Raw genomic sequence first — 82,451 nt, 5'->3', positions numbered from 1 at the left:
GGTACGCCAACATGGCCGAGCTGACAGTGGGTTTGGCGCAGTACTTTGCGTTCTACAACGCCGAGCGTCCGCATCAGGCGCTGGGCTATGAGACGCCGGACCATGTCTACATTGCTGGTGTTGGGGGAGGCGCGCTGATCGTCGACAAGTTTAGCAACGCGGACCAGGCGCCGGAGAAAAACGGCGAAACGGGGCAGCGCCGGACAGCTGCGAAAGTGGAAATGGACACAGCTTAAACTAGCCGGCTCAGTGTCTTGACTGATGGGTCCACTTTATATAGCGGGTGCATGGTAATCGCGTGTTACCGCGTTTGCTGCCGGGTTCGCCGCCTGCGTGCTTGTCGCAGTCGGCGGGCCAAAATTGACCGGACAACAAATCATGAAGGGACCCTGCAGCACCCAAAGCAGAGCTGCGACGTACAGGAGCAGGCAGACCCCAACTCCGCGGGCGAGAAATGTCATCAGGAGTTTTTTATCAAGCAACTGTCTCTCCCAAAGCTATCGTCCGGTCATCGCTGCGTGGAGTTTGAGTCTTGGCTGAAGCAGCTGCACCGGCCGCCATTTCATCCAAAGAGGCCTCGACGACAGCCAATTCTGTTCGGCGCACGTCGATCTTCCATCGCAGGCGCTCGACGCATCGGTTCAGGCTTTCGCTATCATCTGCGTCCAACGCTTTGCAAAGTCGCGCCAGTTCGTCGAGCCCAATTCCGGACTCGAAGGCCGCACGTAGAAACCGCAGCCTTCCAAGCGTTTTGCCATCGAAAATGTTGTAGCCACCTTCGGTTCGCCGGATCGGCCGCAAGAGGCCGCGGATCATATAGTCGCGCGCGACATGCACGCTGACGCCGGCATCTTCAGCCAGCTTCGATATCGAGTACGCATTCATGCTGTTCTTTGCTTGCTGTGTTCTAGCAGGGTATGCGCAATCTCATGTCCGAGACCGAATGCACTAGCCGGCACAGCACGAAAGTTGTGTCACATCTTTCGAGAACGTCTGTGCAACCAGTTTGAGACCCTCAACCATGGTGAGGTAGGGGAAAAGCTGGTTTGCAAGATCCTGGACGGTCATGCGGGCCCGGATAGCAATCGCGGCAGTCTGGATGATCTCGCCTGCTTCCGGCGTTACTGCTTGCACCCCGAGAATGCGTCCGGACCCAGCCTCAGCGACAAGTTTGATAAAGCCGCGGGTATCGAAGTTTGCGAGTGCGCGCGGCACATTGTCGAGCGTGAGGGTACGACTTTCGGTTTGCAGACCGATGCGCTGGGCATCCGCTTCACTGTAGCCAACCGTGGCAACTTGCGGATCGGTGAACACGACTGCCGGCATGGCGTCGAGATCGAGCATTGCGTCGCCGCCGGTCATGTTAATGCCGGCCCGGGTGCCAGCCGCGGCTGCAACGTAGACGTACTGAGGTTGGTCAGTGCAGTCGCCCGCTGCGTAAATGTTTGGAGCACTCGTGCGCATGCCCTTATCGATGAGGATGCGATGTTGCGAGTCAAACGTTACACCTGCTCGCTCGAGACCCAGGCTTGCGGTATTTGGCGTGCGACCGGTAGCCACGAGCAACTGATCCACATTTAACTCGCCCTGCGGGGTCGCCAAGGTGAACTGGCGGTCCGAATAGGTGACGGCACTTGCCTGCGTCTGCGTCAACACCGTAATGCCCTCTGCACGAAAGGCGGCGGTCACGGCCTCCCCAATGGCAGGGTCCTCATTCGCAAACAGGGTACGCCGCGCCAGGACCGTCACCTCGCTGCCCAACCGAGCAAACGCCTGTGCCAGTTCGAGTGCTACCACCGAGGCGCCAATTACGGCCAGCCGTTTTGGAATGGTTTCGCTTACCAAGGCTTCTGTGGACGTCCAATATGGCGTGTCTGCAAGACCGGGCAACGGCGGAATGGCAGCGCTTGCACCAGTGGCAATGAGACAGCGATCGAAGACCACTTCGCGAGTGCCACCTTCTGCCGCTTCCACGATAAGCGTTTGGCCATCTTTAAAGCGAGCGCTGCCTCGCACAAGATTGATCGACGGATTGCCTTCGAGGATACTTTCATATTTGGCATGACGCAGCTCGTCCACACGTGCCTGTTGTTGTGCCAGCAGGCGGTCACGCAGGACAACCGGGGGCGTTGCCGACAGTCCCGCGTCAAAAGGACTTTCACGGCGCAGGTGAGCGATATGCGCGGCCCGAATCATGATCTTAGAAGGAACGCAGCCAACATTGACGCAGGTGCCGCCGACGGTTCCCCGCTCGATCAGCGTGACGCGGGCACCGTTTTCAGCTGCCTTCAGCGCTGCTGCCACAGCGGCGCCGCCGGTACCGATAATCGCCACATGCAGCTGGCCTGCCGGCTTCTCCACGGCGCCCTCGCCGCTCAGCCACTGGGCAGCTCTGCCAAGAAGTCTCGGCCGTTCGGAACTGCGCTTTTTGCTGTCAACTTTGCCCGCAGGCGTAGCCCGATAACCAAGTGCCCCCACCGCCGTCACGAGTGTTGACACGTCAAGGTTATTGCCCGTGACCTGAGCCCTGTTCGCGGGGTAATCGACGGATGCTCCTGTCACGCCAGGAACTGCGAGCAGCGCGTCCTCAACGTGCTTTGTGCAACTTGGGCAGGTCATCCCTGCGACACTCAGACCGATTTCGTTTAACTCTTGCATCCTGCTCTCTCTTTAATCCGTTGTGCCCAAGCCGACCGGTACGACGCCTCGGCATCCGACTCAGTCGTTCACATCAGCGAACAGGCGCCGTGGGCCATTTACAGGCTGTGCACGCAATGACGGCCAGTAGAATCGCCGGAAAGGTATCTCTACCCTGGTTCTAGCGGCGCCGCCGTCTAGGCCGCCTTATTTCTTCAGTTCAGACGGATAGCCTACGTCGGTCGTCGCCTTGCTCAGTGCCTGAACGTTGGTCTTCGTATCGTCGAACGTCACAACGGCCAGCTTGGTTGCGTAATCGACCTCAGCCTTTTGAACACCGTCAACCCTGCTCAGTGCCTTCTTCACGGTGATCGGGCAAGTTGCGCAGTTCATGCCAGGAACAGTCAGCGTGACCGTCTGAGTGGCCGCCCAGGCAGGGGCAGCGAAGGAAGCGGCGATGGCAAGGGTGGCAAACAGTTTTTTCATGATTTTCCTTAATTAGTAAAACAAGGGCATTACGTATGGGAACGTCAGTGCAACGACAACAAGCGCAGCCACAATCCAAAAGATGACTTTGTAAGACGTCTTGGCTCGTGGGGCAGCGCATACATCTCCAGGGTTGCACGTCTGTGCAGTCCGGAAGATGGCGCGGTAAGCAAAAAGCATCGCTACTAGTGCCGCGCCAAGAAAGAAGGGCCGGTAAGGATCCAGGGCTGACAAATTACTCATCCAAGCGCCGCTGAAACCCAACATGACCAACACCAGTGGCCCTAAGCAGCAGCCAGAAGCAAGAATTGCAGCTAAACCACCAGCAACCAGCGCAGCGCGGCCTTTTTGCGGCTCAGACATAGATACTCCTCTGCAGATCTATCAAAACATCATCGTAAGTCCGGAGTTGAGTACGGAGTCAAGCATCTTTTGAAGAAGCTCTGCTTTAGCCACCGTCAGATTGAGGTGTACCCTAATTAGGCGTCAGGAAAGCTCGTCAAAGTGCGTCAGGATAGGGTCGCGGAAGCGATTTATTGACACCTGACTGGAAGGCTCATAGATTTCAGCCTGACATTGACAACAGGGAGGTTCCTTGAAAGGCCAACGAATCGGTTACGTCAGGGTCAGCAGTTTCGACCAGAACCCGGACCGGCAGCTCGAGCACGTACAGGTGGATAGGGTATTCACCGATAAGGCATCGGGCAAAGACACGCAACGGCCGCAGCTGGAAGCGCTGCTGGGCTTCGTGCGCGAGGGCGACACCGTGGTCGTGCACAGCATGGACCGTTTGGCTCGCAACCTGGATGACCTACGACGCCTTGTGCAGAGCCTGACCAGACGCGGCGTGCGGATCGAGTTCGCCAAGGAGTGTTTGGCCTTTACCGGCGAGGACTCGCCAATGGCGAACCTGATGCTGTCGGTGATGGGTGCCTTTGCCGAGTTCGAGCGCACCCTGATCCGTGAACGGCAGCGCGAGGGGATCGCGCTGGCCAAGCAACGCGGGGCCTACCGCGGCCGCAAAAAAGCGCTCGCGCCCGAGCGCGTGACCGAGCTACGTGCTCGGGTCGCCGCCGGCGAGCCGAAAGCAGGTGTGGCTCGCGACCTCGGCATCAGCCGAGAAACGCTTTACCAATACCTGAAGACGGGCGCCGGTTGAACATTCATGCCTCATGAGCGGATGGCCCCGAGCCCGGATTTTCCGCTCCACCATGTGCTTCCCTTTCATCAAATTCCGAGGAAATCGAACGAATGCCACGCCGCTCACTGCTCTCCGATACTGAACGCGATAGCCTGTTGGCCCTGCCGGAGAGTCAGGACGAACTGATACAGCATTACAGCTTCACCGAAGCCGACATGTCCCTGATCCGGCAGCGCCGGGGTGACGCGAACCGACTCGGGTTTGCTGTCCAGCTGAGCTTGTTGCGCTACCCTGGCTACGCGCTGGGCAGCGACACCAAGCTGCCCGAGCCGGTGCTTAATTGGATTGCTAAACAGGTGCGTAGTAACGCGGCGGCTTGGCCGGGATACGGCGAGCGGGAGAAGACACGAAACGAGCACTTACATGAACTGCGTGCCTACTTGGGGCTGTCCATGTTCAGACTGTCTGACTTCCGGAAGCTGCTGCACAGCCTGACGGATCTCGCCATGCAGACCGACAAGGCAATGATCCTTGCCGCGCACGCTCTCGAAACGCTGCGGCAACAACGCATCATCCTGCCAGCGCTGGGCGTCATCGAACGGGCCTGCGCCGAGGCCTTGACGAGGGCCAACCGGCGCATCTATCGGGCGTTGATCACGCCGTTGGAGCGTCATCACAAGCGCGCTCTGGACAACTTGCTCAACGTGGCACCCAGCATGAGCATCACCTGGCTCGTCTGGTTGCGGCAGTCACCGCTCAAGCCCAATTCCCGCTACATGCGCGAACACATCGATCGGCTCAGGGTGTTCCAGTCGCTGGCCCTGCCCGATGGACTAGGGCGCCAGATCCACCAGAACCGGCTATTGAAGATAGCGCGCGAGGGGGCGCAGATGACGCCGCGCGACCTTGCAAAGTTCGAGGACGAGCGGCGCTACGCCACTCTGGCCGCGGTGGTTATCGAGGGCATGGCCACCGTGACGGACGAGTTGGTCGACCTGCACGACCGGATCATGATCAAGCTGTTCAGCGCTGCGAAGAACAAGCATCAGCAGGACTTCCAAAAGCAGGGCAAGGCGATCAACGACAAGGTGCGGCTGTACTCGAAAGTGGGCCGCGCTCTGGTGGAGGCCAAGGAGTCAGGCGGCGATCCGTACGCAGCCATCGAGGCGATCCTTCCCTGGTCGGACTTCGCCCATAGCGTCACCGAGGCTGGTCAGTTGGCGCAACCGGAATCGTTCGATCACCTGTCCCTGGTCGGCGAGCAGTACAGCACGCTGCGGCGCTACACGCCAGAGTTCCTCGACGTGCTCAAGCTGAAGGCAGCGCCGGCCGCGCAAGCGGTTCTCGATGCGGTCGAAGTGCTGCGCAAAATGAATGCGACTGGTGCGCGCAAGGTGCCCGACGGCGCGCCGACCTCCTTCATTAAGACCCGATGGAAGTCGCTGGTTTTCACAGACGAGGGATACGATCGCCGCTTCTATGAAATCTGTGCGTTGTCCGAGTTGAAAAATGCGCTACGGTCCGGGGACATCTGGGTACAGGGCTCGCGCCAGTTCCGTGACTTCGAAGAATACCTACTGCCAGCGGAGAAATTCGGCGCCATGAAGGCAGTGCGCCAGTTGCCGATCGCGGTCAACCAGGACTGTGACCAATACCTGCATGACCGCTTGCTTCTGCTCGAACAGCAGCTGGCAACCGTCAACCGCTGGCGTTAACCAACGAGCTGCCCGACGCAATCATCACCGACACGGGGCTGCGGATCAGCCCGCAGGACGCCGCGGTGCCGGACGAGGCGCAGGCGCTGATTAACCAAACCAGCGGGCTGCTTCCCCGCATTAAGATCACCGAGCTGCTGATGGACGTGGACGACTGGACCGGGTTCACTCGGCATTTCGTCCACCTCAAAAGCGGCGAGCAGGCCAAGGACCGCACGCTGCTGTTGTCGGCGATTCTTGCCGACGCGATCAACCTCGGCCTGACCAAGATGGCGGAGTCGAGCCCCGGCGCGACTTACGCGAAACTGTCCTGGCTGCAGGCCTGGCATATTCGCGACGAGACCTATTCGGCCGGCCTGGCCGAACTGGTCAACGCCCAGTTCAAGCACGCCTTCGCTGCGCACTGGGGCGACGGCACAACGTCGTCGTCGGACGGCCAGCGCTTCCGAGCCGGCGGCCGGGCCGAGAGCACGGGCCACATCAACCCGAAATACGGCGCCGAACCGGGCAAGCTTTTCTACACCCATATCTCGGACCAATACGCACCTTTCAGCACCAAGGTGGTCAACGTCGGCGTGCGCGACTCGACCTACGTGCTGGATGGCTTGCTGTACCACGAATCGGATCTGCGTATCGAGGAGCACTACACCGACACTGCCGGCTTCACTGACCACGTTTTCGCGCTAATGCACCTGCTGGGTTTCCGCTTCGCGCCGCGCATCCGCGATCTGGGAGACACCAAGCTGTACGTGCCTGGCAAGGTGACGGATCACCCGGCATTGCGGTCAATGATCGGCGGAAGCCTGAACATCAAACACCTGCGCGCGCACTGGAACGACGTGCTTCGCCTGGCCGCCTCGATCAAGCACGGCACCGTCACAGCGTCGCTCATGCTGCGCAAGTTAGGCAGCTACCCGCGCCAGAACGGCCTGGCGATCGCGCTGCGCGAGCTGGGCCGCATCGAGCGTTCGCTGTTCATTCTGGACTGGCTGCAAAACGTCGAATTGCGCCGGCGCGTGCACGCCGGGTTAAACAAGGGGGAAGCGCGTAACGCGCTGGCCAGGGCCGTTTTCATCCACCGGCTGGGTGAGATCCGGGACCGGACGTTCGAACAGCAGCGGTACCGTGCCAGCGGCCTGAACCTAGTGACAGGCGCCATCGTGCTGTGGAATACGGTCTACCTAGAGCGGGCGACACAAGCGCTGCGCGAGTCGGGCAAGATGACCGACGACGGCATGCTGCAATTCCTCTCGCCGTTGGGCTGGGAGCACATCAACTTAACCGGGGATTACGTCTGGCGGCAGAACATGAGAGTCGACGAAGGAAAATATCGGCCGCTGCGGGACCTCAAGGACCGGGCATAGAGCTTAGCGCCCGATTTTTTCCGTTTTCCCTGTTTGCCCCAAGATCGGCTCATCCGAGGTTCGGACAGTTCGTCACGCAGGGTTCTCTCATCGATATACGGCGCATGATAAGTGATAATATACCCCCCCTAGGTATATTTCGAGGAGTCAGCGTGCACACAGCACGAGAGAAAGCCAAGCTATTGGCGCGGGTGCGCAGAATACGGGGCCAGGTGGAAGCCATCGAGCGCGCTCTTGAAGGAGACGCGGGGTGCGCCGACGTCCTACAGCTCGTTGCTGCCGCGCGCGGGGCTACGAATGGATTGATGGCCGAACTCATCGAGGACCATATCCGCGAGCATGTCGTCGGCCCGGAGCGCAGCAAGGTTGAACAGGAGGCGGCGGTCGATGAATTGATCGACGTTGTCCGCGCCTATCTGAAGTAAGGACTGTATGGCAGTCGAATCGCCCTGCATTGAACTCTGCCGCTTCGACGGTAAGACCGGCTTTTGTCTGGGGTGCCTGCGCACGCTACCAGAAGTCCGGGAATGGAAGAAGATGACCGACCACAGGCGGCATCAAGTCATCAACGAGCGACCTCGCCGCGAGAAGAAACTGGGTCTGCAAGCACGGACCAATCAAGGAAAGTAATGAACGATATTCAGCACGATGCGCGCCTTTCGGCATACCGGCATGATCATGTTTTCGACGAGGGCAAACCTGCCGCCGAGCGCGGTACGCGCATCGTCATGTGGATCACCGCAGCCATGATGGTGGTCGAGATCACCGCGGGCTGGTGGTTCAACTCGATGGCACTGCTGGCCGACGGCTGGCACATGAGCTCACACGCCCTCGCGATCGGCTTAAGTGCCTTCGCATACGCCGCTGCCCGCAAGTACGCCCGCGACCCGCGGTTCGCGTTCGGCACGTGGAAGATCGAGATCCTGGCGGGCTACACCAGTGCAATCTCCCTGCTGGGGATTGCCGCCTTGATGGCAGTCGGCTCGGTCGAACGCCTATTCTCACCCCAGCCGATCCACTACCGGGATGCGATCATCATTGCCGTGATCGGACTGGTCGTGAACGTCGTCTGTGCGCTGATCCTCGGGCATGCGCATGATCACGGCCATGGACACGGCCATGGGCATGCGCACGACCACGGGCATGGACACCATCATCACGGCGACGGTGGTCATCATCACGACCTGAATCTCAAGGCTGCCTACCTGCACGTCATTGCGGATGCGGCGACGTCGGTGCTGGCGATTGCGGCACTTGTCGGGGGATGGCTGTATGGCTGGGCCTGGCTCGACCCGGTGATGGGTATTGTCGGCGCGGTGCTGGTCGCAGCCTGGGCTAAAAATCTGATCGCAGATACCGGGAAGGTGCTCCTCGATCGCGAGATGGATGCCCCGGTGGTCGAGGAAATCCGGGAAGTGGTCGAAGCCGGCGACAACGGGGCCAAGCTGGTGGATCTCCACGTCTGGCGCGTTGGCCAGCATGCCTATTCATGCGCGCTGAGCGTCGCTACCAGCAACAGGGAGCTGACCGCCACGCAATTGCGGGACCAGCTCGCTATCCACGAGGAGATCGTCCATTCGACCATCGAAGTCCATTACCTGCCCTGATGACCCCGCGGGGCTTGCGGAGGCGCTGGTATGCCGTCATTTGCTTTACGCTGCCAGCTTTCCTCCGTACTTCAGGTCCGGCGCCGGGATGGCTTGCCCGTGCGGCTCTTCTTCCCGCGCTGCTGCTTACGGCGCTGGTGTGCGCTGATCGCCATGAAGACTGCGGCTGCTACTGCCATCAGGAGGCCGCCAATGACCACAACATCGTACACGTGGTCGGTGATTACGAATTTCATGTGAAGTACACTATTACCCGGAATGATCAATAAACTCGCTGCTACTACTGTGGTAACTGCCCACATCACAGCACTGTGCTGAATACGATACCAGCCCGGGTGCGCGGCGGCAGTCCGCCCGATAGCCGCCGCAGAGTGTTCAGGTTTGCGCGCCTCTCAATCGCAGCGCATTGGCGATGACGGAAACCGAGCTCAAGCTCATCGCCAGGGCCGCAATCATCGGCGACAGCAACTGCCCCGTGAACGGGTACAGTGCGCCGGCCGCCAGCGGGATGCCCATCGCATTGTAGATGAAGGCAAACCCGAGGTTCTGCCGCATGTTGCGCACGGTCTGAAGCGAAAGCAGCCGTGACCTGGCGATCGCCCGCAGATCGCCTTTGATCAGGGTAACGTGCGCCGAGTTGATCGCCACGTCGGTCCCGGTCCCCATGGCGACGCCGACATCGGCCTTCGCCAGCGCCGGCGCATCGTTGATCCCATCTCCGGCCATGGCCACGACACAGCCTTCTTTCTGCAGCCGCTCGACCAGTGCAAGCTTGTCCTGTGGCTTGACCTCGCCGTGCACGTCCTCGATCCCGAGGCGCGCTGCCACCGCTTTGGCAGTCGTGACACCGTCGCCCGTTGCCATGACCACCCTGAGGCCGGCGTCGCGCAGCGCCGCAAGCGCCTCAGGTGTGGTTTCCTTCACAGGGTCTGAGACTGCGACAAGTCCCATCAGGCGTCCTTCCCGCGCCAGGTACATCACGCTCGCGCCCATCTGGCGTAGTTCCTCCGCAGTGTGCTGCATCGGCGTCCAGTCAATCCCCTCGCCCTCCATCAGCGCCGTATTCCCAAGGGCGACCCGTTGGCCTTGCACGGTACCGCGTACGCCGATCCCGCTCGAGGATTCGAAAGTCTCCGGCTTGTCGAGCTTGAGTTCGCGCTTCCTGGCCTCGGCCACAATGGCGTGCGCAAGCGGATGCTCGCTGCCCTGGTCCAGGCTTGCGGCGACACGAAGCACCTCCTCGTCCTTGAACCCGGCCGCGGCGGCGACCCGGTCGAATGCTGGCTTCCCTTCCGTGAGAGTGCCGGTCTTGTCGACGATAAGGGTGTCGACCTTTCTCATGGCCTCGATCGCCGCGGCGTCGCGGAACAGTACGCCCTGGGTCGCGGCGCGGCCAGTCGCCGCCATGATCGACATCGGCGTGGCCAGGCCCAGCGCACACGGACAGGCAATGATCAGGACCGCCACCGCGTTGACGAAGCCATATACCCAGCCCGATTCCGGCCCAAAGAGCCCCCAGCCGAGGAGCGTAGCCAACGCAACTAAGACCACCACCGAAACAAAGTAGCCGGCCACCACGTCGGCCAGCCGCTGCATCGGTGCGCGGGAGCGCTGGGCGCTCGCGACCATCTGCACGATCTGCGACAGCATCGTCTGCGAGCCCACGCGCTCGGATTTCATGATGAGACTGCCGCTGGTATTGATCGTTGCGCCAATGAGCTTGTCGCCGGGACGCTTCGTCACGGGCAGCGGCTCGCCAGTGAGCATGCTTTCGTCGATCGCGCTTTCGCCTTCGATGACGGTGCCGTCGACCGGGACTTTTTCGCCCGGCCGCACGCGCAGCTGGTCGCCGACGTGCACGTGCGAAAGCTCCACGTCTTCCTCGCTACCGTCGGGTCGGATGCGGCGCGCGGTCTTGGGCGCCAGGCCGAGCAAGGACTTGATCGCAGCCGACGTTTGCGAGCGTGCACGCAGTTCCAGGATTTGCCCCAGCAGCGTCAGCGAGATGATCACCACCGCGGCTTCATAGTAGACACCGATGCGCCCGTGCATCTCGAACGTTGCAGGGAACAGGCCAGGCGCGACAGTGGCAACCACGCTGTACCCGTAGGCTGCGGCCACGCCAATACTGATCAGGGTCCACATATTTGGACTGCGGTTGCGGATCGACTGCGCGCCGCGCACGAAGAATGGCCAGCCTGCCCACAAGACAACCGGCGTGCTGAGCGCCAATTCGATCCAGCTTTGATAGGCCAGCCCGCCGCTGAATATTCGGTGACCCACCATCGCCAGGACGGTGACAATCACGGTAAGTGGCAGGGTCCACCAGAACCTGCGGCGGAAGTCGGTCAGCTCTGGATTCTCATCCTTTTCCAGCGTAGGCATCATCGGTTCGAGCGACATTCCGCATATTGGGCAGGTGCCTGGACCGGGCTGCTGGATCTCCGGGTGCATCGGGCAGGTGTAGATCGTGCCGGCCGGTGCAGCTGGCGGCGCACTCTCCGCCTCTTTTCCCAAATAGGCAGATGGCGTGGCCCGGAATTTGTCCATGCACTTGACGCTGCAGAAATGGTAGAGACTTCCTTCGTGCTCGATCCTTCGGTCAGGCTTGTCCGATACCTTCATGCCGCAGACCGGATCCGTAAACGGCTTGTCGTCCGCGGCAGCCACCTCGCCAGGCCCGGATGCCGCCGCGGCTCCGGCGTTGCCTGTCGCGTGATGAGGTGCGGAGTGATCGTGATGGCAGTGCCTGTTTCCATGCTCGTGACCTGAATGCTCGTGTGCGTCGTGCTTCATGGTGGCTCCCTTGAGAAATGCGTGTTCTTCTGTTCGACCCTCGCCGCAACCGGCGGCGAGCGCGAGGCTAGGTAGCTTCCTTCGCGTGGTTCAGTGAATACCTGGGAATCTCGACCACGAGGTCGGCGCCGGCAACGACCGCCTGGCACGAAAGCCGCGACTGCTGTTCGAGGCCCCACGCACGGTCGAGCATGTCCTCTTCGGACTCGCTCGGTGGGCGCAGGGACTGTCCGCCCTCGCGCACGATGACGTGGCAAGTCGTGCAAGCCCCGACTTTACCACAGGCGTGCTCGATGTCGACATGGTTGTCCAGCAGGGCGTCGCAGATGCTCGTACCAGGGGCAACGTTCAGCTCTACGCCATTGGGCGCATAGTCAGGATGAGGCCGGACGAGGATCTTAGGCATCATCCCGCTCCATGTTGCGCGTGCTGGCCTGACGGTAGCGGCAAAACAGGCAGGGCCGATTCGAACGGGCCGTGGCTGCTACCCCACGAACTTCAGGGGGCTGTGCGGAGACCGCATTGTTCGAATAGTTTGGCGTGAGCGGCCGGTGCTCTGCAGGACTGGGCGTCGCGCTGATTGGGTGGTACATGATGGACCTCGCGAATACTGAGTGAGCCCACTGTAAACCTTACAACAATGGAAAGGTCAAGCGTATTCCGCTTTGTCGTGGTACTCAGGCGCAAGCGTCACTATTGAATTAGCGATGCCTTCTGAGTCAGTAGCCTTGCGGGAGGATCACGGCAACGAGATCAGCATTGAATGCGAGGTTCGCCGGACCTGGTCGGTAGTCGGCTGCAACGCCAGGATCTCCGCCGACTTCGCTACTCGCTCTGCCCGAGTCATGCGAACAGTCAAGCCGGCGCCGGCTTGGCCCGGCGCCCAACCGCCTGGCGCCGAGGACACCTCTGGCCATTCCCACAGGGCTTACCAGGCCGCCGCCGATTCGACTCGACCTGGTCCTGGATCTACCGCTCCGAATGAGAACACTACATCAAGCCGGTGACGGTAGCCTGCCGCCCAAGGGCGAACCGTGCCCACGCGTGCAAAGAACTGCGTCTTCAGCCATTGGCGCACGCGCACGGTATTTGCCTCAAACGGCAGGTAGAAACAATATGCGCCTACCACCAGCAACAAGTACATGGCGGCGTAGACGAAATAATGAGAAAAGATGTGGGGCGAGAGCTGGCCGATTCCGTATAGCGAAGAGGTGAACGACATCATCACGACGATCATCGGCACATGGAGCACGTAAAGGGTAAATGAGAAGTTCGCGAAAAACCGTCCGATGCGGTCCAGCGGGTCAAGCAGTCGGTTGGGCGGGCGTTTGAATTGCATACTGGACAGAAACAATACGAAAACCAGACTGAACAGAAGATACTGGAGATAGCTCTCCGGCGTAATGTCGCTTCTCCCCTTCATCCGAATGTAGACCGCGCTGCCGATCAGCACAAGCAGCAGCCCCCAGCGTAACCCCTTCCCTGCTTCAAACTTTACCCGCGAGAACGCTGCCCCAAGAAGCCATATCGAAAAATAGAGCACGATGGCGCTATTCAACATCTGGACGATGGCGACGATGGCCAGCACTGCCGCAATACGTGCCGTGGTCGTCCTGCCGCGGAACACCAACACCAGCAACGGGAACAGCACGTAGTACCAGGTCTCGTTCGCCAGGCTCCACAAGGGAAAGTTGCCGCCGAACTCAGGAACGAAAATCGTCTGCAAGCCGATCATGTTGCCGATGAAGGCACTAACCGAGTAGGGCTCGCTTGCCGCAAACGACATGCGGGTCGAATCGAGCACCCCGAGTGCAGCACCTGCAAGCAGCACGACAACGAAGGTCGGCACGAGTACAACCCATAGCCTCGACACGCGGTCGATCGCGTAATGTCGAAACGCGCGGTCCGAATCGAGCTTGTTGAGGAAACTGCCTCCGACGAGCCAGCCGCTGAGAACGAAGAAAACGATCACCGCGAGGTAGGCGAAGCCCGTGTTGAACGCCAGTCCCTGGAACAGCAAAGGTGGGCTCTCCACGGTACCGAATCCGGGATAGACCTGGGCGCGCAGGTGTGCCGCAGCCACCTGCAGCGCGGCCAGCCCTCTCAGCAGCGAGATCAACATGGAGTGCCAACAGTCTTCCTGCAGATTCGTTTTCTCAAGAATGGTGATTTTGGGCATGACGTGGTCTTACCGGAGATGGGCCTGGAATCACTATATAAGCCAACTGCTGTTGGCATTCTGACCAGTCCCAAGGCCGGGTGCATCGCGTCAGTGACCCCGTCCAAATGTGCTCGAGAATTGCGTGCCAGCCATTTCGAGCACTACCACCTTTCAACCACTTCCCAACATCACGAAGCTTCTGCAGCCCCCGTACTTGCTAACCCTCCCCGTCCTTCCGTTTGTGGCCGGCCGCCGGGACGAACCCGCAGTCCGCATATTTCTTGCACAGCATCTCCCTCATATCGTTGATGCCGTTTTTCTGAACGATCACGATGTTCTCGCAGTAACGGCGCAAGCTATCATGCTGGATGTCGCTCCTGACCGTACAGTGAAGACTTGGCGCGAGTGCGCTCAGGTGATGGTTGCTGAACGAACGCAGAAAGACCTGGTTGAACTGGGTGCCGGCCTGGGCAGCATCCAGCATCGCAATCATGCGGCGACCGTCGGCTGAAAGCTGCGGTTGATGCTGGATACCGTACCATTCCCTGAGCATGCGCTGGGCTCGAGCAATTTCTTCTCTCTGCTCGCGGTTTCCCATGCGCGCCATCGACCTGATCTCGTCGTCGCTAGCCTTGGCCGGCGTCGCGCCAAACCCCGGCGTTGGCGATGTCCCTTCCTGAGGATTGACGATCTGGGGATCGCGCATCGGGTCTGTTCCAGCCGCGAGCTCAGTCATGCGCAGCGCCGAGTAATGGTGGTCGATGATGAAAACGAGGTAGTTCTTCTCGAACTGCGCGGTGTTCCCTCTGCCCGGCCCATCCGCATGGGCCATGCCAACGGCAGCGGCTAGTATCCCAAGGCCCAGCAATGCCTTTCCGGCGAGCTTGCGTGATTGATCCCATGCCTGAAAGCGGCCCAACTTCGTGTCCAACGCGTCCATGTCATCCCTCCACGAGCAAGTTTAGGTGGTCAATGGATGGGAACTACCAAGCCGGCACGCCGATGCGTTCCGTCGCATGCTGTCGAGCCCCCACGGGGCCGCTTTCGCTTCACTGATGGCCGAAACATGGGCGGCAAGCGGCTAATGAGCTCAGACGCGCGCAGGCGAGTCGAGTTCCATAGGAAGCAAATGGGGGCTGCGTATGCGATGGTGCTTTTACCCGGCGGCGAGGGAGGGCACGCGTGCAGTCATCGCAGGACGGGAAGCAGCTTGAAACGGCGGGAACTTGCACAGCACCGTCATCTCCACTGGCACAGGAGGAATTCGGTGCAACGTGCCAAGGCTATCAGCATCGGCCTTTGGCGCGCTGCACTCGCTATTTAGCTTATATTCCGTCCGTGCTTATTTTCCGGACCGGTCATGCTTGGCCATCCAATCGTCGAGTTTCTTGATTTCCTTCGTCTGGTCCGCGATTATTTTCTTTGCCATTTTCTGCATCTCCGGATCCTTGCCGTTCTTGAGCTGGGCGCGCGCCATGTCGAGGCCAGCCTGGTGGTGCGAGCGCATCATCATCGCGAAGTCATGGTCATGGTCGCCAGTCATTTTCATGCTCGACATCTTCTGGTGCATTGCTTCCATGCTCTGCATCATTTCGTGGCCGCTCCCTGCATGCTGCTGGCTGCCGGCTGCAGGAGCAGAGCCATGCTGAGCGTGCCCGGCCTGGGCAAACGCGCTTCCGGCCATACCCAGGACCAGCGCAACGGCACCTACTGCAGATAGAACTCGAGACTGAACGGTTTTCATGGCCGCCTCCGTTTGATGTGTTGGTTCGTGCAGCGCCCTTCGCCGCACGTGCTCGTGCCATGATCGGACAGACGCATGCAAGCGCGCTGTGCGGTACCACACCTAGGAGCCCCACGCCGCCCCGCATTCTCCCAGCCGAAATTTTTCCTGTTGTCCGTCGCGCCCCCCTTGACCTTCCCACGATGGCAAGCTTTAGACTAGTCGCATGTAAATTTAGAGTTTGGAGCGGAGCATGAGCTTGACCAGCACGACGAGTGCACGCGGCACGACGACGATCAGCCTGCCCATCGAGGGAATGACCTGCGCAAGTTGCGTGGGACGGGTGGAGGCGGCCCTGGCCAAGGTGCCGGGTGTCGAACGTGTTTCCGTCAACCTTGCCACTGAACGGGCGGAAGTCCGACCGGCCGGTAGCGTCGACCGGATGGCACTGGTCAAGGCCGTCGAGAAGGTCGGCTACGACGTCCCCGCCAGCACGGTAGAACTGGCGGTGGAGGGGATGACCTGCGCTTCCTGCGTCGGCCGCGTCGAGCGCGCACTGGCTGCAGTGCCGGGCGTCGCACAGGCAACGGTGAACCTGGCTACGGAGCGCGCCACGGTCCGCGGCGTCGCCAGCGTCGAAAGCCTGGTGGCGGCGATCGACAAGGCCGGTTACGCATCGCGGCCGGTCGATGCCGCCGCGCGCGCCGACGATGAAGCCGCGGAAAAGAAAGACGCGGAGCAGGCGGCCCTGAAGCGCGACCTGATCCTGGCCGGCGTCCTCGCCCTGCCCGTCTTTGCCGCCGAGATGGGTTCGCACCTGATTCCGGGTGTTCACGAGTGGATCATGACTACGATCGGCATGCAGGCGAGCTGGTACCTGCAGTTCGTGCTGACCGCGCTGGTGCTGGCCGTTCCGGGCCGGCGTTTCTACCATAAGGGCCTGCCCGCCCTGCTACGCCTGGCGCCGGACATGAATTCGCTCGTCGCAGTCGGTACGGCAGCCGCATTCGGCTACTCCGTCGTCGCGACCTTCGCGCCAGGAATGCTACCCGACGGCACGGTCAACGTGTACTACGAAGCGGCGGCGGTCATCGTGGCACTGATCCTGCTGGGCCGCTATCTGGAGGCCCGCGCCAAGGGACGCACCTCGGAAGCCATCACCCGCCTGGTCGGCTTGCAGGCCAGGGACGCGCACGTGGTGCGCGATGGCCGTGTCGTGGATATTCCGGTGGCCGAGGTCGCACTCGGCGAACTGGTCGAGGTCCGTCCCGGCGAGCGGGTGCCGGTCGACGGCGAGGTGACCGAAGGCCGCAGCTACGTCGACGAGTCGATGATCACCGGCGAACCGGTTCCTGTCGAGAAGATCGCCGGCAGCAGCGTCGTGGGCGGCACAGTCAACCAGCAAGGCAGCCTGAGGATGCGCGCCACCGCCGTCGGCGCACAGACCATGCTGGCCCAGATCATCCGCCTGGTCGAGCAGGCCCAGGGCTCCAAGCTGCCGATCCAGGCCGTGGTCGACAAGGTCACCCTGTGGTTCGTCCCGACCGTCATGCTCGGCGCCGCGCTCACCTTCGCGGTCTGGTTCGCGTTCGGGCCTTCGCCGGCGCTGAGTTTCGCGATCGTCAACGCCGTGGCCGTACTGATCATCGCCTGCCCTTGCGCGATGGGCCTGGCCACCCCGACCTCGATCATGGTCGGTACCGGACGCGGGGCGGAGATGGGCGTCCTGTTCCGTAAGGGCGAGGCGCTCCAGCTGCTCAAGGATGCACGGGTCGTGGCGCTCGACAAGACCGGCACCCTGACTGAAGGGCGCCCTGCCCTGACCGATCTCGAAGTCGCACCTGGATTCGACCGCGCCGAGGTATTGGCGATGGTTGCCGCAGTAGAGTCCCGCTCGGAGCACCCGATCGCCCGCGCCATCGTCGAGTCGGCGGCTGCGGAAGGGATTGCACTGCCCGCGCTGGCCGATTTCGACTCCGTAACCGGGATGGGCGTGCGCGCGACGGTAGATGGGATCGAAGTTCAGGTCGGCGCCGACCGCTACATGCGCTCGCTGGACATGGACGTCGGCGTCTTCGCCGATCCCGCCGAGCGTTTGGCCATCGAAGGAAAGTCGCCGCTGTATGCGGCCATCGGCGGGCGCCTTGCCGCCATCATCGCAGTAGCAGATCCGATCAAGGCTGGGACGCCGGCCGCCATCGCGGCCCTGCACGGGCTGGGCCTGAAAGTGGCGATGATCACCGGCGACAACCGGCGCACGGCGGAGGCGATTGCCCGACGCCTTGGCATCGACGATGTCGTGGCCGAGGTGCTCCCGGCGGGAAAAGTGGAAGCGGTGCGGCGCCTGAAAGCCGCCCACGGCCGGGTCGCCTTCGTCGGAGACGGCATCAACGACGCGCCGGCATTGGCGGAAGCGGACGTCGGACTGGCGATCGGCACCGGCACCGATGTTGCTGTCGAATCGGCCGACGTCGTGCTGATGTCGGGAAGCCTGCAGGGCGTCCCGAACGCCATCGCCCTGTCGAAGGCCACCATCGGGAACATTCGCCAGAACCTGTTTTGGGCCTTCGCGTACAACACGGCCCTGATTCCCGTAGCTGCGGGGGCGCTGTATCCCGCTTTCGGCCTGTTGTTGTCCCCGGTCTTTGCGGCCGGCGCCATGGCCCTGTCCAGCGTCTTCGTGCTGGGCAATGCTTTGCGTTTGCGCCAGTTCAGGGCACCGATGATGGCGTCCGGCGGCACCGCTGGATAAGAAAGGAGAATGAAGATGAATATCGGAGAAGCATCCAAGGCATCGAAAGTATCGGCCAAGATGATTCGTTACTACGAACAGACCGGCCTGATTCCTCCGGCCAGCCGGACCCACTCCGGCTACCGGGCATACACTTCGTCGGACATCCACCGCCTACACTTCATCCGTAACGCGCGCGACATGGGGTTCTCGGTCGCGGAGATCAGCGACCTGCTCAGCCTGTGGAACGACAAGTTGCGGCACAGCGCGGACGTCAAGCGCCTGGCGCAGGAACATATCCTCGACCTGCAGCGACGGATGGCGGCCATGCAGCAGATGGTAGACACCCTGAGAACGCTGGTCAGCTGCTGCGCCGGTGATGAGCGCCCTGATTGTCCCATCCTGGCCAACCTGGCGCTGCCGGGCGACAATCCTGAGGAGCCAGATCAGCGCACCGGTGCGTTGCAGCGGCACCCGGCCGGAGTGAGCCTTTAATCCTTGGCCTGCCGGCGCCGGCGCCGGCGTGGCGACGAGGCGGGACGCTTGACCTTCCAACCGTGGCAACCCTTATGCTGACGGTTCACATTGAAAAAGGAGTTTTATCATGCAATTTCATCTTGACGACATGACCTGCGGCGGATGCGCGCGTAGCGTCACCAAGGCCATCCAGTCGGTCGATGCGCATGCGGTTGTCGCTACCGATCCTCCGGCGCGGCTCGTGACAGTTGAAACCTCCGCGCCACGGACTCAGATCGCCGAAGCGCTTCGCGACGCTGGCTTCCCGCCGCGGGAGTCTTGACCAATCCCAGGCTCACCGGGTGACACCGGCGGTGCCCTCAAAATGTGGGCACCCCTCATTCAGGCGATTTCGTGTCGCAGAACTCTGATCCGGAAGCTAGCGTCGTGCAATCGGCGCCAAGGTCATTCTCGGCAGCCGCCTGCTCCCGATTATCGACAAGGAAAGGCCTTGCCGTTGTCTTCAGATCCAGGCTGCCGCGATGCTTCATTGCCCGCGCACTGCAAGCGTTCAGAGGCGCACCGCAAACTTACGTTTAGCTACAAATTGAGGGTCTCCGACGGACTTTGCTCAGGCTTAAACCTGTTACAACGCGAAAACTGTCGTGCTATACTCGCCGCACCTATGAACCGTCTGCTCACGACATTGCTGGTATGGCTCCTGATGGCCGCACTTCCGCTGCACGCGGTGGCTGCGTCCGTCAGCATGTCCTGCGCACCGGTTCAGCAACACACTGGCGCAGCACAGTTAACTGACCACGGTTCGCACGCTGCCGCCGATGATCCGCACGCGCACCACGGCATGCACGCCATGGATTCGGCCGGCACTGCAGCGGACGGCGATTCTTCCGATACCAAGACCGGGAAGCTTTCGCACTCCTCTTGCAGCGCCTGCTCGGCATTCTGTATCGGTGCCGTTGCTCCTCCCTCTTCTTCGCTCTCCGTCCCCAGCTTCGACGGATCGGAGGCGGTCGTTGCCGCCCCTGCCGACCTTGTCGCCGGTTTCATCCCGGACGGCCCGCAACGCCCTCCACGGCAGTAATCCACTTAATCGACCAAGCCTTCGTGCCGGCACCTAGCCGCGGCAGCGAAGCGCCTTGGAGTTTGGTGCCCCTGCGCACCTCATAACCGATTTTGAGGATTGAACAATGAAACTCAAGCTGTGGGCTGCCTTTGCCGCCCTGTCCGCTGCTGCGCTTGGAGCCCAGGCCCAGCAGTCCCCTCGTACGCCCGACCCGGCCGATCCGTCGGTCGCCGTGCCTGCGACCGTGTATGAATCTGTGCTGACCGGCCACGTCCCGCCCGCGAACAGCAACCAGACGCCTGACAAGGCCTGGCGCGCGGCCAATGATGCCCTTGCGGGCCAGGCGGGTCACGCCGGCCACGGCAGCCACTCCGCCCCAGCTGCCGCGCCGGTCCCCGCACCTGCCAACGACGCAGCACGCCAAGCGCCGCCGGTCGCCCCATCCAAGGATCAACACAAGCATCATTGAGTCGAAGCCGATGAGAACAATACAAAAACACCCAGCCTTTCGCGGCCCGGCCCTTCGCAGTATCGTGATCGGCGCCATTGCCCTCACGCTCAGCGGTTGCGCCACCTTCTCCAAGGACGGGGGCCTCGACGCCGTGTCGTCCATGACCACCGAGCGCATCGGCCAGGACATCCGTCTGCCGCGCGGTACGAGTGCGGAAACCGAGGCGCAGGCAGAACTGTCCGCGCTGCTGAAGCAGCCCCTGTCTGCTGACAATGCAGTGCGCGTTGCCCTGCTCAACAACCGCGGCCTGCGTGCGTCGCTTGCCGAACTGGGCGTTGCCGAAGCCGACCTGGTACAGGCTGGCCGGATGGCCAACCCGTCCTTCAGCTTTGGCCGCATGAAGGGTCACGAGGAAACCGAGATCGAACGCAGCGTCATGTTCGATCTGGTCGGGCTGGTCACGATCCCGCTGCGCCGGGACATCGAAGGGCGCCGATTCGAAAGTGCGAAGCTCGTTGCCGCTACCGAAGCGGTTCGCACTGCTGCGGACACGCGCAAGGCCTGGTTCAATGCGGTCGCGGCCGCGCAGTCCGCCCGCTACGCCGAGCAGGTGCGCGAGGCCGCGCAGGCGAGCGCCGAACTGGCAACGCGCATGGCCAAGGTTGGTAACCTGAGCGCTCTCGACCAGGCGCGCGAGCAGGCATTCTCCGCCGAAGCCACCACGCAGCTCGCGCGTGCGCGCCACAACGCGACGGCCGCACGCGAGCAGCTGGCAAGGCTGATGGGCGTCTGGGGGGCGAACGTCGCTTTCCAGCTGCCAGACAGGCTTCCCGATCTGCCAGGCGCGCCGCGCGAACCCGGCAATATCGAAGCGCTCGCGATGCAGCAGCGTCTGGACGTCCAGCTGGCGAAGCTAAGCACCCAAGCGACGGCGCGCGCGCTGGGCCTGTCGAAGGCCACCGGCTTCATCAACGTGCTCGAGGCCGGGTACGTGAATTCGAGCAAATCCGGCGAACCGCGCGAGAACGGCTACGAGATCGAGCTTGCCTTGCCGCTGTTCGACTGGGGCGGCGCCCGCATCGCGAAAGCCGAGGCGCTTTATATGCAGTCGGTTCATCGCACCGCCGATACCGCCATCTCGGCCAGGTCCCAGGTGCGGGAAGCGTATTCCGCCTACCGGACCAGCTACGACGTGGCGAAGCACTACCGTGACGAGATCGTCCCGCTGCGCAAGAAGATCTCGGAAGAGACCCTGCTGCGCTACAACGGCATGCTCATGAGCGTGTTCGAGCTGCTGGCCGATGCGCGCGCGCAGATCAGTGGAGTGAATGCGGCCATCGAAGCGCAGCGCGACTACTGGATTGCCGACACCGACCTGCAGGCTGCCATCAACGGTACGGGCGGCGCCACGGTCCGCATGGCCGGCGGCGCAAGCGCTGAAGCCGCTGCCCCAGCACATTAATCAAGGAAACAAGTAATGAGTTCTCGTCGAGATTTTTTCACTGGCGCAGCCGCACTGGTTGGCGCCGGCCTGGTGAGCCGCGCCGGCGCGGCCACCCTGCCCGAAGCGCCCATCATGACCAGCGCGGCCACCCAGCCGCCTCCGCCGCCGCCCAACGGCCGTCCGTACAACCCGGTCGTCACCCTGAACGGCTGGTCCCTGCCCTGGCGCATGAACAACGGCGTCAAGGAGTTCCACCTGATCGCCGAACCCGTGGTGCGCGAAATCGCGCCGGGTATGAAGGCGAACCTCTGGGGTTACAACGGCCAGAGCCCGGGCCCGACCATCGAAGTCGTCGAAGGCGACCGCGTGCGCATTTTCGTCACCAACAAACTGCCGGAGCACACCAGCATCCACTGGCACGGCCAGCGCCTGCCCAACGGAATGGACGGCGTCACCGGCCTGAACCAACCGGGTATCCAGCCAGGCAAGACCTTCGTATATGAGTTCGTCGCGCGCCGCCCGGGTACCTTCATGTACCACCCGCACGCGGACGAAATGGTCCAGATGGCGATGGGCATGATGGGGTTCTGGGTCACCCACCCGAAGAATCCGGCCCAGCACCGGGTCGACCGCGATTTCGTGTTCCTGCTCAATGCCTACGACATCGAGCCGGGCAGCTACACCCCGCGCGTCAACGAGATGCTGGACTTTAACCTCTGGACCTTCAACAGCCGCGCCTTCCCGGGCATCGACACGATGAACGTGCGCCAGAACGATCGCGTGCGCATCCGCGTCGGCAACCTGACGATGACCAACCACCCGATCCACCTGCACGGGCACGAGTTTGAAGTGACTGGCACCGACGGCGGCTGGACCCGTCCGGAGTCGCGCTGGCCGGAAGTCACGACCGACGTCGCCGTGGGTCAGATGCGCGCCATCGAGTTCATCGCGGACGAACCGGGCGACTGGGCCTTCCACTGCCACAAGTCGCACCACACCATGAATGCCATGGGCCACGATGTCCCGAACCTGATCGGCGTGGACCACCGTGGCGTCGCCGAGAAGATCACCAAGCTGGTCCCGGACTACATGGTGATGGGCGATAAGGGCGGCTCGATGGGCGACATGGAAATGCCGCTGCCGGACAACACGCTGCCGATGATGACGGGCCAGGGCCCGTTCGGCGGCGTGGAAATGGGCGGCATGTTCACCGTGCTGAAGGTGCGCAAGGACCAGAGGCCAGGCGACTACAAGGATCCGGGCTGGTACAAGCACCCGGCCGGGACGGTTGCCTACGAATGGAAGGGCGAGCCGCCAGCGGCGGTCCGCAACCAGAATGCAGGCGGCCAGTCCATGCCTGCCACGAAGCCTGCGGACGTCGAGGTAACCGTTCGTAAGCCGACTGGCCACCAGGGCCATCACTAACTAAAGTACGACCCAACCAGAGTACGAAAGGAGTGTCTCATGAACCGATTGTTACGCCAGGCTGCACTCGCCGCTGCGTTGTGCGCACCCATGTTTGCGATGGCGGCTGCCCCTGTCATCGAGGTCTTCAAGAGCGAATCCTGCGGCTGCTGCGCCGCTTGGGTGGATCACCTGAAGGCCAATGGCTTCGCGCCCAAGGAGTCGAACGTCGCCAACCCGTCGGACTATCGCGAACGGGGTGGCATCCCCAACGAGCTGGGCTCGTGCCACACCGCGATGGTGCAGGGCTATGCGATCGAAGGGCACGTGCCGGCGAGCGACATCAAGCGGCTGCTGGCCCAAAAGCCGAAGGCGAAGGGACTGGCTGTTCCCGCAATGCCGCTCGGCTCCCCGGGCATGGAAGGCCCGCGCAAGGACCCGTTCGACGTCCTGCTGGTGCAAGCCAATGGCAAGACCAAAGTTTTCAAACACTACAACTGAACCGACTCAAGGAAAGGAAACACCATGAACGCATTCTCGAAACTGACCCTGGCTATCGTGATGACCGCTGCAAGCTCTGTCGCATTCGCGCAGGACTCCCATGCAGGACACGGCTCGCACGGCGCGCATGCCTCCCATGCCGGCCATGAGACGGCTGCTGCGGCAGAGCTGACCGATGGCGAAGTAAAGAAGATCGACAAGGAAACCGGCAAGATCACCCTGCGCCACGGCGTCATCAAGAACCTCGACATGGCCGCGATGACCATGGTCCTGCGCGTGAAGGAGGCGAGTATGCTCGACCAGGTCAAGGTGGGCGACACGGTAAAGTTCGCAGCCGAGCGCGTGAACGGCGCCGTGACCATCGTACAGATGCAGAAAGCGCAGTAATCACAAGCCCGTCCTCACATTCCTTCCTGCACGCATAGCGCGCAGGAGATCCAGGAGAAGTAAATGAACATCAAGAATCTCATCGTTGCCGCAGCCGCGGCCGTGGCGACGGTCTCCGCTCCAGCTGCCCTCGCCCATGCAAAACTGTTGGCCTCGTCCCCCCAGGCCAACAGCGTCGTGAGCCCCGCACCGGCACAAGTGCGGCTGCAGTTCAACGAGCCGCTGGAACTGCCCTTCAGCAAGGTCAGACTGGTCGACGAGAAAGGCGCGGTCGTGGAGCCGTCGAAGATCGCTGCCGATCCCGCCGACGCGAAGGCGCTGATCGCCACCACGCCGGGCCTGCACGCGGGGGCCTACCGCGTGCAATGGACCACCGTCACCCGCGATGGACACAAGGTCAAGGGCGAATTCTCGTTCCAGGTGAAGTAATTGGAGTCGGATCTCGCGTCCGCGCAACGCGCCGTCACCGCTTTTTTGAACCTGTCGCTGGCCGTACTGGTCGGGGCCAGCGCCGCAACGCTCTGGCTGCGCACTAGGGCCTCCCCTTGGGCGCGCGCCATGCTGCCGCGCCTGCGGACGGCCCTGCTGGCGGGAACTGGCACGGCGATGCTGGCCTATGTCGCGATCCTCTGGATCGAGGCGGCGTCCATGGCCGAAGTCCCGCTTGCCGAAGCATGGCCCGCAGTGCGGTCGGTCATCACCGGGACGCACTTCGGGCTCGCGTGGGTTATCGGTGCTGCCGCGCTCGTCGTGGCGGCGGCTGTCTCCGCTGCCGGGGCGCGCTTCCAGGCAACTGCAGCGACGTCCGCGCTCCGTATCGGGGCGATCGGCGTGCTGATCTACAGCCGCAGCATGGTCAGCCACGCCGGCGCCGCCGGCGACTTCACCTGGGCCGTCGCGGTCGACTGGGTCCACCTTGTGTTGATCAGCATCTGGGTGGGCGAAGTGATCGTGGCGGGCCTGATCACCCTGCGGGGCTTGCCTGATGCCGCATCCGGCAGCCGGGCCGACTGCGCCGCCTACGTCGACGCCCTCTCGCGCAGCGCGACCGTCGCCTTGGTGGGCATTTTCGTGACCGGTGCGATCAGCACCTGGCGCGTGCTGGAAACCCCTGCGAACCTGTTTGGCAATCCTTACGGCACGACCTTGCTCATCAAGATCGGGCTTGTCCTCTGTGCGGCGGCGCTTGGCGGGTTCAACCGCTTCGTCGTCATGCCTTCCCTGCTGCGCTCCCTGCAACAGCAAGGGCAAGAGGCACGCGCTGCAAGCGGACGGTTTGCACGCATTCTCCAGGTCGAGGCAATCGTCCTGGTGGCGGTGCTCATTGCAGCGGCCTTCCTGACCTCAACCTCGCCACCTATGGCATCCTGAACAATAACTATACCAAGGAGCACACATGTTCAAGAAATCACTGGCAGCCACCATCCTCGCGACCGGCCTGCTCGGAATCCACGCGAGCAGCTTCGCTGCCTCCCCGAAGGAAACCCTTGCAGCTTTCCATGAAGCGCTTGTCAGCGGCGACAAGACGAAGGCGCTCGCGCTGCTGTCTCCCGAGATTGCGATCTACGAAGCAGGCTATGTCGAGCGCTCGCGCGACGAATATGCGAGCCACCACCTCGGCGGCGACATGCAGTTCGCCAAGAGCTCGACCCGGAAAGTACTGAAGCAGACCGAGCGCATCGATGGCAACACCGCCATCGTCTGGGAAGAAACCGAAACGACCGGAACCTCGCGCGGCCAACCGGTTCACGTGTTCGGCACAGGCACGGCCGTCCTCGAGAAGAAGGGCGACGGCTGGTCGATCGTGCACGTCCACTGGTCTTCACGCAAGGCAAAGTGACATTTGGAAGGCGGGCGACTGCTGCCCGCCTTCCTGCCGGACCTTACCGGTCCGGCAGGCACCGCATCAGAAAATGTAATCCGATCCGACGGTACTGATCCCTGCGATGAACGCCGGCTCTTCATTGAACATGAAGTCGGACTGCCGCAGGTCAATCTTGTAGACCCCCTGCAGCAGTACCGAACCGTCCGCTGAGCCATCGCCGTCGGTATCCCAGGCGATGAGCGCACCGGCGTCCACGTCCCGTACCGATACCTGCTCCGGCAGGATGTCGATGAATGCGATGTGATCGAAGGCGCCCTGCGCCGCTCCCCTGGCTTCGAAGTCGAGCACGATATCGTGGCCGCTGTCGGGCATCACCATGAAGGCATCGGCGCCCGTGCCGCCGCGGATGGTATCGTTGCCCATGCCGCCATCGATCATGTCGTGGCCGGCGCCGGCGTCGATCGTATCGTCACCTTCCGCCCCTATCACCTCGTCTTCCCCGTCGCCACCGGCAAGCCGATCGTTGCCCATGCCGCCATCGAGCCGGTCGGAGCCCGCGCCGCCGTCCAGCTGGTCGTTGCCGGCGTCACCCTGGAGGATGTCGTTGCCGCCATTACCGAACAGCCGGTCGTCGCCGTCGCGCCCGAACAGCTGGTCCCAGCTCGCACCGCCATGGAATCCGTCGGCGCCATCCGTGCCGAACTTGACGGTATAGTGTTCGTCGCCAGCGAAGTCGAAGCCCACCGGCGTGTCGCGCCGGAGCATGGCGTCGGCGATCCGGTCGAACGCCGGGTTCGCGCGCTCCGATCCCGCGATCGCGGGGCCTTCCTGGCTCATGGTCGGGCGTTCCGGCGCCGGCCCGTCGGCGGGGCGCGAGGACGGAGGAAGCTCGGGAGAATCGGCGAACATGAAGTCGTCCTGCGACAGGTCGGCCTTCATCACTCCGTTCAGGAGCACCGAGCCGCCCTTCCAGCTGATCCTGACGCCGTCGGCCGTATCGGCGAAGGCCAAGTCGCTCCAGTGCAGTCCACTGATCGCCAGGTGGTCGAACATGCCCGGGCCGGCCGTGAAATCACGGATCACGTCGTTCCCGCTGTCGGCCGAGATCATGAAGGCGTCGGCGCCGCGGCCACCGATCAGGATGTCGTCGCCCGCTCCGCCGTTGAGGTCGCCATGACCGTCGCCCTCGTCGAGGATATCGTTGCCCATGCCACCCATCAACCCGTCGGCTTGCGCGCCGCCGAACAGCCGGTCGTTGCCCATGCCGCCCACCAGGCGGTCACCGCCGTCGCCGCCGACCAGCAGGTCGTTGCCCGCATCGCCGAACAGGTTGTCCTGCCCCGCGCCGCCACCCAGGGAATCGCCGCCGCCCAGCCCCCACAGGTAGTCGCGTGCGTCGCTACCCTGGAATGCGTTGGCGGAACCGGTGCCGACACGGATCGCATAATCATAGGGAGCCGTGCCGGCGTCGAAGTCGAAGGAAATGCCGTCGAACCGGGACTGCTGCGCCGCGACGCGCTCCAGCGCGCGCTCGCCCGCGTCCTGCAGGCGTGCTTCCACTCGGTCTCTTGCTGTATTCATATTGTTTGCCATAATCTGTTCTCCTGAAACTGGACTTGCTCGTTGCTAAAGGCCGGCGGACGCCGGCCCTGCCTGCTCAGTGGGACGCCGCATGGGCGCCGGAGGAGGTCCCGGCGCCGGAACCCGACTGGGCCATGCTGCGGCACTCCTGGGCACAGCGCCGGCAAGCCGCGGCGCAGTCCTGGCAATGCTGCGCCTGGTGCTGCGCACACTCGTCCGCACAGGCTTCACAAATGTCGGCACATAGCTGGCACACCTGCATGGCGTGCTCGCTCGACCGGCTCATGAGTTGCGCGGCCAGGCGGCACATCGCCGCGCATTCATTGTCGAGCTCGATGCAACGGGCCATCATTTTCGGGTCCGGCTCCTGCAGGCAGGCTGCGGCGCAGGTGTCGCATGCTTGGGCGCAGTCGTAACAAGCCTGGATGCACGATTGAAACTGATTCTGGTTCATGATCTTTCTCCTTGAAGTTCATTGACAGGTCGCCCCTTCCAGGACATCGCGCGCCTGTGTGGTGCGTCGAATGACGATCCTGATGCTCCGCGTGGGATCAGAACCAGAAGCGGACGCCGGCCACAGCCTGCACCTCGCTGCTGTCTCCTCCACGCTGCCGCGTGATGTCCGCGGTCCTTCCGAACTGCCTGTTCCAGGTCACCCCGACATAGGGTGCGAACTGGCGCGTGATTTCATAGCGCAGGCGCAGGCCTGCATTGATGTCCGAGAGCCCGCTTCCGGTCCCGCGCTCCGGGTCGGCGCGGCTGTACAGGTTGGCGCCGATCTCGGGTTCGAGAATCAGGCGCGGTGTGAACAGGACCTCGTACTTGGCGTTGAGCCGCGCGGCAAGGCCGCTTCCCGGGCGCCAGTAGGCTGTGGCTTCGGTCTCGAACCAGTACGGCGCCAGGCCCTGCACGCCAAAGGCGAGCCAGTCCCGGCTCTTGCCCTCGCCGCTGTCGTGCCGGATGCCGAGCTGGGTACTCCAGAAGGTCGCGAATGCCCTGTCCCACAGCAGCTCGGTGCGCGCCGCTTCCAGCGTCCCGCCCCGCCGTTCTCCCTCGACCTTGACCCAGGCCTTGTTATAGTCGTTGCCGTACCAGGCCTCGAGCTCGACATTCTGTCCGCGCTCGCCATCGCCCTTGGCTGCCTCGGCCTTGTCCACCAGGACTTTCCAGAAGGGCGCGTTATCGTTCATCTCGTGGTTGCCAAGATGCGCAAAACGCGTGCCTTCGTTATAGGCGCTGGGGTCGCGCGCATCGGCCGGCGGCGGTCCACCCTGCATCCGGCCCATCTGCATGTCGTGCCCGCCGCTGGCCTGGCCTGTTTGCGCCCTTCCCGAGTGGGTGGGCATGGCCGGCGCTGTACCTGCGGCCGGGTGGCCCATCGCCGCATGATCCATGGCGGGCGCCTGCGCCGTTCCGGCTTGCCCCTGCTGGTGAGCAGGTTGAGGCTGTACAGGCATGGCATGGCCTGCATGAGCGCCTTGTGCGGGCGTGCTTTCGGCAGGAGCGGAACTGCCGTGTCCCATCGCTGCGTGGTCGACTGGTTGTGTCTGCCCGGATGCCGCTGGTACTTGCGTTGCCGCTGGCTGTGCAGGCATGGTGTGTCCGGAATGGCCACTGTGCTGCTCCTGGGGCTGGTCTTTCTGCCCGGACTGGACGGATTGCTTCTTGCCCGGCTTGTCGGAGCGCTTCGCCGTGGCCTGTTTCGTATGGGCACCCGACTGTGGGTGGGCTGGCGTTTCCTGCGCAGTGGTGCTGTTTGTGGACGCGGGGCTACCATGTCCCATTGCGGCATGATCAACTGCAGACTGCTCGCGCGTGGGCGCCGCCCGCGACTGGTTGCTTCCTGCCGAGGCCGGATCCCTTTGCGCCCAGGCGTTTTGCGACAGCAGCAAGGCGAGTGCCAATGTGTAGGGAATCGGCCGCTTGAACTGGTTTTTCATGATACGACGACCTCCCTGAACATACCGGCTTCCATGTGATAGATGAGATGACAGTGGAACGCCCAATGCCCGAGCGCGTCGGCGGTCACGCGGAAACTGACGCGCTGGGCTGGTTGCACGTTGATGGTGTGTTTGCGGACCTGGAACTGGCCCGATTCCGACTCGAGCTCGCTCCACATGCCATGCAGGTGGATCGGGTGATTCATCATCGTGTCGTTCACCAGGACGACCCGCAGGCGTTCGCCATGCCGGAAGTGGATGGGCAGGGACTCCGAGAACTTCTGGCCGTCGAACGACCACATGAAGCGCTCCATGTTCCCGGTCAGGTGCAGCTCGATCTCGCGGGCCGGTTCGCGTGGGTCGACGGGCCCGCCGATGGTACGCAGGTCGGCATAGGTCAGCACCCTGCGGCCGTTGTCGCGCAGGTTCACGCCGGGGTCGTCCAGGTTCGTCCTGGGCATGTCGACGCGCATGTCGACGCCAGGACCGTATTCGGTGCGCGCGTGGGTCACCTTGGGCGGCTGCCTGGGGCCGGCTGCCGGGGACCCCATCTGCGCATGGCCTGCGTGCGGGCCTTGCACCGGCATTGTCTGCTGTGTCTCGCCGTGGGGCATCGAATGCATGTTGTGCGCTGCCGCTGCCGCTGCCGCAGCTGGCGCCGCTGCCGGGCCGTGGTCCATACCCGGCATGGCTGCTCCGTGCGCACCATGCACGCCTCCCATGGCCATGGCGCCCATCATGTCGACCATCGTGAGCCACTGCGCTTCATCGATGTCGGGCACCGGGGCCTGCATGCCGGGACGCGGGGCGAGCGTCGCGCGTACCGATCCCGACCGCCCGATCGATTGGGCGAAGATCGTGTAGGCCCGGTCTTCGACCGGTTCGACAATCACGTCGTAGGTTTCGGCAACCGATATGCGGAATTCGTCGACCGCAACCGGTTCCACATCCTGTCCGTCCGCGGAAATCACCGTCATCTTCAATCCGGGAATGCGGACGTCGAAGATCGTGGTGGCGGCCCCATTGATGAACCGAAGCCGCACTTTCTCGCCGGGCCGGAAAATCCCCGTCCAGTTCTTCTCCGCGGTCGCCCCGTTGATCAGATAGCGCAGCGCGCCGCTGATGTTCCTGCTGGCCGTCACATCGCTGAAGTCGGTCGGCATCATGCGCATCTGGTTCCACATCTTGCGCTTGTCGACTGCGGCCGCGAATCCCATGCGCTGGATGTCCTGTACGAACTCGCCGAAGGTCGGCTGTTTGTTGTTGAAGAAGTCACTCATCTTCTTCAGGTTGGCCATCACACGTTCAGGCTTCTCATCGGTCCAGTCCGAGAGCATGACGACGTAGTCCCGGTCAGCGCGGACCCGCTCCCCCCCTTTCGGGAGAATGACGATCGGACCGTACAGCCCGGTTTGCTCCTGGAATCCCGAATGGCTGTGATACCAGTAGGTTCCCGTCTGCTTTACCTCGAACCGGTAGGTAAAGGTCTGGCCTGGGGCGATACCGGAGAAACTCAGGCCCGGTACACCGTCCATGTCAGCGGGCAGCAGGATGCCGTGCCAGTGGATCGAGCTGACCGTCGGCAGGCGGTTAGTGACACGGATCGTCACCGTGTCGCCTTCGTTCCAGTACAGCGTCGGTGCCGGCACCTGGCCATTGACCGCGGTGGCGATCCGGTCGGCGCCGGTGTAGTTGACGGGCGTGGGCCCGATAACCAGGTCGAACTCGGTTCCCCGCAATGCGCCTCGGTCGCTTTGCTGCGCGAACAACAGACGCGGGCTTAGCCCGGCGAGCCCGGCCGCTGCGCCGAGTCCCTGCAGAAAACGGCGGCGCCAACTGCTCTGGCAATTGGTATCCAGTTCCAACACATTCATATCAGTCTCCAATGAGGAAATAAACACCTGCTTTCGACGCGCGAGCAGGATGCGCCGGTCCGCGCATCGAATGTCCGCATCAAAGATTTCCGGAAATGCGCGAAATGGAAGGCGTGAGGCCTACGGCAGGAAAGGGGGAGCCGATCGAACATCACGCCACACAGCGCGCTGCTCCATGTCACGACAAAAGTAACAGTGCGGCTCTAGGAGGTCGATCGAGTCGGGCCGGAACCGGCCCGGTGAAGGAAGGGGAAGACTGGGGGTGTACGATCTGCGCAGGAGCCTGCGCGGCTGCTACGGTTACCACGGGCGGAGGGGCATAGCTGCCGATACAGCATCCGCAGCTCGAACACTTGTGGCTTCCCATGCTTTCGCAGTCGTCGTCGGACATCGTGCTGCTGGCAGAAGCCATCGACATATCGTCCTGCATACCGCTGTCCGCCATTGCTGCCTGCATGTTATGCGCAGGGTGCATGACCGGCTCGGTGCTAGCACCAGCGCGCGAAGCGTTCGCCATGGCGCACTGAAACATCGTGACCCCGGCGATACTTTGTATCGGCAGAGAGACGAACAGGAGACACAATAAGAATGTCCGTAGCCTATGACGCATGCGGCGAATCTAGCATGTCCGACACGTGCGGCGCACACGTTTCGCTAGAGCAGCAGACCGAGGGTCGCCGAGTATCTTATCACTCGGCAACCCAACCAGACCAGGCCTTGCTGTCCCGGCCTGGCTGGTCTTCCGTCAGCACAGATGGCCAAGTCGGGCGTCAGACCTTGAAATCGTCGAACGCGACCTGCGCATCGTGCACTCCCATCTCGCGCAGCATCCTGCGTGTAGCGTCCAGCATCGCTGGCGGACCGCAAACGTAGAAGTCGAGCGAAGCGATGTCGCCGCGACCGCGCAGCAGGCCGTCGCGGACCGCCTCGTGCACGAGGCGCACCGGTTCGCCTCCGTTGCCTGGCGCCTCCGAAAGCACCAGGTGCCACCGGAAGTTCAGGTGCTCCCGGGCGAACGCTTCCATCTCCCCGACATAGGGCGCATCGCGCAGGCTGCGCGCGCCGTACCAGAAATGCAGCGGCTCGCCGGCGCCTTTCGAGAGGAGTTCATGGATCATGGCGCGCAAAGGCGCCATGCCCGCCCCGCCGCCGATGAACACCTTCTCGCGGCTGCCGGGCTTGAGCGCGAAGTCGCCGAACGGGCCGCTGAAGCGGACCTCGTCGCCTTCCCTGAGCGTGTACATGTAGCCGCATCCCCGGCCTGGCCTATCCCCCGGCATGAAACGCACGAGGAAGGACAGCTGGCCATCCACCTGCTCGACCGGAACGGAGATCGAATAGCAGCGGCGCACCGGCGCATCGTTCACCAGTTGCGCCAAGCCACCCACGGCGCGCCAGTCCTCGCGGTGATGCTCCGGAACGTCGATGTGACTGGCCTCGCGCGCATAGGCCGGCACGTGCACCTGCAGGTAGGCGCCGGGCCGGCAGTCGATCGGACGCTGAGGCCGCAGCGTGATCTCGCGCAGGAACGGGGTCAGCGCCTTGATCCCGGTGACCGTGGCGGCGTACTCTTCCTCCAGCGCGGCGGTGTCGGCTACCTCGATGTCGAGGCTGAGCTTCACCGGAAGGTTGCACGCGAGCCGGTAACCCGCCGCGAGCTTCTGCGGCGACAGCAAGGCCCGGTCGGCAGCCGTGGGCTCGGGCGCCTGGCCGATGCAGCGGACTTCGCAGAGGCCGCAGCTTTGCCCGCCCCCGCAGTTCGACGGCAGCTGCAGGCCCGAACGCGCAAGTGCGCGGAACACGGTGTCGCCTTCGGCCGCATCGATCGAACGCGCCACTTGCCCGGCGCCGCCGAGCAGGTTCACGCGGCGCTGCCTGCGCCAGCGCGCCGGCACGAACTCGGCCAGGCGAACGCTGGTGAACAGGAGCCACACGCCGCTCAAGGCCATCCACAGGCCGCCGATCGCACTCGACACCAGCAGCGGGTTGTTGAAATCGATGCGCTCACTGTAGTCCATGATGTGGAGCATCCAGAAGATGTCGAACAGCCGCCAGGTGCTGTTGCGGTGCTCGAGCACGTTGCCGGAGACGCTGGAGACATAGACCGTCGTGTCGTCCGCATCGGCGAAGTCGATGCGCCATACGGGTTCCTTGTGTGCCCGCGCCTCCAGCGAATAGTTCAGCAGGCGAGGCATTGCCGGCTTCCCGCTGCCGGAATACGAAGCGCTCGCGATCGCCTGTGCGAGCGGCGCGTCGACCGACACGGTGCGGCCGTCGGTCGCGCTGACCAGCCAGCTGCGCTTGTCGTTCTGGAGCCGGTACACCGGCCGCTCGAGCAGCCAGCCGGAAGTGATCGCCATGACCTTGTCAGTGCTCGCGGCCAGTACCGCTTCCGGGGCCAGTACATTCGCGGGCCAGGCGGCAGGCGCCGGCGGCTTGATGCGGAACTCGCGTCCCTGCACCTTGTTCGCATCGAGCAGGCTCATCATCACGCCACTCGACATCCATAGCAGGAACTGGATCCCGATGATCAGTCCAACCCACTTGTGCAGCTTTCTCATCCAGTGGCTCATGCTTCCGTCCTCCTCTGGAAGCTGTAAAAGAGCAGCCACACGCCGCTCAAGGCGAATGCCAGGCCGCTGATCGACGCGACCCGCAGCAGGGTATTGTTGACGTTTTCGCGCTCTTCATAATCCATGATGTGGAACATCCACACGAAGTCGAACCATCGCCACAGTTCATGACGGCGTGCGACCAGGTCGCCCGAATACGGCGAGTAGTACAGCGTGCTCTTGCCCGGCTCGTCATAGTGCACGGCCCACAGCGGCACCGGCCGCGCGCCGACCTCCTGCGGAGCCTTGGTGACCCACTCGATGCAGCGAATGCTGCCCTCCCCCACGTAGGCGGCGTCGGCCAGCGCTGCGATGCTGTCCCGGTCGAGTGGACTGATGGTCTTGCCGCTCGCCGCATCGATCAGGCTCGTCGTCTTGCCCTGCTTGATTTCGTAAACCTCCTTGCCGAGCAGGCGCTTCATACGGACCGACGTGATGCCCGGATGGTCCGCATGGAGCTGTGCCTGCGTGGTGCGAGGGCTGGACGGCTCGAGCTGTTCGGTCGGCACGTGCGCCAGGTGGTCGCCATGGATCACATCGATCGGTACCACGACCATGTACAGGCCGCTGATCATCCATAACAGGGCCTGCACCCCGATGACCAGTCCGATCCATTTATGGGCGCGGCGCACCCAGAAAGCTGATTGCATAGTATTGACAGTGAAGTGAGTAACCCGGCCCGCGCGACGGGCCGGGATCGGAACGACCGGCTTTATATCACGGCCGGCGGTCAGAACTTGTAGCCGAGGCGGACATGCCAGCGGCGTCCAAGTAGGTCGTAGGTCATCGTGTCGGTATTCCCGTCAGTCCAGCTCTGGATATACGGCGGACGTTTGTCGAACAGGTTGTCGACGCCAAACGAGAGCGCCATCGCCTTGCTGAAGGCGTATTTGACGCTGGCGTTGTGATAGAGGACGCTCGGCGCACGGGCGCCGATGTCTTCCGGCGCGGCATTGATATCGTCAGCCTTGCCGATGTGCTGGACCGTGTAGGCCCCCGACCACGGCCCCTTCGCCATGGTCAGCGACGCGGTCGAACGCCATTTCGCGTAGCTTCCGCGGCCGCCGGTGATCTTCCCCGCGTATTCGATCACGTCGCCACCGGGGAACGGCGCGACGTCGAAGCGGTTCAGGCGCGAGACATCGGCCTGCAGGGACGAGGTCCAGCCGAACAGCGAGAAGTCATACAGTGCGCCGACGTCGATGCCCGACACCCGCTGCTGCGCCGCGTTGGCCGGCTGCGAGGACAGGAAGTTGATTTCGCCGGTACGCGGATCGCGCGTGAAGCTGGACGGGTTGCAGAAGATGTGGCTCAGGCCCGGCGAGTTGTAGCACACCGACAGCTTGGTCGATCCCGGCACGGTCTCGATCGCATTGTCGATCTCGATGTTGAAGTAGTCGAGCGTCAGGGTCAGCGCCTTGGTCGGCGTCCAGACAGCGCCCACGGTGAAGGTGTCTGCCTCCTCCGGTTCCAGGTTCGGGTTGCCCCCGCCGGTGGTCAGGATCGAGGGACCGAACTGGCGGAAGCCCACCGGCACCCCGGATGCCTGGCAGTTCTTGTAGACCGCCGAATTCGGGTCCATGGTATTCCAGTTGTTGCATGGGTCGGTCGTGGTCAGATTACCTTCGGACACGCCACCGAACAGTTCGGGAACGTTGGGAACGCGAAACGCGGTCGAGCGGTTCGCGCGCACCTTCAGCGACGGGATGACCTGCCAGTCCAGACCGAGCTTGTAGGTGCCCTGGGAGCCGAACAGGCTGTAATCGGAGTAGCGCGCGGCGGCATTCAGGTTCAGCGCCTGCACCAGCGGCAGCTTCGCCAGCAGCGGAACGGACAGCTCGGCGAAGATCTCGCGTGCGCTGTACTCGCCGGCGATCGGATCCATGGCGGGCGTGTTGGCGGCGCCCGAGACGATCAGGCTGTCGGGATCGCGCCACCCCTGCTCGCGACGGTATTCGAAGCCAGAGGCGAAACCGACCGGGCCGGCCGGCAGCAAGAACAGCTCGCCGCTGACGCTGGCATTGAAGCTCTTCTGGTCGTTGCCGCCGTGGTCGCGTGTGGTGAAGTGGATGTAGTCCAGAACGGCCGGGCTGAGGTTTCCATAACCGAGGTAGTTGCCGCAAGGCGCGGCCGTCGGGCTCTTGCCGCAAGTGGCGGCATTCAGGGTCGCGTCGACGCGGTCGAGGTTGATGATGTTGGTCATCCCGTCGATACCGGTGTTGCGGCCCAAGTTCAGCGATGCCGACCAGTCCCAGGTATCCGCCAGCCTGCCCTTGAGTCCGGCGACGACGCGGAAAGTGTTCGTCTCCTGGAAGAAGTAGCGCGGTCCGACTTCTGCCACGCGGCGGCGCTCCAGCGTCAGGTCCTGGCCGGTTGGATTGGTCGGGTGGCTCGCTGCGATATTGATCGGACGGTACACACCGATGGCGCCCGGCGTTGCCAGCTGTTCGGATTTCCGGTTCGTGAACATCAGTTCCGTGAACAGGTCCACCTGGTCGTTCAGGCGGAGGTTGCCGAAGGCGCTGACGCCGATCCGCTTGATCGGGTTGACCGCGTTGAGGAAGGGGTTGCTGTTGTAGGCGTGCTTGGCCGCGCTGTAGGTCTCGAACCCGCGCGGATTACCGTTGGGATCCTGGTTGAAGTTGACGCGGCGGCCATCGGCCAGGCGTGCACGGCCGCCGATGGTCGACGAGCTTCCCGAGCAGACCAGTTCTCCGTCCTCCTCGAACAGCGAGCATGGCGCACGCGACGCCAGGTTAACCGGTCCGCTTTCGGAATAGTTCAGGGAGGAGACGAGCGATCCACGCTCGCCGCGCATGCCCCACACCAGGTCTACGGACTTCTCGTCGCCATCGCCGCGATCGGTCTTGCCGTAACGGACGGCAGCGTCGACGCCGTCGAAGGCCTTCTTGGTGATAATGTTCACCACGCCGGCGACGGCATCGGCACCGTAGATCGCCGAGGCACCGTCCTTCAGCACTTCGATGCGTTCGATCATCGCGACCGGGATCATGTTCAGGTCGACCGAGCTGTTGGCCCCCGTCCCGCCCGAGACGACGCGCCGTCCGTTCAACAGGACCAGGGTGCGGTCGATGCCCAGGCCACGCAGGTTCACCTGCGTGGTCCCGTAGCCGTTGCTGGTCCAGTAGGCGCTGGACTGGTTGCCCGCGGTGCCGGCCGACGACGGCAGGCGCTGCAGCAGGGTTTCGACCGAGATTGCGCCCGAACGCTGGATGGTCTCGGCATCGATCACCGTTACCGGGCCCACGCCCGAGATCTGCTCCTGGCGCAGATTGATCCGGCTGCCCGTGATCTGGACACGTTCCATCCCGGGACCCGAGGCGGGGTCGCCAGTCGTCGCAGGTTGCTGTGCGTGCGCGCCCTGCTGCACCATCATCAGTGCGAGCGCGGCAGTGGTTGCTGGGATGTACTTGTAAGCCATTTACCCTCCGGGTTTTGTTTTTGTGAAGACTCAGGATCAGCCGTGACGCAAAGCGCACGGCAACAGACGAAACGACACTGGAAGCAAGTTGTCTATACAGATAAGCGCTTTTTTTTAATTTATTCGCAAAATGAAGTGAGCGCAACAAAAAGCTATTTCTGTGCCAGTAGGCCACATAAAAAATTGTGAAACCGGTTTAAACCGATGGTTGTTTGAAATTTGGGGCCTGCGGGGTGGACGGGCAAAGCTCCGCCCATGTGCGTGGCGATACCGCTCACACATCCCGTTTTCATTCGACGACACCAATCCGGATTGCCCTTCAGCCCAGCAGCCTGTCAGACCGCAGACGAGCGAAAATCGTCGTCGGACCATGGCGAGTGCACATGGGTATGGCGTCGGCCGCCGGGAACGGAACGTCGGACTGCCACCCTTGGTCGTCTGGGATGCACAACCAAACGGCGCGCTTTGCTACGCAAAGCGGACCAGGCAAAGACAGGATCAGCCGCAAGTGTCCGTTTCGACGCATGTCGATCAGGCAGCTCGAGGGGGACGTTCTATGCGGGCAGGAATATGCCCGGGGAAGGAAGAGAGTGAAAATTGCCGGACGTCGCTTACTGCTTCTTCGACAGCGGTGCCGGAAACGACCGGGGGTGGCGCGGCCGCACCAAGGCAGCAACCTGTGCAGGTTCCACAACCAGCACGCTCGTGATCGCTCTCGCAGTCTTCGTCGGACTGGCTGGCGCCCTGCATGGCTGCGACATCGTGCTCGTGCGATTCTTCATGCGTGGCTTCGTGCATCATCTCCGCCATCGGCATGTCGTCCGCCTGGACACTGCTGTCGTCCAGGGGATGATGGCTCATGCCGCATTCGAATCTCGCCACTCCCGCGATGCTTTGCATGGGCAGGGAGACGATGAGCAGGCACAAGAAAAATAGCCGTAACCGATTCCGCATATGGTCAATGTAGCATGACACGGCCGGGATCGGCACTAATTTTGTTGCACCTGCAACATAAAATTGCGCGCCCGTTCTCGCTGCCCGATGGTGGTGCGCCCGTTCCGCCACCTGCCCCGGAATGAAGCAGATTTTTCATGCTTTCGGGCGCAGGTCGCGTCTGCGCATCAGCAGGTACACCGCCGGAACGACAAACATCGACAGCAAGGGGGCGGTCACCATCCCGCCCACCATCGGCGCGGCAATACGCTGCATGATTTCCGACCCCGTGCCGGAGGTGATCAGGATCGGAACCAGCCCGGCAACGATGACCGCGACCGTCATGGCCTTTGGCCATACCCTCAGCACCGCCCCTTCCCTGATCGCGTCGAGCAGGTCGGCTTCGGTGCGCCGGCCGGCCCTGCAACGGTCGTCCCAAGCGTGCTTCAGGTACAGGAGCATGATCACGCCGAATTCGGCAGCCACTCCCCCAAGCGCAATGAAACCGACTGCACTCGCGACCGACACCTGGTGCCCAAGCGCCCACAGTAGCCAGATCCCGCCAGCCAGTGCGAACGGCAGTGTCGCCATGATCAACGCCGCCTCGCCCATCCTGCCGAAGGTCAGGTACAGCAACACGAAGATGATCAGGAGTGTCGCCGGGACCACGACCTTCATCTTCGCGCTTGCCCGCTCCAGATACTCGAACTGCCCCGACCATGCGATCGCATAGCCCGCCGGAAGCATCACTTCCTTTGCGACCGCTTCCTGCATCTCGCGGACGGCGGACCGGATGTCGCGTCCCGCGATGTCCACATACACCCAGCCGGACGGGCGCGCGTTCTCGCTCTTGATCATCGGCGGGCCGTCGTTGATGCGCAGGGTCGCGACGTCGCCCAGGCGAATCTGGCCGCCGCGCTCGGTGAGGACCGGCAGTTGCCGCAGCTTCTCCAGCGAGTCGCGGATCCCGCGTGGATAGCGCACGCTAATCGGGAAGCGCTGGAGGCCCTCGACGGTTTCACCGATCGTGTCGCCGCTGATCGAGGCCGAGACGATGCTGTGGACGTCCGCAATGTTCAGGCCATAGCGTGCGGCCGCGTCGCGGTCGACCGTGACATCGATGTAGCGCCCGCCACCGAGCCTTTCGGCCAGCGCCGAGCTGACGCCCGGGATGCGCTTGACGATACGCGCGACCTCGGCCGCGACGCGGTCGATCGCCTGCAGGTCGGTTCCTGAAATCTTGACGCCGACCGGGCTCTTGATCCCGGTGGCGAGCATATCGATCCTGTTCCGGATCGGCGGCACCCAGATGTTCGATAGCCCGGGCACCTTCACCACCCGGTCCAGCTCCGCCACCAGCTTGTCGGGCGTCATGCCTGGCCGCCACTGGTTGCGGGGCTTGAACTGGATCGTTGTCTCGAACATCTCCAGCGGCGCGGGATCGGTCGCCGTTTCGGCCCGGCCAGCCTTGCCGAACACAGTCTGCACTTCGGGCACGGTCCTGATCAGGCGGTCGGTCTGCTGCAGCAGTTCCGATGCCTTGCCGGCCGACTGGCCGGGCAGCGCCGACGGCATGTACAGCAGGTCGCCTTCGTCGAGCGGCGGCATGAATTCGCCGCCGAGCCGCAGCAGCGGCCAGGCCGTCACGACGCAGACGAGCGCCGCGGCAAGCAGGGTCGCCTTCGGATGGCGCAGCACCGCGTCCAGCAAGGGACGGTACAGCTTGATCAGGACACGGTTGACGGGATTCCTGTGTTCTTCAGGGATCCGGCCGCGAATCAGGTAACCCATCAGGACCGGGATCAGCGTCACCGCAAGGCCGGCCGCTGCGGCCATCGCGTAGGTCTTGGTGAAGGCCAGCGGCGCGAACAATCTGCCCTCCTGCGCTTCCAGGGCGAACACCGGCAGGAAGGACAGGACGATGAGCAAGAGGGAAAAGAACAGGGCCGGGCCGACTTCGACCGCGGCGTCGCCGATGACGCGCCAGCGCTCCTCGCCCTTCAGTTCCTGTTGCGGATGCGCGTGGTTCCAGGCCTCGATATGCTTGTGCGCGTTCTCGATCATCACCACGGCGGCGTCCACCATGGCGCCGACGGCGATCGCGATGCCGCCCAGCGACATGATGTTGGCGTTCACGCCCTGGTAATGCATCACGATGAAGGCAATCAGGATCCCGATCGGCAAAGTGACGATCGCCACGAACGCTGAACGCAGGTGGAACAGGAAAATCGCGCAGACTACGGCGACGACGATGAACTCCTCAACCAGCTTGCGCTCCAGGTTCGTGACGGCCCGCTCGATGAGGCCGGAGCGGTCGTAGGTCGGGACGATCTCCACGCCGGCGGGCAGACCCGGTTTGAGCGTAGCCAGCTTGGCCTTGACCGCCGCGATGGTGTCGAGCGCGTTCTTCCCCGACCGCATCACGATCACGCCGCCAGCCACCTCGCCTTCGCCGTTCAACTCGGCGATACCGCGCCGCATTTCCGGCCCGATCTGGATATGCGCGACGTCCCCCAGCCGTACCGGAACACCCGCCTCCGTGCTCAGGAGGGGAATTTTCCGGAAGTCGTCGAGCGACTGCAGGTAGCCCGACGCGCGCACCATGTACTCGGCTTCGGCGAGCTCGAGCACAGAGCCGCCGGTCTCCTGGTTGGCCTTGCGTACGGCGTCGACCACTGTGCTATGCGCGACGTTATGCGCCCGCATCCGGTCCGGGTCGAGCACGATCTGTTACTGGCGGACCATGCCGCCGACGCTGGCCACTTCGGCAACGTTGGGGACGGTCTTGAGCTCGTACTTCAGGAACCAGTCCTGCAGCGCACGCAGCTGCGAGAGGTCCATCCTGCCAGTACGGTCGACCAGTGCGTATTCGAATACCCAGCCGACACCGGTGGCATCGGGACCGAGCGACGCCCTGGCCTGGGTGGGCAGCCGCGACTGTACCTGGTTCAGGTACTCGAGCACCCGGGAGCGCGCCCAATAGGGATCGGTGCCGTCTTCGAACAGGATGTAGACGAAGGAATCCCCGAAGAAGGAATAGCCGCGCACGGTCTTCGCGCCGGGCACCGACAGCATGGTGGTCGTCAACGGGTACGTGACCTGGTTCTCGACGATCTGCGGCGCCTGCCCCGAATACGCGGTGCGGATGATGACCTGCACGTCCGACAGGTCGGGAATCGCATCGAGCGGCGTGCGTTGCAGGGACCAGATGCCCCAAGCGGTAGCGATGACGGTCGCAAGCAGGACCAGGAAGCGGTTGGCGATGGACCAGCGGATCAGTTTCGCAATCATCCCCCAGCTCCCGTCCCGCCGCCGGATGTGCGCACCATCCTGGTGATCGCGTATTCACCCTCCGGAGTCTGGCGGAACTCGAAACTGACGGTATCGCCCACCTTGACACCGGCGGGCAGGACATCGGGCGCGAACTGGAAGTCCATCGTCATCGCAGGCCACTTCAGGCTTGCGACCGGTCCGTGCGACAGCGTGAGACTGTCCTTCCCGATCGCCTCCACCTTGCCTTCAGCTTTGTGAATGTCCGAACGTTCCACCGGGGCTTCAGTGCCAGCCTTCGCGTCCACGCCGGCTTGCGCAGCTTCGTTCATCCTGCTGACCACACCCCTCAGGCTGGCTTCCGAATCAATCAGGAATTGCCCCGACACGACGACCCTCTGCCCTGCTTCCAGTCCCTTGCGGATCTCGGTCCGGTCGCCGGTCTCCGCCCCGACCTCGACATCCACGGGCCGGAAGCGGCCCTTGTCCTCGGCAAGGATCACGAGGGAGCGTTGTCCCGTCAGGATGACCGATTCGGTGGGAACACTCAGGACGTCTTCGCGGGCTGCCGGCACGAAGACCACGTTCGCAAACATGCCGGGCACCAGCTGATGCCCGGTATTCGCCAGCTCCACCCTCGCCTTCAATGTCCGGGTTGTCGCACTCACGTCGGGCAGGACTGCGCTGACCTTGCCCTTGAAAACCGCGCCGGGCATGACTGGCGTGTGTGCCTCGACGGCGACGCCTGGACGGACCTGCCCGGATAGCGCTTCCGGCACCTCCGCATTCACCCAGATGCGGTCCAGACCGTTGATACGGAATAGCGGCGCTCCTGCCGACACGGTCATTCCCTCGCGCACGGCCAGGTCTGTTACGACACCGCTGGCAGGCGCGCTCAAGGTAACCCGTGCCACCACTTTCCCGGAAGAGACAACCCGGCGCACCTGGTCTTCCGTCATGCCCGCCAGGCGCATGCGTTGGCGGGCAGCGTCGGCCATGGCGTCCGTCCCCGATCCAGTCATTCGCCTGACCGCAAGATACTCCTCCTGAACGGCGATCCATTCAGGAACATAGAGTTCCGCGAGGGGCTGGCCCTTGCGTACCGGATCGAGCGGAGCCCGCACGTGGAGGCGCTCGACGAAACCGTTGCTCCGTGCCTGTACCAGTGTGACGTCGCGCTCGTTGTACGCCACGTTGCCGACCGCTTCGACGGCCTGGGTCATGCTGGACTTCGTGACCTCGGCGGTGCGCATCCCCAGGTTCTGCTGCAGCCGCGGATCGATCGCGACCCCGCCCTGCCCGCCCGCCTCGTCAGCAAATACCGGCACGAGCTGCATGTCCATGAACGGAGACTTGCCAGGTTTGTCAAAACGCTGGCCCGGCACCATGGGGTCATGCCAGTACAATACGCGCCGCCCCGTGGCGGGATCGACCATGCCGTCCCCGCCAGGTGGTTGCGTAGGCGTGCCGGTAACGGTGCCGGCCTTGCCCATCTTTGCGCCATTTTGCTCGCCTAGCCAGTAGAGGCCGTAACCAGCGACGGCGGCAGCGCCCGCCACAAGCACTACCCCCACGATTCGCTTCGTGTTCATTGGCGCCCTCCGGTGATCTGCATGCCTGGTGCTGTCGGCTCGCCTTGTGGGAAGAGGAAGTTCAATTGCGCCCAAAGTCGGGCGGTCTCGGCTTCCAGCTGCAGGGCCTGCAGCCGCACGTCGACCTCCTCGCGCCTCGCCGACAGCACGTCGGCCAAGCTGGCCTTGCCACCGCGGTAGGCGGCCAAGCTGGCCTCGATCCGGGCCTGCGCCAGCGGAACCAGTTCACGCGAGTAGCGGTCGATGCGCTCACGGTTAACGGTCCATTCGTCCATCATCGCGCGTACCTGGGCGAGGTCCGACCGCAATGCTTCCTCATTCTCGGCCTTGAGCTGCTCCACGGTGGCCAGCTTCGCAGCCTGGGCACGATCCTGCCGGTTTTTCCGGTTCCACTGCAGGGGGACCGACACGGCGACCGATACCATGTCCGAATAGGCAGGGCCGCGCTGCTGGTACGCCAGTTCGACACTCCAGTCAGGGTTCCGGTCCGCCTGGGCCAGGCTCGACTCGGCGGAGGCCACTTCCTGTTCCCGCACGAGCATGCGGTTTTGTGGACGCTGCGCGAGCTGTCTGTCCAAAGTTGCAGGAGAGTCAGGCGAGCCTGCGAACGATCATGACCGCGCAGCCGATGTCGGCCGACATGCATGCGCCCATCGCCGGCCAGCGCACCAGGGTGCGACACCTGGCTGAGGACGCGCGCGAGCGGCGTGCGTTGGCCAGTGACGACTGGAGAAGCGAATGACTTCCCCCGCGATGATCCGCGCGGGAATCCCGCTGCCGGGCGGCCGCCTGGTCGAGATCGCACGCGATGCCGGCCTCCCCGTTCTTTTCTCGGCAAACGCCTTCATGCGACGCAATGAACTCGGCGAGATCACGAGCGTGCGCACGGTCGATCGCGCCCATTTCGGTGGGCTAAATGCAGCCTTAGACAGTGGCGGCTTCGTGGCGGCGTCAAAATATTTTGGTTTCCCCTGGTCGATTGACCAGTACCTCAATTTGGTCGAATCCTACGACTGGTCCTGGTACGCGAGTATGGACCATTGTGTCGAACCGGAGATCGCCGGCGACAAAGCTGGCGTGATGTTCAGGGTCGCTGAGACCGTCCGAATGTTCAGTGCCCTGCGCCGTGCTGCGGCTGATCGTGGCCTTCCGCCACCCATGCCGGTGCTGCAGGGCTGGACGCCCGCGCAGTACGTCTACTGCGCTGACAAGCTGCCTCTCTTGGAATGGCCCGAACTGATCGGGATCGGCTCTATGTGCCGGAGGAATTTGCATGGCGAGGTAGGAGTTTTCGCTGTTCTCGACACCCTCGACAGGATCTTGCCGCCACATACGCGCGTACATTTGTTCGGGGTCAAAGGCAGAAGCATGCAGCACCTGGGCCAGCACCCGCGCATTGCAAGTATCGACTCCCTCGCGTGGGACTTCGCTGCCCGCAAAGAACATCCCACTGGCCGCACGATGGACTTGCGAGGCCAATTCATGCTGGACTGGGTATCGAAAAACCGAGCAGCCGCGGCCGGCACGCAGGTGAGCCGCACCGCATCTCTGCTCCCTGTCGAAGCGGAAGAGGTGGACGAGCATATGGGTGCCTGGCTGGACCTGATCACAGGAAACGAAATCGACGGGCCAAACCCGGCCTGGCACGCGGAGCAAGGGTTCGAACAGCTCTTCCCTGACGAAGACCAAGACGAAGAAGGCGGAGAAGAGAACCCGTCCGAGAGCACTTTCGCACCAGCCTAACTCCCGACTTTATTAAGGAAAGTAGAATGTCAAATAACTATTACGACGCCACTGGCGTGATTGTGCTGAACAACGTGACCCCAGTCATCAAGGCCTTGTTCGGTGCATTCAATCTGGATGAAAGCCAGCCGGGCGACGGCCAGGTCTACATCGCAAGCATGTCCGAGTCCGATGAACCCACCTGGGATGAAATTCACGACGGGCTTGCGTCTCTGGCGAGCGACCTGAATCTGCCGCTGCCCGATCCCGCCAACGAATCCATCCAGGACTACCTGCGGTTGCTCGCGCAGCACTTCGGTACTGCGGAGGATGTTGCATTCAACAAGCTTCTCGACACCTACGAATTCGAAGGTGGCGCAAGTCTCAGGGCCGTGTTCGCGCTTGCGAACCATTTCGACGACGGCCACGGTTTGAAGGCGATGAAACTGGAAGGATGCTGGCATGGCGATCGCCCCAGGCTCTTCGAGTTCGGCGGAGATGGCCTGTATGTGAGCCGCAATGTGCGCTACAGCGTCGATTCGTCTACTGCGAAGGACTTCGGCAATGACCTCGAACAGGCGCTGACCCGCAACGACCTGGATGCCGCAGCGAAGCACCTCGCGCTGCAGGTTGAGAAAATCCTGGGCTCGGTCGTGGACACTGGCACGCGCGCGCAGCTGGAAAATAAACTGGCCGTGCTGATGACCGAGAAGCTGGGGAACGCTGACCTTTCGACGATGTTGCGCGATCGCAGGGTCGCCCTTGCTGCGTGGGGCATTGGCGACGCGCTTCGCCTGGTTCAGCAGGATGCCGAACTCCAGCACAACAGTGTGGATGAAGTGCACATGCAGCATCTCGCACAAACCTTGCTGACCCGCGTTCGCTCGGATCTCGAGCAGAACTTCGACAAGCCTGGTAGTGGCTGGGTCGCGACCCACTGGGAGGAGCTGAAGGACGCGCTGGCGAGCACTGGCCAACTCTACTGCCCTGCCGGCGAGCAAGCCGATGAAGACGATATGAACGGGCCGGGAATGGGCATGTCGTGACGCCATCTTCGATCACCAGCGCCATGCTGCGGGAGTGGGTTACCGCGCACATGGCGGCCAACGACGGCGCAGTCCCGCACGCGCACTCTGGCGCCATCGCTGGCGCCGATCGAACCTGGTTGTCCGTGAACGACGCGATTCGCACTGGGAGGCTCGGCTTCACAACGTGCACCTCGCTGGCCGAATGGCTCGCCGACCAGTACCCACAGCTCAAGCGAAGTCGGTCGGCCCGCCTGACTGCCGACAGGATCAACGAGCTGGTGACCGGGTACAGGACTTCGCACGACGGCGAGTTCCCTTTCCGGGAGTCCGGCAGGATCGCTGGCCACAACTTCACCTGGGCGCACCTCGACAACACCCTGATCCAGGCAGGCAGCAGTCTGGCGAAATGGATGCAGAAGCATTATCCCGAGTTCGAGGAAGTGCCAGAATCGCGGCTGCGCCGCTGGGTCGAGGACTATGCCGATCGGAACGCCCGCGCGCTGCCGACAGCGAAGTCCGGACCGATCGAGGGCACCGGCTGGACCTGGGGCCAGGTCGAGAGCAGCATGGCGCGCGGCACCTGGCGCTGGGTGGTGGGCGAGAGCTTGGCCAGATGGCTGGATCGCACATATCCGGACGAGCGTTTTCTCACGCCGGCAAACCTGCGCCGGTGGGTCCGGGACCACGTAGCCATGCACGGCTGCTTCCCTACCAAGGACTGCGAGACGCCTGTGGCTGCGAAAAGCGGCTGGACGTGGGAGAGGATCAACGCCGTGATGGAGCGGGGGGCGATGGGCTGGTCAGAGAAGATGCGCCTGAGTGTATGGCTAGACCAGGAATACCCGGCTGTACGCCTGCTCACCCAGCCCAATCTGCATGCCTGGGTCGGCGCCTATGTCGGTGTGCACGGCCATTACCCGACCCGACAAAGTCTCGGTGCGGCCGCGCCAGGTGGCCGCTGGAGCTGGCTCCAGATCGACAATGCCCTCAGGCGCGAGACCGCGGGATGGATAGGGAAAACGACCCTTGCCGACTGGATCGAGGATCACTTGCCCACCACGCCATCCCAGCTCGAGGCCGATCTCGATGAGAACGAAGGGCTCGGACAGCTGGCATTTGCATGACGGCCGCCGGAGATGGCCATGGCCAACGCTCCCGCAAGCTGCTTACTTCTTGGGCTTATAGGGCTGGAAGTGCCATGCGTCGCGCGCTGCTTCGCATTTAATGAGTTCTTCGCCGCGGAGTGAATCGAAACCCTTGGCAACGCATGCTTGGAGCATGGCCTTCGCCTCGGGGAGGTTAGCCTGGTAGTACTTGAGCCAGCTCGCCGGCGTAGTCGTGCCGTTCTTGGAAGCGGCAGTCGCCGGCGCGATGAAGGCCATGGTGGCAAGGAGAGTAGCGAGAAGTTTCATGGGTCTGGTTGAATTCCGGATGCCGTCCGGTGCGGAGCGCCAGCGGCGCCTGTTCGGCGAGCCCACAAGAGTTCGCCATTAGAAGTTCGTCAATCGCCGGTCAACTTCATCCGCGCGATCATCGACGCGCGGGCGGCCGCCTTTCGGCGATGGGCGATGGGTCGGAAGATGGGCTGCTATTAGCGACCACAGGTCTTCGGGAAGAAGTGCACGGGCCATGGCATCAGTTCGTCTACGAACACGGACGCCATATTAGTGCCCTGACTGGACCAGCGTACGTCCGCTATCGACCCAAAGCAGACATAGCAACTTGTTGTGGTCGGGTTGCAAGTCAATAGTTACTGGAGGCTTTCGGTACGCTTACTAACATACGTTTCTTCTAGACCATGTCACAATCAACTCTCGGATGGGGGTAAAGGCGCAACAGCAAATCTGGTTGAGGTTTGGTAAGGTATGACCCGCAGAGTAGATGTACGAACCGCTGAGCTGGTTGAGATAACGTTGCTTACACAAGCAGCATTCGAGCGAGAGCGCGGCTTAACGTTCGCCACACTTGCCGGAGTGCCGCATGAGTTAATTGAGCGGATCCTCAACCGCCCCGCTGGTCATTTTCGCTCCAATCATAGTGCTTCGGGCGTACCGCTTACGTCCGAACGCCGTAAGGCTCCAAGATAACGTCCATTACGGACTTAAGGTGAGCGTGCCACCTCCTAGACGTCATAAATTGACTGGTAGCAGATAAGAATTTCGTACCTGTCATGTGCGCCGGGACCTGCACGCTCTACTTCCAGCACGTTCGACATCAAGCTTAGTTAGATCGTATTCGAGCGGTCCACATTCAACTGGAGCAGAGATGCTAACTGAACTTGACGTACTGGCAATCTTGTTGATTGCATGGTTCATGGTTTTGATTGCAGGGCTGATCACTGTAGTTTCGCGTCGACTGGGTATGCGCAGCGCGCACGAACCACGATCAGCTGCGTCGCAAGAACGCGTGGGCGAAAAAGAGGGCCCCGAAGGGCCCAAATGGCCGACTAAGCCGTGTGCAAAAGAACGCCTCTAGCTTAACCCTGTAGTAGCATCTTTGCAACTTGCAGGCCAATCGTGTGCGCGCTTTCAACTGCTTCGTATCTTAGTTAATATAACGGTCTTGCGGCGACACAAGTAATGGCTTTTGGTTGCTTTAAAGCTCTCGTGGTTTAATTACTCCGAAGCGGGTTCTTCGCCACGGCCGTAGCCTTATCATCTGCGGCCATCGCGTGCAATCATGGAAACGGAAGTCGTGCGTAACGTCCGTTCCTAGATAGTTACCGCCAGTCAATTTACGTCAGCAACCGACCCAAAGTGGCCCCACCCACTATCCTGACATTGGCCGATCGATCTGCAGACAGCTCATCAAAATACGCCCGCCGCGACTGCAACGCCGATTAGTGCAATGAGCAGGCCCGCGACGATCGCGCTCATGCCTGTTAAGCGAAACAATGTCCGACCACCTTGAATACAACCGGGAGATCTCTGCGGATAGCAAAATACATCCCCAGAATAGCTAGCCCTGCTCCCCATATTTGGTGCCAATGAGTTTCCAAAAAACTTTGCAAATTGACCTTCTCAACTGTTAGGTAGGAGTAAACGGTTTGACTGATGTTCGTCCGCTTTTGGCCGATAGCGGGCGGTCAGCACGTCTCAGTGTACTCGGCTGTTTCCTGCTGAGCAACTAGAGGGTTTTGTTAGGCGTACTAAGGCGCTTGAGCAGCACCGCCAGGCGCACCTGGGGATGCCGGTGACCCACCATCGCCAGCCAACCGGCGCAGGCGATTTCCTTGCCTTCCCTGCTCTTGTGGCAGGCGAACAGGCTTGCGCTGAAGTCCGGCCCCATCCCGCGCTCGTCCGGGCATGTCGCGGCCAAGGACTCGGCCAAATCCATGTCGAAGTTCGGGATGTCGGGCGCGCTGGCGTCTTCGCGCCATGGGCAAGCTCGGCATGGCCTCGCGCTCTTCCTCAGTGTGCAACTCTCGGTCATCTTCAAATCGGTTGAGTGTCATCCGGCCTTTGCGGCCTTCTGGTGCGCTTTCTCAGCGGCGCTCTCGAAAATCCGCGCGCCGGTGACTGCATGCTCGACCCATACCCGCCAGCCGTTTGCCGCCACCTTGGCCGCATCCTCGAGCACCAAGGCACGTCGCGCCGGGCTGGAATCGTCGGTCGTCACGCGCGAAAACATCGCGGGATTACCGACGACGTACTTGAGGAGCCAGCACTTCTGTGAAGCCATGATTTCTCTATCCTATTTGGCCGGCGCGCCGGCGACGGGAGTCATGATGCGCGCGAGCTGATATGCCCATTTGAAGCCGTAGTCGATCGAGCCCATGGCGTATCGCTCGGCAGCGGCTACCTCGTCGATCGTCGGCGCTTTCAGGCCGCGGCTCTCGGCCTGGCGCTGACACTCCTGATGCACCGCCGCGCGCTCGGCCTCAAGCCGGTCTTGAAGCGGGCGTCCTTGGCGCTTCGCCGCCTCCGCCTGGAACGCCAAGTAGATGCTCTTGGCCGGCTCGTTGCGTGGTTCAAATACGTCTCGCATGTTGCCCCCTTCAAATCACCTTGCCGCCCGCAGCCTTGATGGCTGCCTTGACCGTCTCCACGACCTCAGCTGGGCATTCAACCACGAGCGCGACGGTATCCTGGGCCTTGCGCCACTTCCGGAAGTGGCTCTCGAACGCAACGCTCTTATCGCCGCGCTCGTCCATGTAGATCACGCCGCCATCGATCACGACCTGCGCGCCATCAGGCACCAGCTCGCGGGTGTAATCATCGACGACCTCGCCGTCAACCTTGACAACGGTGTCCTCATGCCATGCGCCTTCGGGCCACGCCTTCTCGTCGTTATAGAAGCGCCAGAATTCTGCGCCAGTGGTTTTGATTGCCATTCACTTAATTCTCTTCCTCGCCGATTAGGCGCCGGACCTTATTTACAGCAGCGAGGCCGGGCCTCGAGTCGATCTTCCCGGAAGCGAGCGCCCTCGCCTCGGCAACCGTAAGCGATACCAACACGCCCTCGACCGCGGCCGGAACGATCTTTATCTCGCCTGGCGAGGCCACGATGTCGAGTTCTTGGCCGTCCGCAAAGCCAGCCTTGTTCAAGACGTCCCGGCTGAACGTGGTGCCCTGGGAATTGCCAATTTTTCTAAGCTTCATCGTTTCTCTCGCTGTGGATACATGGTAATCACCAATGCAATTGTTGTCAATGAGAATGTTATCACATGTATCCACGTGCCTTCCAGTGTTCGGTGGCTTGGCCAGGCCGCTGCCGGTTGCGTTGCAACCACGCGTCTCGCTGACTCCTACACTCCGAGCATCACAAACAGAACGCGTGTCTCCCACAAACGTTTGTGTGTGTGGGAACGCAAACAGCATCGCCGATGAAGATCGAAACTCTGCAGTTCCATGCCCGCATACCGGCCATCTCCGACGATATCGCACAGAAGCTCGCGGCTGCGGAGGAGGCTATCTACGACCTGTTCGTGCAAGGTCGACCTGCATATTTTGGTTACAGCGGCGGAAAGGACTCGAGCGTATGCGTGGACATTGGTCTGCGGGCCGCGCGCCGTTTCAAGGCCGAAGGTGGCGAGCCTGTCTTGGTCGTGGGCACCAGTGACACTCTCGTTGAAAATCCGGAGATTTCAAACCACTATCGCAGCGAACTCAACAAGATGGGCCAGTACGCGCGCAGGCACGGATTGAACCTCAAAACCGCGATTGTTACGCCGACTCTGGCCTCGACCTGGCAGGTGAAAATCCTGTCCGGCCGCGGCATTCCAAGCTTCCCTGGCGGCTCTGCAGATTGCAGTGCGGACTTGAAAGGTGCACCACAGAAACGGTTCAGAAAGAACCTGTTTGCGCACTGGCTGAAGCAGGGCTTGCCAGAGCCGGTAACGGTCCTTGGCATGCGCCTGGATGAGTCGGTCGCACGCGGCAACAACATGCGTGCACGAGGCGATAACGCGATTGAACCGGTCCGAAACAAGGCCGGCGAGTTGGTGCTGTCGCCGATCGCCGACTGGTCCGAAGACGACGTGTTCGAGCACCTGGGCAACATCTCCAATGGCCTGCTCGACTCGTACTCGGACATGAAAGAGACCGACCGGATCTATGCGCACTCGGCCGGAACGTCGTGCTCAGTCATGGCTATGGACGAGCATCAGGCTCGCAAGAGCAAAGGTTATGGCGCGCGACATGGTTGCCACAGCTGTCAGCGAGCAGAGGACAAAAGCCTCGAAGCGATGATCGCGTTCGACCCCCGTTACGCATACGCTCAGGGCTTGAATAAGCTGAACAAACTTATTCGCGCAACGCGCTATGACTGGTCCAGGCGCCACTGGATCGGCCGCACGATCAAGGGCGGCTGGGTCGAAATCAAGCCTGACACATACCACCCGAAATTCCTCCGCGAGCTCACCCGCTACATGCTGCAGCTCGACCACGATGAAGGGTTGCGCGCGCGGCGCGCCGGCGAACCACCGAAATTCAAGCTGCTTCCGGTCGACATGATGATCGCTGTCGACGCGATGCAAAACCTCAACGGCGTGGCCCGCCCCTTCCAGGTTTGGGCCGACTACCGCGATATTCACCAGCGCGGCATCCGCTACGACATCCCGGAGGTGCCGACCACCCCAGCGCAGCCGTTTCCCAGCTCCCGGTACCTGTACGTCGGTACCGAATGGGATGACAACAGCAGGTCGAACTTCACTGGACTGCGCAGCGACTATATCGAAGGCCTTGTCGGCGACAGCGGCTGCGTGCCGCTGACGGAGTTGAAGGACGGGACGAAGGTCTGGGACGTCAACCGCGAGCTGCAGTTCGGCGTGGACATGGAGGCGGCGATGATGTTCGAGGACTTCGAGCTGGAGAGAATATACGAGGACATCGACAGGGGATACTCCGGCAACGGCGCCGGCTTCGCTTATCAGCGATACGTGCTGCTGGGCGTACTCACGCTCTCGCACGGGCAGTTGGCCAAGCACGATGAAGTCCTGCGTCGCACGGCCTTCAAGGATCGCCAGGGGCTCTCCCTGGAGTACTCGGTAGAAGACCTGCTGGCGCGCTCGGTGCCGTTCGAGGAGCTCCCACCTGAAGCGCAGCTCGCGTGGCGGCCGCCGAAGAAAGAGGCCTTGGTACCGAGCGACGATCCCCGCATCGCCGCGGCCGCGCCGGCGCCAACGGAGTTCAGTGCACCGGAGGCGGAGCCCAGCGCCGACGTCGACGAGGAAGACCCGGCCGACGACCAGGTCACGCAGGGCGCCGTGCCGTTCTAGGCCTTCTCGATCTTGGTGATCTTGTGGCCGTGCGCTTCCAGCAGCGTTGCGGTGTGGTAGCTCGACTCGCGGGTGTCATTCTTCGGGAACATCGTGCCGGCCAGGACGATGTGCCTGATGGCGCTGGCCGCCTCGTCGACCGTCGGCGCCGTCGCGCACCACTGAATATCGATCACGCGGCTCTCGCCCTCTTCGTCCTCGACCGTTACGTTCCAGGTAGTGTTCTTCTCGGTAGGGTTCATCGCAATGCTCCAGTAGTTGTGAAGCTCTATTTTGCCTGATGCGGATTTCACAATACATACACGGAATTCATGCCATCCCTATGATCCCACCGCGCAACATTTACGCCGCGTGCCTATGCTACGTAACAACTTTTGCGGCATAATCTGGTAGTTTCCCTGCCCGGCGCCATGCCGTGGCCAACCTATTTGACTGAGGAGTTTGAGTGTCAATCAGCGCCACCATTTGGAATAATCTACTGGACCAGATCGACAGAAGGGGCTGGGCGTGGATGTGCGCTGGACGCGACGACGGAGCAGTTTCAGGTGAAGTCTTCCCAGCCTACTGCTACACGATTGGTCTGGCGGAGCAAGGCCTTCCGGAACTTATCATCGTCGGCCCCGACATGCGGATGGGATATGAGCCTCACATTGGCCTCGACCCACACGTCGCGATCGAGGCGGCCGACGGAATCATCAGGCGAGCATTGGCAGATAACAAAGCGGCAGCCTCATCCCCGTTCACGATGAACACGGTGCTTCACGACGTGTTCAAAGGCACGCGTGCCATGCTGGTCCACGTGCCGACGGACCAGGCCAATCACCGCGCCCTGTTTGCCCTTGATTACGCCGTGGCGACATCGACGTCGTTGCAGGCCATCCAGTTGCTCTGGCCTGATCGCGACGGACGGCTTCCCTTCGAAGATGGTGTCACCCTCGCTTTCGCGGAGAACCAGCCGGTGCTCAAGTATCTACCCCCTCCCCATCCTGAGCCGGCGGAATTACCTGTAATGCAATGAGTACCCCAGTCACGCTCGAATACGTGCGCGTCCACGGCCTGTGGATGCCCTGCGAGTATGAAACCCATCAGGACAAGGTTATTATTCGATGTCTCGGTGACATCGACCGTGCCTGTCTTGACCTACCAAGCCAGCCACTGGCGCTGGTCGACGCACTGAAGCAATATTTCGCTGCCGTGCCCGCGCCACGCAAAACGGTGGTGCTGGTGCCGAGCGAAGGCGTGCGCCGGCAGTACTGGGCATGCCGGCAGGCGCTTAAAAGCGCCCTGGTAGCCGAGATCGAAGAAACCATGGACTGCGCCCCAGGGTAAGGCGCCGGCCGAACACGAACACATATGACCGAACCGATTCGCACCGACGTCGACTACGCCTCGTTCCAGAACTCGCGCGAGCTCGCGCGCTACCTGGCAGCCGAGATGGTCGCCCACAACCAATTTCCAAATGCTGAGGTGATCCGAAAGCAGATCAGCAGGGTCACGAACGGCGCGATGAATCCCTCAGCGTCGACCATCCAGGACGAGATTAGGAAATGGCATGAAGACGTGTTCTGGCCGACCTATCATGCGATGGGAAGCGTGCCACAGGAGAGCGGATTCCCTGGCGAGGTGAAGCGGATCTTCACCGAGTCCTTCCACAACATCGTCATGCAGCTGCAGGCGGCGGCCAGCGCGCAGTTCGACGTCGAGCGCGCAGATTTCCAGCGCCAGGCGCAGGAGGCTGAAAATGTCGTGCGCGGCCTGCAGGAGCAGGTTCAGGGCATCGAGCAGCGCCTGGCCGAGGTGCAGGGCCAGTACGAGGCCGAGCTCCAGGCGCATGCCGGGACAAAGGAGCAGCTGGAGGCAACCGGCACCGAGGTGCGCGAGCTCAATGCCAAGCTGCAGGCCGCATACGAGAAGCAGGCGGCGCACGAGGTCCAGTTGAACGATGTGCGCAAGGCCGAACGTGATCGCGCCGACAAGCTGCTCGAGGACGCAGCCAAGGACCGCAGGCGCGATCAGCTTGAGATCGACATGGCTCGCCAGCGCGCCAAGAGCGTCGAACTCTCGCTCCAGGGTCAGGTCGGCGAGAACAGGCGCCTGGTGCACGAACATGCGCAGGCCCAGTCAGAGGCTACAGCGGCCCGCAAGGAGTTGGAGAGCCTGCGTAAAGCCCACGCCGAGGAAGTCAGGCGAATGACCGAAGCGCTGCGCGCCGCGCATGCCGGCGCCACCCAGGCCGAGCGGATGAAACCGACGGTACGGCCCGCCGGCGGCAAGGCGCTTGGAACAAAACCTGTCGCTCGCAATCGACGGTCCCTGCACAAACCACCCCGTCAGGGCTGAACCCTCTGTGCGCGTGCGCGGAGCTCCTGCGCACGCATCTTCCCCAATACCTGACGTTCCTACGGTTTTGTCCCGCGGCGCCACAGGTGCAACGAGCGCCAGCCGACTGCGCGCGGCATAGCAGCTCGACGCTGACAAGCACCATCTTTGCAACCACGGCTCGCCGCGCGGGCGATACTGGGCGCTCTACTTTTGTCACCGAAGAGCATGCAACCGTCCATCAGCGCACAATCCCTGGAAATTAAATGCGAACACGTGCCCGAAGCACGCGCTTGCGAGCTCCGTGAGCACCCGGCCGCCAGCGACGTCGGCTTCGGCTGGCTTCGCCTGGCCAAGCAGGAATATTTCCCAGACCGAGTACTGCTGGTGAGCACCGAGTCGCCGGTCTCCGTGACATTCCGGCATGGCGCGGGCGGACTGGAACACTTGCGGGCATCGCTCACGGCCAGCATTTACGCGTGCAGGAATCCGCAGATCACGCTGGACAGCATTGACCACGACGAAGACGAAGAAGCCACTTCCCCATCCGTATCGTAAAGGAGTAACAACATGGGTCGATTCCGCAATTATGGCAACGCCCGCGGCACGAGGACATACCTGTCTCGCCGTGACGAATATGCCCTCAGCGACGACGAGAAGCACGCTGCCTATACGCGGCGCAGCAGCGCCATCCAGGCGCCAGTGAAGCCGATGTCGATCCCGAAAATCGTACCTGTCCAGCCGTTCTGGGCGCCGACAGTCGACTATGATGCGATGCTGGCCGCGAGCGAGCCCGCGCCTGCATACAAGCCCACCGCTGCGCCGACACCTGCGCCCGCCATGGGACCGGCCAGGGCGCCGATGCAAGCAACCCCAGTGCCCGCGCCGCAAACGCTCGACCTCTTCGCCGAAAGCGAGGAAAACGGCGAGGAAGAAGGCACCACCGAAGCACCTGGCATGTGAAGCACCTCTACTACGGACCGGCCGTTGCCGGTCCCTCGTTCGCCCCATCACCTGGCGGCATCCTGGGGCCGGCGGACAGCTCGGGCAAGTTTACCTGCTCCAGCACACACGGCTCTTGCGCCAGGTCTGCGCGAAACGCCTGCAGCACCAACTCCAGACCTCCCCCAACGACCGTTTCGCCATAGGCGCGCTGCAGCTGGTCGGCGCGCAGCACCATGGCGCGCAGCCGCTGAATCTCCCATAGCGCAGCGTATAGGTCGTCCGATTGCTGATCACCAGGGCGCTGCGGATTGCGTGCCTGGATCTCCTGCAGGACCGCTCTGGTCAAGGGGGTCTTGAATCTCTTCATGCCCCATTGTATGCCGAAGCCTGGTGCCGGAACCGCAGCGCTCAGCGTTGGCCGGGCGCCTCGCCCTCCTCGTCGTCCAGCTCCTCCTGGGCAGCCGGGCCGTGTATCTCTTCGAGCAGTTTCGCGGCCTCGCCGACCACACGGATACCGCGCACGAGCGTGGCGCTGTCCAGCGTTTTCCCGAGGCGCATCAGGATCTCGTGGTGCGCCGTCGACACACGCTCGATCGCATTAAGGATGCGGATCGGAGAAACGCCCGTGGGGATCACGCCGCGCCCCTCCTGGATCGCGAGCGCTCGATCAAGCAGGCCGCGCGCAGTGGCCAGCGGCGCCTTGTCCGCATTGGCCTCTTCGAGCTTGGGCAGCATCTCACCAAGCATCTGCACGAGATCCTTGTGCATGTCGACTACCAGGTTGCCGGCCTGGACCTGGGCTTTCATGTCCCGGTTTTCTTCCACCACCAGGGTTGCCAGAGTGCCAGCGTGGTGCGCCTGCTCGCCGACGGCTGCGATGAGAGCTGGATCGAGGGCACTGCGCAGCGTCTCCGCGACCTGTTTGGATTCCTGCTTTGCGTTGGCCAGCTCCATCTGGTCGAAGCCCGACACCAGGGAAAGCCGACGCTGGCCTGAGGAGTCGCCGGCACGCTCGAAGTCCGCGATGAAGCCTTCGATCAGGCTGGCGCTGATCTCACCCGTTGAGTGCCCCCCGACGGAATATTCCAGGCGGCGCGCTAAGTAGGCGGCGAGTTCAGTTTTGCACGAAGTGCTGGTGTCGGCGTTAGGCGGCATGTCGGCTAGCAAAAAAATGACGTGGAGAAACATAACCCAGCTGTCCGACCTTGTGGGTGCAACCACGCCCGCGGCGGCTCCTTACACTGACCTGATCAGCCCTAATAAGCCAAATTTGACGATCAACCGTGGCGCTGCCACGACACGAAAGGAACCATGAAACTCATCGCCCTGACGCCAGAAATGGAGCAGCAACTCGCTGCGCTCCTGAACAACACCCTGTCGGGCCCGGCCGGCGCGCCGGCGCCGGCACTTGAGCAGCTGCGCGCGGCCGTCACTGGCGCCGGCTTTGTGCCGAAGGTCTACGTCGGCCTCGAAGGCGGCATGGTCCAGGGCGCGACCGCGAACTTCGGCGTTCAGGTGGTGCTGGGCGACTACGACCTCGAGGGCGCTGACGAAGATGAACCGGTGCGCCGCCTGACCGCGTTCAACACCGATGCGATTATCCGCCAGCCGCATGTCATGGTGAACCCTGCGATCCTTGATGCGCTCCTGGTCGATGCCCTGTCCGAAGAGGTCGCGCCGATCGACGCTCCGGCAGAAGGAATGCATCAATGAGCTCGCGGCACCTGATCACCCAATTACGGGGCGGCTACATCGCCTGGCGTGGCCGCGAGGTGGAGCACTTCGACTACCGCGATCGCGAACTCTTCGAAGAGGCGGCCAATCGGCTGGCGGAGCACTGTGCAATGCTCGAAGCAAAGGGCTTTCCAGTGACGAACCGCACCTGCATGTACCGCTCGCTGTTCGCAGGCTCACCGGCCGGCACGCCATGGCTGCCAGCCATGATGTCCTACTACACCCTGGTGGCCGACGCGACCGGGCGCACGCGGCGCTGCATCCTGGCGCTGCCCGACCACAACGCTGTTGCGATCGGCGTCGACGATGGCCACCTGATGGTCGACTACGGCTATGAGTCGGAAGGCGCCTTCGGTACCGCCAATCTTCTCTACAAACTGCAGGCCCAGGGCTTCGTGTCCGTCGGCACCGGGATCGACAGCTACGACAGGCTCGTCGAGCGCTTCACCGAAGCTGGCCTCACGCCCGAGCTCGCGAACGCGGCACTCGCTTCGATCCCACCTGCGCGTCCGGAGGAGCACGAGCAGGAAAGCATGGCGTCCCGCGCTTGAGCACACGGCCAGGTTCGGCCGCACATAACCCCAGCTGGCGCGCTGCGCGCCGGCGCAATCTACTTGTCCTCGATAGCCATGACGAATACCTCCACCCCCGCCGCAAGCCTGCCCGACGACGACGTCGTCATCTATTCCGCCCGCCAAGCCGACATCTCCGGCGACGGCGCCGGCTTCTGGTCCAATGGTTCCGGCTGGACCGTGCTCGAGGCCGCAACCAAGTTCACCGCCGAGCTGAGCCGCATCTTCGGTCTGCCGCTCGGCGCCCATCCGGACGTGTGCTGGTTGGCCGGTACCGACGCGGAGCGCATCGCGCTGGCACACCAGGTCAAGACCGAACTGCGTAATGATGGCTATGACGTCGCTCGTGCTCCGGACGGCCGCTACTACTGGGGCGACGAGCAGGACCGCGACGACGTCACCTGCGGCGAATACCTGGTCGAGAACCAGGCATGGCGCGATCTGGCCAAGGCGCGCGGCCATGTCCTGGAAGACGCCGGGCTGAAGTATGAAGACGTTTTCACGAGCGTGGTGTCGAGCGGCCAGCTGGCGCTGCAATGCGGCCACCTCTCGCGCGATGCGAACACGACGCTGCACACCGCGGTGCTCGACGAAGGTGTGTACCAGCTGCGCGTATGCGGCCGTGGCGCTGACGCCTATTTCGAATGGGTCGACCAGCTGGGCGATCCCGTGGGCGACGTGCTTTCCGAGATCGACTTCGACCAGGTCGAAGCTACTCTGGCACCGGACGACCGCGACACCTGCACCGCAAGGATGGCCTGACGCTCATCCCTGCTCGATGCGACCGTCACGTACAGACGCGATTCCGGCCCTGTTCCTTCGCACGATACAGGGCTGCGTCGGCCGCATCCATCAGGGCGCGCTCGTTCCCGTCCGGCCCGAGGCTGGCCAGGCCGAGCGAGCCGGTGATGTGCGGCAGCGGCAACCGCATGTCGTCAAACACCGCGGCCGTTCGCAGGCACTCGCATAGGCGCCCTGCGACGCTGAGCGCCTGCTCCTGGGTCGTGTGGGGCAGCAGCACCATCATTTCCTCTCCCCCATAGCGCACGGCGAAATCCGTCGGCCGTAGAGCACTGCGAATCGCGCCCGCCGCGGCCGCCAAGGCGGCGTCGCCGGCAGGATGCCCATGCGTGTCGTTGAAGCGCTTGAAATGGTCGAGATCAATCATCAACAGGGACAGGGCGCTGCCCTGCTCCATGGCGCGCGAGGCGAGCTTGGGAAGCATCTCGTTGAGCCAGGCCCGGTTGTACAAGCCGGTGAGCGCGTCGTTGAGCGAGAGCTGGCGGTAAAAGTCACCCAGCTTCTGGCGGCGTTGCAGCATCGCGTTCGCCGCGCGAATGCGGAAGGAAAGGAGACGCAGGAGGTTGCGCGAGACAAGGTGCGACCGCTCGATCAGCGCCCAGACGGTATCCGACTCGATCACCAGCAGCTCGCTGTCCTGCACTGCCGTCATGGTGGCCAGCTCCGCCGCGCCGTCGAGCACCGCATGCTCACCCACGCACTCGCCGGGCAACACAGTGCTGGATACGCCGCCGCCGGCGTTCGCACTGGCCGCAACTTCGAGCTCGCCCGCCAGGACGATATAGATGCGCGCACGACCTTCGTGCTCGACCGGCTTGCCGGCCAATACTCGCACGATCGCACAGTCGGCGACCATCTCGCCTACGGCTGGATCGGTTTCGCCTTGGAATAGCTCTAGCTCATGGAGGGGAGCGGTGCGGTAAGCACCATAGGTCGCGATCTGGTCCAAAACAAGCCTCTTGCGGATGAGCAGGCCTGCGAAGCCCGGCAAATGTTGTGCAAGTGCAATAATAGCTCAGAACGACATGTTGAGCGCAACATTTTGACTGGTGCCGCGCTCTCGGCGATCGGCCAGTAGCACGCCGGGTGGCGCCGCGGCGCGCGGTCGCTGTACCACGCCCTGGCGGCACTCGGCGAAGGCGCTGCGGGCGCGCTCGAAGACGCGTTCCAGGCCAAGTCGGCGCAACCTGGCAGTCGTAGAGGCGCGCGGGAGCTGGCAGGCGACCTGTGGTGCTGGGCTCTAGCTCCGCTGTTGCACCTGACACTGGTGGCCTACCTCGACGTCGCATGGAGCCAGGCGATCGCGGTGTGCGCGATGCTGGAGCCGCTGGCCTGGCTGTTCATCCTACGGCGTAGCGGCCCCGGACGCACCTCCGGCGTGCTCGGGATCGCACCGCTCCTGGGCATGATGTCGCTGGGCGTGCCGCTCCTATTCCACCTGGTCGCGCTTGGTTGATCCTTGAGCATGGCGCCACGCCGCTTACCTGTCATGCATAAACTTGGCGAACCGGTGCGCTGGACGATGCCGTAAAGCAATCACTGAGCTACAATTAACACCCCCGCTTCAAGGCGCCGGAGCAGATGGCGTCCGGTCGCTAGGCCTTCCTGCACTCCCTCCTGGCACAACTTGCCTGGTATTGAATCGGCGGCGGTCCGCAATCCCGTCATCACGTCGAGATATCGTTCCGTGCCGCGAACCACATATTAATGAAACCCATGCGTAAATTCCTTTTCCTCGCTTCCCTGTTCGCCGTCAGCGCATCCAGCCACGCGCAAATCGAGATCTGCGAGACAGCGTACTTCAAGAATCGGCAAGCTGAATGCGAGCGCTACAAGGCGGCCGGCAGGGTGCTGAACGCGAATAAGAAGCCCAAGGAAGGCGAAGAGAAAGTCTACGATATCTATAATAAGAACCTGATCGCGATCCGCCGCTGGAAGAATGGTCGCGAGCATGGCGCACAGGATTTCTATAATCGCGACGACGGCAAGACGCTCATGAGGCAGTACCATGCGGCCAATGGCGTCAGGACCGGCGCCGAGAAGGCATGGACTGCACAGGGAGAGCTGGTCGGCCACGTCGAGTGGAAGAATGGCAAGCCGTCCGGCTACATGCTGACTGACCTGAACGACAACTTCACGAGCACCAAGATCGTTGGCTACAAGATTGTCCAGTTCAAGGACGGGATGAAAGACGGTCCTGTCAAGACCTTCGGTGACGGACGGCTCAAGAAGATCGAGCACTTTGCGCATGAGCAGCTGGACGGTCTCACCCAGCATTTCAACGCGCGTGGCGAGGTGTACTACGAGCTGATGTACAAGGCGGGGGAAGTCGTCGTTGACGATCCCACCACTGTGCGTAATCTGGAACTGTGCAGGGACGCGTGGATGGCCGAGTACAAGGAATCCGGGCTGTACAAGTCTGCCAATGAGTACGAGCGCGAATACAAGCTGAATACGGATTTCCCCAGCCGCTGCAAGAAAGGGATCCTGCCGTCGAGTCTGGGACGTTGAAATTATTCCTAAACCACGCCGCGCGAAGCGTACGATGCGATCGCGCGCCTGGCGCGTCGGCCGACTGTCGCTTCAGTCCGGCTCCGGGCGTCATTGAAAACTGAGATGCGCCAGTCAGCCAACATGACGAAAACGAACCGCTTCATCCGGCGCTGCCTGCTTCCCATGGCATCCTGCGCCACCCTCGGCTCGCCGGTCCATGCCGTCGACATAAACGAGCTGCACGCGACGACGCGCAGTGCCGCGTTCTTCCGTGCCCTCGGGGAAATGTGCATCGACGGGCAAGCGCGCATCAGTCGCCAACCCGACTACGACGAGTGGCGCAGTGCGATCCTGCAGCAATCCCCGCTGGTGACCGACACCAGGCTGCAGGAGTGGATCGACTCCGGGATCCAGCAGGCAGAACAACGCTATCGCGGCCGCAAGCCGCCCAAAACCGTATGCGCTTTCATCAAGGAGCACAAGGCGGTCGACATGGCCGAGGCCACGCGCAAGCGAAGCGGCGCACCCGCAGCGACAGTACTGTACCAATGCACCCTCGATGGCCATCCCTTGTTCTCGGGTTACCGGTATCGCTCGATACCTTGCAATGCGGTTCCTTTGCCCGGACAGGCGCCGCCAGGGTGGAAGCCAGGGCGTTAACCGGCGTGCGTCACCTGTAGCGGCTACGGCCTCCGTCCTCATCCGGGTTCATCGAAATCTCGCCAAGTCCAAGCTGCTCGCACGCCTGCGCCCAGTCGGCTCGATCCTGGTCGCTCACTTCGTCCCAGTAGATGTCGTCGGGCGTCAGCCCACATGCGCCCCATCCTTCCGACCTGATCATCTCAGCCAGCGCCCAGCCGGGAGACAGCGAGCTCGGGCCGCGAGCCTGCGATCGGCAAATGCCCGGCGCCAGCAGCTTGAACCAGCCTGGAGGCCGCGGCTTCACGTCAAAGTGGTCTACCTGGTACACCGGCTCAGCCGAGTTGACCGCCACTTCCGGGCGAAATGGAATCTGGGTCGTCCATCCGGCGCGCCGGAGCACCTCAACGCCCATGAGCACTGCCGACGGCATGGCCAGGCGCAGCGCCGCTTCCCAGTCGGGCTCGCGGCACACCACCAGGTTCGCGAAAACATCACTATGGCCGCCGAGAGACTCCACGAGGCCACGCCGCTTCCACAGGTAGAGGTAATGCGAGGCTGTTTTCGACGTCCACTGGAACCGAACAGTCAGCTCGGCGCCCCGGAAGACTGGCGACAGCGCGCCGAGGCGCTCGTAAGCGGAAACCGTGCTTTTCATGGTGCTGGGTAATCTCCTTCAGGCTCGACGTCCTGATCTTCGTCGGCCGACGCTACTCGCGCATCCGCGAGCTCGCGCATGCTGTGCACGCCGCGGTCGAGTGCTGCGACCGAAGCCTCGACCATGGCGGCCACCTTGTCGTCCGTCAGGGGCCACGACGCAGGCAACCAACGGCGCAGGTCCGCCTTCACCTGCTTGGCCGACCCCAGGAGCTCCTGGCGCCGCACGGCGGCCTTCTCCAGCCAGCTTTCCGGCGCCTCGTTCGGATACGTGGCCAGGCGGATCTGCAGGTCTTCGCTCGTGCACGAGCTGGCCTCGCCACGCTCGGCCAACCAGTACAGATCGAATACATCCCGCGGCTTCAAGTATGGGCGCGCCGCCACTGCGAACACCTTGTCGGCGAAGATCTCCCTGAGTTCGAGCGTCGGCACGAAGGCCTGAGCGCCAGCCGCACGGCCAACGATGACGCGTACGGGTGAGACAGTGGTGGCCAACGGCTTGAGCGCCTCGGCTGGCGCCTGCCACAACTCGACCTTCACCCGCACCGAGCCCAGCACGCCCTCGCCGCTGATGGCCACATCGAACATGTGAGGATTGCGCCCATCTTTGGCCGGCGTCACGCTCAGCGCCATGTCTGCAGGTACCCAGGGCATGCCGGCCAGCCGCGACTGCACCGACGTGCCGATCGAGCCGAGCTTGAGCGCATCGGAGACCAGGAAGTCCAGGTCTTCGGAGAACCGAGGGGAACCGTGCACCAGATGAAGGCTCGTGCCACCCTGGAAAATCAGTTCGCCCGGCGCCCATCGGCGCGAAGCCATCAGGGCCTCGAGTACGGACACATGGAGAGCCTGACGCAGGTCGAAGGCCTCAGTGGGGGAAATTTGACGTTTTGGCATATTGGCTCCGATATGATTCCTAGTTTATCTAAACTTCTTTAGATAAACTAGGAATTGTTGAGAGGTGTATTTATTGCATCGTCAGGGCGAATGGCTCTTCCTGCTCCACTTCCTCCAGGGCCGGGTCGTATTGGAAGTCCTGCGCCACGCGCGGCACGTTGACCTCCTTGAAGTCCAGCCGCACTGTAGGGACTGTGGTGCCGGATTCGCGAAAAGCTCCCGCCTCGATCGGCGTGATCGTCACGTTCTGCGACGCCAGGAACTCCTTGAATTCCGCATGCGCCTTCGTGCGGCCGTCTGTCCAGGCGGTCGACATAATCACCGATAGCGCGCCGCCTGGGCGGATGAACTGCAGCATGTGTTTCGCATGCGCAATATCCTGATTTGAGGAAAATGGTGGGTTCGCCAGCACGCCATCGAATTTCCCAATTTCGTCTGGCGTCACAGTCAGGAAGTCCCGCTCCAGTACGTTGAAGCCATTCGCGCGCAGCTTGATCGCATTGACCTTCCACAGCTCGATGGTGACCACCTCGGCCCCCATGCTGCGCGCCACCTGGGCTAGTGCCCCGTCGCCAGCCGAGGGATCTAGAATGCGCATGCCTTTCAGGGTTCCCAGCGCTGCGCGCAGCTGCTCGGCCGCGGCGACCGCTTCCTTTTCAGGCGTGGCGAAAAACTGGTACTGCTGCTGGAAATTCACGGTTTCGCCTGCGATCAGGCGCTTGAGCAGATCCGCGCTGTCGATGCCCTCGTCGAAGACAAACTGCTTGCGGCCCGTTACATAGCGGCCGCCGGCCTTGCCCATGAGGCGACTGATGTCGTCATAGTGGCGCAGCTGCTGCTTCGGCAGCTGGAGCCTTCCGTCAACGACGGTCAGCAGCGCCAACTCCTGCGAAAGCGTAAGCTGCGCCGGGGCTGGGGCCGCAGCATCCGCTCCAGCTCGCGGCCCTGCGATGCGCTCCCGCAGGGATTCGCTCACCAACCGCTCTCGCAGCTGCTCAAGGCGCTCGGGCGAGACAGTGCCCACGTATCGGCTGCCAATAATCCGGTTGTATTTCAGGTAGAGGCGACCGTTGGGAACGACCTCCAGGTAGTACTCTTGCGGCACCGAGGCCGGGTTGTTCCCGTACACCAGGCCGCGGGCGCCGATGTAGTCCAGCAGCTCGCTGCTGACCGGCGCATAGGCAGGTTGGCCAGTGCGCCAATTCGTCTCGATTGGCAGGCTCACATACATCCGGCCGTCGGCCGCCCCGGCAGCTGATACGCCGCGCTCGGTGCGCACCGAGATCGAATCGACCAGGCGCTCCAGCTGGGCTTCCGGCATGCGCCGGCACAGCTCGGGATCGATGAACTGGATCGAGACGTCCCAGCCGCCGTTGGCGAACGCGAGCGAGCGAACCTCCTGGAACTCGGGGTCGTCGGCCAGGCCGTTGCTCGACTTGCGCAAGACGCGCTCGATAGCGGCACCGGACAAGCCTTGCATGCCGGCCTCTTGGAACTGCTCGTCGCCATCGGTGACGCGCGGCCAGCGACCATGGTGGCGCTTGAACTCCTCGCAGAAGCCGAGGATGTTGCGCAGGGTGAGGTGTCGTTCAGGGGTGATGAAGGGCTGAGTAGGCATGGCATCCTCATAAAGATGGACGCCATATTGCCGAGTTGCGGCAGGCGTGGTTGCTCTACTTTGCTCCCTGCTTCGCTACTATAACTGTCCCAGGCTCGCCTCGCCCTGGACATTCGGAACCACAAGCCATGGCAACTGAATTTGCAAAGCACCGCTCGCTTTGGCGCGCGCGCATTCCGACCAACTCCCGATCATTGGTGACCTGCCATGGTTCGACATTGCGATCACCGCATCCAGTTCCGCGCTGTAACGGTCTACGCTCGCCCAACCGGGCCCACCCGGATAGTCGCCACAAGGAGACCGCAGGCGCCCGATATCGGATGCGGGTTCTGCGCCGATGGCCTGTGCGTTCTCATAAACGGGTCGAACCAACACGTCGCGGCTACCAACAGTTCGCTGGTCCAATGAGCACACGCGCAGCAGGGCGCGCACTTTAACAGCACGCCTCGAGTGATGATTCGCCTCGCTCCGCCCAGAGAATCGGCGCACGTCGTCATCGAGAATGTCCAGAAGGCTAACTGTCGCTATCATGCGCTCGACTGCCAGAGTTGGCGCTGTCAACCAAGCCTCAGAGCGGCGCGTCTCGAAACTGTCAAATTCGCAGTCCGCCAGCATGACGCTTGAGGTGCATACGACGCTGTAGGGGATGCTCGCATGGGGAACCTTTTCGTATCCCATGTCGGTTTCGTGCCAACTGAACTGCATGCGCATGGCTTCGGCATAGAAGCCAGCCAAACCAGCTTCGCGGAAGCGCGCCTCGACCTCGGCCTCGAATCCGCGTGTATGGAGAAAAGCAAAATAGTCCTCGACCGACAACGCGTGCCGGTTCTCGTCGAAGAATTGCGTCCATCCTTGCGCCGAAGTCTCGGCGTCTAACAGGCGCGCATGGTCAAACCGGGTAGCGAAGAGCATGCGCAGGTATTCGTAGGCCTGCACGAAGGCTACTGCAGTGCGTTCACTGGCCGTCGTGGGCACTGGGGACACGTAATCAGGTCGCAGCGGCTGGCTAATGGGAACCAGGCGGTTGTCGCGGATGGTCAGGTGGTGTTCCGGACCGGGCAGATCCAAGCCGGTCTCGTGTGCCCAGTGCTGTCGAATCAGACTCAACGCGCGCAGTAGGCCGGCTCGGGCCACAGCGTACTCACCGTAGGTAACCATCCAGCCCGCCAACGTCAATGTCTCGTCGAGCGTGCCTTGGGCTGCAAGTAGAGATGCTTTTCGCTGCCGTATTGTCGCGCCAAGGTCGAATGGTGGCGTAGGGCGGCTCGCCATCAGTTCGTTGAAGGTCATCGGCCGCGCGACCTTCGTGGTGAAGCGCTTGGCCCTAAGATAGGCGACCCAGTATCCGGCCCGATAGCGGCGCGATGCCAGCAAACGATCAAGGTGGCGGTCCATGGCTGCAAAGTCGCCTGCACGCAAGAACAGCTCGATCAGGTTATCGGAAAACCCCGCCGGCAACTTCGCGCCGGGATGCGCCCTCTCGGCCTGCTCCCAATATTGACGCGCGTCCTCTAATCGTCCGGTTTCGAGGCACTCGCCAAGGCAGGCTCCAATGCGCTCAAGCTCGATACTATCTGGGGTTCCATGGTCGGCCAGAGGTTCGAGGAAATAATCGGTAAGAGCTTGTGTGGCGCGGACAAACCGTGTCAGGTCCGGCCAACCATGCACAACTAACTCGACCTTGTCACGGAAAGCTGGCGCCACGATCTGATCGCGAATCTTGGCAAATTTCGCTTTGAAGCCATCGGTGTTCGGATTCTCGACGGTGGTGGCGAGTACGTACAGTAGATCGGGGTGGATGCTTTCTGTTGGCGCCCAGCGTTTCAACGCGTCAGCCATGTCTTCTTCGACATCTGACGGCGAGAGAACTTTCTTGTCCTTACACTGTACAAGAACGTCCCGCGCCGTGCCGTCAGTGCAACGCTCACGCATCTTGAGGTCGATCCCGTGCTGCACATGGCCACGGCTATAAAACATGCCGTCGATATACTGGTGCGAATAGATGATGAGGCACATCTCCTCGAACCGGCGCCCGGACGGGTCGTTAGGGCGCGGTAGCTCACACTGAGCGGCAATATCGTAGAGAGTAGGCACGTTGTAAAACAGCAAAATGAGGTCGACCGTGCAAGTGTATCGCTCCCGCTCGAGTTCGTGTTGCCTCGCACGGACAGCGTCTGGATTGGCATCGACGTCCAACACGTGCAACCACGCCAGGCGCGAGCTGGTGTAATCCGGGCTCCACCGTCTCATCCCTGAACCATGTCCCGCTCCTTCCGAAATGCGCAACCCCTTTTGCCTTCTCCCGCCTTGGCCAAAGCGCCCCGAGGTGTCGCATGAAGCGCGACCTAGATCCATCCCTGGCCCGGCCGAGCAAGGCGCCCCTCCTTCTCTCGGAGCACGATCGGTCAGCGAACCTCACGAAACAGGCTACTGATCACCGCACGAACATTATCAAGATGATCGAGGAAGTCGGGCGGCGCCACGGCCGCCAGACTGTATTCAGGGACTTCGTCACAATGAGCGCCGTCGCGCTCAGCAAGCTGGACTTCCGCCAGGCAGAGGCGCGCGAAGAGCTTTATATGCAGACAGTTCGTAAGTACACCAGCGAGGAGGCGAAGACCATCGCCCACATGTTCGCCGAGCTGCAAAACGGCCTATCCGTAGCGCCACGCGACATCCTGGGCGAGATCTACATGCAGCTCGAACTGGGGAACAGCCGGATTGGCCAGTATTTTACCCCCCATCACATCTGTGAACTTATGGCCGAGCTCGCGATGTCCGACAACGTCGTCGAGCAGGTGAAGAAGAAGGGTTTCATCACATTTTCTGAGCCAGCATCCGGTTCGGGCGCGACTATCATCGCGGCAATGATGGCCCTGCAGAGGCGTGACCTGAACTACCAGCGCCACGCCCACGTCACCGCGGTCGACCTGGATTCGACGTCGGCGCTGATGGCCTACGTCCAGCTGTCCCTCCTGCACGTGCCCGCCGTGGTCGTGCACGGTAACACGCTCACCCTGGAAGAGTACTCGCACTGGTACACACCGGCGCACATTATGGGGAACTGGAACCACAAGCTGGCGCAAGCCAGTGCAGAGCGCGCGACCGCAGCAGCGTTGCGCGCAGATGCCCCCGACGAGCAAGAGAGCGATCTCGAGCCGGACCGGCCCCTTGAGGACGGCCCCGCCCCAACCTCGTAAGCCATGGTACTACCTTTTTTTTGCTACTTAGTTTCAGGATTTGTCAATACTGGCTTAATCAATTCTCACCAATTGTCACAAAAGCGTTATATGCGCATTAAGTAATGTCGCTATGTAGAGACAGACGGTGATATTTTCTCCATTTGTGCAAACCCATTTCTTGATTGGTGCGTAATTGTCACGTAAAGTTACATTTTGCCGCAAGGCAATAGTTGCACACTCAGTCTAGACCGTGAAATTTGGCTGAATTAACACCTATAGGAACAAAATGGGCAGTTCGAATTTAACGGAACTCGCAAGCCGACGATCTCACGACACTCGGGGCGTAGCCAAATTAATTTCACGTGCATCGGCTGTAGCTGTGATGCGCTCAGCACGCCAAGACACGGCGCTAATGCAGACGCTGGATATGGCCGACGACATGGCCATGTTTAATCTGATGCAAGCGGACTGGGCACAGCTCCTGGCCCAGCATCCTGAATTTGCAGACAAACTGGAGTCGAGCGACCCCTACGTTTGCGACCTGGTCAGTCTCGCCGAGCTAATTGCTCAAGCACCGACCAGCGCCTTCCGTCAGGCCCTGCGGGAAGTCGCGTATTGCCGCGATCAGATGGCCGCGATGCTCGACCTGCAAGAGCCGCCTGCGGATGACCGTGCTTCGATCGTCATCGCCGGCGCCAAGGCAGAGTGGGACATCCTGCTGGCTGCACACCCGGTATTCGAGGCATACTTGGCAGATCTCGACCGTTTCACCTGCTCGCGCGCCGAGCTCGCCGACGCAATGCTCCTGGCCCCTACCGAGTCCCTGCGCCATGCCCTTCGCGAGACCTTCTGCTTCCGCCAGATCGCAGCGCTCACCACCACCGTGGATTTCGAATAACCGATCAGGCCCGGCCGCGCCGGGCATCGTCTGTCCGCCCTCACGGCCGCGTGCATAGCCGGCCGCCCAACTGCAGTATCTTCACCCTCACCCGCTTCACCTCCCGCGCCTCCTGTCGAAGGCGTGGTTGCACTGCATTTCGCTTATCGTTGCGGTACGGTTGCGCATCCCTACTTCAACGAACCTCATGCCCACCCCAACCGCCCCCACTTCGAGCGCCACGCCGGCGTTGTCCCGATACTCAGTCGATCTCACGGCCAGTGATTTTCAGGTGACGGCCACCAACCGCCTCACGGCAAGCAAGTACGCGGCCGACGACGCCCACGAATACCTCCGCTCCTGGAACTACGCGGTTGGGCCGATTCGCGCGGCTGTTGGCGAGAAGCTGACCCGATCGGCCAACACTGAGCCGATCTCCATCCTGGTCAAGGAATCGGTCCCCGACTCCGGGCGCGATCGCCTCTACAGCTGCCAGGCTAGCGTCACTATCACCGTCGACGCCATCGACGCTTTCTCGGCCGGCGAAGCTGCCCTCCAGCTTGTCTGCGCGCCAGATAGGATCGACCAGCAGCTCGCGTGCTACCGCGACCAGGCGTTCTGGGACAAGCTGCTGCCTGTCGCGCGCGCGCCGATCGCGCAGATGGCCGAGGTGCTGCGCCGGCGCGGCTTCGAGGCCTTCGTTCGAGCAGGCGACGCAGACGGTGCCCGCCCGCTGGCCATCGAACTGTCCGAGAACGGCGAGGCCGTGGGCACCGTGGCCCTGATCAAGTACCTGCCGGCCGCCGGCAGCGCCGGCACAAGCACTGGATCGCGCGCGATACCGCGCCCGGCGTTGCATTTCATCGGCGAGCACGACATCGAGGTCAGCTCCATCCCCGAGGCATGCCCGGACCTCTGGTTCAACGACAAGCCCATCGAGCCGTCCGACATCGCATGCCTGGACATCGACGCCTTTGACCAGCTCATCGACCTGGTGGTCGAGCAGCGTGAGCAAGCGCGCGAAGCGGCCGAGTCGGCGCCAACAATCTAGCCGTGCACCACCAGGCGGCCCTGGGTGGCGTGGTTGCACTGCCGCGCCGGGCCGTTGTCGATACCATCTCCGCATCAGAAACGACCCACGCTGCGCCCGCAGCAATAGGAACCATCATGCCCACGACAGCAAGCCAGGCCCCGAGCGCCAACCCAGCAACCATCGCCGCCATCATGGACGACGCCCACGACGAGCCGCTGCGCAACAAGGCGACGCGCGTAGCCGTCGAGATCCTCAAGCAGGTACCGGAGCTTCCCGGCAACCGTAATGACATCATGATGACCGCCCTTGCCAGCCATGGCGGACGCGATTACGTCGTATGCAGCAATACCCGCGCGACGGTGGTCTTCATGGACAAACATGCCTTCGTGCTGGCGCAAGACGGCGGCGGCCTGGTGCCGTGGGTGGATGCCGCCAATATGCATGCCCCGGACATGAGCTTCTTCAAGTGCCGCGTGCAGGTCGAAGACCAGCTGGCCGACCGCCTGCTTCAGTACGTGAAGAACCTGATGCGGGCCGAGCGCGCTGCTGTTGCCGCGGCCCTGGATCCGACCGACGACGACGAGCACCAGGCTCCGGCTCCCTAAGGAACACGTCCGATGAATATGAGCACGCACTTGTACCTTCAACAGCTGTTCAACCAGTTTTCGTCCCAGTGCGATTCCGCGCAAGCTCGTATCAGGTCGGCGACAACGATGCGTGGCGTGAAGCACGCAGCGGACGTTCATGCAAGTGCGACCGTGCGCGCCTTGCCCGAAATACGCCGCCTGGGGCGCCGAGTGCACGACTGCGCGGAAGACCGCATGACGGCACTGCTGCAGCCCCAGCTGCAGGCGCTGGCCAAGTGCGCATCAAGCGCCGAAATGCGCACCATGTATGGCCGCCTCGTGCGCGACGAATGGGTCTTCCTGCGCGGCGACTTTTCGAGAGTCTACGTCCGGGCCGACCGCGAATATCAGCGCCTCCTCCACCTGGCCGTTAAGGCCGAGGCGCGCCCCGCTGAACAGGGCGAGGACGGGGCCCAGCACGAAGACGAAGGCGACGGCGAGCGTCCGGCGCCGTAACATCCCAGGGCGTGCAACCACGCCCGCCTCGCCGCACTACCATCGCTTCGTATCAATATCGTGGAGCGATCATGACCAACTTCTACTTCAATAACCGCGCCGCCGGCATCTTCGCGGACGACTACGTTGACCGCGACGGAGCCCCGGTGGGCGATACCTTCGTCTGGCGCCTGCGCGCTAAATTGGTCGGCATGCCCGGCCGCGACTGGTCGAGGGACCAGCACGCCGCATTCGTGGCCAACTTCTCCAGCGCGGAAATGAACGCCATGATGTGCGAGCCTGAAGATCCGCATGTGGAAGTGGAGTTCGACCGCAACTACCGCGGCGGCGACTACGACGGCGTCGGCCAGCACGTGTACGTGCCCGAGGCGCTGGTGGATCTGCTCGACGGCGACGTCGCAGCGGCCTTCGCCAAGTTTACCGGCCTCGATGCTGTGCACATGATCTATGCCAGCGAGGAGCGCTTTGACGCGCATGGTGAGCCGATCGAGGAGGCTGAAGTCTCGTGCCTGAGCTACGCGTAACCGCTGATCCAGAATTCCACCTTCTCGCGAGATTGCATGTACACCATCCACCAGATGAGCAAGGCCCAGGTGACCTTTATGAAGGTCGGGGCCGAAGACACGCTGCCCGAGGCGATCGCCTTCGCCCGCAATTACCACGGCCTGAAAAAGCCCGATGTGACCGTTACCGTTGAACTGGAAAACACCGCTGTGCCGGTGGCTTCCTTTTCGACGCGCCGGATCATGGGCGACTTCACCAAACAGATCTGGGGCGGCCGTAAGGGCGATGACGCGATCTACTTCGACGAAGAGCGCTTCGATGCCACGCTGCATATCCTGTCGATGCCGTACAAGGACGTTATCCGTATTCGAGACAACAACGATTCGTCCGACGTCATTGGTCAGGCACACGTGCAATGGGATGGCCCACACGAAGTGCAGCTGGTCGACTTGATGTGCGACTTCTTCGGTGTATCCAGGCTCGCCGAACTGAGCCAGGACCACATCAACTTCGTGGTCGAGTGTCGCCAGGCGGAGATCCAGGCGCAGCAACGCACTGTGCGAGCCGAGACCATCGACGAGCCTGCGGCCGAGCGCCTGCCGGCGCCAGCTGACGCAGCTCGCGACCTGATCATCTCGCTGTCGCAAATGGCGCTGCCCGGCGAGATCGGACCGGACGGGAAGGCCCAAGTCCTGACGGAAGGGGCCGCGCAGGCTCACCTGGCCGACATCATCCGCAAGAGCCGCCTGATCCTGGCCCAGGCTCAAGCACAGGCGCACGCGGCGTCTGCACCTGACGATGACGACGAACCAGAAAGCCCTCGCCCCTGACCCTACCGGGGTGCAACCACGCGCGTGCCCCCCCGATACAGTTGCATGGTTGATTCATTTATGAGGCCATCCATGCTCGCTACCGTTCCCTTCGATCCTGCAGCCGCCCTACGCCGGCGCGCCAGCGAACCCTCCTGGCGCCGGTTCCCCTCCCTCTGGGATACGTTCCCCGCCAAGAAGGCTGGCTTCCTCGACAGCCTTGCCCAGTTCAACACCGGCGTGTCGCGTGCCGTCTCCGTCGCTGTCGGATCTGCGGCCCTGGACAAATTCTTCGCCGAGCGGCAGCCCCAGGCGCTCTACCCCTACGTGTGGGTCCGCAACGCCCTGAATCCGGTACCGGACGCCAACGGCATGCACCAGTGGCTGCACGAAGTCCTGGTTAGCTACGAGGCGGCCGACATGCCCGAGACCGCGCCGATCCGCTTCGCCAATGGCGAGCTGCTGGACGTGAACATGCGCGACTTGCAATTCGGCGTCACTTCCCGCTACGGCCGCGGCAATCTCGACCTGGTGCGCAAGCACTGTGCGTACGTGCACGTCGGGCCAGCCCAGCGCCGCGCGGGCGAGAGTGAGATCGACGCCGACCCCGACCCCGACACCGACACTGACGTCGACGCCGAGCCCATGGCCGGCCCTACCCCCTGAATGGAGACCCTTATGAGCAAGATCGACACCCCCTGGAAATTTGACCCCGCCACCCGCACGGTGCTGGCGAACGACGGCGGCATCGTCTGTATCGTGCCGCCGCGCCAGTCCGACGAACTGGGCCACCTGATCGCTGCGACGCCGGCGGTGGTAGCCGTCGCGCACGATCTGCACGAGAACCTCGGCGAATCACTCGCCGCCTGGGAAGGGGAAGAAGACTCGGTTCAAGAGGAGCATGCCGAACTGATTGCCGACCTCGACGCAGCCGACCGGCGCGCCGACGCGGTCCTCAATCCTTCCGGCGCCGGCGCGCTGCCCGCCCATACCCTGCGCGAACTAGCCCGCACCCTGCTGCAGCGCGCGCATGAGCTCGACGGCATGCAGCCATACGTCGTGATCCACTCGCATCGGCACGGCGAAACCTTCTACACGACCTGGTCGAAGGAAGCGCCGAGCGAGCAGCACATGATCGACCTGCTGGTGGAAGAATTCGAGCCGGAGCGCGGTGAGTGGATCACCTACCAGGCCATGGCCATCGCTGACATGACCGGCGCGCCCGCGGTGAAGGACGACGCCGAGGACGAGGACGACGACCAGGACGAACAAAGCGATCGCCCTTCCGGTATGTAAAAAAACAGCCGGGATGCTCGATGAGCACGCCCGGCTGAACACTCCCTGCCAGTTTTCTACTGCACGGCCCAGACAGCGGCCGCACCCAGAGAATTCGTAATTACATCCAAAGCTGGATTGCTCGCGCGCGCTCGCGCAGGATATCGTCCGACACCAGGTTCTCGGCCAGGCGCGGCGACTGCACCATGTTCTCGAGCATAGCGGTACCGAGCTTCTCCAAGCAGCTGTCGCCACCTGCAAAACGCTCCGGTCCCATCAGGTTGGCGAACTTCTCTTCCGGTTTGAGCGTCTGCGCCAGCGTCATCGCGATCACCAGTTGTTGGGTCAGATCCACTGCTTTGATGTGGAACCCCGGCTCACCACGCAGCCGATCGTCGAGTCGATCGTCTCCGAGGAATACCGCTGTCTCGCGGATCATCGCTTCGATGTGGCGATGAGGGATCCGCATTTCCGCAAGTGCTTCGCTGATTGTGCTCTTGTTCATAGTCCTACCTGATGGAAAATCGGCGCGCAAGCTGGCGCCGAGGATAAAAAAACGCGTTAGCGGGCGCTGTAGCTCTGGCCGCGCATGGTGTCGCTGTCGTCCTGGCCGATTGCGGCGCGCGGGCCGCGAGCTGCATGGACGATGTCACCATGCCGCATATCGCCGGCCGTCACGCGGGCCTGCGCCAGCTTGTGCGAATGTGCGAACTGGTGCACGTCATAGCCACGATTGCCCATGTGCTCGACCGCGTTGGTGAACGTGCCACGGGCGGCTTCGAAGTCTTCCTGCGCTTTGACCTGCTGCGCGCGCGCCGCCGACAGCTGCTGCTGGGCAGTGCGCGAGCCGCCGTCCAGCACCACATCGTCAGCAGCCTGCTCCGCCGTGTAGATCGCGCGGGCATAGCCGTCGCGCGCGGCAAGGAAGGTGCGCTCCATCGTCAGGAGCTTACCCATGCGCTCTTCCGACAGGCGCGTCGTACCGCTGTGCAGCTGCGGTGGCGCCGCCGGCACCCTGGTGAAGGTCACGCCCGGTACCGAGGAGGCGCCTTGGACTTGCTGATGGCGCACGGGCACCTGGGTATAGGTGACGCCGGGTGCCGCCGAGCGCGTGACCACGCGGGTGGTTGTATTCGAACCTGGTGCATTGCCCCAACCAGCGGCCATGGCCGGCCCGAAGTTGCTCGAACTGGTACGGCTACGCTGCGGCTGCCCCGAGTTGGACTGCATTGCTTCAGCTACCCAGACACCGGCCGCGGCCCCGGCGACAGTTGCGGCCTTCTTGCCGCTGCCGCCGCCGATCTGGTTGCCGATCGCTCCGCCAACGATGCCGCCGACGACGTCCGCGGCCGTGCGCATGACCTGGTTGTTCTGGGCCTGCGCCGGTGCCGGCGCCGCCGTCAGCCCGATTGCCAGGCCAGCGATGACCGCGGTCGCTGCTGCCGACATCCGCTTGGACAGCACCTCGTGGCGCGCAGCCTGGATTGCCGTGTCGGACATGGCCGCGACGAAAGCACTGGAGAACGAGCGGGATGGTTTGCTGGACATTACCTGTTCCTCATGATTGTTGCGATGCCCCGATCCTACGCGCGCGCCGGACGCGTGGTTGCAATCGCAAGGGCTTTTGGGCGCCAGGCGTGGTTGCACCAATAATACCGTTCTGCAACATCTGTTCTGTATTATAGTCATTGTATCGAACTACCACTGAAGGAATCGAACAATGTTTTTCAAGAATGCCCAGATTTATCGCCTCCCTGCCGGCTACGGCATGACCGCGGAAACCCTCGCAGAGCTGCTGGCGCCACAGGCCTTTCGCCCCGCTACCAGTGCGGAGCTCACCACTTCGGGCTGGACAGCGCCACTGCCAAATGGCGGCCTGGTCCATACCGTGAACAAGCAGCTCTTGATCGCCCTGCAGACCGAAAAGAAGCTGCCCTGCCCTTTCTCTTGAATACCGAAAAATAAAGGCGTCAATGTCTGAAAGCACGCTGAGCACGGTGAACATAAGAATGAAGGCGCTCCAAGCGACGCTGCACGATCAGCCGATAGAACTCGCAATGGATCAGAGTGCGAGAACGTCTTGGGAGGGTGTGGTAACACCACATGTACAAAATGTTCCGTTTTCGATGTCTGGCCAAGGGCAGCAATCTGCCATCAAGATTTCGCTTGCCATGAACCGTAATGCCGAGCGGGCACAATTTGTTATGGTTGAAGAACCTGAGAATCACCTCAGCCACACCAGCCTTACAACACTTCTCGGTCGGATGGAGCGCTTGGCGGGCGAGCAACAGCAGCTGTTCATTAGTACACATAGCTCTTTTGTACTGAATCGCTTAGGGCTTGACGCATTGATACTGATGGGCGTAAATACAGCAGCTAAGCTTACGGAGCTCGCTCCGGAAACCGTGGCATATTTCAAAAAGCTTCCTGGGTACGACACCCTCCGCATTGTTCTCGCAAAGAAGGTTGTCTTGGGTAAGCGTTCAGCCCGCCCACCTGTGAAATAGCGCCGGTTGCCGGCAGACTCGAGGTTTTCTACTTCGAGGAACCCATGACCCGTCACCGAATTCCCGCATCGATCTGGCATGAGCGCGTGGCGCAATGGCGCAGCAGCGGTCTCACGGCTGAGGCCTATGCCAGCGAGCACGATATTGGCCTGGAGCGCCTGATGTATTGGGCCCGCCGCGTCAAGCGCGCTTCAGGCGGCGGGCAGCTCTTGCCGGTGCGCGTCGCCGTTCCGGCAGCGGCAAGTCCTCTGGAATTGCGCAGCCCTTCCGGCTGGAGCATGCGCATGGACGCTGGCGTCGATTCCGTCTGGCTGGCCAGGCTGCTGCAGGAGTTACGGTGAAGCTGCTGCCCGAATCGATTTGGCTGGCGCTCGATCCGGTCGACATGCGCACCGGTGTCGACGGCTTATCCCTGCATGTGCAGCAGGCGCTGGGGCGCGCCCCATGCGACGGTACGGCCTATGTGTTCAGCAACCGGCGCCGCACGCGCCTGAAGGTGGTGAGCTGGGACGGTACCGGCGTATGGATGTGCCTGCGCCGGCTACACCGTGGCCAGTTCGTCTGGCCGCAGCCTGGCGACAAGTGCTGGCAGCTGAGTGCACAACAGTGGCAATGGCTGGTCGTGGGCGTGGACTGGCAGCGCCTGTCGGCCCAGGCGCCGGCGCAGTGGCGGCTGTAGGGACGAGACGTATACTGTTTTGCTTGTAAACGTCGGCGCAGCTCGCTACACTGCATCGCCATGAACCTGCTCGACGAACTTGCCCGCACCGATATCGATCCCGCCATGCTGGCGCAGGTGCGGGCGCTGTTCGAGCAGCAGCAGGCGCAGCTGGCCGAGAAGGACTTCAAGATCACGGCCCTGACACACGAACTGGCCTACCTGAAGCGCATCCGCTACGGCAAGGCCAGCGAAGTGCTCACCGGCGAGCAGCGTTCCTTGTTCGAGGAAGAGGTCGACATGGACCTGGCCGCCATCGAGGGCGAGCTTGAAAATCAGGCCAGCAGCAAGCCTGCGCGCAAGCGCGCCGGCCGCCAGGCGCTGCCACCTGAACTGCCGCGCATCGAGCATCGTCATGAGCCGGCGTCGTGCGCGTGTGGCCAGTGCGGCGCGAACCTGATCAAGATCGGTGAAGACGTCAGCGAACAACTGGACGTCGAGCCGGCGCGCTTCTTCGTGCACCGCCACATCCGTCCGCAGTATGCCTGCCGCGCCTGCGAGAGCGTGACGGCGGCGCCGATCCCGCCTGCGGTGATCGATGGCGGCCTGGCCGCGCCTGGCCTGCTGGCCTGGGTAGCCGCCAGCAAGTACCTGGATCACCTGCCGCTGTACCGGATCGAGCAGATCGCCGCGCGCCAGGGCGTGCCGCTGGCGCGCTCGACGCTGGCGCAGTGGATCGGCCGCATCGGCGTAGCCCTGCAGCCGCTGGCGGACCGGCTGGGAGAGCTGCTGCGCCAGCGCACATGCCTGCACGCCGACGAAACGCCGGTGCGTCAACTCGATCCTGGCAGCGGCAAGACCCGGCAATCTTACCTGTGGGCCTACCGCTCCGGCACCTGCGAGGATGGCCCACCCATCGTCGTTTTCGACTACCAGCCGAGCCGGGCCGGCGCCCATGCGCGCGCTTTCCTGAGGGACTGGCGCGGCCATCTGATGGTCGATGACTATGCCGGCTACAAGGCCCTGTTTGCGCAGGGACCGACCGAACTGGCTTGCCTGGCTCACATCCGGCGCAAGTTCTTCGACCTGCACGCCGCCAACGGCAGCCCCGTGGCCGAAGAGGCGCTGCGCCGCATCGCGCAGTTGTATGCCATCGAGCAGGACGCTGCGGGCATGCAGCCCGCTGGGCGCCTGGCTAAACGCCAGGAGCACGCCGTGCCGGCGCTGGCCGCGATGCACGCCTGGCTGCTGACCACGCAGCGCAGCGTCGCCGTCGGCAGCGGCACGGGCAAGGCCATCGAGCATGCCCTCAAGCGCTGGACGGCGCTGGAGCGCTACGCCAGCTCTGGCACTCTCCCGATCGACAACAACCCGGTCGAGAACGCGATCCGACCGATCGCCATCGGCAAGAAAAACTGGCTGTTTGCCGGCTCGGAGCGTGCTGGCCGCCGCGCCGCAGCCATCCAGAGCCTGTTTGCTACGGCCAAGCTCAATGGACTGGATCCGGCCTGCTGGCTAGCCGACACCCTCGACAAACTGCCGACCTGCCCGAACAGCAAGATCGATTCGCTGCTGCCATTTGCGGACTCTACGCCAGCTTGATTGTAAGCGTCAAATCAGCACCGTCTAGACACTGAACGGCGCCGGTCGCAAAGTAGCCCCCACTAAATTTTGGTGGGGACTATCTTGGAAAGCGAAGTTGAACACAGCAGGCGTCGGCGTAGCACGAACTACCCGCTCGAGTTCAAGCGGCAGCTGGCGCAGCAGGCGTGTGATCCGTCGGTGAGTGTGTCGCAGCTGGCCCTGCAGCATGGACTGAATACGAACATGCTGTTTCGCTGGCGACGCCAGTTGATAGCGGGCCAGCTTGACCAGGCCGAGTTGGTGCCGGTAACACTGGCACAGGCTTCGCCGATCAGCAAAGGCCCGGCCGGTAGCGGGGTAATCGAGATCCGCATTGGCGAGGCAGCGGTGCGTATCGAGGGCAGTCCGGATCCGGCAACACTGACGCTGGTTCTGAAAGGGTTGCGCGCATGATCGGTCTTCCTGCCGGTACGCGCATCTGGCTGGCTGCCGGCGTCACCGACATGCGCTCGGGATTCAATGGCCTGGCCTCGAAGGTGCAAACGGCCCTGGAAGAAGATCCATACAGCGGCCACGTGTTCGTGTTCCGCGGACGGCGCGGTGACCTGATCAAGGTGCTGTGGTGGACCGGCGACGGCCTGTGCCTGCTGTGCAAGCGCCTGGAACGCGGGCGCTTCGTCTGGCCTCAGGCAAACAGCGGCAGCGTCACGCTGACGCATGCGCAGTTGTCGATGCTGCTCGAGGGGATCGACTGGCGCCGGCCTGAGCGCACCTGGCGACCGGAGTCGGCCTTGTAAACCTGCCGAGATCCACGTAAACTTGGACGCATGCTCAACGCCGCCGACCTGCCCGACGATATCGCTGCCTTGAAGGCCATGCTGCTGGCCAGCGAGGCGCGTGCCGCACGAATCGAAGCGTATGCGGAACAAAGCGAAGCGCAGCTGGCATATCTGACTGCTGAACTGTCGAGACGCACCGCCGAGATCGAGCATTTGAAGCTAGTGCTGGCCAAGCTGCGGCGCATGCAGTTTGGGCGCAAATCGGAAAAGCTCGATCAGCAGATCGAGCAGCTGGAGCTCCAGCTCGAAGATCTCGAAGCGGAAGAGGCTGTGGCCGAGGCGCAGGCACCGATGGAGCTAGCCCCTCGCAAGAAGGCCGAGCGCAAGCCATTGCCACCGCATTTGCCGCGTGAAGAACGGGTGCAGGCACCGGCCGGCGATGCGTGCCCGGACTGCGGCGGAAATTTGAAACACCTGGGCGAAGACGTGTCAGAGCAGCTTGAATACGTGCCGGCCAGCTTCCGCGTGATTCGCCATGTGCGTCCCAAGCTGGCATGTGCCTGCTGCGATACGATCGTGCAGGCTCCGGCGGCCAGCCGCCCCATCGAACGCGGCCTGGCCGGGCCGGGTCTGCTGGCCCACGTGCTGGTGGCGAAATTCGCTGACCACCTGCCGCTGTACCGCCAGAGCGTGATCTACGCCCGCGAAGGCGTGGAGCTCGAGCGCAGCCTGCTGGCCAGCTGGGTCGGTGCCGCCGGCACGCTGCTGCGTCCCCTGGTTGATGCGCTGCGTCGCCATGTCTTCGCCGCAACGAAGCTGCATGCCGACGACACGCCGCTGCCGGTGCTCGCTCCGGGCAATGGCAAGACCCGCACGGCGCGCCTGTGGACCTATGTGCGCGACGACCGCCCCAGCGGCGACGCTAGCCCGCCAGCGGTGTGGTTTGCCTACTCGCCCGACCGCAAGGGCGAGCATCCGCAAGGCCACCTCGCCGATTTCCACGGCGTGCTGCAGGCCGATGCCTATGCCGGCTTCAACGCCGTGTACGAAAGTGGCCGCGTACTGGAAGCTGCTTGCTGGGCACATGCGCGCCGCAAATTCTATGACCTGCACGCAGCGCGGCCCACATCGCTCACTACCGAGGCACTGCGCCGGATCGGCGAGCTGTATGCCATCGAAGAGAATATCCGCGGCAAGCCGCCGGACGAACGACGCGCCGCACGCCAGTTGCACGCGAAACCACTGCTCGACGACCTGGAGCGCTGGCTGCACGCCACGCTCTCCACGCTGTCGCGCAAATCCGATACGGCAGCGGCAATCCTCTATGCCCTCAAACTGTGGCCGGCACTGACTTGTTATGTCGACGACGGCCGCATCGAGATCGACAACTCGGCCGCCGAGCGGGCGCTGTGCGGTATCGCGCTGGGCCGGCGCAACTTCCTGTTTGCCGGCGCCGACAGCGGCGGCGAACGCGCTGCTGCCATGTATGGGCTGATTGGAACGGCCAGGCTGAACGGTATCGACCCCGAAGCCTGGTTGCGCCATGTGCTGACGCATATCGCCGATCATCCTGTGAACCGGGTCGACGACTTCCTGCCCTGGAACTGTGCCGCCAAGCTGGCCGGCTGAACTCCGCTTCCCAGCGGTGTAGCAAGCATCATCTCGTTTTTGCTACCGGTGCTCAAGACGGTGCTGGGATGACGCTTACGCTTGATTCGGCTGTGAAGGTGGAACGGCTGAACGCTTACTGTCTTGGTCGAAGGCCCCTCAGATGAGATAGTTTTTGAGCGGGTATTTCGAGACATTCACGGAAAATCTCCTTCGCAATGTGGAATCGACGTTCTTAGCATGCGTGGGCTTTCGCTAGCACGTGGACTGGAGCTTTGCGCGGCGCTGAACAAACCGGTCACAGCATTGCGAGATAACGACGGAATCAGTCCAGCCGATCTTCGAGGGCCAGTCCAACAATGGTTAAAACCTGGCATACGTGAGCTTTTCATCGGAGAGGTAGGCGATGGCAAAACTCTCGAACCTCAACTAATAAAATCATGCGGCGAGCCCTTGCTGCGCGAGATTCTCGGCGTCACGCCAGCGGCGAATTTGATGACGTGGATGACGCGAGAAAAGACGGAGGCCGCGCTTCGTATAAGCGAGTCGTCCAAAACAATTGGACCACCACCCTACATTCTCCAAGCAGTCAGGTTTGTACATGGGCAATAACCAGCTTACACTCGCCGTTGCGGGAGCTCGGAAAACGCAGGGCGTCGTCGAGCACTGCGCGTCCGTGCCGGCGGGCCGGCGCCTCCTTGTTCTAACCTTCACACAAGCAAACCAGGCGGAACTCTGCACGCGGCTCAACCAATATGCCGGCGACCATCATGGTGTTGAAGTGATGGGATGGTTTTCTTTTCTTCTAACGCATTTTGCTAAGCCCTTCATCCCTTTTAAGTTCCCGGGAAAACGCATTCATGGTTTTAATTTCGATGGGAGACCGTATTTCAAAGCTACTGGTCAGAATCGCTTTCTAGACAAGCAAGGTGCCGTGTACGCTTGCGAACTAGCGCGTCTTGCTCACGAACTGGCTTTGTTGCACAAATCGGCCCATCAGCGGCCGAGGCGCAGCACGGGTAAACTGACGGCATGATTGCTCCCGTAAAGCTGAAGTACCGAACGACCAACTGGAAAGACTACAACGCGGCATTGAAAGCCCGCGGCTCGCTGCTGATCTGGCTGGACAAGGACATGTGCTGGCACGGCAGTGCGAGCGGCAAGCGGGGCCGCAGTCCGAAGTACAGCGAGGCGGCGGTCCAGTTCTGCCTGACCGTTAAGGGCCTGTTCAATCTGCCCTTGCGCCAGGCCAT

Annotated in this window: 88 protein-coding genes and 2 pseudogenes; 54 read left to right on the top strand and 36 right to left on the bottom strand. The window is 62.6% G+C overall.

The window, feature by feature from the left end:
- A partial coding sequence (locus YWC_RS33895) for an integrase core domain-containing protein (protein WP_027867394.1) occupies nucleotides 1–236 on the top strand: 236 nt, incomplete at its 5' end.
- A 238-nt stretch (nucleotides 237–474) separates the two neighbouring features.
- Here the strand turns inward: YWC_RS33895 and merD are convergent.
- From merD to merT, 4 genes are all read right to left on the bottom strand, one after another.
- Nucleotides 475–885 (bottom strand): mercuric resistance transcriptional repressor MerD, encoded by a 411-nt coding sequence (gene merD, locus YWC_RS30380; RefSeq protein WP_051306660.1) that lies wholly within the window; start codon nucleotides 883–885, stop codon nucleotides 475–477.
- A gap of 63 nt (nucleotides 886–948) precedes the next feature.
- Nucleotides 949–2,658, bottom strand: coding sequence for a mercury(II) reductase (gene merA / locus YWC_RS0122360; protein ID WP_027867393.1), 1,710 nt, complete (start codon nucleotides 2,656–2,658; stop codon nucleotides 949–951).
- 186 nt (nucleotides 2,659–2,844) lie between these two features.
- Nucleotides 2,845–3,123 carry a mercury resistance system periplasmic binding protein MerP gene (gene merP / locus YWC_RS0122355; protein ID WP_027867392.1) on the bottom strand — a complete coding sequence of 93 codons (279 nt, stop codon included), beginning with the start codon at nucleotides 3,121–3,123 and terminating at the stop codon, nucleotides 2,845–2,847.
- A gap of 12 nt (nucleotides 3,124–3,135) precedes the next feature.
- Complete coding sequence (gene merT, locus YWC_RS32275; protein WP_084416529.1) at nucleotides 3,136–3,486, bottom strand: mercuric ion transporter MerT; 351 nt, start codon at nucleotides 3,484–3,486, stop codon at nucleotides 3,136–3,138.
- Nucleotides 3,487–3,718: 232 nt separating this feature from the next.
- Between merT and YWC_RS0122350 the strand changes: the two genes are divergently transcribed.
- From YWC_RS0122350 to dmeF, 5 genes and pseudogenes are all read left to right on the top strand, one after another.
- Nucleotides 3,719–4,282: a recombinase family protein gene (locus tag YWC_RS0122350; RefSeq protein WP_027867391.1), complete on the top strand. Its 564-nt coding sequence runs from the start codon at nucleotides 3,719–3,721 to the stop codon at nucleotides 4,280–4,282.
- Nucleotides 4,283–4,374: 92 nt separating this feature from the next.
- Nucleotides 4,375–7,343: pseudogene (locus YWC_RS30375) on the top strand (Tn3 family transposase).
- A 152-nt stretch (nucleotides 7,344–7,495) separates the two neighbouring features.
- Complete coding sequence (locus YWC_RS0122340; RefSeq protein ID WP_027867390.1) at nucleotides 7,496–7,768, top strand: metal/formaldehyde-sensitive transcriptional repressor; 273 nt, start codon at nucleotides 7,496–7,498, stop codon at nucleotides 7,766–7,768.
- 7 nt (nucleotides 7,769–7,775) lie between these two features.
- Nucleotides 7,776–7,973, top strand: coding sequence for a DUF1289 domain-containing protein (locus YWC_RS32270; protein ID WP_084416528.1), 198 nt, complete (start codon nucleotides 7,776–7,778; stop codon nucleotides 7,971–7,973).
- Nucleotides 7,973–8,950 (top strand): CDF family Co(II)/Ni(II) efflux transporter DmeF, encoded by a 978-nt coding sequence (gene dmeF, locus YWC_RS0122335; RefSeq protein WP_027867389.1) that lies wholly within the window; start codon nucleotides 7,973–7,975, stop codon nucleotides 8,948–8,950. Before YWC_RS32270 ends, dmeF begins: the two co-directional genes overlap by 1 nt.
- Before the next feature lie 71 nt (nucleotides 8,951–9,021).
- Here dmeF and YWC_RS33025 read toward each other — a convergent pair whose 3' ends face one another.
- The 6 genes from YWC_RS33025 to YWC_RS31765 all read right to left on the bottom strand — a co-directional run bounded on the left by YWC_RS33025 (nucleotide 9,022) and on the right by YWC_RS31765 (nucleotide 15,651).
- Nucleotides 9,022–9,186 carry a hypothetical protein gene (locus YWC_RS33025; protein ID WP_156923842.1) on the bottom strand — a complete coding sequence of 55 codons (165 nt, stop codon included), beginning with the start codon at nucleotides 9,184–9,186 and terminating at the stop codon, nucleotides 9,022–9,024.
- A 139-nt stretch (nucleotides 9,187–9,325) separates the two neighbouring features.
- Nucleotides 9,326–11,746 carry a heavy metal translocating P-type ATPase gene (locus YWC_RS0122325; protein ID WP_027867388.1) on the bottom strand — a complete coding sequence of 807 codons (2,421 nt, stop codon included), beginning with the start codon at nucleotides 11,744–11,746 and terminating at the stop codon, nucleotides 9,326–9,328.
- Nucleotides 11,747–11,813: 67 nt separating this feature from the next.
- Entirely contained in the window at nucleotides 11,814–12,152 is a 339-nt protein-coding gene (gene fdx / locus YWC_RS0122320; protein WP_027867387.1) for an ISC system 2Fe-2S type ferredoxin, read from the bottom strand.
- A 522-nt stretch (nucleotides 12,153–12,674) separates the two neighbouring features.
- Complete coding sequence (locus YWC_RS31770; RefSeq protein ID WP_051306658.1) at nucleotides 12,675–13,925, bottom strand: acyltransferase family protein; 1,251 nt, start codon at nucleotides 13,923–13,925, stop codon at nucleotides 12,675–12,677.
- Between the two features lie 199 nt (nucleotides 13,926–14,124).
- The gene (locus YWC_RS30365) at nucleotides 14,125–14,847 is read right to left on the bottom strand and encodes a DUF305 domain-containing protein (protein ID WP_051306657.1); all 723 of its coding nucleotides are present in this window, start codon (nucleotides 14,845–14,847) and stop codon (nucleotides 14,125–14,127) included.
- Between the two features lie 402 nt (nucleotides 14,848–15,249).
- Nucleotides 15,250–15,651 (bottom strand): DUF305 domain-containing protein, encoded by a 402-nt coding sequence (locus tag YWC_RS31765; protein WP_027867386.1) that lies wholly within the window; start codon nucleotides 15,649–15,651, stop codon nucleotides 15,250–15,252.
- A gap of 232 nt (nucleotides 15,652–15,883) precedes the next feature.
- Here YWC_RS31765 and YWC_RS0122300 point away from each other — a divergent pair, with 232 nt between their 5' ends.
- The 12 genes from YWC_RS0122300 (at nucleotide 15,884) to YWC_RS0122255 (ending at nucleotide 25,928) form a co-directional block, all read left to right on the top strand.
- The gene (locus YWC_RS0122300) at nucleotides 15,884–18,382 is read left to right on the top strand and encodes a heavy metal translocating P-type ATPase (RefSeq protein WP_027867385.1); all 2,499 of its coding nucleotides are present in this window, start codon (nucleotides 15,884–15,886) and stop codon (nucleotides 18,380–18,382) included.
- 9 nt (nucleotides 18,383–18,391) lie between these two features.
- A complete protein-coding gene (gene cueR / locus YWC_RS0122295; protein ID WP_443093623.1) occupies nucleotides 18,392–18,856 on the top strand; it encodes a Cu(I)-responsive transcriptional regulator in 465 nt (154 codons plus the stop codon).
- A 109-nt stretch (nucleotides 18,857–18,965) separates the two neighbouring features.
- Complete coding sequence (locus YWC_RS0122290; protein ID WP_027867383.1) at nucleotides 18,966–19,160, top strand: heavy-metal-associated domain-containing protein; 195 nt, start codon at nucleotides 18,966–18,968, stop codon at nucleotides 19,158–19,160.
- Between the two features lie 342 nt (nucleotides 19,161–19,502).
- On the top strand, nucleotides 19,503–19,919 hold the full coding sequence (locus YWC_RS33020; protein ID WP_156923841.1) for a hypothetical protein: 417 nt from the start codon (nucleotides 19,503–19,505) through the stop codon (nucleotides 19,917–19,919).
- A 106-nt stretch (nucleotides 19,920–20,025) separates the two neighbouring features.
- Nucleotides 20,026–20,370, top strand: coding sequence for a hypothetical protein (locus YWC_RS33015; protein ID WP_156923840.1), 345 nt, complete (start codon nucleotides 20,026–20,028; stop codon nucleotides 20,368–20,370).
- Between the two features lie 10 nt (nucleotides 20,371–20,380).
- A complete protein-coding gene (locus tag YWC_RS0122285) occupies nucleotides 20,381–21,814 on the top strand; it encodes a TolC family protein (RefSeq protein ID WP_027867382.1) in 1,434 nt (477 codons plus the stop codon).
- A gap of 15 nt (nucleotides 21,815–21,829) precedes the next feature.
- Nucleotides 21,830–23,221, top strand: a complete 1,392-nt coding sequence (locus YWC_RS0122280) for a multicopper oxidase family protein (protein WP_027867381.1) — start codon at nucleotides 21,830–21,832, stop codon at nucleotides 23,219–23,221.
- A 39-nt stretch (nucleotides 23,222–23,260) separates the two neighbouring features.
- Complete coding sequence (locus YWC_RS0122275; RefSeq protein WP_027867380.1) at nucleotides 23,261–23,701, top strand: DUF411 domain-containing protein; 441 nt, start codon at nucleotides 23,261–23,263, stop codon at nucleotides 23,699–23,701.
- 24 nt (nucleotides 23,702–23,725) lie between these two features.
- Nucleotides 23,726–24,088 carry a copper-binding protein gene (locus YWC_RS0122270; RefSeq protein ID WP_027867379.1) on the top strand — a complete coding sequence of 121 codons (363 nt, stop codon included), beginning with the start codon at nucleotides 23,726–23,728 and terminating at the stop codon, nucleotides 24,086–24,088.
- A 63-nt stretch (nucleotides 24,089–24,151) separates the two neighbouring features.
- Nucleotides 24,152–24,517: a copper homeostasis periplasmic binding protein CopC gene (gene copC, locus YWC_RS0122265; RefSeq protein ID WP_036215459.1), complete on the top strand. Its 366-nt coding sequence runs from the start codon at nucleotides 24,152–24,154 to the stop codon at nucleotides 24,515–24,517.
- The gene (locus tag YWC_RS0122260; protein ID WP_051306655.1) at nucleotides 24,518–25,459 is read left to right on the top strand and encodes a CopD family protein; all 942 of its coding nucleotides are present in this window, start codon (nucleotides 24,518–24,520) and stop codon (nucleotides 25,457–25,459) included.
- Nucleotides 25,460–25,484: 25 nt separating this feature from the next.
- Nucleotides 25,485–25,928 (top strand): YybH family protein, encoded by a 444-nt coding sequence (locus tag YWC_RS0122255; RefSeq protein ID WP_027867376.1) that lies wholly within the window; start codon nucleotides 25,485–25,487, stop codon nucleotides 25,926–25,928.
- Between the two features lie 66 nt (nucleotides 25,929–25,994).
- Here the strand turns inward: YWC_RS0122255 and YWC_RS0122250 are convergent, their stop codons facing one another.
- The 7 genes from YWC_RS0122250 to YWC_RS0122220 form a co-directional block, all read right to left on the bottom strand.
- Complete coding sequence (locus YWC_RS0122250; protein ID WP_027867375.1) at nucleotides 25,995–27,473, bottom strand: calcium-binding protein; 1,479 nt, start codon at nucleotides 27,471–27,473, stop codon at nucleotides 25,995–25,997.
- A gap of 97 nt (nucleotides 27,474–27,570) precedes the next feature.
- On the bottom strand, nucleotides 27,571–27,948 hold the full coding sequence (locus tag YWC_RS30355; RefSeq protein WP_036215455.1) for a four-helix bundle copper-binding protein: 378 nt from the start codon (nucleotides 27,946–27,948) through the stop codon (nucleotides 27,571–27,573).
- Between the two features lie 97 nt (nucleotides 27,949–28,045).
- Nucleotides 28,046–29,434, bottom strand: a complete 1,389-nt coding sequence (locus tag YWC_RS33885) for a copper resistance protein B (RefSeq protein ID WP_229413162.1) — start codon at nucleotides 29,432–29,434, stop codon at nucleotides 28,046–28,048.
- Nucleotides 29,431–31,308 carry a copper resistance system multicopper oxidase gene (locus YWC_RS0122235; protein ID WP_051306654.1) on the bottom strand — a complete coding sequence of 626 codons (1,878 nt, stop codon included), beginning with the start codon at nucleotides 31,306–31,308 and terminating at the stop codon, nucleotides 29,431–29,433. The genes YWC_RS33885 and YWC_RS0122235 overlap by 4 nt, the downstream gene beginning before the upstream one ends.
- Before the next feature lie 770 nt (nucleotides 31,309–32,078).
- Nucleotides 32,079–33,869 carry a 2Fe-2S iron-sulfur cluster-binding protein gene (locus YWC_RS0122230; RefSeq protein WP_169728148.1) on the bottom strand — a complete coding sequence of 597 codons (1,791 nt, stop codon included), beginning with the start codon at nucleotides 33,867–33,869 and terminating at the stop codon, nucleotides 32,079–32,081.
- A gap of 8 nt (nucleotides 33,870–33,877) precedes the next feature.
- Nucleotides 33,878–34,570 (bottom strand): PepSY domain-containing protein, encoded by a 693-nt coding sequence (locus YWC_RS0122225; RefSeq protein WP_027867371.1) that lies wholly within the window; start codon nucleotides 34,568–34,570, stop codon nucleotides 33,878–33,880.
- A gap of 80 nt (nucleotides 34,571–34,650) precedes the next feature.
- Entirely contained in the window at nucleotides 34,651–37,362 is a 2,712-nt protein-coding gene (locus tag YWC_RS0122220) for a TonB-dependent receptor (RefSeq protein ID WP_027867370.1), read from the bottom strand.
- A gap of 597 nt (nucleotides 37,363–37,959) precedes the next feature.
- Here YWC_RS0122220 and YWC_RS0122215 point away from each other — a divergent pair.
- Nucleotides 37,960–38,298 (top strand): hypothetical protein, encoded by a 339-nt coding sequence (locus YWC_RS0122215; RefSeq protein ID WP_027867369.1) that lies wholly within the window; start codon nucleotides 37,960–37,962, stop codon nucleotides 38,296–38,298.
- 153 nt (nucleotides 38,299–38,451) lie between these two features.
- Here the strand turns inward: YWC_RS0122215 and YWC_RS30350 are convergent.
- The 3 genes and pseudogenes from YWC_RS30350 to YWC_RS30345 form a co-directional block, all read right to left on the bottom strand.
- Nucleotides 38,452–41,586 (bottom strand): annotated as a pseudogene (locus tag YWC_RS30350) (efflux RND transporter permease subunit).
- On the bottom strand, nucleotides 41,583–43,157 hold the full coding sequence (locus YWC_RS0122205) for an efflux RND transporter periplasmic adaptor subunit (protein ID WP_027867368.1): 1,575 nt from the start codon (nucleotides 43,155–43,157) through the stop codon (nucleotides 41,583–41,585). Before YWC_RS0122205 ends, YWC_RS30350 begins: the two are co-directional and overlap by 4 nt.
- On the bottom strand, nucleotides 43,154–43,699 hold the full coding sequence (locus YWC_RS30345) for a TolC family protein (RefSeq protein WP_051306653.1): 546 nt from the start codon (nucleotides 43,697–43,699) through the stop codon (nucleotides 43,154–43,156). Before YWC_RS30345 ends, YWC_RS0122205 begins: the two co-directional genes overlap by 4 nt.
- Before the next feature lie 196 nt (nucleotides 43,700–43,895).
- On the opposite strand from YWC_RS30345, the gene YWC_RS30340 reads away from it, so the two are divergent.
- The 3 genes from YWC_RS30340 to YWC_RS0122185 are packed head-to-tail and all read left to right on the top strand — an operon-like array spanning nucleotide 43,896 to nucleotide 47,031.
- A complete protein-coding gene (locus YWC_RS30340) occupies nucleotides 43,896–44,900 on the top strand; it encodes a deazapurine DNA modification protein DpdA family protein (protein ID WP_156923839.1) in 1,005 nt (334 codons plus the stop codon).
- A 26-nt stretch (nucleotides 44,901–44,926) separates the two neighbouring features.
- Nucleotides 44,927–45,925 (top strand): hypothetical protein, encoded by a 999-nt coding sequence (locus tag YWC_RS33010; RefSeq protein WP_051306651.1) that lies wholly within the window; start codon nucleotides 44,927–44,929, stop codon nucleotides 45,923–45,925.
- Nucleotides 45,922–47,031: a hypothetical protein gene (locus YWC_RS0122185; protein WP_027867367.1), complete on the top strand. Its 1,110-nt coding sequence runs from the start codon at nucleotides 45,922–45,924 to the stop codon at nucleotides 47,029–47,031. Before YWC_RS33010 ends, YWC_RS0122185 begins: the two co-directional genes overlap by 4 nt.
- A gap of 42 nt (nucleotides 47,032–47,073) precedes the next feature.
- Here YWC_RS0122185 and YWC_RS0122180 read toward each other — a convergent pair whose 3' ends face one another.
- The 6 genes from YWC_RS0122180 to YWC_RS0122155 all read right to left on the bottom strand — a co-directional run bounded on the left by YWC_RS0122180 (nucleotide 47,074) and on the right by YWC_RS0122155 (nucleotide 50,508).
- On the bottom strand, nucleotides 47,074–47,319 hold the full coding sequence (locus YWC_RS0122180; protein WP_027867366.1) for a hypothetical protein: 246 nt from the start codon (nucleotides 47,317–47,319) through the stop codon (nucleotides 47,074–47,076).
- Nucleotides 47,320–49,033: 1,714 nt separating this feature from the next.
- Complete coding sequence (locus YWC_RS30330) at nucleotides 49,034–49,339, bottom strand: DUF6283 family protein (protein WP_229413161.1); 306 nt, start codon at nucleotides 49,337–49,339, stop codon at nucleotides 49,034–49,036.
- A gap of 18 nt (nucleotides 49,340–49,357) precedes the next feature.
- The gene (locus YWC_RS30325) at nucleotides 49,358–49,588 is read right to left on the bottom strand and encodes a hypothetical protein (protein WP_027867365.1); all 231 of its coding nucleotides are present in this window, start codon (nucleotides 49,586–49,588) and stop codon (nucleotides 49,358–49,360) included.
- Nucleotides 49,589–49,600: 12 nt separating this feature from the next.
- On the bottom strand, nucleotides 49,601–49,894 hold the full coding sequence (locus YWC_RS0122165; RefSeq protein WP_027867364.1) for a hypothetical protein: 294 nt from the start codon (nucleotides 49,892–49,894) through the stop codon (nucleotides 49,601–49,603).
- A gap of 10 nt (nucleotides 49,895–49,904) precedes the next feature.
- Nucleotides 49,905–50,240 (bottom strand): hypothetical protein, encoded by a 336-nt coding sequence (locus YWC_RS30320; RefSeq protein ID WP_036215443.1) that lies wholly within the window; start codon nucleotides 50,238–50,240, stop codon nucleotides 49,905–49,907.
- A gap of 4 nt (nucleotides 50,241–50,244) precedes the next feature.
- Nucleotides 50,245–50,508: an AbrB/MazE/SpoVT family DNA-binding domain-containing protein gene (locus tag YWC_RS0122155; protein ID WP_027867363.1), complete on the bottom strand. Its 264-nt coding sequence runs from the start codon at nucleotides 50,506–50,508 to the stop codon at nucleotides 50,245–50,247.
- Nucleotides 50,509–50,732: 224 nt separating this feature from the next.
- On the opposite strand from YWC_RS0122155, the gene YWC_RS30315 reads away from it, so the two are divergent.
- Nucleotides 50,733–52,625, top strand: coding sequence for an adenine nucleotide alpha hydrolase family protein (locus YWC_RS30315; RefSeq protein ID WP_211238991.1), 1,893 nt, complete (start codon nucleotides 50,733–50,735; stop codon nucleotides 52,623–52,625).
- Here YWC_RS30315 and YWC_RS0122145 read toward each other — a convergent pair.
- Nucleotides 52,622–52,867 (bottom strand): hypothetical protein, encoded by a 246-nt coding sequence (locus tag YWC_RS0122145; protein WP_027867362.1) that lies wholly within the window; start codon nucleotides 52,865–52,867, stop codon nucleotides 52,622–52,624. The two genes, YWC_RS30315 and YWC_RS0122145, sit on opposite strands and share 4 nt — an antisense overlap.
- Before the next feature lie 203 nt (nucleotides 52,868–53,070).
- Here YWC_RS0122145 and YWC_RS0122140 point away from each other — a divergent pair, with 203 nt between their 5' ends.
- The 5 genes from YWC_RS0122140 to YWC_RS33610 all read left to right on the top strand — a co-directional run bounded on the left by YWC_RS0122140 (nucleotide 53,071) and on the right by YWC_RS33610 (nucleotide 55,907).
- Nucleotides 53,071–53,643, top strand: a complete 573-nt coding sequence (locus YWC_RS0122140) for a DUF4262 domain-containing protein (RefSeq protein WP_027867361.1) — start codon at nucleotides 53,071–53,073, stop codon at nucleotides 53,641–53,643.
- The gene (locus YWC_RS0122135) at nucleotides 53,640–53,954 is read left to right on the top strand and encodes a hypothetical protein (protein WP_027867360.1); all 315 of its coding nucleotides are present in this window, start codon (nucleotides 53,640–53,642) and stop codon (nucleotides 53,952–53,954) included. The genes YWC_RS0122140 and YWC_RS0122135 overlap by 4 nt, the downstream gene beginning before the upstream one ends.
- Nucleotides 53,955–53,978: 24 nt before the next feature.
- The gene (locus YWC_RS0122130; RefSeq protein WP_027867359.1) at nucleotides 53,979–54,965 is read left to right on the top strand and encodes a hypothetical protein; all 987 of its coding nucleotides are present in this window, start codon (nucleotides 53,979–53,981) and stop codon (nucleotides 54,963–54,965) included.
- A 207-nt stretch (nucleotides 54,966–55,172) separates the two neighbouring features.
- Complete coding sequence (locus YWC_RS0122125; protein ID WP_036215440.1) at nucleotides 55,173–55,502, top strand: hypothetical protein; 330 nt, start codon at nucleotides 55,173–55,175, stop codon at nucleotides 55,500–55,502.
- A 12-nt stretch (nucleotides 55,503–55,514) separates the two neighbouring features.
- Nucleotides 55,515–55,907 (top strand): hypothetical protein, encoded by a 393-nt coding sequence (locus tag YWC_RS33610; protein ID WP_027867357.1) that lies wholly within the window; start codon nucleotides 55,515–55,517, stop codon nucleotides 55,905–55,907.
- Between the two features lie 10 nt (nucleotides 55,908–55,917).
- Here the strand turns inward: YWC_RS33610 and YWC_RS30310 are convergent, their stop codons facing one another.
- Both YWC_RS30310 and YWC_RS0122110 read right to left on the bottom strand, forming a co-directional pair.
- The gene (locus YWC_RS30310; RefSeq protein ID WP_051306649.1) at nucleotides 55,918–56,256 is read right to left on the bottom strand and encodes a hypothetical protein; all 339 of its coding nucleotides are present in this window, start codon (nucleotides 56,254–56,256) and stop codon (nucleotides 55,918–55,920) included.
- A gap of 41 nt (nucleotides 56,257–56,297) precedes the next feature.
- Nucleotides 56,298–57,077: a hypothetical protein gene (locus YWC_RS0122110; protein WP_027867356.1), complete on the bottom strand. Its 780-nt coding sequence runs from the start codon at nucleotides 57,075–57,077 to the stop codon at nucleotides 56,298–56,300.
- Nucleotides 57,078–57,200: 123 nt separating this feature from the next.
- Between YWC_RS0122110 and YWC_RS0122105 the strand changes: the two genes are divergently transcribed.
- From YWC_RS0122105 to YWC_RS30305, 3 genes are all read left to right on the top strand, one after another.
- Nucleotides 57,201–57,602: a hypothetical protein gene (locus tag YWC_RS0122105; protein ID WP_027867355.1), complete on the top strand. Its 402-nt coding sequence runs from the start codon at nucleotides 57,201–57,203 to the stop codon at nucleotides 57,600–57,602.
- A complete protein-coding gene (locus tag YWC_RS0122100) occupies nucleotides 57,599–58,174 on the top strand; it encodes a hypothetical protein (protein ID WP_027867354.1) in 576 nt (191 codons plus the stop codon). Before YWC_RS0122105 ends, YWC_RS0122100 begins: the two co-directional genes overlap by 4 nt.
- Before the next feature lie 78 nt (nucleotides 58,175–58,252).
- Entirely contained in the window at nucleotides 58,253–58,957 is a 705-nt protein-coding gene (locus YWC_RS30305; RefSeq protein WP_036215436.1) for a hypothetical protein, read from the top strand.
- Nucleotides 58,958–58,982: 25 nt separating this feature from the next.
- On the opposite strand, the gene YWC_RS0122090 is transcribed toward YWC_RS30305, so the two are convergent.
- Nucleotides 58,983–59,945, bottom strand: coding sequence for a GGDEF domain-containing protein (locus YWC_RS0122090; RefSeq protein ID WP_027867353.1), 963 nt, complete (start codon nucleotides 59,943–59,945; stop codon nucleotides 58,983–58,985).
- Between the two features lie 303 nt (nucleotides 59,946–60,248).
- Here YWC_RS0122090 and YWC_RS0122085 point away from each other — a divergent pair, with 303 nt between their 5' ends.
- The 3 genes from YWC_RS0122085 (at nucleotide 60,249) to YWC_RS0122075 (ending at nucleotide 62,149) form a co-directional block, all read left to right on the top strand.
- Nucleotides 60,249–60,452, top strand: a complete 204-nt coding sequence (locus YWC_RS0122085) for a hypothetical protein (protein WP_027867352.1) — start codon at nucleotides 60,249–60,251, stop codon at nucleotides 60,450–60,452.
- A 260-nt stretch (nucleotides 60,453–60,712) separates the two neighbouring features.
- Entirely contained in the window at nucleotides 60,713–61,507 is a 795-nt protein-coding gene (locus YWC_RS34270) for a toxin-antitoxin system YwqK family antitoxin (RefSeq protein WP_027867351.1), read from the top strand.
- Nucleotides 61,508–61,612: 105 nt separating this feature from the next.
- Entirely contained in the window at nucleotides 61,613–62,149 is a 537-nt protein-coding gene (locus YWC_RS0122075; protein WP_027867350.1) for a hypothetical protein, read from the top strand.
- Between the two features lie 10 nt (nucleotides 62,150–62,159).
- Here YWC_RS0122075 and YWC_RS0122070 read toward each other — a convergent pair whose 3' ends face one another.
- The 4 genes from YWC_RS0122070 to YWC_RS0122055 form a co-directional block, all read right to left on the bottom strand.
- A complete protein-coding gene (locus tag YWC_RS0122070) occupies nucleotides 62,160–62,786 on the bottom strand; it encodes a hypothetical protein (protein WP_027867349.1) in 627 nt (208 codons plus the stop codon).
- Entirely contained in the window at nucleotides 62,783–63,682 is a 900-nt protein-coding gene (locus tag YWC_RS0122065; protein WP_027867348.1) for a nucleotidyl transferase AbiEii/AbiGii toxin family protein, read from the bottom strand. The genes YWC_RS0122070 and YWC_RS0122065 overlap by 4 nt, the downstream gene beginning before the upstream one ends.
- Nucleotides 63,683–63,752: 70 nt before the next feature.
- Nucleotides 63,753–65,300 (bottom strand): DNA methyltransferase family protein, encoded by a 1,548-nt coding sequence (locus YWC_RS31760; protein ID WP_051306648.1) that lies wholly within the window; start codon nucleotides 65,298–65,300, stop codon nucleotides 63,753–63,755.
- 78 nt (nucleotides 65,301–65,378) lie between these two features.
- Nucleotides 65,379–67,499, bottom strand: coding sequence for a hypothetical protein (locus YWC_RS0122055; protein WP_156923838.1), 2,121 nt, complete (start codon nucleotides 67,497–67,499; stop codon nucleotides 65,379–65,381).
- A 134-nt stretch (nucleotides 67,500–67,633) separates the two neighbouring features.
- Here YWC_RS0122055 and YWC_RS0122050 point away from each other — a divergent pair, with 134 nt between their 5' ends.
- From YWC_RS0122050 to YWC_RS31755, 9 genes are all read left to right on the top strand, one after another.
- Nucleotides 67,634–68,500, top strand: a complete 867-nt coding sequence (locus tag YWC_RS0122050; protein WP_051306647.1) for an N-6 DNA methylase — start codon at nucleotides 67,634–67,636, stop codon at nucleotides 68,498–68,500.
- 394 nt (nucleotides 68,501–68,894) lie between these two features.
- A complete protein-coding gene (locus YWC_RS0122045; protein WP_156923837.1) occupies nucleotides 68,895–69,380 on the top strand; it encodes a hypothetical protein in 486 nt (161 codons plus the stop codon).
- Nucleotides 69,381–69,567: 187 nt separating this feature from the next.
- Nucleotides 69,568–70,410 (top strand): hypothetical protein, encoded by an 843-nt coding sequence (locus tag YWC_RS0122040; protein WP_156923836.1) that lies wholly within the window; start codon nucleotides 69,568–69,570, stop codon nucleotides 70,408–70,410.
- A gap of 116 nt (nucleotides 70,411–70,526) precedes the next feature.
- The gene (locus tag YWC_RS0122035) at nucleotides 70,527–70,997 is read left to right on the top strand and encodes a hypothetical protein (RefSeq protein ID WP_027867343.1); all 471 of its coding nucleotides are present in this window, start codon (nucleotides 70,527–70,529) and stop codon (nucleotides 70,995–70,997) included.
- A gap of 216 nt (nucleotides 70,998–71,213) precedes the next feature.
- Nucleotides 71,214–71,474 (top strand): hypothetical protein, encoded by a 261-nt coding sequence (locus YWC_RS0122030; RefSeq protein WP_027867342.1) that lies wholly within the window; start codon nucleotides 71,214–71,216, stop codon nucleotides 71,472–71,474.
- A 71-nt stretch (nucleotides 71,475–71,545) separates the two neighbouring features.
- Nucleotides 71,546–71,998: a hypothetical protein gene (locus YWC_RS0122025; protein ID WP_027867341.1), complete on the top strand. Its 453-nt coding sequence runs from the start codon at nucleotides 71,546–71,548 to the stop codon at nucleotides 71,996–71,998.
- A gap of 36 nt (nucleotides 71,999–72,034) precedes the next feature.
- Nucleotides 72,035–72,808, top strand: a complete 774-nt coding sequence (locus tag YWC_RS0122020; protein WP_027867340.1) for a hypothetical protein — start codon at nucleotides 72,035–72,037, stop codon at nucleotides 72,806–72,808.
- Nucleotides 72,809–72,880: 72 nt separating this feature from the next.
- Complete coding sequence (locus YWC_RS0122015) at nucleotides 72,881–73,453, top strand: hypothetical protein (RefSeq protein WP_027867339.1); 573 nt, start codon at nucleotides 72,881–72,883, stop codon at nucleotides 73,451–73,453.
- Between the two features lie 12 nt (nucleotides 73,454–73,465).
- Nucleotides 73,466–74,083, top strand: a complete 618-nt coding sequence (locus YWC_RS31755) for a hypothetical protein (protein WP_027867338.1) — start codon at nucleotides 73,466–73,468, stop codon at nucleotides 74,081–74,083.
- A 100-nt stretch (nucleotides 74,084–74,183) separates the two neighbouring features.
- Here YWC_RS31755 and YWC_RS0122005 read toward each other — a convergent pair whose 3' ends face one another.
- Together YWC_RS0122005 and YWC_RS32995 are read right to left on the bottom strand one after the other, a co-directional pair.
- Nucleotides 74,184–74,567, bottom strand: a complete 384-nt coding sequence (locus tag YWC_RS0122005; RefSeq protein WP_027867337.1) for a hypothetical protein — start codon at nucleotides 74,565–74,567, stop codon at nucleotides 74,184–74,186.
- 56 nt (nucleotides 74,568–74,623) lie between these two features.
- Entirely contained in the window at nucleotides 74,624–75,610 is a 987-nt protein-coding gene (locus YWC_RS32995) for a glycine zipper 2TM domain-containing protein (protein WP_027867336.1), read from the bottom strand.
- 172 nt (nucleotides 75,611–75,782) lie between these two features.
- Here YWC_RS32995 and rdgC point away from each other — a divergent pair, with 172 nt between their 5' ends.
- From rdgC to YWC_RS30290, 11 genes are all read left to right on the top strand, one after another.
- Complete coding sequence (rdgC, locus tag YWC_RS0121995; RefSeq protein ID WP_027867335.1) at nucleotides 75,783–76,013, top strand: recombination-associated protein RdgC; 231 nt, start codon at nucleotides 75,783–75,785, stop codon at nucleotides 76,011–76,013.
- A 58-nt stretch (nucleotides 76,014–76,071) separates the two neighbouring features.
- Entirely contained in the window at nucleotides 76,072–76,569 is a 498-nt protein-coding gene (locus YWC_RS0121990; protein WP_211238990.1) for an ATP-dependent nuclease, read from the top strand.
- A gap of 44 nt (nucleotides 76,570–76,613) precedes the next feature.
- The gene (gene tnpA, locus YWC_RS0121985; RefSeq protein WP_027867333.1) at nucleotides 76,614–76,910 is read left to right on the top strand and encodes an IS66 family insertion sequence element accessory protein TnpA; all 297 of its coding nucleotides are present in this window, start codon (nucleotides 76,614–76,616) and stop codon (nucleotides 76,908–76,910) included.
- Nucleotides 76,907–77,248: an IS66 family insertion sequence element accessory protein TnpB gene (tnpB, locus tag YWC_RS0121980; RefSeq protein ID WP_027867332.1), complete on the top strand. Its 342-nt coding sequence runs from the start codon at nucleotides 76,907–76,909 to the stop codon at nucleotides 77,246–77,248. The genes tnpA (YWC_RS0121985) and tnpB (YWC_RS0121980) overlap by 4 nt, the downstream gene beginning before the upstream one ends.
- Nucleotides 77,249–77,308: 60 nt before the next feature.
- Nucleotides 77,309–78,829 (top strand): IS66 family transposase, encoded by a 1,521-nt coding sequence (tnpC, locus tag YWC_RS0121975; protein WP_027867331.1) that lies wholly within the window; start codon nucleotides 77,309–77,311, stop codon nucleotides 78,827–78,829.
- 84 nt (nucleotides 78,830–78,913) lie between these two features.
- Nucleotides 78,914–79,264: an IS66-like element accessory protein TnpA gene (gene tnpA, locus YWC_RS0121970; RefSeq protein WP_051306662.1), complete on the top strand. Its 351-nt coding sequence runs from the start codon at nucleotides 78,914–78,916 to the stop codon at nucleotides 79,262–79,264.
- Nucleotides 79,261–79,608: an IS66 family insertion sequence element accessory protein TnpB gene (gene tnpB / locus YWC_RS0121965; protein ID WP_027867329.1), complete on the top strand. Its 348-nt coding sequence runs from the start codon at nucleotides 79,261–79,263 to the stop codon at nucleotides 79,606–79,608. Before tnpA (YWC_RS0121970) ends, tnpB (YWC_RS0121965) begins: the two co-directional genes overlap by 4 nt.
- A gap of 30 nt (nucleotides 79,609–79,638) precedes the next feature.
- Nucleotides 79,639–81,219 (top strand): IS66 family transposase, encoded by a 1,581-nt coding sequence (gene tnpC, locus YWC_RS0121960; protein WP_027867328.1) that lies wholly within the window; start codon nucleotides 79,639–79,641, stop codon nucleotides 81,217–81,219.
- A gap of 123 nt (nucleotides 81,220–81,342) precedes the next feature.
- Nucleotides 81,343–81,810 (top strand): ATP-dependent endonuclease, encoded by a 468-nt coding sequence (locus YWC_RS34215; protein ID WP_371846467.1) that lies wholly within the window; start codon nucleotides 81,343–81,345, stop codon nucleotides 81,808–81,810.
- Nucleotides 81,800–82,234 carry a hypothetical protein gene (locus YWC_RS32990; protein ID WP_156923835.1) on the top strand — a complete coding sequence of 145 codons (435 nt, stop codon included), beginning with the start codon at nucleotides 81,800–81,802 and terminating at the stop codon, nucleotides 82,232–82,234. The genes YWC_RS34215 and YWC_RS32990 overlap by 11 nt, the downstream gene beginning before the upstream one ends.
- On the top strand, nucleotides 82,231–82,451 hold a 221-nt coding region (locus YWC_RS30290; RefSeq protein WP_036215413.1), incomplete at its 3' end, for a transposase. The genes YWC_RS32990 and YWC_RS30290, both read left to right, overlap by 4 nt.

It is taken from the genome of Massilia alkalitolerans DSM 17462, from assembly GCF_000427785.1.
GTDB classification, from domain to species: Bacteria; Pseudomonadota; Gammaproteobacteria; order Burkholderiales; family Burkholderiaceae_D; genus Telluria; species Telluria alkalitolerans.
Note: the sequence above shows the minus strand (reverse complement) of the source record. Positions and strands in the feature narration are given on the sequence as shown.

Bases quoted from the DNA above. Each gene is read 5' to 3' on its own strand.
- merD (WP_051306660.1), bottom strand. From the start codon at position 885: ATGAATGCGTACTCGATATCGAAGCTGGCTGAAGATGCCGGCGTCAGC.
- merA (WP_027867393.1), bottom strand. From the start codon at position 2,658: ATGCAAGAGTTAAACGAAATCGGTCTGAGTGTCGCAGGGATGACCTGC.
- merP (WP_027867392.1), bottom strand. From the start codon at position 3,123: ATGAAAAAACTGTTTGCCACCCTTGCCATCGCCGCTTCCTTCGCTGCC.
- merT (WP_084416529.1), bottom strand. From the start codon at position 3,486: ATGTCTGAGCCGCAAAAAGGCCGCGCTGCGCTGGTTGCTGGTGGTTTA.
- YWC_RS32270 (WP_084416528.1), top strand. From the start codon at position 7,776: ATGGCAGTCGAATCGCCCTGCATTGAACTCTGCCGCTTCGACGGTAAG.
- dmeF (WP_027867389.1), top strand. From the start codon at position 7,973: ATGAACGATATTCAGCACGATGCGCGCCTTTCGGCATACCGGCATGAT.
- YWC_RS33025 (WP_156923842.1), bottom strand. From the start codon at position 9,186: ATGAAATTCGTAATCACCGACCACGTGTACGATGTTGTGGTCATTGGC.
- YWC_RS0122325 (WP_027867388.1), bottom strand. From the start codon at position 11,746: ATGAAGCACGACGCACACGAGCATTCAGGTCACGAGCATGGAAACAGG.
- fdx (WP_027867387.1), bottom strand. From the start codon at position 12,152: ATGCCTAAGATCCTCGTCCGGCCTCATCCTGACTATGCGCCCAATGGC.
- YWC_RS31770 (WP_051306658.1), bottom strand. From the start codon at position 13,925: ATGCCCAAAATCACCATTCTTGAGAAAACGAATCTGCAGGAAGACTGT.
- YWC_RS30365 (WP_051306657.1), bottom strand. From the start codon at position 14,847: ATGGACGCGTTGGACACGAAGTTGGGCCGCTTTCAGGCATGGGATCAA.
- YWC_RS31765 (WP_027867386.1), bottom strand. From the start codon at position 15,651: ATGAAAACCGTTCAGTCTCGAGTTCTATCTGCAGTAGGTGCCGTTGCG.
- YWC_RS0122300 (WP_027867385.1), top strand. From the start codon at position 15,884: ATGAGCTTGACCAGCACGACGAGTGCACGCGGCACGACGACGATCAGC.
- cueR (WP_443093623.1), top strand. From the start codon at position 18,392: ATGAAGATGAATATCGGAGAAGCATCCAAGGCATCGAAAGTATCGGCC.
- YWC_RS0122290 (WP_027867383.1), top strand. From the start codon at position 18,966: ATGCAATTTCATCTTGACGACATGACCTGCGGCGGATGCGCGCGTAGC.
- YWC_RS33020 (WP_156923841.1), top strand. From the start codon at position 19,503: ATGAACCGTCTGCTCACGACATTGCTGGTATGGCTCCTGATGGCCGCA.
- YWC_RS33015 (WP_156923840.1), top strand. From the start codon at position 20,026: ATGAAACTCAAGCTGTGGGCTGCCTTTGCCGCCCTGTCCGCTGCTGCG.
- YWC_RS0122285 (WP_027867382.1), top strand. From the start codon at position 20,381: ATGAGAACAATACAAAAACACCCAGCCTTTCGCGGCCCGGCCCTTCGC.
- YWC_RS0122280 (WP_027867381.1), top strand. From the start codon at position 21,830: ATGAGTTCTCGTCGAGATTTTTTCACTGGCGCAGCCGCACTGGTTGGC.
- YWC_RS0122275 (WP_027867380.1), top strand. From the start codon at position 23,261: ATGAACCGATTGTTACGCCAGGCTGCACTCGCCGCTGCGTTGTGCGCA.
- YWC_RS0122270 (WP_027867379.1), top strand. From the start codon at position 23,726: ATGAACGCATTCTCGAAACTGACCCTGGCTATCGTGATGACCGCTGCA.
- copC (WP_036215459.1), top strand. From the start codon at position 24,152: ATGAACATCAAGAATCTCATCGTTGCCGCAGCCGCGGCCGTGGCGACG.
- YWC_RS0122255 (WP_027867376.1), top strand. From the start codon at position 25,485: ATGTTCAAGAAATCACTGGCAGCCACCATCCTCGCGACCGGCCTGCTC.
- YWC_RS30355 (WP_036215455.1), bottom strand. From the start codon at position 27,948: ATGAACCAGAATCAGTTTCAATCGTGCATCCAGGCTTGTTACGACTGC.
- YWC_RS33885 (WP_229413162.1), bottom strand. From the start codon at position 29,434: ATGAAAAACCAGTTCAAGCGGCCGATTCCCTACACATTGGCACTCGCC.
- YWC_RS0122235 (WP_051306654.1), bottom strand. From the start codon at position 31,308: ATGAATGTGTTGGAACTGGATACCAATTGCCAGAGCAGTTGGCGCCGC.
- YWC_RS0122230 (WP_169728148.1), bottom strand. From the start codon at position 33,869: ATGAGAAAGCTGCACAAGTGGGTTGGACTGATCATCGGGATCCAGTTC.
- YWC_RS0122225 (WP_027867371.1), bottom strand. From the start codon at position 34,570: ATGCAATCAGCTTTCTGGGTGCGCCGCGCCCATAAATGGATCGGACTG.
- YWC_RS0122220 (WP_027867370.1), bottom strand. From the start codon at position 37,362: ATGGCTTACAAGTACATCCCAGCAACCACTGCCGCGCTCGCACTGATG.
- YWC_RS0122205 (WP_027867368.1), bottom strand. From the start codon at position 43,157: ATGAACACGAAGCGAATCGTGGGGGTAGTGCTTGTGGCGGGCGCTGCC.
- YWC_RS30345 (WP_051306653.1), bottom strand. From the start codon at position 43,699: ATGCTCGTGCGGGAACAGGAAGTGGCCTCCGCCGAGTCGAGCCTGGCC.
- YWC_RS30340 (WP_156923839.1), top strand. From the start codon at position 43,896: ATGACTTCCCCCGCGATGATCCGCGCGGGAATCCCGCTGCCGGGCGGC.
- YWC_RS33010 (WP_051306651.1), top strand. From the start codon at position 44,927: ATGTCAAATAACTATTACGACGCCACTGGCGTGATTGTGCTGAACAAC.
- YWC_RS0122180 (WP_027867366.1), bottom strand. From the start codon at position 47,319: ATGAAACTTCTCGCTACTCTCCTTGCCACCATGGCCTTCATCGCGCCG.
- YWC_RS30330 (WP_229413161.1), bottom strand. From the start codon at position 49,339: ATGACCGAGAGTTGCACACTGAGGAAGAGCGCGAGGCCATGCCGAGCT.
- YWC_RS30325 (WP_027867365.1), bottom strand. From the start codon at position 49,588: ATGGCTTCACAGAAGTGCTGGCTCCTCAAGTACGTCGTCGGTAATCCC.
- YWC_RS0122165 (WP_027867364.1), bottom strand. From the start codon at position 49,894: ATGCGAGACGTATTTGAACCACGCAACGAGCCGGCCAAGAGCATCTAC.
- YWC_RS30320 (WP_036215443.1), bottom strand. From the start codon at position 50,240: ATGGCAATCAAAACCACTGGCGCAGAATTCTGGCGCTTCTATAACGAC.
- YWC_RS0122155 (WP_027867363.1), bottom strand. From the start codon at position 50,508: ATGAAGCTTAGAAAAATTGGCAATTCCCAGGGCACCACGTTCAGCCGG.
- YWC_RS30315 (WP_211238991.1), top strand. From the start codon at position 50,733: ATGAAGATCGAAACTCTGCAGTTCCATGCCCGCATACCGGCCATCTCC.
- YWC_RS0122145 (WP_027867362.1), bottom strand. From the start codon at position 52,867: ATGAACCCTACCGAGAAGAACACTACCTGGAACGTAACGGTCGAGGAC.
- YWC_RS0122135 (WP_027867360.1), top strand. From the start codon at position 53,640: ATGAGTACCCCAGTCACGCTCGAATACGTGCGCGTCCACGGCCTGTGG.
- YWC_RS0122130 (WP_027867359.1), top strand. From the start codon at position 53,979: ATGACCGAACCGATTCGCACCGACGTCGACTACGCCTCGTTCCAGAAC.
- YWC_RS0122125 (WP_036215440.1), top strand. From the start codon at position 55,173: ATGCAACCGTCCATCAGCGCACAATCCCTGGAAATTAAATGCGAACAC.
- YWC_RS33610 (WP_027867357.1), top strand. From the start codon at position 55,515: ATGGGTCGATTCCGCAATTATGGCAACGCCCGCGGCACGAGGACATAC.
- YWC_RS30310 (WP_051306649.1), bottom strand. From the start codon at position 56,256: ATGAAGAGATTCAAGACCCCCTTGACCAGAGCGGTCCTGCAGGAGATC.
- YWC_RS0122110 (WP_027867356.1), bottom strand. From the start codon at position 57,077: ATGTTTCTCCACGTCATTTTTTTGCTAGCCGACATGCCGCCTAACGCC.
- YWC_RS0122105 (WP_027867355.1), top strand. From the start codon at position 57,201: ATGAAACTCATCGCCCTGACGCCAGAAATGGAGCAGCAACTCGCTGCG.
- YWC_RS0122100 (WP_027867354.1), top strand. From the start codon at position 57,599: ATGAGCTCGCGGCACCTGATCACCCAATTACGGGGCGGCTACATCGCC.
- YWC_RS30305 (WP_036215436.1), top strand. From the start codon at position 58,253: ATGACGAATACCTCCACCCCCGCCGCAAGCCTGCCCGACGACGACGTC.
- YWC_RS34270 (WP_027867351.1), top strand. From the start codon at position 60,713: ATGCGTAAATTCCTTTTCCTCGCTTCCCTGTTCGCCGTCAGCGCATCC.
- YWC_RS0122075 (WP_027867350.1), top strand. From the start codon at position 61,613: ATGCGCCAGTCAGCCAACATGACGAAAACGAACCGCTTCATCCGGCGC.
- YWC_RS0122070 (WP_027867349.1), bottom strand. From the start codon at position 62,786: ATGAAAAGCACGGTTTCCGCTTACGAGCGCCTCGGCGCGCTGTCGCCA.
- YWC_RS0122065 (WP_027867348.1), bottom strand. From the start codon at position 63,682: ATGCCAAAACGTCAAATTTCCCCCACTGAGGCCTTCGACCTGCGTCAG.
- YWC_RS31760 (WP_051306648.1), bottom strand. From the start codon at position 65,300: ATGCCTACTCAGCCCTTCATCACCCCTGAACGACACCTCACCCTGCGC.
- YWC_RS0122050 (WP_051306647.1), top strand. From the start codon at position 67,634: ATGAAGCGCGACCTAGATCCATCCCTGGCCCGGCCGAGCAAGGCGCCC.
- YWC_RS0122045 (WP_156923837.1), top strand. From the start codon at position 68,895: ATGCAGACGCTGGATATGGCCGACGACATGGCCATGTTTAATCTGATG.
- YWC_RS0122040 (WP_156923836.1), top strand. From the start codon at position 69,568: ATGCCCACCCCAACCGCCCCCACTTCGAGCGCCACGCCGGCGTTGTCC.
- YWC_RS0122035 (WP_027867343.1), top strand. From the start codon at position 70,527: ATGCCCACGACAGCAAGCCAGGCCCCGAGCGCCAACCCAGCAACCATC.
- YWC_RS0122030 (WP_027867342.1), top strand. From the start codon at position 71,214: ATGACGGCACTGCTGCAGCCCCAGCTGCAGGCGCTGGCCAAGTGCGCA.
- YWC_RS0122025 (WP_027867341.1), top strand. From the start codon at position 71,546: ATGACCAACTTCTACTTCAATAACCGCGCCGCCGGCATCTTCGCGGAC.
- YWC_RS0122020 (WP_027867340.1), top strand. From the start codon at position 72,035: ATGTACACCATCCACCAGATGAGCAAGGCCCAGGTGACCTTTATGAAG.
- YWC_RS0122015 (WP_027867339.1), top strand. From the start codon at position 72,881: ATGCTCGCTACCGTTCCCTTCGATCCTGCAGCCGCCCTACGCCGGCGC.
- YWC_RS31755 (WP_027867338.1), top strand. From the start codon at position 73,466: ATGAGCAAGATCGACACCCCCTGGAAATTTGACCCCGCCACCCGCACG.
- YWC_RS0122005 (WP_027867337.1), bottom strand. From the start codon at position 74,567: ATGAACAAGAGCACAATCAGCGAAGCACTTGCGGAAATGCGGATCCCT.
- YWC_RS32995 (WP_027867336.1), bottom strand. From the start codon at position 75,610: ATGTCCAGCAAACCATCCCGCTCGTTCTCCAGTGCTTTCGTCGCGGCC.
- rdgC (WP_027867335.1), top strand. From the start codon at position 75,783: ATGTTTTTCAAGAATGCCCAGATTTATCGCCTCCCTGCCGGCTACGGC.
- YWC_RS0121990 (WP_211238990.1), top strand. From the start codon at position 76,072: ATGAAGGCGCTCCAAGCGACGCTGCACGATCAGCCGATAGAACTCGCA.
- tnpA (WP_027867333.1), top strand. From the start codon at position 76,614: ATGACCCGTCACCGAATTCCCGCATCGATCTGGCATGAGCGCGTGGCG.
- tnpC (WP_027867331.1), top strand. From the start codon at position 77,309: ATGAACCTGCTCGACGAACTTGCCCGCACCGATATCGATCCCGCCATG.
- tnpB (WP_027867329.1), top strand. From the start codon at position 79,261: ATGATCGGTCTTCCTGCCGGTACGCGCATCTGGCTGGCTGCCGGCGTC.
- tnpC (WP_027867328.1), top strand. From the start codon at position 79,639: ATGCTCAACGCCGCCGACCTGCCCGACGATATCGCTGCCTTGAAGGCC.
- YWC_RS32990 (WP_156923835.1), top strand. From the start codon at position 81,800: ATGGGCAATAACCAGCTTACACTCGCCGTTGCGGGAGCTCGGAAAACG.